At 71.7% G+C, this 111,131-nt stretch carries 99 protein-coding genes, 2 tRNA genes, 1 pseudogene and 2 riboswitches (1 of these 104 running past the window's edge); of the genes and pseudogenes, 52 read left to right on the forward strand and 50 right to left on the reverse strand.

Going from position 1 to position 111,131, the window contains the following annotated elements; all coding sequences use genetic code 11:
* Nucleotides 1-117: 117 nt before the first annotated feature.
* The gene (locus ACWC5C_RS30435; protein WP_450880590.1) at nt 118-684 is read right to left on the reverse strand and encodes a PPA1309 family protein; all 567 of its coding nucleotides are present in this window, start codon (nt 682-684) and stop codon (nt 118-120) included.
* 134 nt (nt 685-818) lie between these two features.
* On the opposite strand from ACWC5C_RS30435, the gene ACWC5C_RS30440 reads away from it, so the two are divergent.
* From ACWC5C_RS30440 to ACWC5C_RS30455, 4 genes are all read left to right on the forward strand, one after another.
* Nucleotides 819-3,731 carry a UPF0182 family membrane protein gene (locus ACWC5C_RS30440; protein WP_450880846.1) on the forward strand — a complete coding sequence of 971 codons (2,913 nt, stop codon included), beginning with the start codon at nt 819-821 and terminating at the stop codon, nt 3,729-3,731.
* Between the two features lie 54 nt (nt 3,732-3,785).
* Nucleotides 3,786-3,859 (forward strand) — tRNA-Met (locus ACWC5C_RS30445).
* Nucleotides 3,860-4,038: 179 nt separating this feature from the next.
* A complete protein-coding gene (locus ACWC5C_RS30450; RefSeq protein WP_450880592.1) occupies nt 4,039-5,865 on the forward strand; it encodes a tetratricopeptide repeat protein in 1,827 nt (608 codons plus the stop codon).
* Between the two features lie 73 nt (nt 5,866-5,938).
* Nucleotides 5,939-6,012: transfer RNA gene (locus tag ACWC5C_RS30455), tRNA-Met, on the forward strand.
* A gap of 97 nt (nt 6,013-6,109) precedes the next feature.
* Here the strand turns inward: ACWC5C_RS30455 and ACWC5C_RS30460 are convergent.
* Entirely contained in the window at nt 6,110-6,523 is a 414-nt protein-coding gene (locus tag ACWC5C_RS30460; RefSeq protein ID WP_450880594.1) for a Fur family transcriptional regulator, read from the reverse strand.
* Nucleotides 6,524-6,648: 125 nt separating this feature from the next.
* Here ACWC5C_RS30460 and ACWC5C_RS30465 point away from each other — a divergent pair, with 125 nt between their 5' ends.
* Nucleotides 6,649-8,130 carry a catalase gene (locus ACWC5C_RS30465; RefSeq protein ID WP_450880596.1) on the forward strand — a complete coding sequence of 494 codons (1,482 nt, stop codon included), beginning with the start codon at nt 6,649-6,651 and terminating at the stop codon, nt 8,128-8,130.
* A gap of 76 nt (nt 8,131-8,206) precedes the next feature.
* Here the strand turns inward: ACWC5C_RS30465 and ACWC5C_RS30470 are convergent, their stop codons facing one another.
* Together ACWC5C_RS30470 and hisN are read right to left on the reverse strand one after the other, a co-directional pair.
* On the reverse strand, nt 8,207-8,599 hold the full coding sequence (locus ACWC5C_RS30470; protein WP_385440546.1) for a CBS domain-containing protein: 393 nt from the start codon (nt 8,597-8,599) through the stop codon (nt 8,207-8,209).
* Between the two features lie 183 nt (nt 8,600-8,782).
* Nucleotides 8,783-9,577 carry a histidinol-phosphatase gene (gene hisN, locus ACWC5C_RS30475; RefSeq protein ID WP_450880598.1) on the reverse strand — a complete coding sequence of 265 codons (795 nt, stop codon included), beginning with the start codon at nt 9,575-9,577 and terminating at the stop codon, nt 8,783-8,785.
* A 101-nt stretch (nt 9,578-9,678) separates the two neighbouring features.
* Here hisN and ACWC5C_RS30480 point away from each other — a divergent pair, with 101 nt between their 5' ends.
* Complete coding sequence (locus ACWC5C_RS30480) at nt 9,679-10,314, forward strand: TetR/AcrR family transcriptional regulator (RefSeq protein WP_450880600.1); 636 nt, start codon at nt 9,679-9,681, stop codon at nt 10,312-10,314.
* Here ACWC5C_RS30480 and ACWC5C_RS30485 read toward each other — a convergent pair.
* The 4 genes from ACWC5C_RS30485 to ACWC5C_RS30500 all read right to left on the reverse strand — a co-directional run bounded on the left by ACWC5C_RS30485 (nt 10,311) and on the right by ACWC5C_RS30500 (nt 14,107).
* Complete coding sequence (locus ACWC5C_RS30485) at nt 10,311-10,634, reverse strand: DMT family transporter (protein ID WP_385440508.1); 324 nt, start codon at nt 10,632-10,634, stop codon at nt 10,311-10,313. The genes ACWC5C_RS30480 and ACWC5C_RS30485 overlap by 4 nt on opposite strands.
* A gap of 272 nt (nt 10,635-10,906) precedes the next feature.
* A complete protein-coding gene (rsgA, locus tag ACWC5C_RS30490) occupies nt 10,907-11,914 on the reverse strand; it encodes a ribosome small subunit-dependent GTPase A (protein WP_450880602.1) in 1,008 nt (335 codons plus the stop codon).
* 11 nt (nt 11,915-11,925) lie between these two features.
* Nucleotides 11,926-13,302 carry a 3-phosphoshikimate 1-carboxyvinyltransferase gene (gene aroA / locus ACWC5C_RS30495; RefSeq protein WP_450880604.1) on the reverse strand — a complete coding sequence of 459 codons (1,377 nt, stop codon included), beginning with the start codon at nt 13,300-13,302 and terminating at the stop codon, nt 11,926-11,928.
* A 91-nt stretch (nt 13,303-13,393) separates the two neighbouring features.
* Nucleotides 13,394-14,107 (reverse strand): M50 family metallopeptidase, encoded by a 714-nt coding sequence (locus tag ACWC5C_RS30500; RefSeq protein ID WP_385440502.1) that lies wholly within the window; start codon nt 14,105-14,107, stop codon nt 13,394-13,396.
* Nucleotides 14,108-14,155: 48 nt separating this feature from the next.
* On the opposite strand from ACWC5C_RS30500, the gene ACWC5C_RS30505 reads away from it, so the two are divergent.
* The 8 genes from ACWC5C_RS30505 (at nt 14,156) to def (ending at nt 22,077) form a co-directional block, all read left to right on the forward strand.
* The gene (locus ACWC5C_RS30505; RefSeq protein ID WP_450880606.1) at nt 14,156-14,989 is read left to right on the forward strand and encodes an SOS response-associated peptidase; all 834 of its coding nucleotides are present in this window, start codon (nt 14,156-14,158) and stop codon (nt 14,987-14,989) included.
* Nucleotides 14,989-15,645 carry an alpha/beta hydrolase family protein gene (locus ACWC5C_RS30510; protein ID WP_450880608.1) on the forward strand — a complete coding sequence of 219 codons (657 nt, stop codon included), beginning with the start codon at nt 14,989-14,991 and terminating at the stop codon, nt 15,643-15,645. Before ACWC5C_RS30505 ends, ACWC5C_RS30510 begins: the two co-directional genes overlap by 1 nt.
* A 274-nt stretch (nt 15,646-15,919) precedes the next feature.
* Nucleotides 15,920-16,612, forward strand: coding sequence for a sigma-70 family RNA polymerase sigma factor (locus tag ACWC5C_RS30515; protein ID WP_385440544.1), 693 nt, complete (start codon nt 15,920-15,922; stop codon nt 16,610-16,612).
* Nucleotides 16,609-16,935 carry a mycothiol system anti-sigma-R factor gene (gene rsrA / locus ACWC5C_RS30520; protein ID WP_385440495.1) on the forward strand — a complete coding sequence of 109 codons (327 nt, stop codon included), beginning with the start codon at nt 16,609-16,611 and terminating at the stop codon, nt 16,933-16,935. The genes ACWC5C_RS30515 and rsrA overlap by 4 nt, the downstream gene beginning before the upstream one ends.
* A 172-nt stretch (nt 16,936-17,107) precedes the next feature.
* Nucleotides 17,108-18,487, forward strand: coding sequence for an HD-GYP domain-containing protein (locus ACWC5C_RS30525; protein ID WP_450880611.1), 1,380 nt, complete (start codon nt 17,108-17,110; stop codon nt 18,485-18,487).
* Nucleotides 18,484-20,034 (forward strand): HD-GYP domain-containing protein, encoded by a 1,551-nt coding sequence (locus ACWC5C_RS30530; protein WP_450880613.1) that lies wholly within the window; start codon nt 18,484-18,486, stop codon nt 20,032-20,034. The genes ACWC5C_RS30525 and ACWC5C_RS30530 overlap by 4 nt, the downstream gene beginning before the upstream one ends.
* A 287-nt stretch (nt 20,035-20,321) precedes the next feature.
* Nucleotides 20,322-21,308, forward strand: coding sequence for a tetratricopeptide repeat protein (locus ACWC5C_RS30535; RefSeq protein WP_385440491.1), 987 nt, complete (start codon nt 20,322-20,324; stop codon nt 21,306-21,308).
* A 136-nt stretch (nt 21,309-21,444) separates the two neighbouring features.
* Nucleotides 21,445-22,077, forward strand: coding sequence for a peptide deformylase (gene def, locus ACWC5C_RS30540; RefSeq protein ID WP_450880615.1), 633 nt, complete (start codon nt 21,445-21,447; stop codon nt 22,075-22,077).
* 84 nt (nt 22,078-22,161) lie between these two features.
* On the opposite strand, the gene ACWC5C_RS30545 is transcribed toward def, so the two are convergent.
* The 3 genes from ACWC5C_RS30545 to ACWC5C_RS30555 all read right to left on the reverse strand — a co-directional run bounded on the left by ACWC5C_RS30545 (nt 22,162) and on the right by ACWC5C_RS30555 (nt 27,453).
* Nucleotides 22,162-23,193 carry a ribonucleotide-diphosphate reductase subunit beta gene (locus ACWC5C_RS30545; protein WP_450880617.1) on the reverse strand — a complete coding sequence of 344 codons (1,032 nt, stop codon included), beginning with the start codon at nt 23,191-23,193 and terminating at the stop codon, nt 22,162-22,164.
* Nucleotides 23,194-23,210: 17 nt separating this feature from the next.
* On the reverse strand, nt 23,211-25,607 hold the full coding sequence (locus tag ACWC5C_RS30550; RefSeq protein WP_450880619.1) for a ribonucleoside-diphosphate reductase subunit alpha: 2,397 nt from the start codon (nt 25,605-25,607) through the stop codon (nt 23,211-23,213).
* 128 nt (nt 25,608-25,735) lie between these two features.
* Nucleotides 25,736-25,858, reverse strand: a riboswitch (cobalamin riboswitch).
* Between the two features lie 125 nt (nt 25,859-25,983).
* Nucleotides 25,984-27,453 (reverse strand): FGGY family carbohydrate kinase, encoded by a 1,470-nt coding sequence (locus tag ACWC5C_RS30555; RefSeq protein ID WP_450880848.1) that lies wholly within the window; start codon nt 27,451-27,453, stop codon nt 25,984-25,986.
* Nucleotides 27,454-27,584: 131 nt separating this feature from the next.
* Here ACWC5C_RS30555 and ACWC5C_RS30560 point away from each other — a divergent pair, with 131 nt between their 5' ends.
* The 3 genes from ACWC5C_RS30560 to ACWC5C_RS30570 are packed head-to-tail and all read left to right on the forward strand — an operon-like array spanning nt 27,585 to nt 30,786.
* Nucleotides 27,585-28,277 carry a histidine phosphatase family protein gene (locus ACWC5C_RS30560; RefSeq protein ID WP_450880621.1) on the forward strand — a complete coding sequence of 231 codons (693 nt, stop codon included), beginning with the start codon at nt 27,585-27,587 and terminating at the stop codon, nt 28,275-28,277.
* Nucleotides 28,274-29,053, forward strand: a complete 780-nt coding sequence (locus tag ACWC5C_RS30565) for a DeoR/GlpR family DNA-binding transcription regulator (RefSeq protein ID WP_450880623.1) — start codon at nt 28,274-28,276, stop codon at nt 29,051-29,053. The genes ACWC5C_RS30560 and ACWC5C_RS30565 overlap by 4 nt, the downstream gene beginning before the upstream one ends.
* Nucleotides 29,054-29,100: 47 nt before the next feature.
* Nucleotides 29,101-30,786: an FGGY-family carbohydrate kinase gene (locus ACWC5C_RS30570; RefSeq protein WP_450880850.1), complete on the forward strand. Its 1,686-nt coding sequence runs from the start codon at nt 29,101-29,103 to the stop codon at nt 30,784-30,786.
* On the opposite strand, the gene ACWC5C_RS30575 is transcribed toward ACWC5C_RS30570, so the two are convergent.
* The 3 genes from ACWC5C_RS30575 to ACWC5C_RS30585 form a co-directional block, all read right to left on the reverse strand.
* On the reverse strand, nt 30,783-31,277 hold the full coding sequence (locus ACWC5C_RS30575; RefSeq protein ID WP_450880625.1) for a GNAT family N-acetyltransferase: 495 nt from the start codon (nt 31,275-31,277) through the stop codon (nt 30,783-30,785). The two genes, ACWC5C_RS30570 and ACWC5C_RS30575, sit on opposite strands and share 4 nt — an antisense overlap.
* Nucleotides 31,278-31,314: 37 nt before the next feature.
* Nucleotides 31,315-31,422, reverse strand: a complete 108-nt coding sequence (locus tag ACWC5C_RS30580; RefSeq protein ID WP_450880627.1) for a hypothetical protein — start codon at nt 31,420-31,422, stop codon at nt 31,315-31,317.
* Nucleotides 31,423-31,496: 74 nt separating this feature from the next.
* The gene (locus tag ACWC5C_RS30585) at nt 31,497-31,784 is read right to left on the reverse strand and encodes a hypothetical protein (RefSeq protein ID WP_450880629.1); all 288 of its coding nucleotides are present in this window, start codon (nt 31,782-31,784) and stop codon (nt 31,497-31,499) included.
* A gap of 396 nt (nt 31,785-32,180) precedes the next feature.
* Between ACWC5C_RS30585 and ACWC5C_RS30590 the strand changes: the two genes are divergently transcribed.
* Nucleotides 32,181-33,131, forward strand: coding sequence for an IPT/TIG domain-containing protein (locus ACWC5C_RS30590; RefSeq protein ID WP_450880631.1), 951 nt, complete (start codon nt 32,181-32,183; stop codon nt 33,129-33,131).
* A 60-nt stretch (nt 33,132-33,191) separates the two neighbouring features.
* On the opposite strand, the gene phsA is transcribed toward ACWC5C_RS30590, so the two are convergent.
* The gene (gene phsA / locus ACWC5C_RS30595) at nt 33,192-35,042 is read right to left on the reverse strand and encodes an O-aminophenol oxidase PhsA (RefSeq protein WP_450880633.1); all 1,851 of its coding nucleotides are present in this window, start codon (nt 35,040-35,042) and stop codon (nt 33,192-33,194) included.
* A 185-nt stretch (nt 35,043-35,227) separates the two neighbouring features.
* Nucleotides 35,228-35,289, forward strand: a riboswitch (guanidine-III (ykkC-III) riboswitch).
* A 32-nt stretch (nt 35,290-35,321) separates the two neighbouring features.
* On the opposite strand from phsA, the gene ACWC5C_RS30600 reads away from it, so the two are divergent.
* A complete protein-coding gene (locus ACWC5C_RS30600; RefSeq protein WP_450880635.1) occupies nt 35,322-35,636 on the forward strand; it encodes a DMT family transporter in 315 nt (104 codons plus the stop codon).
* A gap of 90 nt (nt 35,637-35,726) precedes the next feature.
* On the opposite strand, the gene mctP is transcribed toward ACWC5C_RS30600, so the two are convergent.
* The 3 genes from mctP to ACWC5C_RS30615 all read right to left on the reverse strand — a co-directional run bounded on the left by mctP (nt 35,727) and on the right by ACWC5C_RS30615 (nt 38,577).
* Entirely contained in the window at nt 35,727-37,361 is a 1,635-nt protein-coding gene (mctP, locus tag ACWC5C_RS30605; protein WP_450880637.1) for a monocarboxylate uptake permease MctP, read from the reverse strand.
* Entirely contained in the window at nt 37,358-37,621 is a 264-nt protein-coding gene (locus tag ACWC5C_RS30610; RefSeq protein WP_450880639.1) for a DUF3311 domain-containing protein, read from the reverse strand. The genes mctP and ACWC5C_RS30610 overlap by 4 nt, the downstream gene beginning before the upstream one ends.
* A 182-nt stretch (nt 37,622-37,803) precedes the next feature.
* Complete coding sequence (locus ACWC5C_RS30615; protein WP_450880641.1) at nt 37,804-38,577, reverse strand: GntR family transcriptional regulator; 774 nt, start codon at nt 38,575-38,577, stop codon at nt 37,804-37,806.
* A 354-nt stretch (nt 38,578-38,931) separates the two neighbouring features.
* Here ACWC5C_RS30615 and ACWC5C_RS30620 point away from each other — a divergent pair, with 354 nt between their 5' ends.
* The 3 genes from ACWC5C_RS30620 (at nt 38,932) to ACWC5C_RS30630 (ending at nt 43,430) form a co-directional block, all read left to right on the forward strand.
* The gene (locus ACWC5C_RS30620; RefSeq protein ID WP_450880643.1) at nt 38,932-40,557 is read left to right on the forward strand and encodes a glycoside hydrolase family 3 protein; all 1,626 of its coding nucleotides are present in this window, start codon (nt 38,932-38,934) and stop codon (nt 40,555-40,557) included.
* Nucleotides 40,558-40,599: 42 nt separating this feature from the next.
* Nucleotides 40,600-41,670 carry an SIS domain-containing protein gene (locus tag ACWC5C_RS30625; protein ID WP_450880645.1) on the forward strand — a complete coding sequence of 357 codons (1,071 nt, stop codon included), beginning with the start codon at nt 40,600-40,602 and terminating at the stop codon, nt 41,668-41,670.
* A 287-nt stretch (nt 41,671-41,957) separates the two neighbouring features.
* Nucleotides 41,958-43,430, forward strand: coding sequence for a sensor histidine kinase (locus tag ACWC5C_RS30630; RefSeq protein WP_385440460.1), 1,473 nt, complete (start codon nt 41,958-41,960; stop codon nt 43,428-43,430).
* 136 nt (nt 43,431-43,566) lie between these two features.
* Here ACWC5C_RS30630 and ACWC5C_RS30635 read toward each other — a convergent pair whose 3' ends face one another.
* Together ACWC5C_RS30635 and ACWC5C_RS30640 are read right to left on the reverse strand one after the other, a co-directional pair.
* Nucleotides 43,567-43,824, reverse strand: a complete 258-nt coding sequence (locus tag ACWC5C_RS30635; protein WP_003953983.1) for a WhiB family transcriptional regulator — start codon at nt 43,822-43,824, stop codon at nt 43,567-43,569.
* A 320-nt stretch (nt 43,825-44,144) separates the two neighbouring features.
* A complete protein-coding gene (locus ACWC5C_RS30640) occupies nt 44,145-45,113 on the reverse strand; it encodes a diacylglycerol/lipid kinase family protein (protein ID WP_450880647.1) in 969 nt (322 codons plus the stop codon).
* A gap of 83 nt (nt 45,114-45,196) precedes the next feature.
* Between ACWC5C_RS30640 and ACWC5C_RS30645 the strand changes: the two genes are divergently transcribed.
* The gene (locus tag ACWC5C_RS30645; RefSeq protein ID WP_450880649.1) at nt 45,197-45,679 is read left to right on the forward strand and encodes a hypothetical protein; all 483 of its coding nucleotides are present in this window, start codon (nt 45,197-45,199) and stop codon (nt 45,677-45,679) included.
* Nucleotides 45,680-46,209: 530 nt separating this feature from the next.
* On the opposite strand, the gene ACWC5C_RS30650 is transcribed toward ACWC5C_RS30645, so the two are convergent.
* The 4 genes from ACWC5C_RS30650 to ACWC5C_RS30665 form a co-directional block, all read right to left on the reverse strand.
* Entirely contained in the window at nt 46,210-47,121 is a 912-nt protein-coding gene (locus ACWC5C_RS30650) for an RNA polymerase sigma factor SigF (RefSeq protein ID WP_450880651.1), read from the reverse strand.
* Nucleotides 47,122-47,138: 17 nt separating this feature from the next.
* Nucleotides 47,139-47,552 (reverse strand): ATP-binding protein, encoded by a 414-nt coding sequence (locus ACWC5C_RS30655; protein ID WP_009715155.1) that lies wholly within the window; start codon nt 47,550-47,552, stop codon nt 47,139-47,141.
* Nucleotides 47,553-47,798: 246 nt separating this feature from the next.
* The gene (locus ACWC5C_RS30660; RefSeq protein WP_450880653.1) at nt 47,799-48,338 is read right to left on the reverse strand and encodes an N-acetyltransferase family protein; all 540 of its coding nucleotides are present in this window, start codon (nt 48,336-48,338) and stop codon (nt 47,799-47,801) included.
* 101 nt (nt 48,339-48,439) lie between these two features.
* Nucleotides 48,440-48,700, reverse strand: a complete 261-nt coding sequence (locus ACWC5C_RS30665; RefSeq protein ID WP_450880655.1) for a UBP-type zinc finger domain-containing protein — start codon at nt 48,698-48,700, stop codon at nt 48,440-48,442.
* A 61-nt stretch (nt 48,701-48,761) separates the two neighbouring features.
* On the opposite strand from ACWC5C_RS30665, the gene ACWC5C_RS30670 reads away from it, so the two are divergent.
* The gene (locus ACWC5C_RS30670; RefSeq protein ID WP_450880657.1) at nt 48,762-50,372 is read left to right on the forward strand and encodes a Na+/H+ antiporter; all 1,611 of its coding nucleotides are present in this window, start codon (nt 48,762-48,764) and stop codon (nt 50,370-50,372) included.
* Nucleotides 50,373-50,411: 39 nt separating this feature from the next.
* On the opposite strand, the gene ACWC5C_RS30675 is transcribed toward ACWC5C_RS30670, so the two are convergent.
* Nucleotides 50,412-51,002, reverse strand: coding sequence for an N-acetylmuramoyl-L-alanine amidase (locus ACWC5C_RS30675; protein ID WP_450880659.1), 591 nt, complete (start codon nt 51,000-51,002; stop codon nt 50,412-50,414).
* Between the two features lie 170 nt (nt 51,003-51,172).
* On the opposite strand from ACWC5C_RS30675, the gene ACWC5C_RS30680 reads away from it, so the two are divergent.
* The 3 genes from ACWC5C_RS30680 to ACWC5C_RS30690 all read left to right on the forward strand — a co-directional run bounded on the left by ACWC5C_RS30680 (nt 51,173) and on the right by ACWC5C_RS30690 (nt 53,102).
* A complete protein-coding gene (locus ACWC5C_RS30680) occupies nt 51,173-52,084 on the forward strand; it encodes a glutaminase (protein WP_385440445.1) in 912 nt (303 codons plus the stop codon).
* Nucleotides 52,085-52,152: 68 nt separating this feature from the next.
* Nucleotides 52,153-52,377, forward strand: coding sequence for a hypothetical protein (locus ACWC5C_RS30685; protein ID WP_450880661.1), 225 nt, complete (start codon nt 52,153-52,155; stop codon nt 52,375-52,377).
* A gap of 11 nt (nt 52,378-52,388) precedes the next feature.
* A complete protein-coding gene (locus tag ACWC5C_RS30690) occupies nt 52,389-53,102 on the forward strand; it encodes a helix-turn-helix domain-containing protein (RefSeq protein WP_450880663.1) in 714 nt (237 codons plus the stop codon).
* Nucleotides 53,103-53,118: 16 nt separating this feature from the next.
* Here the strand turns inward: ACWC5C_RS30690 and ACWC5C_RS30695 are convergent, their stop codons facing one another.
* The 3 genes from ACWC5C_RS30695 to ACWC5C_RS30705 form a co-directional block, all read right to left on the reverse strand.
* Nucleotides 53,119-53,490, reverse strand: coding sequence for a VOC family protein (locus ACWC5C_RS30695; RefSeq protein WP_450880665.1), 372 nt, complete (start codon nt 53,488-53,490; stop codon nt 53,119-53,121).
* A gap of 66 nt (nt 53,491-53,556) precedes the next feature.
* Nucleotides 53,557-54,495 carry a beta-ketoacyl-ACP synthase III gene (locus ACWC5C_RS30700; protein WP_450880667.1) on the reverse strand — a complete coding sequence of 313 codons (939 nt, stop codon included), beginning with the start codon at nt 54,493-54,495 and terminating at the stop codon, nt 53,557-53,559.
* A 143-nt stretch (nt 54,496-54,638) separates the two neighbouring features.
* A complete protein-coding gene (locus ACWC5C_RS30705) occupies nt 54,639-55,277 on the reverse strand; it encodes an HAD family acid phosphatase (RefSeq protein ID WP_450880669.1) in 639 nt (212 codons plus the stop codon).
* A 300-nt stretch (nt 55,278-55,577) separates the two neighbouring features.
* Between ACWC5C_RS30705 and ACWC5C_RS30710 the strand changes: the two genes are divergently transcribed.
* Nucleotides 55,578-55,970 (forward strand): STAS domain-containing protein, encoded by a 393-nt coding sequence (locus tag ACWC5C_RS30710; RefSeq protein ID WP_450880671.1) that lies wholly within the window; start codon nt 55,578-55,580, stop codon nt 55,968-55,970.
* 222 nt (nt 55,971-56,192) lie between these two features.
* Nucleotides 56,193-56,657 carry an STAS domain-containing protein gene (locus ACWC5C_RS30715; protein ID WP_450880673.1) on the forward strand — a complete coding sequence of 155 codons (465 nt, stop codon included), beginning with the start codon at nt 56,193-56,195 and terminating at the stop codon, nt 56,655-56,657.
* Nucleotides 56,658-56,661: 4 nt separating this feature from the next.
* On the opposite strand, the gene ACWC5C_RS30720 is transcribed toward ACWC5C_RS30715, so the two are convergent.
* Nucleotides 56,662-56,865, reverse strand: a complete 204-nt coding sequence (locus tag ACWC5C_RS30720; RefSeq protein WP_450880675.1) for a hypothetical protein — start codon at nt 56,863-56,865, stop codon at nt 56,662-56,664.
* 248 nt (nt 56,866-57,113) lie between these two features.
* A complete protein-coding gene (gene snpA / locus ACWC5C_RS30725; protein WP_450880677.1) occupies nt 57,114-57,782 on the reverse strand; it encodes a snapalysin in 669 nt (222 codons plus the stop codon).
* Nucleotides 57,783-58,055: 273 nt separating this feature from the next.
* Between snpA and ACWC5C_RS30730 the strand changes: the two genes are divergently transcribed.
* Nucleotides 58,056-59,075 (forward strand): LysR family transcriptional regulator, encoded by a 1,020-nt coding sequence (locus ACWC5C_RS30730; RefSeq protein ID WP_450880679.1) that lies wholly within the window; start codon nt 58,056-58,058, stop codon nt 59,073-59,075.
* Nucleotides 59,076-59,096: 21 nt separating this feature from the next.
* Here the strand turns inward: ACWC5C_RS30730 and ACWC5C_RS30735 are convergent, their stop codons facing one another.
* The 3 genes from ACWC5C_RS30735 to sodN all read right to left on the reverse strand — a co-directional run bounded on the left by ACWC5C_RS30735 (nt 59,097) and on the right by sodN (nt 63,350).
* Complete coding sequence (locus ACWC5C_RS30735) at nt 59,097-60,308, reverse strand: serine hydrolase domain-containing protein (protein WP_450880681.1); 1,212 nt, start codon at nt 60,306-60,308, stop codon at nt 59,097-59,099.
* 122 nt (nt 60,309-60,430) lie between these two features.
* The gene (locus ACWC5C_RS30740) at nt 60,431-62,824 is read right to left on the reverse strand and encodes a SpoIIE family protein phosphatase (RefSeq protein ID WP_450880852.1); all 2,394 of its coding nucleotides are present in this window, start codon (nt 62,822-62,824) and stop codon (nt 60,431-60,433) included.
* Between the two features lie 130 nt (nt 62,825-62,954).
* Complete coding sequence (gene sodN, locus ACWC5C_RS30745; RefSeq protein WP_450880683.1) at nt 62,955-63,350, reverse strand: superoxide dismutase, Ni; 396 nt, start codon at nt 63,348-63,350, stop codon at nt 62,955-62,957.
* Between the two features lie 177 nt (nt 63,351-63,527).
* On the opposite strand from sodN, the pseudogene sodX reads away from it, so the two are divergent.
* Nucleotides 63,528-63,959, forward strand: a pseudogene (sodX, locus tag ACWC5C_RS30750) (nickel-type superoxide dismutase maturation protease); the annotation flags it as partial.
* On the opposite strand, the gene ACWC5C_RS30755 reads toward sodX, so the two are convergent.
* Complete coding sequence (locus tag ACWC5C_RS30755; protein ID WP_450880685.1) at nt 63,896-64,582, reverse strand: CGNR zinc finger domain-containing protein; 687 nt, start codon at nt 64,580-64,582, stop codon at nt 63,896-63,898. The pseudogene sodX and the gene ACWC5C_RS30755 overlap by 64 nt on opposite strands.
* Before the next feature lie 101 nt (nt 64,583-64,683).
* Between ACWC5C_RS30755 and ACWC5C_RS30760 the strand changes: the two genes are divergently transcribed.
* Nucleotides 64,684-65,460: a class I SAM-dependent methyltransferase gene (locus ACWC5C_RS30760; RefSeq protein ID WP_450880687.1), complete on the forward strand. Its 777-nt coding sequence runs from the start codon at nt 64,684-64,686 to the stop codon at nt 65,458-65,460.
* Nucleotides 65,461-65,555: 95 nt separating this feature from the next.
* On the opposite strand, the gene ACWC5C_RS30765 is transcribed toward ACWC5C_RS30760, so the two are convergent.
* Genes ACWC5C_RS30765 through ACWC5C_RS30775 form a run of 3 tightly spaced genes read right to left on the reverse strand, consistent with a single transcriptional unit; the run spans nt 65,556 to nt 68,263 of the window.
* On the reverse strand, nt 65,556-66,317 hold the full coding sequence (locus ACWC5C_RS30765) for an amino acid ABC transporter ATP-binding protein (protein WP_385440415.1): 762 nt from the start codon (nt 66,315-66,317) through the stop codon (nt 65,556-65,558).
* 4 nt (nt 66,318-66,321) lie between these two features.
* Nucleotides 66,322-67,251 carry an amino acid ABC transporter permease gene (locus ACWC5C_RS30770; RefSeq protein WP_450880689.1) on the reverse strand — a complete coding sequence of 310 codons (930 nt, stop codon included), beginning with the start codon at nt 67,249-67,251 and terminating at the stop codon, nt 66,322-66,324.
* 49 nt (nt 67,252-67,300) lie between these two features.
* A complete protein-coding gene (locus ACWC5C_RS30775) occupies nt 67,301-68,263 on the reverse strand; it encodes an ABC transporter substrate-binding protein (RefSeq protein WP_450880691.1) in 963 nt (320 codons plus the stop codon).
* A gap of 513 nt (nt 68,264-68,776) precedes the next feature.
* On the opposite strand from ACWC5C_RS30775, the gene ACWC5C_RS30780 reads away from it, so the two are divergent.
* The 3 genes from ACWC5C_RS30780 to ACWC5C_RS30790 all read left to right on the forward strand — a co-directional run bounded on the left by ACWC5C_RS30780 (nt 68,777) and on the right by ACWC5C_RS30790 (nt 74,049).
* On the forward strand, nt 68,777-70,009 hold the full coding sequence (locus ACWC5C_RS30780; RefSeq protein ID WP_385440410.1) for an NAD(P)-dependent malic enzyme: 1,233 nt from the start codon (nt 68,777-68,779) through the stop codon (nt 70,007-70,009).
* Nucleotides 70,010-70,146: 137 nt separating this feature from the next.
* Nucleotides 70,147-71,109, forward strand: a complete 963-nt coding sequence (locus ACWC5C_RS30785) for a zinc-binding dehydrogenase (RefSeq protein ID WP_450880694.1) — start codon at nt 70,147-70,149, stop codon at nt 71,107-71,109.
* 180 nt (nt 71,110-71,289) lie between these two features.
* On the forward strand, nt 71,290-74,049 hold the full coding sequence (locus tag ACWC5C_RS30790; protein ID WP_450880695.1) for a hypothetical protein: 2,760 nt from the start codon (nt 71,290-71,292) through the stop codon (nt 74,047-74,049).
* A 21-nt stretch (nt 74,050-74,070) separates the two neighbouring features.
* Here ACWC5C_RS30790 and ACWC5C_RS30795 read toward each other — a convergent pair whose 3' ends face one another.
* The 3 genes from ACWC5C_RS30795 to ACWC5C_RS30805 form a co-directional block, all read right to left on the reverse strand.
* On the reverse strand, nt 74,071-74,526 hold the full coding sequence (locus tag ACWC5C_RS30795) for a TIGR03668 family PPOX class F420-dependent oxidoreductase (RefSeq protein WP_450880696.1): 456 nt from the start codon (nt 74,524-74,526) through the stop codon (nt 74,071-74,073).
* A gap of 93 nt (nt 74,527-74,619) precedes the next feature.
* A complete protein-coding gene (locus tag ACWC5C_RS30800; RefSeq protein WP_450880698.1) occupies nt 74,620-75,738 on the reverse strand; it encodes a helix-turn-helix transcriptional regulator in 1,119 nt (372 codons plus the stop codon).
* Nucleotides 75,738-76,667, reverse strand: a complete 930-nt coding sequence (locus ACWC5C_RS30805; protein WP_450880700.1) for a DUF4097 family beta strand repeat-containing protein — start codon at nt 76,665-76,667, stop codon at nt 75,738-75,740. The genes ACWC5C_RS30800 and ACWC5C_RS30805 overlap by 1 nt, the downstream gene beginning before the upstream one ends.
* Nucleotides 76,668-76,920: 253 nt before the next feature.
* Here ACWC5C_RS30805 and ACWC5C_RS30810 point away from each other — a divergent pair, with 253 nt between their 5' ends.
* The 3 genes from ACWC5C_RS30810 to ACWC5C_RS30820 are packed head-to-tail and all read left to right on the forward strand — an operon-like array spanning nt 76,921 to nt 81,149.
* A complete protein-coding gene (locus ACWC5C_RS30810; RefSeq protein ID WP_450880854.1) occupies nt 76,921-79,740 on the forward strand; it encodes an AMP-binding protein in 2,820 nt (939 codons plus the stop codon).
* A complete protein-coding gene (locus tag ACWC5C_RS30815; protein WP_450880702.1) occupies nt 79,737-80,723 on the forward strand; it encodes an NAD-dependent epimerase/dehydratase family protein in 987 nt (328 codons plus the stop codon). The genes ACWC5C_RS30810 and ACWC5C_RS30815 overlap by 4 nt, the downstream gene beginning before the upstream one ends.
* Before the next feature lie 27 nt (nt 80,724-80,750).
* Nucleotides 80,751-81,149, forward strand: coding sequence for a nuclear transport factor 2 family protein (locus ACWC5C_RS30820; RefSeq protein WP_450880703.1), 399 nt, complete (start codon nt 80,751-80,753; stop codon nt 81,147-81,149).
* Between the two features lie 85 nt (nt 81,150-81,234).
* Here ACWC5C_RS30820 and ACWC5C_RS30825 read toward each other — a convergent pair whose 3' ends face one another.
* Nucleotides 81,235-81,855: a malonic semialdehyde reductase gene (locus ACWC5C_RS30825; RefSeq protein ID WP_450880704.1), complete on the reverse strand. Its 621-nt coding sequence runs from the start codon at nt 81,853-81,855 to the stop codon at nt 81,235-81,237.
* Between the two features lie 133 nt (nt 81,856-81,988).
* On the opposite strand from ACWC5C_RS30825, the gene ACWC5C_RS30830 reads away from it, so the two are divergent.
* The 3 genes from ACWC5C_RS30830 to ACWC5C_RS30840 are packed head-to-tail and all read left to right on the forward strand — an operon-like array spanning nt 81,989 to nt 83,862.
* Nucleotides 81,989-82,651, forward strand: coding sequence for a TetR/AcrR family transcriptional regulator (locus ACWC5C_RS30830; protein ID WP_450880705.1), 663 nt, complete (start codon nt 81,989-81,991; stop codon nt 82,649-82,651).
* Between the two features lie 20 nt (nt 82,652-82,671).
* A complete protein-coding gene (locus ACWC5C_RS30835; RefSeq protein ID WP_450880706.1) occupies nt 82,672-83,487 on the forward strand; it encodes an AfsR/SARP family transcriptional regulator in 816 nt (271 codons plus the stop codon).
* Between the two features lie 30 nt (nt 83,488-83,517).
* Nucleotides 83,518-83,862 carry an SDR family oxidoreductase gene (locus ACWC5C_RS30840; protein ID WP_450880708.1) on the forward strand — a complete coding sequence of 115 codons (345 nt, stop codon included), beginning with the start codon at nt 83,518-83,520 and terminating at the stop codon, nt 83,860-83,862.
* A gap of 21 nt (nt 83,863-83,883) precedes the next feature.
* On the opposite strand, the gene ACWC5C_RS30845 is transcribed toward ACWC5C_RS30840, so the two are convergent.
* Together ACWC5C_RS30845 and ACWC5C_RS30850 are read right to left on the reverse strand one after the other, a co-directional pair.
* Nucleotides 83,884-84,066, reverse strand: coding sequence for a DUF6104 family protein (locus ACWC5C_RS30845; RefSeq protein ID WP_385440385.1), 183 nt, complete (start codon nt 84,064-84,066; stop codon nt 83,884-83,886).
* Between the two features lie 64 nt (nt 84,067-84,130).
* Nucleotides 84,131-84,643, reverse strand: a complete 513-nt coding sequence (locus ACWC5C_RS30850; RefSeq protein ID WP_450880710.1) for a hypothetical protein — start codon at nt 84,641-84,643, stop codon at nt 84,131-84,133.
* 1,094 nt (nt 84,644-85,737) lie between these two features.
* Between ACWC5C_RS30850 and ACWC5C_RS30855 the strand changes: the two genes are divergently transcribed.
* Together ACWC5C_RS30855 and fxsT are read left to right on the forward strand one after the other, a co-directional pair.
* Nucleotides 85,738-86,358 carry a hypothetical protein gene (locus ACWC5C_RS30855; protein ID WP_450880712.1) on the forward strand — a complete coding sequence of 207 codons (621 nt, stop codon included), beginning with the start codon at nt 85,738-85,740 and terminating at the stop codon, nt 86,356-86,358.
* 207 nt (nt 86,359-86,565) lie between these two features.
* Complete coding sequence (fxsT, locus tag ACWC5C_RS30860) at nt 86,566-90,213, forward strand: FxSxx-COOH system tetratricopeptide repeat protein (RefSeq protein ID WP_450880713.1); 3,648 nt, start codon at nt 86,566-86,568, stop codon at nt 90,211-90,213.
* 73 nt (nt 90,214-90,286) lie between these two features.
* Here fxsT and ACWC5C_RS30865 read toward each other — a convergent pair whose 3' ends face one another.
* The 4 genes from ACWC5C_RS30865 to ACWC5C_RS30880 all read right to left on the reverse strand — a co-directional run bounded on the left by ACWC5C_RS30865 (nt 90,287) and on the right by ACWC5C_RS30880 (nt 97,187).
* A complete protein-coding gene (locus ACWC5C_RS30865) occupies nt 90,287-94,132 on the reverse strand; it encodes a multifunctional oxoglutarate decarboxylase/oxoglutarate dehydrogenase thiamine pyrophosphate-binding subunit/dihydrolipoyllysine-residue succinyltransferase subunit (protein WP_450880715.1) in 3,846 nt (1,281 codons plus the stop codon).
* Between the two features lie 233 nt (nt 94,133-94,365).
* A complete protein-coding gene (locus tag ACWC5C_RS30870; protein WP_450880717.1) occupies nt 94,366-95,574 on the reverse strand; it encodes a sensor histidine kinase in 1,209 nt (402 codons plus the stop codon).
* A complete protein-coding gene (locus tag ACWC5C_RS30875) occupies nt 95,571-96,311 on the reverse strand; it encodes a response regulator transcription factor (protein WP_358623761.1) in 741 nt (246 codons plus the stop codon). Before ACWC5C_RS30875 ends, ACWC5C_RS30870 begins: the two co-directional genes overlap by 4 nt.
* 141 nt (nt 96,312-96,452) lie before the next feature.
* Nucleotides 96,453-97,187 carry a spermidine synthase gene (locus ACWC5C_RS30880; protein WP_450880719.1) on the reverse strand — a complete coding sequence of 245 codons (735 nt, stop codon included), beginning with the start codon at nt 97,185-97,187 and terminating at the stop codon, nt 96,453-96,455.
* A 367-nt stretch (nt 97,188-97,554) separates the two neighbouring features.
* Here ACWC5C_RS30880 and ACWC5C_RS30885 point away from each other — a divergent pair, with 367 nt between their 5' ends.
* From ACWC5C_RS30885 to ACWC5C_RS30895, 3 genes are all read left to right on the forward strand, one after another.
* Nucleotides 97,555-98,085 (forward strand): rhomboid-like protein, encoded by a 531-nt coding sequence (locus tag ACWC5C_RS30885; protein WP_450880721.1) that lies wholly within the window; start codon nt 97,555-97,557, stop codon nt 98,083-98,085.
* A gap of 54 nt (nt 98,086-98,139) precedes the next feature.
* Complete coding sequence (gene lon / locus ACWC5C_RS30890) at nt 98,140-100,554, forward strand: endopeptidase La (RefSeq protein ID WP_450880723.1); 2,415 nt, start codon at nt 98,140-98,142, stop codon at nt 100,552-100,554.
* Between the two features lie 100 nt (nt 100,555-100,654).
* On the forward strand, nt 100,655-101,206 hold the full coding sequence (locus tag ACWC5C_RS30895) for an NAD(P)H-dependent oxidoreductase (protein WP_450880725.1): 552 nt from the start codon (nt 100,655-100,657) through the stop codon (nt 101,204-101,206).
* Between the two features lie 74 nt (nt 101,207-101,280).
* Here the strand turns inward: ACWC5C_RS30895 and ACWC5C_RS30900 are convergent, their stop codons facing one another.
* Nucleotides 101,281-101,865, reverse strand: coding sequence for a TetR/AcrR family transcriptional regulator (locus tag ACWC5C_RS30900; RefSeq protein WP_450880727.1), 585 nt, complete (start codon nt 101,863-101,865; stop codon nt 101,281-101,283).
* A gap of 58 nt (nt 101,866-101,923) precedes the next feature.
* On the reverse strand, nt 101,924-102,805 hold the full coding sequence (locus ACWC5C_RS30905) for a lysozyme (protein WP_450880729.1): 882 nt from the start codon (nt 102,803-102,805) through the stop codon (nt 101,924-101,926).
* A gap of 216 nt (nt 102,806-103,021) precedes the next feature.
* On the opposite strand from ACWC5C_RS30905, the gene ACWC5C_RS30910 reads away from it, so the two are divergent.
* Complete coding sequence (locus tag ACWC5C_RS30910) at nt 103,022-103,555, forward strand: MarR family winged helix-turn-helix transcriptional regulator (RefSeq protein ID WP_385440359.1); 534 nt, start codon at nt 103,022-103,024, stop codon at nt 103,553-103,555.
* Between the two features lie 671 nt (nt 103,556-104,226).
* Here ACWC5C_RS30910 and ACWC5C_RS30915 read toward each other — a convergent pair.
* A complete protein-coding gene (locus ACWC5C_RS30915; RefSeq protein WP_450880731.1) occupies nt 104,227-105,000 on the reverse strand; it encodes a protein phosphatase 2C domain-containing protein in 774 nt (257 codons plus the stop codon).
* A 333-nt stretch (nt 105,001-105,333) separates the two neighbouring features.
* Here ACWC5C_RS30915 and ACWC5C_RS30920 point away from each other — a divergent pair, with 333 nt between their 5' ends.
* From ACWC5C_RS30920 to ACWC5C_RS30940, 5 genes are all read left to right on the forward strand, one after another.
* Complete coding sequence (locus tag ACWC5C_RS30920) at nt 105,334-108,330, forward strand: nitrate- and nitrite sensing domain-containing protein (protein ID WP_450880733.1); 2,997 nt, start codon at nt 105,334-105,336, stop codon at nt 108,328-108,330.
* Nucleotides 108,327-108,812, forward strand: coding sequence for a roadblock/LC7 domain-containing protein (locus tag ACWC5C_RS30925; protein WP_385440351.1), 486 nt, complete (start codon nt 108,327-108,329; stop codon nt 108,810-108,812). Before ACWC5C_RS30920 ends, ACWC5C_RS30925 begins: the two co-directional genes overlap by 4 nt.
* Entirely contained in the window at nt 108,809-109,237 is a 429-nt protein-coding gene (locus ACWC5C_RS30930; protein WP_450880735.1) for a DUF742 domain-containing protein, read from the forward strand. Before ACWC5C_RS30925 ends, ACWC5C_RS30930 begins: the two co-directional genes overlap by 4 nt.
* Before the next feature lie 4 nt (nt 109,238-109,241).
* Entirely contained in the window at nt 109,242-109,883 is a 642-nt protein-coding gene (locus ACWC5C_RS30935) for a GTP-binding protein (protein WP_385440347.1), read from the forward strand.
* A gap of 76 nt (nt 109,884-109,959) precedes the next feature.
* Nucleotides 109,960-111,131 carry the 5' portion of a styrene monooxygenase/indole monooxygenase family protein gene (locus tag ACWC5C_RS30940; RefSeq protein WP_450880737.1) on the forward strand. It continues 73 nt past the right edge of the window, so the window shows 1,172 of its 1,245 coding nt (coding positions 1-1,172); it begins with the start codon at nt 109,960-109,962; its stop codon lies beyond the right edge, outside the window.

Genomic DNA, 111,131 nt, shown 5'->3' on the forward strand with positions numbered 1-111,131 from the left:
CTGAACGTAGCAGGGAAAGCAGGCTAACGGAACAGGAGTCCCGTTATGGCGGGCGCTGAGATGGCGCCGCCGGACACCAGGTCCGGCGGCCGCCTCGCGTCCGGGGCGTCCCGGGCGTCAGTCGGTGGCGAAGGTCGCGGCCAGCGCGTCGGCGAGCCCCGGCACCAGACCGGCGCCGGTCAGCACCTCGGTCGCGGCGTCCTTCTCGCGCAGCCGCACCGCCGACTCGCGCTTCCCGTCCCGCAGCACGGCGACGGTCATCCGGACCTCCTGGCGCTCCGGGTGCTCCGCGACCCAGGACGCCAGCTGGGTGTCGTCCAGGTCCTTCGGCACGGAGGACTCGGCGGACGGCGGCAGCATCAGCCGCTCCACGGTCATGGCGCAGCCGATCACGGCGTCGGGCCAGGCGATGGTGGCCAGGAATTCGTCGAGCGGGGTCTGTGCGGGCAGCTCGTCCTGCTCGATGGGGGTGAAGGTCGCCGCGGGCTCGTCGGTGCTCTCGTCGAGCCCGAGCTGGCCGGCCAGCTCGGGCTCCTGGGCGCGCAGCTGGGCGGTGTCGACGAGGGCGAAGAGCCGGGCGGGCTGATCCCAGCCGAGCCCGGAGGCGTAGTCGTCGATCTCCAGGACGGCGCGGGTGAGCGGATTCGCGGCAAGAGGGCTGGTACCAGGGGTTGCGTTGGACATGGTTCATATCGTGCCCTGATCGGACCCGGAATCGGGAACTGAGTAAAGCCTGAGTAAGTTGCATCAGGTGGGCCCATCTGTCCGGGCCCGTATCGACAACAGCGAACTTCGAGGTGCGCACCTTGGCTTTCCAGATGCCGGACCGCGGCGGAGGCCCGACGGGACCGCGGATCAGAGTGGGCCGACCGTCTCGGCGAGTCCGGACCCTGTTCATGACCCTGGGTGTGCTGGCCGTGCTGGCCATGCTCTTCGTCATGTTCGCGGGGTTTTGGACGGATTGGCTCTGGTATCGGTCGCTTCATTACTCTTCGGTCTTCAGTACCACTCTGCGGACCAAGATCGGGTTGTTCTTCGTCTTCGGTCTGCTGATGTCCGCGGCCGTCGGGGTCAACATCTGGCTGGCGCACCGGCTGCGGCCGCCGCTGAGCGCGATGTCGATGGAGCAGCAGAGCCTCGACCGGTACCGGATGGGCATCGCCCCGTTCAAGAAGTGGGTGCTGCTCGCGGTCACCGCGCTGGTCGGCCTGATCGCCGGGGCCTCCGCGGCCGGGCAGTGGCGGCTGTGGCTGCTGTGGATCAACAGCGTGCCCTTCGGCCAGAAGGACGCCGAGTTCCACAAGGACGTCTCCTTCTTCGCCTTCGACCTGCCCTGGTACCGCTTCCTGCTGAGCTTCGGCTTCGCGGCCACGGTGCTCTCCCTGATCGCCGCGGCCCTGGTGCACTACCTCTACGGGGGCCTGCGCGTCACCAGCCCGGGCGCCCGGGCGACGGGCGCGGCCACCGGGCATCTGTCGGTGCTGGTGGGCGTCTTCGTGGCGCTCAAGGCCGTCGCGTACTGGCTGGACCGGTACGGCCTGGCGGTGAAGTCGAGCGACTTCAAGGCGACGGACAACTGGACCGGTCTGCGCTATGTGGACGCCAACGCCTATCTGCCCGCGAAGACGATCCTCTTCTGCATCGCGGTCATCTGCGCGCTGCTGTTCTTCGCGACGCTGTGGCGGCGCACCTGGCAGCTTCCGGTGATCGGCTTCGGGCTGATGGTGCTCTCGGCGATCCTGATCGGCGGGCTCTACCCGGCGATCGTGCAGAAGTTCCAGGTCCAGCCGAACGAGCAGGCCAAGGAGTCGCCGTACATCAAGAAGAACATCGAGGCCACGCGCGACGCGTACGGCATCGATGCCTCCAAGGTGGCGGACTACACCGGCAAGACCGATGACAAGGGCAGCGCCGAGCTGCGCCAGACCGCCGATTCGACGGCCAGTTACCGGCTGATCGACCCGAGCGTCGTCTCGCCGACCTTCCAGCAGCTCCAGCAGAAGCGGAAGTACTACCAGTTCCCGTCGACCCTGGATGTCGACCGCTACAAGGACGCCAACGGCAAGGACCAGGACACCGTCGTCGGTGTGCGTGAGCTGAACCTCGCCGGTGTGCCCAAGCGGAACTGGATCAACGACCACTTCACCTACACCCACGGCTACGGCATGATCGCGGCCAAGGGCACCAGCCCGGACCCCGAGGCGGACCAGCAGGGGGCCCCGGACTTCACCGAGGCCGGGCTGCCGACCAGCGGGAACCCGCCCGGCAGCGGGCTGCGGACCTACCGGCAGCAGGTCTACTACGGCGAGAAGACCAACCAGTACTCGATCGTGGGCGGCCCGCAGAAGGAGCTGGACTACGAGGACAACGGGGAGAAGACCACCAGCTACAAGGGCAAGAGCGGGGTCAGCCTCTCCAACCCGGTCAACCGGGCCGCCTACGCGGTGGCGTTCGGCGAGCCGCAGATCCTCTACTCCGGCGCCATCGGCGAGGGTTCGCGGATCCTGTACAACCGCACGCCCAAGGAGCGCGTCGAGAAGGTCGCCCCGTGGCTGACCATCGACGGGGACGCCTACCCGGCGGTGGTCGACGGCCGCATCAAGTGGGTCGTGGACGCCTACACCACCACCAACGGCTATCCGTACGCCTCGCGGACCACCCTCGGCGACAGCACGGCCGACTCGCTGAGCGGCCGGGACCGCTCGGTGGTCGCCCAGCAGAACAAGGTCAACTACATCCGGAACTCGGTGAAGGCGACCGTCGACGCGTACGACGGCTCCGTCGACCTGTACGAGTGGGACACCAAGGACCCGGTGCTCAAGACCTGGAAGAAGGCCTTCCCGGGCACGGTCAAGCCGAAGAGCGCGATCAGTGACCAGCTGAAGGAGCATCTGCGGTATCCGCAGGACCTGTTCAAGGTCCAGCGCGAGCTGCTGACCCGCTACCACGTCACCGACCCGCAGCAGTTCTACAGTGGCAGTGACGCCTGGCAGGTGCCGGACGACCCCACCCGTAAGGATGGCAGCGCGGTTCCGCCGTACTACTTGAGCATGAAGATGCCGGACCAGAAGGAGCGGGCGTTCTCACTGACGACGACGTTCACTCCCAACGGGCGGCCCACGCTCGGGGCGTTCATGTCCGTCGACGCGGACGCCAAGAGCAAGGACTACGGCACCATAAGGATGCTCAAGGTCACCAATGACGTGCCCGGTCCACAGCAGGTGCAGAGCAAGCTCAACGGCACCCCCGAAGTGGCCGAGTTCGTCCGGAACCTCCGGGGCACCGACTCGGACATCGAGTACGGCAACCTGCTGACGGTGCCGTTCAACGGAGGCTTCCTCTATATCGAGCCGGTGTACGCGCGGGGCGGTAACTCCAACTACCCGCTGCTCAAGAAGGTGGGCGTCTCCTACAACGGCAACGAACCCGCCTTCAAGAACACCCTGCCCGAGGCGCTGGACGCGGTCTTCGGTGAGGATCCGGACGGCGGGGATACGGACGGCGGGGAGCAGCAGCCGCCGGACGACAGCACCGGGAAGCCGAGCGCCGACCCCACGGTGCAGGAGGCGCTGAAGGACGCCGGCAAGGCCTGGGAGGACAGCCAGAAGGCGCTGGAGCAGAAGCCCCAGGACTGGGAGGCATACGGCAGGGCCCAGGAGGACCTCAAGGACGCTCTGGACAAGGCCGCCGAGGCGGAGCAGAAGGCCGCAGAGAAGAAGAAGAGCGGCTGAGACGCCCGCGACCAGGGGAAACCCCGCGCCGTGGTAGAGTTGTGAACACAACGGCGCGGGGTGGAGCAGCTCGGTAGCTCGCTGGGCTCATAACCCAGAGGTCGCAGGTTCAAATCCTGTCCCCGCTACTGACAGACGAGGCCCGGATCCGCAAGGATCCGGGCCTCGTTGTATGTCTACTCAACGATTCGGGATACAAGCGTTTGGGTTGTCTCTCTGTGGGCAAGTCGACAAAACGCTGAAGTGACCTCACTGGCTGCGGTATACCAGGTGTACGGCGGATGCGGGTGATGCCACGATGGAATTTATGGGGGACAGGGTCAGTCTGTTGGAGACAGGGCGTTTTGCGCACACGCATGACGATGCCGAGGAAGAGACACGGCACCGCCGGGCGGCCGAGTCCGGCGATACGGGGTCGATGAGCGCACTGGGCGCGCTGCTGCTGCGCCGTGGCGACCTCGATGGCGCCGAGCCGTATCTGCGGGGCGCCACGGCCGCTGGTGACCGTGCCGCCGCCAACAACCTCGGCGTCCTGCTCCACCAGCGCGGGTACGCCGACGAGGCGGCCGGCTGGTGGCGCGTCGCCGCCGTCGCGGGATCCGCCGCGGCCGCGCACGCCCTCGGCCGCCACCACCGTGAGCGCGGCGACGAACCGGCCGCCGAGTACTGGCTGCGCCAGTCCGCCGAATCCGGCCACACCCTGGGCGCGTACGCACTCGCCGACCTGCTCGAACACCGCAGCGACATCGGTGCCGAGCGGTGGTTCCGCACGGCCGCCGAGCGCGGCCACCGCGAGGCCGCGTACTGCCTCGCCCGCCTCCTCGACCACACCGACGACGAGAGCGGCGAGGAGCGCGCCGGGGAGCGCGGCCGGACCGGTACCGACGCGGAGCCCGAGGAGGCCGAGCAGTGGTACCGGCAGGCCGCCGCGCGCGGCCACCGGCGCGCCGCGCTCTGCCTCGGCACGCTGCTGGAGAAGCGCGGCGAGACCCAGGAGGCGGGCCGCTGGTACCTGACGTCCGCCAAGGACGGCGAGCCCCGCGCCGCCTGCGCGCTCGGCTTCCTGCTGCGCGACGCGGGCGACACCGACAGCGCCGCGGAGTGGTGGCGCCGCGCCGCCCAGGACGGCGACGGCAACGCGGCCAACGCGCTCGGCGCGCTCCACGCCGACCGGGGCGAGACCCAGACCGCCGAGCGCTGGTACCGGGCCGCCCTGGACGCCGGGGACATCAACGGCGCGTACAACCTCGGCCTGCTCTGCGCCGAGCAGGGCCGCACCGCCCAGGCCGAGCAGTGGTACCGCCGCGCCGCCTACGCCGGGCACCGCGAGGCCGCCAACGCGGTCGCCGTCCTGCTGCTCCAGCGCGGCGACGCGGCGGGCGCCGAGCCGTGGTTCTCCAAGGCCGCCGAGGCGGGCAGCGTCGACGCCGCGTTCAACCTGGGCATCCTCTACGCGGGCCGGGACGAGGAGCGGGCCGCCCGGCAGTGGTACGAGCGGGCCGCGGCCGCCGGGCACACCGAGGCGGCCCTCCAGGTCGGCATCGCCCTGCTGCGGGAGGGCGACCACCAGGCGGCCGAGCGCCATCTGCGCTGCGCCGCGGGCGGCGGCAGCGCCGAGGCGGCCTTCCGGCTGGCGGCGCTGCTGGACCGCTCGTCGGTCGGCGGCGACCCCGCGGCGACCGGCACCGGCTTCAGTTCCGGGACGCGGTTCCCGGTCGCGCCGGACGACGGCTCCGTGCCCGAGTACGAGGAGTGGTACGAGCGGGCCGCCCGCCAGGGCCACCGGCGCGCCCAGGTGCGCGTCGGCATGCTCGCGGCCTCCCGTGGCGAGGTGGTCGAGGCGGCCAGCTGGTACCGGATGGCCGCCGAGGCGGGCAGCAGCAACGGGGCGTTCAACCTGGGGCTGCTGCTGGCCCGCGAGGGCAGCGAGCCGGAGGCCGCCCTGTGGTGGACGCGCGCGGCCGGGGCCGGGCACGGCCGCGCCGCGCTGCGCCTGGCGCTGCTCGCGGCCCGCCGTGGCGCGCTGGCCGAGGGGCAGCGGTGGTGCGGCCGGGCGGTCGAGCTGGGCCCGGCGGAGGTCGCCGAGCGGGCGGCCCGGCTGCGGGACGCGCTGCAGCAGGAGCTGACCGCGTAGACCCGCGCGGATGACGCCCGGGTAACCGATTTGCTTCCGGAGTTGGCCTCGGGTTAATGTTTCACCACACCGACGCGGGGTGGAGCAGCTCGGTAGCTCGCTGGGCTCATAACCCAGAGGTCGCAGGTTCAAATCCTGTCCCCGCTACGAGAACGAAGGGCCCGGATCCTCAAGGATCCGGGCCCTTCGTCATGGATGAGCCCCTGCCAGGGCGCCGGGAGGCGCCCCGCCAGGGGCTTTCGTATCAGGCCGCGCAGTCCGGGCAGAGCCCGCGGTAGGTCACCTCGACCGCGGAGACCGCGAAGCCGAAGCGTTCCCGCGCGGGCAGGTCCGCCAGCGGGTCGCCGACGGGGTGGACGTCGCGGATCGTCCCGCAGCGCGCGCACACCAGGTGCTGGTGCGCGTGGTGCGCGTTCGGGTCGTAGCGCTTCGCCCTGCCGTCCGTGCTGACCTCGATCACCTCGCCGAGCGAGACCAGCTCGCCGAGGGTGTTGTAGACCGTCGCGCGGGAGATCTCGGGCAGACGGCCGGCCGCCAGCGCGTGTACCTCGTCGGCGGTGTAGTGCACGTGGTCCCCGTCGAGGACCTCGGCGACGACACGCCGCTGCGCGGTCAGCCGCCAGCCGCGCCCCCGGAGTCGTTTCAGCAGGTCACTCATGCCATTCACCTATCAGTCAGATAAGGCCAGGGTAGCAGTGGCTGCGTCCATGACCGGAACGGGTATGACCCTCCACATCCTCTTGACTTAGACAAAGTCCAATGTAGGATCGAATCCGATCGAGAATGCGGGAGGCGCACGTGACGGTCCAGGACAACACCACGGGTCCGCTGACCACGGAGTCCGGTGCTCCGGTGGCGGACAACCAGAACAGCGAGACGGCGGGCGCCGGGGGACCGGTCCTGGTCCAGGACCAGCACCTGATCGAGAAGCTCGCCCACTTCAACCGCGAGCGCATCCCGGAGCGGGTCGTCCACGCGCGCGGCGCCGGTGCGTACGGCACCTTCACGCTGACCCGTGACGTCTCCCGGTGGACGCGCGCGGCGTTCCTCTCCGAGGTCGGCAAGCAGACCGAGACGTTCCTGCGCTTCTCGACGGTCGCGGGCAACCTCGGCTCGGCGGACGCGGTGCGCGACCCGCGCGGCTTCGCGCTGAAGTTCTACACCGAGGACGGCAACTACGACCTGGTCGGGAACAACACCCCGGTGTTCTTCATCAAGGACGCCATCAAGTTCCCCGACTTCATCCACACCCAGAAGCGCGACCCGTACACCGGCTCCCAGGAGGCGGACAACGTCTGGGACTTCTGGGGTCTGTCGCCCGAGTCCACCCACCAGGTGACCTGGCTGTTCGGCGACCGAGGCATCCCCGCCTCGTACCGCCACATGAACGGCTACGGTTCGCACACCTTCCAGTGGAACAACGCGGCGGGTGAGGTCTTCTGGGTCAAGTACCACTTCAAGACCGACCAGGGCATCAAGAACCTGACCTCGGAAGAGGCCGCGGTGCTCGCGGGCCAGGACCCGGACAGCCACCAGCGCGATCTGCGCGAGTCCATCGAGCGCGGGGAGTTCCCGACCTGGACCGTGCAGGTGCAGATCATGCCGGAGGCGGACGCGGCGGCGTACCGCTTCAACCCGTTCGACCTGACCAAGGTCTGGCCGCACGAGGACTACCCGCCGATCGAGATCGGCACCCTGGAGCTGAACCGCAACCCGCGGAACGTCTTCGCCGAGGTCGAGCAGTCGGTCTTCTCGCCCGCCCATCTGGTGCCCGGCATCGGCCCGTCCCCGGACAAGATGCTGCAGGGCCGTCTCTTCGCGTACGGCGACGCCCACCGCTACCGCGTCGGCGTCAACGCCGACCATCTGCCGGTGAACCGCCCGCACGCCGCCGAGGCGCGCACCCACGGCCGTGACGGCTTCCTGTACGACGGCCGCCACGCGGGCGCCAAGAACTACGAGCCGAACAGCTTCGGCGGCCCGGCGGAGACCGGCCGGCCGCTGTGGCAGCCGTCCACGGTCGGCGGCGTGACCGGTGACCACGAGGCGCCCTCGCATGCCGAGGACGACGACTTCGGCCAGGCGGGCACCCTCTACCGGCTGATGTCGGACGAGGAGAAGGAGCGTCTGATCGCCAACCTCGCGGGCTTCATCGCGCAGGTCTCGCGCGATGACATCGCGCGGCGGGCGATCGAGAACTTCCGCACGGCGGACGCCGACTACGGCAAGCGGCTGGAGGCCGCGGTCCAGGCCCTGCGCGGCTAGGCGGCTTGCCGTACTACCCGAAGAGGCCGGACGCCGCTGGGCTCCGGCCTCTTCGTGCTGGGCGGGCCCTGTGAGGTCAGGCCAGCGCGGGCTGCTGGGCCGGGGTCCAGCAGCGGATGATGTCGCGCACCGACACCACCCCCACCGGGTCACCCGCGTCCAGGACGATCAGGTGGCGGAAGCCGCCCTGGCACATCGTGCGGGCGGCCTCCTCCAGGGTCCACCCGGGGGCGGCGAAGACGGCGTCGGCGGTGGTGTGGGCGTGTGCGGTCTCATGGTCCGGGTCCTGGCCCGAGCCGAGCGAGTTGAGGACGTCCCGTTCGGTGAGGATGCCGAGGTTGCTGGTGTCGGGGTCGAGCACGATGGCCGACCCGACGCGGCGGTCGGACATCAGCCGGGCGGCCTGACGGAGCGTATGTGCGGGGCCGATGGTCAGGACCACCGAGCTCATGGCGTCGCGGACGTACATGGGCATGGATGGGGACACCTCCTTGGAGGGAATCCGCGCGGACCGCGCAGACGGCGTTCGAGAACGGATTCACAAGTTCACAAGGTCCTGAATTCTCATGTTCACATGCTCGGCCGGACTCAACAAGGGCGCGCGGGAGTCGACCCGCCGCCTGATGCGCTCATACGCTCCGTTGACAGGCCCCTACGAGCCCAGGTAATCCAGCATCGTGCCGTGCAGCAGCCCGTTGGACGCCGCCGCGTCGCCGCTGTTCGGGCCCGGTACGCCGTCGAGCCCGGTGAAGCGGCCGCCCGCCTCCTGGACGATCACCGCGTTGGCCGCCATGTCCCACAGGGACAGTTCCGGCTCGGCGCACAGGTCCACCGATCCCTCGGCGACCATCATGTACGGCCAGAAGTCGCCGTAGCCACGGGTGCGCCAGCAGGCGCGGGTCAGGTCGAGGAAGCCGTTCAGCCTGCCGCGCTCCTCCCAGCCGCTGATCGAGGAGTACGCGAACGACGCGTCCCCCAGGTCGGCCACCTTCGAGACGTGCAGCCGGGACGCCGACGACAGGCTCCGCCCGGTGTACGCGCCCAGCCCCTCGGCGGCCCACCAGCGGCGGCCCAGCGCCGGTGCCGAGACCACGCCGACCACGGGCCGGTCGCCGCCCGCGCCGCGCTCCATGAGCGCGATCAGGGTGGCCCAGACCGGCACCCCGCGCACGTAGTTCTTGGTGCCGTCGATCGGGTCGACCACCCAGCGCCGCGGCCCGGTGCCCTGGCTGCCGAATTCCTCGCCGAGGACCGCGTCCCGGGGGCGGGCGCGCTGGAGCTGGGAGCGGATCAGCTCCTCGGCCGCCTTGTCGGCCTCGCTCACCGGCGTCATGTCGGGTTTCGTCTCGACCTTGAGGTCGAGTGCCTTGAAGCGCTCCATGGTCTGGGCGTCGGCGGCGTCGGCCAGTACGTGGGCGAAACGCAGGTCATCGTGGTAGTCGGCCATGGCCGAACAGTATCTATCCGCACCGGGGCGATCCACAGGAGGCTATTGACAGCATCTGGCGGACCGTCAATTCTGTGCGGGCAGGGGTCTGGGAGGCGACGATGCCCGCAGCGCGTGAAGCGTTACTGGAGGCGGCCTTCGCCGCCCTCGCGAGCCGTCCATGGGCCAGGATCCGGATGACTGACGTCGCCGCCTCGGCCGGAGTGTCACGGCAGACCCTCTACAACGAGTTCGGCGGCAAGGACGGCCTCGCGCTGGCCCTGGTGCGGCGCGAGGCCGAGCGGTATCTCAGCGGCGTCGAGCGGGCCCTGACCGGGGTGCCGGGCGCCGCCGGGCCCGGTGAGCGGCTGGCGGCCGCGGCCGTGTGGACGGTCCGGGCCGGGACCGAGAACCCGCTGGTGCGGGCGGCGCTCACCGGATGCTGGAACGAACGGCTGCCGTCCCCCGTGCATCCCGCCCCGGCCGGTGACCCGCCGCGCTCGTCCGGCTCACCCCGCTCGTCCCGCTCGCGCCGGGCCGCCGCCGGGGAGCCGGTGCCCACGCCCGTCGACCTGCTGGGCCAGGCGCGGGACCGGGCGGTGCGGCTGCTGGCGGCGGAGTGGCCGCCGGGCGGCCCGGTGGAGCTGGCCCGGGCCTGCGACACGGCCGCGCGGCTGGCGCTGTCGTACGTCCTGGTGCCCGCGCCCGCCGTGGAGGTGGCGAGCGCGGTACGGGGCGCCCTCGGCCGTAGCGTCTAGTGCCCCGAGCCGGAGAGCTGGAGGCCCACCACGCCGATGATCACCAGCGTGATGGAGACGATCTTCAGCACGGAGACCAGGTCATTCAGGAAGACCATGCCGTAGATCGCCGTCCCGGCCGCTCCGATGCCCGTCCACACCGCGTACGCGGGCCCCACGTCGAGCTTCTTCAGGGAGATCGTCAGCAGCCCGAAGCTGCCGAGCGCGAACGCGCAGAACGCGATCGTCGGCCAGAGCCTGGTGAACCCGTGCGAGAGCTTGAGGCAGACGGCGAAGCCCGTTTCCAGAAGCCCGGCGACCACGACCAGCAGCCACGCCATCGAATCTCCTTCACGCGTTGACGCGGAGCGCTGTCGATCCGCTACGCTTCGTGTTGCGCCGTTGGGCGCCGGTCAGGGCTTGGCCGTCACGAGGCCGCCATGGCGGCCGAGCGAGAAGCCCCCTCCTGCGGGAGGGGGAGGAGTCACACAGATGTCCTCCCGTAAGGGTTTAGGGCTGCTGTCTCGCCCGCCTGGGTTCTGGCCAGGGCTACCGGATGTGATTATCCATTTACTCCGGCAGCGGGCGACAAACACCGCGTCGGCGGGGCGGGTCAGTCGCCCTCCCGCCGCTCGCGGGTGGCCAGCAGCCTCCGCAGGGAGTACAGCCGCGCCGGGTCGGCGTGGCCGTCGGTCACCCACTGGTCCAGGGCGCAGTCCGGCTCGTCGTGGCTGCAGGCGCGCGGGCACTCCTCGGTGCCCGGCCGCAGATCGGGGAAGGCGCCGATGACCCGGGTGGGGTCCACATGGTGCAGTCCGAAGGACCGCACGCCCGGGGTGTCGATCACCCATCCCTTGTCGTCCGGAAGGGGCAGCGCGAGCGCCGAGGTGGTGGTGTGGCGGCCTCGGCCGGTGACCGCGTTCACCCGTCCGGTGGCCCGTTTGCGCTCCGGCACCAGGGCGTTGACCAGAGTGGTCTTGCCGACGCCGGAGTGGCCGACGAAGACCGTGATCCGGTCCGCGAGCCGCTCGCGCACGCGGTCCGCGGCCTCCCCGCCCGCCAGCTCGTCGCGGTTGGTGACGACGAAGGGCACGCCGAGCGTCCGGTAGGTCTCCAGGATGCCTTCGGCGGGCGCCAGATCGGACTTGGTGAGCACGAGCAGCGGTTCGAGCCCGGCGTCGAACGCGGCCACCAGACAGCGGTCGATGAGCCGGGGCCGCGGCTCGGGGTCGGCGAGGGCGGTGACGATGGCCAGCTGCTCGGCGTTGGCGACGACCACCCGCTCGAACGGATCGTCGTCATCGGCGGTCCTGCGCAGCACCGAGGACCGCTCCTCGACGCGCACCACGCGCGCGAGGGTGTCCTTGGCGCCGGACAGGTCGCCGACGACCGCCACCCGGTCGCCGACCACGACGCCCTTGCGGCCGAGTTCGCGGGCCTTCATGGCGATGATCGTGCGGTCCTGGATGAGGACATGGAGACGGCCCCGGTCGACCGTCAGGACCATGCCCTCGGAGGCGTCCTCGTGTTTGGGGCGGATGTGGGTACGCGGACGATTGCCCTTGCGGTTCGGGCGGACCCGTACGTCGTCCTCGTCGGTGTGCTTGCCGTAGCGGCGCATGGCGGAACGCCTCAGGCTCCCCGCGCCGGGGATGGTGTCGCGTCGAGCATTCCGGTCCACAGGCCGGGGAAGTCGGGCAGGGTCTTGGCCGTGGTCGCCACGTTCTCGATCTGCACGCCCTCGACGGTCAGGCCCAGGACGGCGGCGGCGGTGGCCAGCCGGTGGTCCTCGTAGGTGTGGAAGATCCCGCCGTGCAGCGGGCGCGGACGGATGCGCAGCCCGTCCTCGGTCTCCACGGCGTCGCCGCCGAGTTCGTTGATCTCCTTGGCGAGGGCGGCCAGCCGGTCGGTCTCGTGCAGCCGCAGATGGGCGATGCCGCGCAGGACGGACTCGGAGTCGGCCAGCGCCGCGACCGCCGCGATCACCGGGGTCAGCTCGCCGACCTCGTGGAGATCGGCGTCGATGCCGGTGATCCGGCCGGTGCCGGTGAAGGTCAGCCCGGCCTCGGTCAGCTCGCAGGAACCGCCCATGTCGGTGAAGATCCGGCGCAGCGCGTCACCGGGCTGGGTGGTGTGCTCCGGCCAGTCCGGGATGGTCACCCGGCCGCCGGTGACCAGGGCGGCGGCCAGGAACGGCGCCGCGTTGGACAGATCGGGCTCGACGACCAGGTCCCGGCCGAGCAGCGCGCTCGGCGCGACCCGCCAGACGCCCTGCTCGCCGCCCGCCTCCGGGGTGTCGACCCGCGCGCCCGCCGCGCGCAGCATGTCGACGGTCATCCGGATGTGCGGCAGGGAGGGCAGCGCGGCGCCGATGTGACGCACCTCCACGCCCTGGTTGAAGCGCGGCGCGGACAGCAGCAGCGCGCTGACGAACTGGGACGACGCCGAGGCGTCGATGCGGACCGGGCCGCCGTCCAGCGCCCCGCCGCCGTGCACGGTCATCGGCAGCGCGCCGCGGCCGTCGTCGTCGATACGGGCGCCGAGGGCGCGCAGGGCGTCGATCACGCCGTGCAGCGGACGCTCGTACGAGCGCGGGTCGCCGTCGAAGCGGACCGGGCCGTCGGCGAGGGAGGCGACCGGCGGCAGGAAGCGCATCACGGTGCCCGCGTTGCCGACGTCGATGGTGGCCGGGCCGTGGAGTCCGGCGGGGATGACCCGCCATGCCTCGCCGCCGCCGGAGGAGCCGCCCGCGCCGAAGGCGCTGTCGGAGACCGTCTCCTCGATGCCGACGCCCATCGCGCGCAGCGCGTCGGCCATCAGCAGGGTGTCGCGGGAGCGCAGCGGGCGGCGCAGCCAGCCGGGCTCGGCGGCGAGCGCGGCCAGGATCAGACCGCGGTTGGTGACGGACTTCGATCCGGGCACGGTGACGGTCGCGTCGACCGCCCCGTCAGCGGTCGGGGCGGGCCAGAGGGCGGTGTGATCGCCCGGGGAAGTCTCAATGCCGGTCATGGGTCTCACTTTAGTGGCTCACCGAGAGTGCGAATCTCGATCAAAAGTGGCGAAACCCGGTCGAAACACAGCGCTGGTACAGGGGTACGGGTCACAGTCGCAGCAGCCAGCGGCCGCCGCCGATCAGCGAGCACAGCGAGACGACGTGGAAGAGCAGCAGCCACACCACGGCCGGGACATTGGTGAGCCGGGCCAGCTGGTCGGGGTCGGAGTCATGCGCTCCGCCGGACCGCCGCTTGCGCTGGAGTTCGAAGGGCGGACGGACGCCGCCGAGCAGCAGGAACCAGACCACGCCGTAAGCGAACGCGGCCTGTACGTCCGGTTCGGTCAGCCAGGAGACGAGGAAGAAGGCGGCCCCGGCGGTGACGACCGTGAGCACGCCGTACGCGTTGCGGATCATCACCAGCATCACGGCGAGCAGCCCCGTCGTGCCCCACAGCAGCGCGGTGATGTGGTTGGCGGCCAGCAGCCAGGCGCCGAGCAGCCCGATCAGGGAGGGCGCGGTGTAACCGGCGGCCGCCGTGAGGACCATGCCGATGCCGGTGGGCTTGCCGCGCGAGACGGTCAGCCCCGAGGTGTCCGAGTGCAGCCGTATGCCGTCCAGGCGCCGCCCGCTGAGCAGCGCGACCAGTCCGTGGCCGCCCTCGTGGGCGATCGTGATCGCGTTGCGGGATATCCGCCAGGAGGTACGGAAGACGACGACGGCGAGGGCGATCAGCCCGGTGGAGGCGACCAGCCACAGCGTGGGGTCGGGCTGGGCTCCTACGACCCGGTCCCACAGATCGGCGGCGTTCGTTGCGTCCATGTGCGGGCGGCTCCTCGCGTCGGTTGGCGTCGTGGCAGTGTGGCACCTATGTGCGGTCGATACGCAGCGAGCCGGAGACCTGAGGATCTCGTCGGGCTCTTCGGAGTTCAGAAGTGGGAGCCGGAGGAGACGCTGGCGCCCGACTGGAACGTCGCGCCCACCAAGGACGTGTACGCGGTGCTCGAACGCCCGCTCAAAGGCCCCGGGGCCGAGGCCGCCGGGCCGGGGCCGGTCCGCCAGCTGCGGGCGCTGAAGTGGGGCCTCGTACCGTCCTGGTCGAAGTCCCCCGAGGGCGGCGCGAAGATGATCAACGCGCGGGCCGAGACCGTGCACGAGAAGCCCTCGTACCGGCGCCCCTTCGCCTCGCGCCGCTGCATCCTGCCCGCCGACGGCTACTACGAGTGGGTCACCGGGTCGGGGGAGCGGCAGCTGGAGGAGAAGGGGAAGCGCAAACGGCCGCGCAAGCAGCCGTACTTCGTGACCCCGGTGGACGGTTCGGTCATGGCGATGGCCGGGCTGTACGAGTTCTGGCGGGACCGCACGCTGCCGGACGAGCATCCGCGCGCCTGGTGGGTGACCTGCACGGTGATCACCACCGAGGCGGAGCGGGAGCCGTTCGCGGGCGGCGCCGTCGGAGACGAGGGGCCCGGCTCGCTGGCCGACATCCATCCGCGGATGCCGCTCGTCCTCACCGAGGACCGGTGGGACTCCTGGCTGGATCCGGCCCGTACCGACCCCGACGAGCTGCGTCCGCTGCTGGCGCCGCCGCCCGCGGGGCTGCTGCGCGCGTACCCCGTGGCGACCGGGGTGAGTGACGTCCGTAACAACGGACCGGAGCTGCTGACCGAGCTGGAGGGTCCGGAAGAGGGCACTCTGTTCTGATGACGCGCACCTCAGCCCCAGCCCCCACCGCCGAGACCGTGCCGACCCCGGTCGGCGACGCCCGTATCACCTGGCACCACGCCTCCGGCGCGCACACCGTGCTGGCCGTCTCGCACGGCGCGGGCGGTGGCATCGAGGCGCGCGACCTGCGGGCGCTGGCCGTCGCGCTGCCGTCGCGCGGGGTGAGCGTCGCGCTGGTCGAGCAGCCGTGGCGGGTGGCGGGCAAGAAGGTCGCGCCCGCGCCGAAGACCCTCGACACCGGCTGGCGGGCGCTGTGGCCCGCGCTGGAGCGGCCCGGCCTGCCGGTCGTCGCGGGCGGCCGCAGCGCGGGGGCGCGGGTGGCCTGCCGTACGGCGGCCGAGCTGGGCGCCCGCGCGGTGCTGGCGCTGTCCTTCCCGCTGCACCCGCCGGGCAAGCCGGAGAAGTCCCGCGCCGGGGAACTGCTCTCCAGCGGCCTGCCGACACTGGTCGTACAGGGCGGCCGGGACGCCTTCGGACGCCCCGGCGAGTTCCCGGCGCTGCCGGAGGCCATGGAGCTGACGGAGGTGCCGTACGGCGATCACGGCTTCGCCGTGCCGAAGTCCGCGGACCTCACGGAACCGGAGGCCATGGCCGTGATCACCGAGGCCGTCGGGGAGTGGCTGGCGCGCCTCTGAGGGGGGTGTGGGTGAGATCACGGGAATGCCACCCCGGGGGTTGGTGTTACACGAACCGTAGGTACTGACCGCGTAAGAGGCACCAGCACGAGGAGAGGGAGTTCCCCGCATGGGTTCGCTTGCTTGCCCGGCCCGCCCGCACGCCGCTGACCTGGACTGGCGTCAGCTGGAAGCGGAGCAGACCGCGAAGATCGAGGCGGCGGGCGGACCGGATCGTCGTCTATTCTCCGATTCGAGCGGGTCCGCATCGGGTACCGCCGCGAATACGGAGGAGGTGGGTCAGGTCACTGGGACCGACGCAGAGACCGACGGCGTCATCGAGGGAGCGCGGGACGAGCAGCGGCAGGAGACGTCCGCGGAGCGCAACGCGCGCTTCGAGCGGGACGCCCTGACGTACCTCGACCAGATGTACTCCGCCGCGCTGCGCATGACCCGTAATCCGGCCGACGCAGAGGACCTCGTGCAGGAGACGTACGCGAAGGCGTACGGGTCCTTCCACCAATTCCGCGAGGGCACCAACCTCAAGGCGTGGCTGTACCGCATCCTGACCAATACGTTCATCAACTCGTACCGCAAGAAGCAGCGCGAGCCCCAGCGCAGTGCGGCCGAGGAGATCGAGGACTGGCAGCTCGCGCGCGCCGAGTCGCACATGTCGACCGGTCTGCGGTCCGCCGAGTCCCAGGCCCTGGATCACCTGCCGGATTCGGATGTCAAGGAGGCCCTTCAGGCCATTCCCGAGGAGTTCCGGATCGCGGTCTACCTCGCCGATGTCGAGGGGTTTGCGTACAAGGAGATCGCCGACATCATGGGGACACCCATCGGTACGGTGATGTCCCGCCTGCACCGTGGGCGCCGCCAGCTGCGCGGTCTGCTGGAGGACTACGCCCGTGGGCGCGGGCTCGTCCCGGCGGGCGCGTCCGGTGCCGCGGCGGACGAGTCGCACGATCGGAAAGGCGCGGACTCATGAGCTGCGGAGAGCCGCACGAGACGGACTGCTCCGAGGTCCTCGACCATCTCTACGAGTTCCTCGATCGCGAGATGCCTGACGGGGACTGCGCCAAGTTCGAGGTGCACTTCGACGAGTGCTCCCCCTGCCTGGAGAAGTACGGCCTGGAGCAGGCCGTGAAGAAGCTGGTCAAGCGGTGCTGCGGGCATGACGACGTGCCCACCGACCTCCGTTCGAAGGTCATGGGCCGCATCGAGCTGATCCGCTCCGGGCACGCGGTGCCCGAGCGTGAGCTGACCACGGAGGCCGTGGACACGACCGGCGAGGCGTCCGCCCAGGAGTGAGCCGCCCCCGGGCCGCACACGGTGTTCACCGAAGCGGTCCGATCATCACCCGAAGGGGTGCAATCGGGTGGACCATCCGGTCCCGCCCGCCGCATGCGGCCCTATTCTCCCCAATCTGACCCGCCCCTGACGGAGGCGGCGATCCGGATGCGGATGGGGAGGAGGGCGGTCGTTGCGGTCACTTCCTCTCGTCGCGCGCGCCTATGTGGTGAGCGCCGTGCTCGCCGGGGCGCTGTGTGCCGCCCCGGTGCTGAGGCCCCAGACGGCCGTCCCGTGGGCCACGGTGATCCTGCTCGCCGCGGTGTACGCGGTGGGGTCGCGCACGGTGCGGGCCCCGTCCCCCGAATGGTGCAGCCCCGTCCTTCTGGCCGGGGCTTTTCTGCTGCCGCCCGCCGCCGCGGCGCTTGTCGCGGTGCCCGGGGCGCTGCTGGGCCGGGTCGAGCGGGACCCCGCGCCGGTGCGGCGCGCCTGGCGGGCCGCGCAGCTCTCACTGGCCGTCTGGGCCGCCGCGTACGCCTTCCGGGCCCTCAGTGGCCCCTCCGCCCTGCGCGCCGCCGAGAACCCCGGTGTGCCCGGTTTTCCGCGCGCCCTGGCCGCCGCACCGGCCGCCGGGCTCGTGCTGGGGCTGGTCACCGTCGCGCTGGAGGGCGCGGTGCTGGTCCTCGCCGAGCGCCGTTCGGCCCGGGCCGCCTGGCGCGGACGGCACCTGAGCGCGCTGGCGCCCCAGCTGGTCCACGGGCCCGGCGGGCTCGCCATGGCGGTGCTGTGGACCAGCCCGTACGGCCCGGCGGCGGCCCTGCTGGTGCTGCTGCCGATGTACGTCTGCGCCTGCGTCTTCGCGCTCTGTCACCGCGAGCGCGCCGCCCACCAGGCCACCATCCGCGCCCTCGTCCAGGCGGTCGACATCAAGGACCGCTACACCCGGGGCCACAGCGAACGGGTCGGCCGCGCCTCCGTGATGATCGCCCGCGAGCTGGGCATGAGCGGCGACCGGCTGGAGGCCCTGCGCATCGCGGGCATCCTGCACGACGTGGGCAAGCTCGGCGTCCCCACCCGGCTGCTGCGCAAGAACGGCCCGCTGACCCCCGAGGAGCGCCGCGTCATCGAGCTGCACCCCGAATACGGCCACGAGATGGTGCGCGGCATCCGCTTCCTGGGCGAGGCGCGGACGGCCATCCTCCATCACCACGAGCGGCTGGACGGCAGCGGCTATCCGTACGGTCTCGCCGGTGCGCAGATCCCGGAGTTCGCGCGGGTGGTGGCGGTCGCGGACGCCTTCGACGCGATGACCTCGACGCGTACGTACAGCAGGGCCCGGCCGGTGGAGACGGCGGTCAAGGAGCTGAAGCGGTGCGCGGGCTCCCAGTTCGACCCCCGCATGGTGCGCGCCCTGGCCCGCGCCCTGGACCGCCACGGCTGGCACGCGGCGGTCACCGCGGACGCCCGCGCGGACGCCGCCGACGAGCGCGGAAACGTCCCGCCGTCCCCCGCCCCCCTCGTACGCGCCGCGGCCCCACCCGCACACTCCACCGACCCCGGCGACCCCGCATGACCCCCGCCGAGAGCGGCGGCGCCCCCGGCTTCCACGGCGAAGGCCCGCGCCCTGGCCCGGACCGGGACCGGAACGCGGCGGCGTGGGCCGCGAAGCGGGCGGGCGGGGGCGTGGCCGGGCCCCGCCGTCCTGACGGCTTCTCCGGCGGGCTCGGGCGGCTTGCGGCGGCGCACGAGCGCGCGGTCCGGCGGGCGCGGGGGACGCGGGCCGGGGGCCCGGGGCCGGTGCGGCGGCGGGGTGGCCGGGGGGTGCTCGGGGCGGTGTACGGGGCCGCCGGGGTGCTCGCCGTGGTGGCGCTCGCCTGGACGGAGTGGCACGGCATACGCGAGCCGGGGGCGGCGCTCGCCTTCGGGCTGCTCATCGCCGTCGGGGAAGCCATCCGGTGCTGTGACGCCCCGGCCGCGCTCCCGCGCGCGAGCGGGGCGCACGAGCAGCGCGGCGAGCCGGCGCCCCTCGCCGCCGCGGGCGCCCTCGGGTACGCCCTGCTGGGGCATCTGGGCGGGGAGCCCACCAGCCATGGGGTGCTCCAGGTCGTCACCGTCGTCGTGGCGGCGTCCCTGACGGGCCTAGTGCCGCGCATGGCGCTCGGGCGCCCGGCCGACCCGGGCCACACCGCCCGCCGCGTGCTCACCGTGGGGTTCGCGGCGACCTGTTTCCAACCGTTGCACCACACCGGCCGGTTGGGCTCCTGGCTGGGGCACGGTCCCGCCCTCGTCGGCTACTTGCTGGGCGTACTGGCCCTGACCGCGCTGTGCGACGTGGTGCTCGCGGCCGCCCTGGCCCGCGCCCGCACCGGGTGGCCGTACGGGCCGCTGCTCCGCGACGAGCTGCGGGCGCTCGGCGGCATAGGGTCGGCGATCTGCGCGACCGGGGTGGTGATGGCGCTCACGGTGGCGGTCGCCGGGCTGTGGGCGCTGCCGGTGCTGGCGCTGCCGCCGCTGCTGATCCAGTACTCGTTCCGCCGCTACGCCGCGATCCGGGCGACCTGCCGCCAGACCATCGCCTCCCTGGCCCGTTCGACCGAGATCGCCGGATACACCCCGGTCGGCCATGCCCGCAAGGTGGCCGGGCTCAGCCGGGCGGTCGGCCGTGAGCTGGGGCTTTCCGAGCCCGCCCTGACTGTGCTGGAATACGCGGCGCTGATGCACGACATCGGGCAGCTGTCCCTGGTGGATCCGGTCCCGGCCGGGGCGACCGAGCCGCTGCCCCGCGCCGAGCAGCGCCGGATCGCGCTGCTGGGGGGTGCCGTGGTACGGCAGACGGGGGTGCCCGCGGAGGTCGCGCAGATCGTCGAACGGCAGGCGGCCCCGTACCGCGAACAGCCGCTGTCCGCGCGTATCGTGCGCGCGGTGAACGCGTACACCGAGGCGGCGGGCGGCCCGGCGGGCGCGGGACAGGCCGCCGGACAGCCCGCCGCGGAGCGGGGTGCGGCCCCGCTGCGCGCCCTGGAGCGGCTGCGGCTGGCCACCGCGCGGGATTTCGATCCGGCGGTGGTCGAAGCGCTGGCGACGGTGCTGTCCCGCCCGGCGTACGACCGCCCCCGGTGAGGAATTCGCCGAGTCATCCGCCGGGGAACAGGGCGGGCAACTCGGTGAGTAACTAGGAACTCGCGGGTAATGAGCGGGTCTCCCAAGAGGCATGGTTGGATGCGAGAGAGGGGTGTCGGGCCGATGGCCGGTGGCAAGGAGGTGAGGTGGGCATCGTCTCCCGGCCGAAGGGTGAGGGGCTGGGCTGAGATGTCCGCGGATGTGTGGCAGGTTGTCTTCCAGGGAGGGCGACGCCGTCCGCGTAAGGCTCTGGTACGGGACTACTTCGATACCGGCAGGCGGGAATCGTGAAGATCTTCGGCAAGGTACGGCACCGGCCGTCCGCCTCATGGCGGCAGGCCACGGACCGTGCGTTCACGCTCATCGGCGACGGCCGGTACGAGGACGCGGGCGCGCTGCTGACCCGCGCCGCCGACCTGGAGCCGTGGCTGTCGGAGTCCTGGTTCAACCTCGCGCTGCTGCACAAGTTCCGGCACGACTGGGAGCAGGCCCGGGCCGCCGGGCTGCGCGCGGTCGCGCTGCTGGACCGCGAGGCGGGCGCCCCCGACTGGTGGAACGTGGGCATCGCCGCGACCGCCCTCCAGGACTGGCCGCTGGCCCGCCGCGCCTGGCAGGCGTACGGGCTGAAGGTGCCCGGCGAGGCCTCCGCGTCCGGTGAGCCGCTCGGCATGGAGCTGGGCAGCGCGGCGGTGCGGCTGTCGCCGGAGGGCGAGGCCGAAGTGGTGTGGGGCCGCCGCCTGGACCCGGCCCGCATCGAGGTGCTGTCGATCCCGCTGCCGTCCTCCGGGCGGCGCTGGGGCGAGGTGGTGCTGCACGACGGCGTCCCGCACGGTGAGCGGGTGACCTCCGCGGGCCCGGCCTACCCCGTCTTCGACGAGATCGAGCTGTGGGCGCCGTCCCCGGTACCGACCTGGGTGGTGCTGCTGGAGGCGGCCACCGAGGCCGACCGGGACGCCCTGGAGCGGCTCGCGGCGGACGCGGGCTTCGCCGCCGAGGACTGGTCGTCGTCGGTGCGGCTGCTGTGCCGCTCCTGTTCGGAGAGCCGCATGCCGAGCGACGAGGGCGAGGGCGAACACCTGGACCCGCACGACCACAGCGAGCCCGGCCACCCCGGCCCGCTGGGGCACCGTACGGCGGGCTCGGGCTCCCTGTGGGTCGCCGAGCGCGAATGCGGCATCGCGGCGCCCAGCGGGCTGGTGCGGGGGCTGCTGGACGGCTGGGTCGCCGACAGCCCGGACACCCGGGAGTGGCGGGACCTGGAAGAGGTCTGCTGAACGCCCGGAAAGGCCCCGGAAAGGCCCCGGGAGGCCCCGGAAAGGCCCCGGAAGGGCCGCTGATCCCCCGGCCCTCCGGGCGGGCCGTACCCTGTAGGGCGACGCATCAGGGTTGAAGGAAGGCGTACGGCGGACGATGTCGCAGCAAGGGACCACGAAGCAGCAGGTGGACGACGAGTTCGTCGTGGACACGGAGGACTGCGAGGAGCGCGAGCAGGCGTACCGCGAGCGCGGCACCGCCCGCCCGATCACCGTCGTCGGCAATCCGGTGCTCCACAAGGAGTGCCAGGACGTCACCGCCTTCGACGACAAGCTCGCGGCGCTGATCGACGACATGTTCGCCAGCCAGCGCGCGGCGGAGGGCGTCGGCCTGGCCGCCAACCAGATCGGCGTCGATCTGAAGGTCTTCGTCTACGACTGCCTGGACGACGAGGGCGTACGCCACGTCGGCGTGGTCTGCAACCCGGTCGTGGAGGAGCTGCCCGCCGACCGCCGCGTCCTGGACGACTCCAACGAGGGCTGCCTGTCGGTCCCCACCGCCTACTGCGAGCTGGCCCGCCCGGACTACGCGGTGGTCCGCGGCCAGGACGCCGAGGGCAACCCGATCGCGGTCCGCGGCACCGGCTACTTCGCCCGCTGCCTCCAGCACGAGACCGACCACCTCCACGGCTACCTCTACATCGACCGCCTCTCCAAGCGCGACCGCAAGGACGTGCTCCGGCAGATGGCAGAGGGCACCGCCCGCTACGAGACGGTCCCGAACGACTGAGCGCACCTCCGTACAGCACGGCACAGGGCCGGACACCCCTCTCGGGGAGTCCGGCCCTGTGCTGTGTTCGCGAGACGCGGAGGCTCAGAAGTCGTCGTCGAAGGAGACCGAGCCCTCTACCGCCACCTGGTAGGCCGAGGCGCGGCGTTCGAAGAAGTTGGTCAGCTCCTGGACGTCCTGCAGCTCCATGAAGGAGAACGGGTTCTCGGAGCCGAAGACCGCCGGGAAGCCGAGGCGCTTCAGGCGCTGGTCGGCCACGCACTGCAGGTACTCGCGCATCGACGCGGTGTTCATGCCGGGCAGGCCGTCGCCGCACAGGTCGTGGGCGAACTGGAGTTCCGCCTCGACGGCCTCCTTCAGCATGTCGATGACCTGCTGCTCCAGCTCGTCGTCGAAGAGGTCGGGCTCTTCCTCGCGGACGGTGTCCACGACCGAGAAGGCGAACTCCATGTGCATGGACTCGTCGCGGAAGACCCAGTTGGTGCCGGTCGCCAGGCCGTGCAGGAGGCCGCGCGAGCGGAACCAGTAGACGTAGGCGAAGGCGCCGTAGAAGAACAGGCCCTCGATGCACGCCGCGAAGCAGATCAGGTTGAGCAGGAAGCGGCGCCGGTCGGACTTGGACTCCAGCCGGTCGATCTTCTCCACCGAGTCCATCCAGCGGAAGCAGAACTCCGCCTTCTCGCGGATGGAGGGGATGTTCTCGACCGCCGCGAAGGACGCCGCCCGGTCGTCCGGGTCGGGCAGGTAGGTGTCCAGCAGGGTCAGATAGAACTGGACGTGCACGGCCTCCTCGAAGAGCTGCCGCGACAGGTACAGCCGCGCTTCGGGGGAGTTGATGTGCTTGTAGAGCGTCAGCACCAGGTTGTTGGACACGATCGAGTCGCCGGTCGCGAAGAACGCCACCAGTCGGCTGATCATGTGCTGCTCACCGGGGGAGAGCTTGGCGAGGTCGGCGACGTCCGAGTGGAGGTCGACCTCTTCCACGGTCCAGGTGTTCTTGATCGCGTCCCGGTAGCGGTCGTAGAACTGCGGGTACCGCATCGGCCGCAGGGTCAGCTCGAACCCGGGGTCGAGCAGGTTCTTGGTGCTGTCCGTCGCGGTGTTCGCGGTGGTCATCTCGGATGCGGTGGGCATTACTGGCAGGCCTCGCAGGACTCGGGGTTTTCCAGGGAGCAGGCGACCGCGTCGGCCTCGGCGGGCGTCGCCTGCGCGGGGACGGCGGCCGTGGCGGCGCCACCGCGGGCGCTCTGGGCGATCCGGGTCGCCGGGCGGGAGCGCAGGTAGTAGGTGGTCTTGATGCCGCGCTTCCAGGCGTACGCGTACATCGAGCTGAGCTTGCCGATGGTCGGCGCGGCCATGAAGAGGTTCAGCGACTGGCTCTGGTCGAGGTACGGCGTACGGGCCGCCGCCATGTCGATCAGCGCGCGCTGCGGGACCTCCCACGCGGTCCGGTACAGGTCGCGTACGTCGGCGGGCACCCAGGAGAGGTCCTGGACCGAGCCGTTGGCCTCGCGCAGCGCGTCGCGGGTCTGGGCGTCCCAGACGCCGAGCTTCTTCAGGTCGTTCACCAGGTAGTTGTTGACCTGGAGGAACTCACCGCTGAGCGTCTCGCGCTTGAACAGGTTGGAGACCTGCGGCTCGATGCACTCGTACACGCCCGCGATGGAGGCGATGGTGGCGGTCGGCGCGATCGCCAGCAGCAGCGAGTTCCGCATGCCGGTCACCGTCATCCGCTGCCGCAGCGCCTCCCAGCGCTCGGGCCAGGTGGTCTGCGCGTCGGCGTAGTGGTCCGGGTGGAGGACGCCGCGCGCGGTGCGGGTCTCGGCCCAGGCCGGGTGCGGGCCGTGGCGCTCGGCGAGGTCGCAGGACGCCTCGTACGCGGCGAGCATGATGCGCTCGGAGATCCGCGTGGAGAGCGCCTTCGCCTCGGGCGAGTCGAACGGCAGCCGCAGCCGGAAGAAGACGTCCTGGAGGCCCATCAGACCGAGCCCGACCGGACGCCAGCGGGAGTTGGAGGCCCCGGCCTCGTCCGTCGGGTAGAAGTTGATGTCCACCACGCGGTCGAGGAAGGTCACGGCGGTGCGGACGGTGCGGTCCAGCCGCTCCCAGTCCATCTCCCCGTCCTCACCGAGGTGGGCGGCGAGGTTGACCGAGCCGAGGTTGCAGACGGCCGTCTCGCCGTCGTTGGTGACCTCCAGGATCTCGGTGCACAGGTTGGAGGAGTGGACGACCTTGCCCGGCTCTGCGGTCTGGTTGGCGGTGCGGTTGGCGGCGTCCTTGAACGTCATCCAGCCGTTGCCGGTCTGCGCGAGGGTGCGCATCATCCGGGAGTACAGCTGCCGCGCCGGGACCTGCTTGAGCGCCCGCCCCTCGGCCTCGGCCTTCCGGTACGCGGCGTCGAACTCGTCGCCCCACAGGTCGACCAGCTCGGGCGCGTCCGCCGGGGAGAACAGCGACCAGTCGGCGTCCGCCTCGACCCGGCGCATGAACTCGTCCGGGATCCAGTGCGCGATGTTGAGGTTGTGGGTGCGGCGGGCCTCTTCGCCCGTGTTGTCCCGCAGCTCCAGGAACTCCTCCAGGTCCGCGTGCCAGGTCTCCAGGTAGACGCAGGCCGCGCCCTTGCGCCGGCCGCCCTGGTTGACGGCGGCCACGGAGGCGTCGAGCGTGCGCAGGAACGGCACGATGCCGTTGGAGTGCCCGTTGGTGCCGCGGATCAGCGAACCGCGGGCGCGGATGCGGGAGTACGACAGACCGATGCCGCCCGCGTGCTTCGAGAGGCGCGCGACCTGGTGGTAGCGGTTGTAGATCGAGTCCAGCTCGTCCAGCGGCGAGTCCAGCAGGTAGCAGGAGGACATCTGGGGGTGCCGGGTGCCGGAGTTGAACAGCGTGGGGGAGCTGGGCAGGTACGACAGCGTGCTGGTCATCCGGTACAGCTCGGCCACGTCGGCCAGCGCCCGTGTCGACGGGTCCTCGGCGAGCCCGCAGGCCACCCGCAGCAGGAAGTGCTGCGGGGTCTCGATCACCTGACGGGTGATCGGGTGCCGCAGCAGATAGCGGCTGTGCAGGGTGCGCAGCCCGAAGTAGCCGAAGCGGTCGTCCGCGCCGTCGGCCAGCGCCTGGTCGACCAGCGCGTCCAGCCGGGTGGCGTGGGTGGTGGCGAACTCGGCGGTGGAGTCGGCGATCAGGCCCTCGCGGTGGCCCACGGCGACGGAGGCCGAGAAGGAGTTCGCGCCCTGCCCGGCGGCCTCGTCGGCGATCGCGCGGGTCAGCAGCCGCGCGGCGAGCTTGGAGTACTCCGGCTCCTCGCCGATGAGCCCGGCCGCCGCCTCGGTCGCCAGGGAACGCAACTCCGCCTCGTCCGAACCGGAATGGCGGCCGCGCAGGGCGGCGGCCGCGACCCTGCCGGGGTCGGTGGCGGGCAGGTCGGCGGTGAGCGCCGTCAGGGTCCGCAGCAGGGCGGTCCCGGGCGCGTCGGCCGCTGCCATAGAGTCCGCTGCCTCTGAAACCGGATCGGCGGGCGCGATGGTCACTGAAGTGTTCTCCCTCGCTCGGCTGGGGGCCTGCGAGGGGCGGTGCGCGATGGCCGCTTACGGGCATGCCGATTCCGCTTCAGGGCACACCGCGCAGCGTCCATCGACCCAACCCACGAGGCCCGGACGTATGCAGACGGCCGTCGGCAGGTCATCGGACTCACGGGTACGCAAAAGCGCACACGTACACCGTTGCGGGACAGTTCCGGATTCCCACCGGATTCCCCTGCGGCGACAGCGAGCACGAGCATACATCTTGTGTCGCGCTGCGCACGCGCCCCCAGATGTTGTGTCGTCAGCTGGGTGGATTCGCATAGATGTGCTAGTCGCGTCAGGCTTTGGCCGCGCTGGAATCTCGCCGGAATCCCAGGGAAAACTAGCTCGCCGGGCCGCTCGTCCGCCATTCGTCCAGGGCACGGGCGAGGCGGTCGCGGTAGCCCGCGTAGCCCTCCTCGTACGCGCCGCGAAGCTCCGCCCGGGGCTCGACGGTACGGGACGCGGAGCGCCAGTGCGGGGCGTCCACGGGGTCGCCGAGTGATTGCCAGGCGACCACCGCCGCGCCGCGCGCGCCGACTTCCGGCTCGTCCGGGACGGCCGCGGGGTGACCAATGACATTCGCGAAAATCTCCGTCCACGCGGCGGAGCGCACGCCCCCGCCGCACAGCGCGAGCCGCCCCGAGAGCCCGGCCGCCTCCAGGCAGTGGCGGGCCGCGTAGGCGACGGCCTCGCAGACGGCCCGTACGGCGTCGGCGCGGGTGGTGCCGAGGCCGAGGCCGTCCAACCGGCCCTGGGCGGCGGGCTCCACGAACGGGGCGCGCTCCCCGGCGCCGGACAGGAAGGGCAGCGCGGTCACGCCGCCCGCGCCCGGCGGGCTCTGGCCGAGCAGGGTGTCCAGCTCGGCCGTGGTCGTCCCTGTGAGATCGAGCACCCAGCGCAGGGCGGCGGTGCCGACCATCGCGGGCATCGCGCGCAGCCAGCGGTCCGGGTCCGGGACGCATAGCCACATTCCGGCCGGATCGGCGGCCGGGTCCACCACGGCGCGGTCGGTGAGCACCTGACAGGCCAGCGTGGTGCCGACGATGAGCAGCCCGTCGCCCACGTCCCGCACCCCGCTGCCGATGGCGCACGCCGGAAGGTCGTACGGGCCGGAGACGACGGGCAGTCCGGGCGGCAGCCCGGTCAGCCGGGCGCCCTCGTCGTCCAGCGCGAGGACGGCGCCGGGCGCGGCGGGCGGCGGCAGCAGCCGGGCGTGGTCGCCCACCCCGCACAGCTCCAGGGCGGCGGGCACATACGTACGGGTGGTGACATCGAGGAACGGGAGGGAGGCGTCCGAGGCGTCCACGGTGATGACACCGGTCAGCCGCTGGGCCACCGCGTCCACGCAGTACCCCGCGACCGACGCCCGCTCCAGCGCCGCCGGTTCGTGCTCGGCCAGCCAGCGCAGCAGCGGGGCGTGGCAGCCGGGGAACAGTCCGGAGCCGGTGAGGGCGTAGAGGGCGGTGAGCGTGCCGTCGGCGCGCCAGCGGGCGACGGTCTCCCCTCCCCGGCCGTCCAGCCAGGAGATCGGCGGACGCACCGCCCGGCCCGCCTCGTCGCGCAGCCACAGCCCGTCGCCCTGACCGGTGAGCGCGAGCGCGGCGGGCGGCGCGGGGAGCGCGGCTGCGACCTCGCGCACCACTTCGGCGACCGTGCGGAGCACGTCCTCCAGGTCCTGTTCGACCCGGCCGCCGGGCAGCCGGTCCAGTCGGCTGGGGCGGGCGGCGGAGGCGAGGGCGGTCCCGTCGCGACCGAAGGCCACGGCCTTGGTGACCGAGGTGCCGACATCCACTCCGATGATCGCGCGCATGGCCTGCTGCCCTCCGGAACCTCGGTGTCCCTTCACATAAGCGATGCTAGATTTAACATCAGAGACGTGATGAGGCAATGGTCCAGGCACTGGCCGACACACAGGCTGGCCGACGCACAGAGGAGCCCCGGATGACCGCCCGACTGCTGCTCGTACGCCACGGGGAGACCGTGTGGCACGCGGAGAACCGGTACGCCGGAACCTCGGACATCGCGCTCACCGAGCGCGGCCACGGGCAGGCGCGGGCCCTCGCCCACTGGGTGCGGGGCCGTGGGATCGACGCGGTGGCCTGCTCCCCGCTCGGCCGGGCGCGGCACACCGCGGAACCGGCCGCGACCGCGCTGTCCCTGGTGCCCGAAGTCATCGAGGAGCTGCGCGAGATGGACTTCGGCTGGGGCGAGGGCCGCACCCTCGCCGAGATGGAGGCGGAGGACGCGGCGGCCGTCCGGGCGTTCCGGGAGGACCCCAATGCCGGGGCGTTCCCCGGCTCGGAGCGGCCCGGCGACGCCGCCGCCCGGGCCGTCGCCGCCCTGCGGCGGCTGGCCGAGGCGCATCCGGACCGCACGGTGCTCGTCGTGGCGCACAACAGCCTGCTGCGGGTGGCGCTGTGCGCGCTGCTCGGCCTCCCCGTGGGCCGCTACCGCACGGTCTTCCCCCGGCTGGACAACGCGGCGGTGACCGAGATCGGGATCGACGGCGACCGCACGGCGCTGCGCTCCCTGAACGTGCCGACCGGCAGTGTGCCGACGGGTGACGTGCCGACCGGCGGCGTGCCGACCGGCGGCGTGCCGACCGGCGGCATGAGGGGAGAGGCCCGCCCATGACCACCGCCCGCTCCCAGGACGCCCGCAGACAGGCCATCACCGAACACGTCCTCGCGCACTCCACCGCCACCGCCGCCGAGCTGGCCGACCTCACCGGGGTCAGCCTGATGACCGTGCACCGGGACCTGGACGAGCTGGCCCGGCTCGGCGTGCTGCGCAAGTTCCGGGGCGGGGTCTCGGCCCTGCCGTCGTCGGTCTTCGAGTCCAGCCTCGCCTACCGGATGGGCGCCCACCGGGCCGAGAAGGAGGCGGTGGCCGCCACCGCCGCGGAGCTGGTCGAGCCCGGGATGTCGGTCATGCTGGACGACTCCACGACCGCCCTCGCACTCGCCCGGCTGCTGCTGGAGTCCGCCCCGCTGACGGTGGTGACCAACGCCCGGCGGGTGATCGAGGTCTTCGCCGGGGTGCCCCGGATCCGGCTGATCGGGCTCGGTGGGGAGTACTCGCACACCCATGACTCCTTCCTCGGCGTGCCGTGCGCGGAGGCGATCGGGGCGCTCTCGGTGGACCTGGCGCTGGTCAGCACCTCGGCCATGGACGCGACGACCACGTACCACCAGGAGCAGGACGTGGTGCTGGTCAAGCGCGCCATGCTCGCCGCCGCCGCCCGCACGGTGCTGCTGATGGACGCGTCCAAGACCCGGCGCACGGCGCTCCACCGGCTGCGCCCGCTGGCCGACTTCGACCATCTGGTGGTGGACGGCGGGGCGGACGCCCGGCTGGTGGGGGAGTGGCGGGAGCGCACGGATGTGAGGATCGCGCCCAGTCTTTCTTAACGTCGCCAGTGTGAACTTAACGCGATATGTGAGAGGCGTGATGCGTGATGTCCGACCGGGCCGAGGTCGTCGCGGGGATCGACATCGCCACGGCGGCCGTGCGGGTGGTGTGCACGGACGCACACGGGCGCGTACGGGCGCGGGGCGGCGCCCAACTCCCGCCCCCGCGCCGGGGCGAGGGCGGACGCAGCGAACAGGACGCCACGGCCTGGTGGCCCGCCGTCGCGGCGGCCCTGCGCCAGGCCACCGGGGCCCTTCCGGCGGGTGGCCGGGAGGTCGTGGCGGTGGCAGTCGCCGCGACCTCCGGCACGATCGTCCTCGCGGACGGCCGGGGCGAACCGCTCGGCCCCGCCCTGATGTACGACGACCGCCGCGCCGCCGGGCTCAACGCCCGCGCCCAGGAGGCGGGTGCCGAGCGCTGGCGGGCCCTCGGCCTGTCGGTCGCCCCGACCGCCGCCCTCGGCCGCATCGCCTGGCTCGCGGGTGGGGAGGGGGGTACGGCAGGGGCGACAGGGTCGGCAGCGGGACGCGGCCCCGCGCCGCGCCCGCCGGGGGCGGACACCGGCCCGGTGGCACCGGATGCGGCACCCGGCGACGGCCCGTCGCCCGGTGGTCCGGTGTCCGGTGGCCCGTCGCTCAGCGACCCGGTGTCCGGCGCCGGGGCGCCCAGTGGCCCGGCCCCCGCTTCCGGTCCGCCCGCCACCGGGCGGACCGGAAGCGGAACCGGTGCGCGCCCGGGTCGGCATCTGCTCCACACCCCCGACCTCGTCGGATGGCGGCTCACCGGCGGGCCCGTCGCCACCGACTGGTCCCACGCCCTCAAGAGCGGCTACGACGCGCGCGCCGGGGAGTGGCCCGGCGAGGTCTTCGACGCGCTCGGCGTACCGGCCCGGTGGCTGCCGTCCGTCCAGCCCCCGGCGACCGCCGTCGGCACGGTGTGCGCGGACGCCGCAGCGGAGACCGGGCTGCCGACCGGGTGCGCGGTCCGGCTCGGCATGACCGACGGCTGCGCCGGACAGCTCGCCACCGGGGCCGTGCGGCCCGGGCAGTTCGTGGGGATCCTCGGCACCACCTACGTCCTCAAGGGCGTCACCCGGGACCTGGTCGCCGACCCCTCCGGCGCGCTCTACAGCCACCGCCACCCCGACGGCTGGTGGCTGCCGGGCGGCGCCTCCAACACCGGCGGCGAGGCCCTCGCGCACCTCCCGTCCGACCGGCTGCCCGCGCTCGACCGCGCCGCGGCGGACCGGGGCCCGGCCTCCGTGGTCGCGTATCCGCTGTGCCGCGAGGGCGAGCGCTTCCCGTTCGTCAGCGGCGCGGCCCGGGGCTTCGTCCTCGGTACTCCGGCCGACGACGCCGACCGGCACCGCGCCACGCTGGAGGGCGTGGCCTTCCTGGAACGCCTCGCCCTGGAGCGGGCGGCAGACCTGGGCGTGGCGGTCGAGGGTCCGCTGTGGGCCGCGGGCGGCGGTAGCCGCAGCGCGCTGTGGACCCGTATCCGCGCCACCGTGCTCCACCGCCCCCTGCGCGTCGCCGAGCACGCCGAAACGGCCTTCGGCGCCGCCCTGTTGGCCGCCTCCGGGACGCTCCACCCCGACCTCACGGCGAGCGCCGCCGCGATGGTCCGCCCGGGCCGGGACGTCGCACCGGACGCGCGCGAGCACGCCGCGCTCGACGCCTCGTACGCCACGTTCACCGAGGCCCTGCGGGAGCGCGGCTGGCTGCCGCGCTAGATCTCCGCGGTGAACGCCCACAGCGTGACGCCCGGGACCGGCTCCCAGTCCCGCTCCGGCGCGCGCCGGAACCCCAGCCGCTGGTAGAGCCGGTGGGCGGTGGTCATCCTGGGGTGGGTGGACAGGACCATGCCCCCGAGCCCCAGCTCCCGCGTCCGGTCCATACAGGCCCGCACCAGCGCCTCGGCCGCCCCGCGCCGCCGCGCCTCGGGCCGCACCGCGAGCATCCGGAACTCGCTCTCGTCCGGACGGGCCAGCTCCGCGTACGTCCCCCCGTGCACGGCGAACGCCAGCGCGCCCAGCACCACGCCATCGCTCACAGCGACCAGGACCTCGGACTCGGCGGCCCGGCTCCGCGCGTTGCGCAGCTCGTCGAGATACGGGTCCTCGGCGCCGAAGTCCAGCAGCCCGTCGCCGAGGTACACGGCCGCGGTGAACTCCCCGATGTCGTCCAGTTCCTCGTCCCGCGCGCGTCTGATCGTGACATCCATGTCCGCAGTCTGCCGCACGCCACCGACAACCGGGCCGTCAGCGGGTGACGGTGCTGATCACCCCGGTGGAACCGGCGCGCTTGTTGGCCGCCTCGGCTTCCTGGTACGTGACGTAGCGGCGGACCGTGCCGTCCGGCAGCGTCAATTGGTAAAGGACACTTCTCGGCGGTGACGCACCGCCGCAGTTGCAGCCCATGGATGCTCTTCCTTTCCGTCGCGTCAGTCCAGCCACCGCGATGCCACACCGGCGAGATAGGAAAGCGTCAGGGCGGTGGCCGGGAGCTGGAACCACGCGGTGGTGTCCAGCGGGTAGGCGTAGAAGGCCGTGGCCCCGGCCACCCAGGTGCTGGTGCACCAGCCGCAGTTGACCAGATAGGTGACCGGGGAATCGTCGCCGAAGCGGTCGGCGACCCGGGTCCGGAACCCCGCCGCCAGCGTGTCCTTGGTGATGAAGCGGGTGATGCGGCAGGTGGCGCCGAGGGCGAGAAGGAACGCTGCAAGGCTCATCGGATCGTTCCCTAACGGTGCGATCCCTATCGGTGCGATGTAGTTATTACAAGCACGATGGGCCCCAACAGGCGATACCCCGTCAGAAGATTCCCCCGAATAGCCGAGCGTTCGTCATATGAATGCGCCACCGTGCGAGCCCGTGTGCGCCAAACGAGTGATGGGTGTTCTGAGGTCTTGAGCGATACGGATGTGCGTGGATAACTGGAAAGTGGCATCGAGGCTGCCCCATACCTCGTCAGCCATCCAGGAGCCGGGAATTCGCTCCGTTGCTCCCGCCTCACTCGTGCACCGTTCCTGCGCCCCGCTCGGCGGCCCACCAGCTTCCCTTTCCTCCGCTGTCGGCCTGCGTGCGCCCAGTGCACCTCAACTGACCCTTCCCCGGGAGGAACCATCATGACCTCGACCGCTCTCGTGCCCGCCGCCGCACCCACCGCGGGCTACTGGCCCCCGAATCCGGTGGGCCCGCCGCTGCTGCTCTCCGTGGTGCCCAACTCGGGCCCCACCAGCGGCGGGAACCTCGTCCAGCTGACCGGGACGAACCTGCGCAACGTCATCAGCGTGACCTTCGGCGGCGTCCCCGCCACCATCGTCAGCCAGCCCTACGCCAGCGCCCAGCAGGGCAACGACTGGCCCGGTGGCGGCGGCTGGGGCGGCGGTGGCGGCGGCTGGGGTGGCGGCGGTGGCGGCTGGCCGGGGTACCCCAACCCCACCAACGACGTCGTCGTGGTGATCGCCCCGCCGCACGCGGCCGGGACCGTCCAGGTGCTCGTCACCACCACCGCCGGCACCAGCAACAGCCAGCCGTACACCTACGTGGCGCCGCCCCCGCCCACCGCCACCTCCATCACCCCGGCCGTGGGCCCGACCACCGGCGGCACCGTGTTCGTGGTCAACGGCACCAACCTGAACACCGTCACCAGCATCACCTTCGGCGGTGTCCCGGGGACCATCCTGGCCGTGAACCCCGCCGGGACCCAGCTGGTCGGCATCACCCCGGCGGGCCCGGCGGGCGGCGGCACCGTCGCCGTGGTCCTCAGCGGCCCCGGTGGCGCCACCAGCATCCCGGGCGGATTCACCTACTTCGTGGCTCCGCCCCCGCCGGTGCCCGTCAACATCGTGCCCAACACCGGACCGCAGGCCGGGGGTACGGCGTTCACCATCAACGGGACCAACCTCGGCGGCGTGCTGGGCGTGCTGTTCAACGGCGTTCCCGCCACCGGCGTGGTCGCCACCGCCACCACGGTCACCGGCGTCACTCCGCCCGGAGTGGCCGGTACCGCGACCGTCACCCTGGTGACGGCCTTCGGAACCGCCACCGTCCCGGGCGGCTTCCTGTACGTGTGACACGTGCGAGCCGTACGGCACCGGCAGCCGGGGCGCCCCGGCTGCCGGTGCCGACGCGTCCTAGGCGGCGCCGTGGTGGCCGCCGCCCGGCCGGTGGTGGTCGAAGGCGAGCACCGGCCCCGGGGTGACCAGGAACGGCCGCATCATCGCCATGTCCTCGTGCTCCAGGATGTGGCAGTGGTACATGAAGCGGCCCGTCGCCCCGGTGTAGCGGCCGATGACGTTGACCATCTCGCCGCCCGCGACCTGGATGGTGTCCTTCCAGCCCCGCTCGCTCGGCGCCACCTCCAGCTCACCGGAGTACGCGACCGGCGCGCCCTCGCGGGTACCGCCCAGCGCCGGATCGAAGCCCGTCGCCGCGTACGACTGACGGCTCATCGCCTGGAAGCTGATCAGGTGGATGTGCATCGGGTGGGTCGGACCACCCAGGTTGAGGAAGCTCCACTGCTCCCAGGCGTCCAGCTCGACGCTGAAGCCCATGGTGTCGTCGAAGGAGCGGGCGATCCGCCGGTACGTGACCGTCGCGCCCTTGTCGTTCCTGACCTGGATCACCCCGTCCCCCGGGGCCGTCACCTCGGACGCCGGGACCTCCTCCAGCTCCCAGATCTCCGGGTGGCCGTTGCCGCCGACCGTGCCGGGCGGGGTCAGCGCGATGACCCGGTGCCCGTGCGAGGGGGCGTTGGCGTGGGTGAGCCGCTGGAACGAGGAGAGCACCTTCGGCAGGACGAAGCGGTCGCGGACCCGCTCGCGGCCCACCCGGAACCGCATCACCTGCGGATACGGCACCCCCCTCGCCTCGTCGGCCTCGCCCGGACGCTTCCCGGCCGGGGTGTTGACCAGCCGCAGGCTGCGCCCGCGCAGCCGGGAGAAGTCGATCAGCAGGTCGAGCCGTTCGGCGGGGGAGATGGACACCGGGGCGTCGAGGTCCACCGGGCGGTCCAGCAGCCCGCCGTCGGTGCCGATCTGCTTGACCGCCCCGGTCACCTGCTCACCGGTCTCCTCGTCGATCAGCGCCAGCCGGTAGAAGCGGGCGTTGGACGCGTTGACCACCCGGAACCGGTACCAGCGCGCCTCGACGTCCAGGTACGGCCAGATCACCCCGTTGACCAGCGTGTACGGCCCGGAGAACGGCGTGGTGATGTTGCGCCCCTCGGGGTCCTGGCCGACGGTCTGCACCTTGTGCAGCAGCCGCCCGGTCAGCCGTCCGTCGGGGTCCGTGTCGAGGTTGCGGTCCATCAGGACCAGCGGCACCTCGTACTCGTCGCGCGGCAGCCGCAGCGCGTCCTCCTCCTCGTCCCGGATGAGGTACATGCCCGCCAGGCCGGTGAACACGTTCCACCGGGTGATGTGCATGGCGTGGTCGTGGTACCAGAGCGCCGTCGCGCGGCAGTCGTTCGGGTACTCGGAGAGCTGGGAGTCGCCGGGCGTGACCGCGTTCTGCGCCCACCCGTCGTTGCCCGCGCCGGTCGGGGCGCCGTGCAGATGCGTCACCGACCACGGGGTCAGCTCCGCCACGCCCTTGACCTCCTCGGCACCGGCCTCGTCGTGGCCCGGCGCGTTGACCGCGGGCGGGGTGGCGAGCGGTACCTCGTACGCGGTGACCGGGTACGCGCCGGACAGCCGGTTCGTCCAGGCCACGCGCAGCCGCTGCTTGCGGCGCACCTCGATGGTGGGCCCGGGGAAGTGCCCCTCGTAGGTCCACACCCGGGTCGGCGGCAGCTGTGAGTGCAGCCGCACCCAGGTGGCGCGCAGATCGACGTTGATCCCCTGAAGCGCCTCGGCCTTCCCCGGCCGCAGCCGCGGTGGTATGCGCAGGGCGTCCATGAAGGGCACGAGCCCCGCGGCGGGCGCGGCCGGAGCGCTCGGCTCCTCCGCCTCCTCGGAAATGTTCTGGACAAGCGTGTCGGACATGGGTGAAACCCCCGTTTGTGTTTCCCTCGTGCCACCGTTGGTCGTCGGCGTCACACCTTTCGCCCTTCCAGACGGGCAGGGGGCGCACGGGAGTTGCGTGGAAGATGGCGGAATACGCCATTCTGGACAGAATTGGCCGGAACAAGAGGGTGGATTTGGGGCGTCCGGTCCGGTGTTACGTTGGAACACGGTGCCCTCGGCACCCCGGACGAGCGCGTCGTACCCGGTCACGACAAGACGGCGTAGTCAGCGTGTCTGTTGCTACGTGAGGTTCCTGTCATGGCGTGGATTCTTCTGATGCTGTCCGGTCTCCTGGAGACGGTCTGGGCGGCGGCGCTCTCGGCGTCGCACGGTTTCAGCCGTCTTCGCCCCACTCTGCTGTTCGTCGTCGCCGCCGCGCTGAGCATGGCGGGGCTGTCCTACGCGATGCGCTCCATCCCCATCGGCACCGGCTACGCGGTGTGGGTCGCGATCGGAGCGGTGGGCACGGCGGTCTACGGCATGATCGCGCTCGGTGACCCGGTGAGCGCGGGGCGCATCGTCTGCCTGGGCCTGATCGTCAGCGGTGTGGTGGGCCTGAAGCTGCTGCACTGAGCGGACAGACGAAACGGGCCGCCGCCTCCCGCGAGGAATCCCGTAAGGAATCCCGCGAAGGAGGCGGCGGCCCGCCGTAGACCATCGATCTCAGTGGCCGCCGGGCGCACCCGCCGTGGCCGGGGGCAGGTCGGCCTGGACGCCGGGCTCGCCCGCGTCCGCCGTGTAGTCCGACGCGGACGTCTCGTCCACACCGTCGGGGGCCTTCAGCGCCCGCAGGACGAACGTGAGCACCACGGTGACCACGACGTTGAGGACGAAGGCGGTGAAACCGATGTAGCCGATCTCGCCGATGCCCGGGATCTCGTCCGAGCTGCCGCCGAAGTGCTTCTGGGTCGGGCTGGCCACGCCGTACGCCGCGAGCGTGCCGTAGAGCATGCCGACCGCCCAGCCGCCGAGCAGCGCCCACCGGTGGAACCAGCGGGTGAACAGGCCGCCCACCAGGGCCGGGAAGGTCTGCAGGATCCAGATGCCGCCCAGCAGCTGGAAGTTGATCGCGACGGTCTTGTCCATGGTCAGGACGAAGGCCAGCGCGCCCACCTTCACCAGCAGCGAGGTCAGCTTGGAGACCTTGGTCTCCTGCGCCGGAGTGGCGTCCGGCCGCAGGAAGTCCTTGTAGATGTTGCGGGTGAACAGGTTCGCCGCGGCGATGGACATGATGGCCGCCGGGACGAGCGCGCCGATGCCGATGGCGGCGAAGGCGACCCCCGCGAACCAGTCGGGGAACATGTTCTCGAAGAGCTGGGGGATCGCCAGCTGCCCGTTCTCCACCTTCACGCCCGCCGCGATCGCCATGAAGCCGAGCAGCGCCAGCAGGCCCAGCATCAGCGAGTACAGCGGCAGGATGGTCGTGTTGCGGCGGATCACCTCACGGCTGCGGCTGGAGAGCGTGGCGGTGATCGAGTGCGGATACATGAAGAGCGCCAGCGCCGAGCCGAGGGCGAGCGTGGCGTAGCCCCACTGCTGGTTGTCGCCGCTGGCGAGCGCGCCCTTGGGCTGCCCGGTGGCCGGATTCTCCTGCGACAGGGCGTGGCCCGCCTTGGCGAAGATGTCGTCGAAGCCACCCAGCTTGATCGGGATGTAGATGATCGCCACCGCGATGACGATGTAGATCAGGGTGTCCTTGACGAAGGCGATGAGCGCGGGGGCGCGCAGCCCGGACGAGTAGGTGTACGCGGCGAGCACACCGAAGGCGATCAGCAGCGGCAGGTCCTTGATGAACCAGTTGGTGTCCTCGCCGCCGCCCACGCCCATCACGTCCAGCACCGCCTGGATGCCGACGAGCTGGAGGGCGATGTACGGCATGGTGGCGAGGATGCCGGTGATCGCGACGGCCAGCGAGAGCCCCTTGGAGCCGAAGCGGCCGCGGACGAAGTCCGAGGTGGTGACGTATCCGTGCTTGTGCGACACCGACCACAGCCGGGGCAGGAAGGTGAAGATCAGCGGATACACCAGGATGGTGTACGGCACCGCGAAGAACCCGGCCGCGCCCGTCGCGTAGATCGCCGCCGGGACGGCGACGAAGGTGTACGCGGTGTAGAGGTCGCCGCCCAGCAGGAACCAGGTGATCCAGGTGCCGAAGCTGCGGCCGCCCAGCCCCCATTCGTCGAGGTTGTCGGAGTTCTCCGCGGCCCGCCAGCGGGCGGCGAGGAAGCCCATCACCGTGACGGCGAGGAAGAAGAAGATGAAGACGGCGAGCGCGACGCCGTTCACGCCGTCGTTCATGCGGAACCGCCTCCCTTGCGCGCCCGCTTCTCACGGCGGACCAGGACGTACGCGGTCGACGTCAGCGCGGCCGAGATGGGCACCCAGGCCATCTGGTACCAGTAGAAGAACGGGATGCCGATGAAGGTGGGCTCGATCTTCGCGTACGAGCCGACCCACAGCATCGCCACGAAGGGCGCGACGAGACAGAGCGCGATCACGACACGCGAGGGCGTGACGACCGGTCTCCTGTCTGTGGGCGTGGCGGACGTGTCTGGCATGGCGGCGGGCTCCCGTCCCCTCGGCTCATCACCTGCGACCTGAGTGATCAGCGCTGCTCAAACGCGCTGATCATGCTCGCTGATCATTTGTGCAATGCGCAGGAATCTAAGCCCGGGGACCGGCAGCCGTCACTACCCGTCCGCATATCGGTATGAGAAAGAAGCGGAGCCGAGGGGCGAGGTCAGCCGTTCGGGCGCTGGAGCCGGGCCACGAACTTGTAGCGGTCGCCGCGGTAGACCGAGCGCACCCACTCCACCGGCTCGCCCGCCGCGTCCAGCGAGTGGCGCGAGAGCATCAGCATCGGCAGCCCGACGTCCGTGCCCAGCAGCCCGGCCTCGCGCGGGGTGGCCAGGGAGGTCTCGATGGTCTCCTCGGCCTCGGCCAGGTGCACGTCGTACACCTCGGCCAGGGCGGTGTAGAGCGAGGTGTACTTGACCAGGCTGCGGCGCAGCGCGGGGAAGCGCTTGGCCGACAGATGGGTGGTCTCGATCGCCATCGGCTCACCGCTGGCCAGCCGCAGCCGCTCGATGCGCAGCACCCGGCCGCCGGTCGCGATGTCCAGCAGCGCGGACAGCCGCTCGTCGGCGGTGACATAGCCGATGTCCAGCAGCTGGGAGGTGGGTTCGAGGCCCTGGGCGCGCATGTCCTCGGTGTACGAGGTGAGTTGGAGTGCCTGGGAGACCTTGGGCTTGGCGACGAACGTGCCCTTGCCCTGGATCCGCTCCAGCCGCCCCTCGACGACCAGTTCCTGGAGCGCCTGCCGCACGGTGGTGCGGGAGGTGTCGAACTCGGCGGCCAGGGTGCGCTCCGGGGGTACCGGGGTGCCGGGCGGCAGGGTCTCGGTCATCTCCAGCAAGTGGCGCTTGAGGCGGTAGTACTTCGGGACGCGCGCGGTGCGCGTCCCGGCGGAGCTGCTGCCGCTCTCGGCGGTGGCCGTCGTGGCCGTCGCCGCCATTGCCCCCTCGGTCTCCATCGCGCCCTTTCCGACGTCTGGTGTGCTGCCGTCACCGGCCTCTGATGATTTCAGCGGCTCACATCGTGGCACGCCCTGGGTCCGGGGTGGCTTCGCTGCCCGGATGTCGAGAGATGTCGGTCCGGTAACGGACCCCGAAGCGGCGTTGTCCACGCTTGACACCCCTATAGATCGAGAGACACTCTGCAGTGAAGTGGTCTAAACCATTAAACCTCTCAATCGGCGATGTGGGGAGTAGGGCGCCGTGACGTGTGACCTCATGGCGGCGACGGGAGTCGCGGCAACGCTGGTGTCGCTGGACTGCCTTCCGGCGCGCTGAAGGGAAGATCCACGTCCATGACGACCCTCGCGCACGGCTCGGCCACCCTCACCCGGAACGCCCTCACCGTCCTCCAGCCCGGCTTCACCGGCACCTGTGCCCCCGACTGGCTGCGGCGGCGGCTCGGCGAGGGGCTCGCCTCCGTCGCGCTGTTCGGCCGCAACATCGACTCGCCCGAACAGGTCGCCGCGCTCACCGCCCAGCTGCGCGCCGAGCGCGGCGACGTGCTGGTGGCGATCGACGAGGAGGGCGGCGACGTCACCCGTCTGGAGGTACGCGGCGGCTCCTCCTTCCCCGGCAACCTGGCCCTCGGCGCGATCGACGACACCGGGCTGACCCACTCCGTCGCCCGCGAACTCGGCCGCAGGCTCGCCGCCTGCGGCGTCAACCTCAACTGGGCGCCGTCCGCCGACGTCAACTCCAACCCGGACAATCCGGTCATCGGCGTCCGCTCCTTCGGTGCCTCGCCCCAGCTCGTCGCCCGGCACACCGCCGCCTGGATCGAGGGGCTGCAGGGCGCCGGGGTCGCCGCCTGCGCCAAGCACTTCCCCGGGCACGGCGACACCGCCGTCGACTCCCACCACGCCCTGCCGCGCATCGACGCCGGGCCCGACACCCTGGCCGCCCGCGAACTGGTGCCCTTCCGGGCGGCCGTCGCCGCCGGTACCAAGGCCGTGATGAGCGCGCACATCCTGCTGCCCGCGCTCGACCCGGCCCTGCCCGCCACCCTCAGCCCCGCCGCCCTCCACGGACTGCTGCGCGCCCCGGCCGCCGACGGCGGGCTCGGCTTCGACGGCCTGATCGTCACCGACGGCATCGAGATGCGGGCCGTCGCCGACGCGTACGGCATCGAGCGGGGCAGCGTCCTCGCCATCGCCGCCGGGGCCGACGCGATCTGCGTCGGCGGCGGCCTCGCCGACGAGGACACCGTGCTGCGGCTGCGGGACGCGCTGGTCGCGGCCGTACGCGCCGGGCGGCTCCCCGAGGCGCGGCTGGCCGAGGCGGCCGGGCGGGTCCGGGCCCTGGGGGAGTGGGCCAGGAGTGCCGGAGGGCCGGACGCCGCGCGGGGCATCGCGCCCGCCCCGGAGGTGGGGCTCGCCGCCGCCCGCCGCGCCCTGCGGATCACCCCGGCGGCGGGCGCTCCCGCGTACCGGCCCCCGGCCGGACCCGTCTTCGTCGCCGCCCTCACCCCGGTGGCCAGCATCGCGGTGGGCGACCAGACCCCCTGGGGCGTCGCCGCCGAACTGACCCGGCTGCTCCCCGGCACCACGACCGCCGCCTACGGCCCCGAGGACACCGCGGCGCAGGAGGTGTCCGCCGTGGTCACGCGGATGCTCGACGCGGCGGCGGACCGTAGGATCGTCGCTGTGGTACGCGACGTCCACCGCCACGGCTGGATGGCCGGCGTCCTGGACGCCCTGCTCGCCGCCCGGCCCGACACGGTCGTCGTGGAAATGGGCGTGCCCCAGGCACCGCCCCTCGGCGCCCCGCACATCGCGACGCACGGCGCCGCCCGCGTCTGCGGGCAGGCGGCCGCGGAAGTCATCACCGGCGTCACTCCTGGCGTCACCAACGGCGTCATCACCGACGTCACTCCTGGCGTCATCACCGGCGTCACCACCGGCAACGAGGCCGGGCACTGACACTCCACGCACCACCCGCACAGCCCACTGGAGGCACCCAGTATGTCCGCCACGACGACGGACCCGCGCAGAGATCAGCCGGGCCGGATCATGTCCGGCGAGATGAACGAGCAGCCCGCGGTGTTGCGCCGCATTCTCGAACAGGGCGCTCCGAAGATCCGCGAGATCGCAGAACGGATCGCCGCGCGCGCCCCGCGCTTCGTCCTGCTCACCGCCCGGGGCACCTCCGACAACGCGGCGCTGTACGCCAAGTACCTGCTCGAAGTGCTGCTCGGCAAGCCGTGCGGCCTGACCTCCATGTCCACCACCACCGCGTACGGCGCGCGGCAGGACCTCACCGACGTCCTGGTGATCACCGTCAGCCAGTCCGGCGGCTCCCCGGACCTGGTCGCCTCCACCGAGGCCGCCCGGGCCGCCGGGGCGATCACCCTGGCGGTGACCAACAACGCGGACTCGGCCCTGGCCGGGGCTGCCGAATTCCACATCGACGTGCTGGCCGGGCCCGAGAAGGCGCTGCCCGCCACCAAGACCTACACCGCCGAACTCCTCGCCCTCTACCTCTTCGTCGAGGGGCTGCGCGGCAGCGACGGCGCGCACGCCAAGGTGCTGCCCGACCTCGCTCAGCAGATCCTGGACCGCCGGGCCGAGGTGAAGCAGCTCGCGGGCCGCTACCGGTTCGCCGAGCGGATGGTCCTCACCTCCCGGGGCTACGGCTATCCCACCGCCAAGGAAGCCGCCCTGAAGCTGATGGAGACCAGCTACATCCCGGCCCTCTCCTACTCCGGCGCCGATCTGCTGCACGGCCCGCTCGCCATGGTCGACAACATCTCGCCGGTGATCGCGATCGTCACCGAGGGCAAGGGCGGCCAGGCGCTGCAGCCCGTCCTGGAGCGGCTGCGCGGCCGCGGCGCGGATCTCGTGGTGATCGGCAGCCGGGCCGAGGTGGACCGGGCGTCCGCCGGATTCGCCCTGCCCACCGAGGGGGTCGCCGAGGAGGTCCAGCCGATCCTGGAGATCCTGCCGCTGCAGATGCTGGCGTACGAGGTGACCATCGCCCGGGGGCAGGACCCGGACGCGCCGCGCGCGCTGGCGAAGGTCACCGAGACCCGCTGAACCGGCTGCTGCGTAAAGGCCCCGGAAACACCCGCGGGCCGCGGCGCCGGGGCGGGACCCTCAACCCACCCGGCACCGCAGCCCGGAGCTCGTCGGCCGAGCAGCCGACCACAAGAGGCGTACGGAGCGGTCAGGGCAGAGCGCGCCGCGTGCCTCGATCCGCCCTCCTGTGCGGGGAGAGCGAAGATCGCATCGCTGGCCATTCTGGACTAGACCAGTATCTTCTGTCCACGCTTATGTGCGAATCGGCTTATCCCGCCTGCGGGTAGGCTCGCAGTGTGCCCTCCATGAACGATCTCGTGCACCAGCACACCGCCCTCGACGAATCCGACCTCGAGTGGCTTCACCTGCTGGTATCGGAGTGGCAGCTGCTCTCCGACCTCTCCTTCGCCGACCTTGTGCTGTGGATCCCGACCAGCGACGGCACCCGCTATGTCTCGGTCGCGCAGATGCGGCCCAACACCGGGCCCACCTCCTATCAGGACGACATGGTCGGCCATCTCGTTCCCCGTGGCCGCCGTCCCATGCTCGACGCCGCGCACGACGAGGGCCGGATCGTCCGCGAGGGCGATCCCGAGTGGCGCGAGGAGGTCCCGGTCCGGGTGGAGTCCATCCCGGTCCGCCGGGAGAGCCGGGTCCTCGGCGTGATCGCGCGCAACACCAATCTGCTGACCGTACGGACCCCCAGCCGACTGGAGCTGACGTACCTCCAGAGCGCGTCCGACCTGGCCCAGATGATCGCCGCCGGATCGTTTCCCTTCCCCGGTCAGCAGGTCGACATGGACGCCTCGCCGCGCGTCGGCGACGGGCTGATCCGGCTCGACGCGGACGGCGTGGTCCAGTACGCCAGCCCCAACGCCCTCTCCGCCTACCACCGGCTCGGGCTCGCCGCCGACCTCGTCGGCCACCACCTGGGCGAGACCACCGCCGAACTGGCCCCGGCGCGCGGCCCGGTGGACGAGGCGCTGGTCAAGCTGGCCAGCGGCTGGGCGCCGCGCGAGTTCGAGGTCGAGAGCGGCGAGAACGGCGTCATCCAGCTGCGGGCCATCCCGCTCAAGCCCAAGGGCGTGCACATCGGCTCGCTCGTGCTGCTGCGGGACGTCACCGAACTGCGCCGCCGCGAGCGGGAGCTGATCACCAAGGACGCCACCATCCGGGAGATCCACCACCGGGTGAAGAACAATCTGCAGACGGTGGCCGCGCTGTTGCGGCTCCAGGCCCGCCGGATGGACTCCGCCCAGGGTCGGGAGGCGCTCAACGAGGCGGTGCGCCGGGTCGGTTCGATCGCGATCGTCCACGAGACCCTGTCCCAGACGCTGGACGAGCGGGTCGAGTTCGACGACATCGCCGACCGGGTGCTGGCGATGGTGGCCGAGATATCGCCCGGCAAGGTCACCGGCCGCCGCACCGGACGGTTCGGCATCCTCGACGCCGAGGTGGCCACCCCGCTGTCCATGGTCCTCACCGAGGTGCTGCAGAACGCGCTGGAGCACGGCTTCGGGCCGGGGGAGCAGGGCACGGTCGAGGTCTCGGCGGTGCGCGGCGGCACCGGCGAGGAGAGCCGGCTGATGGTGATCATCCAGGACGACGGGCGCGGGCTGCCCGAGGGGTTCGACCCCCAGCGCGCCGGAAACCTCGGCCTCCAGATCGTCCGCACCCTGGTGGAGGGCGAACTGGGCGGCACCTTCGACATGGTGCCCGCTCCGGAGCGCGGCACACGTGTGGTCCTCGACATACCGGTGGCCGCCGAGAAGTCCTGAGCCGCTTCACCGGGGTCATCGGCCGGACAACGCACTGAGCCCCGGACCGGGATGGTCCGGGGCTCAAAAGCTCACGTTGCTGTGCGCATCGGGGCTACTGCGCGCTGCGGCTCGGGGGCCACGGGGCGTATCAGGGTCAGGCGCTGGCGTTCCGCGCCCGGTTCCGAGCGGCACGGCGCTTCATGGCGCGGCGCTCGTCCTCGCTGAGTCCACCCCAGACGCCGGAGTCCTGGCCGGACTCAAGCGCCCACTGCAGACACTGCTCCATGACGGGGCAGCGGCGGCAGACGGCCTTGGCTTCCTCGATCTGCAGCAGCGCAGGACCGGTGTTGCCGATGGGGAAGAACAGCTCGGGGTCTTCCTCGCGGCAAACGGCGTTGTGACGCCAGTCCATGGCTGCTCCATCTCCTCGTATTGCGGGCTTGTTGCTTGTGAATGTGAACGCTTTCACGAATCCCCTGACAAGGACAGGGACGCCGCCAGTTTGGGCGCTGGTGCGTTCCCGTGGGTTTGAGGAGGGGGTTCGGGCTCTCAAGGGGGCCTTTCGTCCGGCCGTCCCGATCGCCAAGAAGAGATTCGCAAACCTCGGCGGCGGATACAACCCCTTCCGGAAAGTTTTTTTTGATTCCTTGGTGTCGGCTGTATCACAGCCGTACTTCCCGGGGGTGGATCCCAGCCTAAACGTTCGACTACAAGGACTTTATGGGGTCTGACTCACACAATCACACGCAGTGCACGGCGTACGCCTGTGAACGTCACGCTCGTACGCAGTCCTAGGTGGTCTCCGTCCATCTGGAACGGCAGTGGCGCCTGGGATTGCAAGGTGAAGTCCGTCAGATCGTGCAGCCCTACCACATGCTTGCCGTGGGGTCCCCGGTCGGGGGTCGACATCGCCAGCTGAGCTGCGTAGCGGGTCATCGCGGGCGCGGACAGCTTGCCGAGTCCCAGCACGTCAAGGGCGGTGTCGAAGGACGCGCGCGGCGCGGCGTAGATCGGGCGGTTGCCCAGGAAAGTCCACGGGGAGGTGTTGCAGACTATGGACAGCGCCAGGTCCCTGATCGGGTCCTGGCCGGGCCGCCCGAGGGTGATGCTGCCGTGCCGCCGGTTCGGTTCCCCGAAGAACTGGCGCAGCATCTGCCGTATGTAGAGGGCGTGGGTCGAACGCTTGCCGCGTTCGCGCTGCTGCTCGACCCGGCCGATCACGCTCGCGTCGAAGCCGAAGCCCGCGCAGAAGGTGAACCAGCGGGCGGGCACCGACTCGTCCGGGGTGCCCGGTGTACCGGCCGCGAGCCCGAGGCCCACGGTGCGCTCGGTGCCGTCCCGCAGCGCGTCCAGCAGGGCGCCGGTCGCCTCGACGGCGTCGTTGGGCAGGCCGAGGGCGCGGGCGAACACGTTGGTGGAGCCGCCGGGGACCACCGCGAGGCGCGGCAGTTCGCCCGGTGCGGGGCCGTTGTGCAGCAGCCCATTGACGACCTCGTTGACGGTGCCGTCGCCGCCGAGGGCCACGACCAGCTCATGGGTGCCGCTGTCAACGGCGCGGCGGGCCAGGTCGCGTGCGTGCCCCCGGTACTCCGTGGTCGCCACGTCGAGCTTCAAGTCGCTGGCGAGCGCGTGGAACAGGACGTCACGGGTGCGGGCACTGGTGGTGGTTGCTGCCGGATTGACCACGAGGAGTGCGCGCATGGGCGCCAGCCTACCGACCCGCCGGGCCGACCCCCGAACCCCGGGCCCGCCCGCCGGGGCCGTGCGGCCGCTACGCTGCTGGGGTGAGCAGGAAGAAGTCCACCCCCGCCAAGACGGCCAGGACCGCCGAGACGCCCGCCCCCGCCGCCGAGACCGCCGACGCGTCGCCCTCGGGGCCCCGTCCGGCGCGGCTGACCGTGGCGGCGGCGCTGGCCGCCGTCGAGGGCCTGGTGCTCGTGGGGTTCGGGGTCTACGTCCTGATCATGGGCCTCGCCGGGAACCCGGAGAGCCCGGAGCAGGCGGAGACCCTCGGGATCACCGTGCTCGCCCTGGCCCTGCTGCCGCTGCTGGCGGCCCGTGGGCTGTGGCTGCGGCGCCGCTGGAGCCGTGGCCCCGCGATGATCACTCAGCTGATGGCGCTGCCGGTGGCCTGGACGCTGGTGCAGAACGGCGGCGGGCTGATCGCCATCGGCGCGCTGACCGCCGTCGCGGCCTTGGCCGTCCTGGCCCTGCTGATCAACCCGACCGCGACCGAGGCGCTGGGCATCGGCCCGCGCGACGCCTGAAGTTCCCCACCCCGCCCCTTCCCGAACCGGAGCCAAGCCCCCGGCCCCCCGCGCCGGGGCTCCGGTTCCTGGACCCCGTCGGGCTTCGCCCCTGGGCCCGCCGGGCTTCGCCCTTGGGCCCCGCTGGGGCTGCGGCTCCTGGTCCCCGCCGGGCTTCGCCCCTGGGCCCCGCCGGGGCTCCGGCTCCTGGTCCCCGCCGGGCTTCGCCCCTGGGCCTCCGCTGGGCTGCGGCTCCTGGACCTCCGCTGGGCGCCGCCGCTGGACCCCGCCGGGCTTCGCCCCTGGGCCCTGCTGGGCTTCGCCCCTGGGCCTCCGCTGGGCTGCGGCTCCTGGACCTCCGCTGGACCCCGGTGGGGCTGCGGCTCCTGGGCCCCGTTGGGCTCCGCCCCCGACCCCGCCGGGGCTCCGCCCCCACACTCCGCTTCGCCCCTGGGTCTCGGTGGGGGTGCGGTTCCTGGGTCCGTTTCTTCGCTGGGGAGGCTCGCCGTGTGGGCAAGGTTGTGCCCGGGGCTGGCCCCGGGCACTGCTCGCTATTCCTCGACCAAGAGCCGGTCCCGCAGCTGGGCCAGGGTGCGGGCCAGCAGCCGGGAGACGTGCATCTGGGAGATGCCGACCTCCTGCGCGATCTGCGACTGCGTCATGTTCCCGAAGAACCGCAGCAGCAGGATCTTCTTCTCGCGCGGCGGCAGATCCTCCAGCAGCGGCTTGAGGGATTCGCGGTACTCGACGCCCTCCAGCGCCTCGTCCTCCGCGCCGAGGGTGTCGGCCACCGCCGGGGACTCGTCGTCCGTGTCCGGTACGTCCAGCGACAGTGTGCTGTACGCGTTGGCGGACTCCAGGCCCTCCAGCACCTCTTCCTCGGAGATGGCCAGATGCTCGGCCAGCTCATGGACGGTCGGGGCGCGCCCGTGCCGCTGGGACAGTTCGGCGGTGGCCGTCGTCAGCGAGAGCCGCAGCTCCTGGAGCCGCCGCGGCACCCGCACCGCCCAGCCCTTGTCACGGAAGTGCCGCTTGATCTCGCCGACGACCGTGGGGGTCGCGTAGGTCGAGAACTCCACACCGCGGTCCGGGTCGAACCGGTCGACGGACTTGATCAGTCCGATGGTGGCCACCTGGGTCAGGTCGTCCAGCGGCTCGCCGCGGTTGCGGAAGCGCCGGGCCAGATGCTCGACCAGGGGCAGGTGCATGCGCACGAGGTTGTTGCGCAGCTCGGCCCGCTCCGCGGAGCCGTCGGGAAGCCCCCGCAGCTCGACGAACATCGCCCGCGCGCCGCTCCGGTCGTGCGGATCGTGCTGCTGACGCACCTGCTCCTGCTCGTGCTGATCCATGTGGTCCGCCCGCTCTGGTCGGTCTCCTGCCGCCTCCGAGTCCGCGGGATGCGGTCGGGCCGGCGGGTGCGGGATGGCCGGGGTACGTACTCCCCGCGATGATGCAGTGCTCACGGAGCCCCCTTTGTCCGTCACGGCTGTCCGGGGCCGGCGCCGCGCTCCTTGTACAGGCTGATGCTGACCGTACGGTCCTCGGCGACGGTCGAATCCACCTTGCCCGCCAGTGCGGAGAGCACCGTCCAGGCGAAGGTGTCGCGCTCGGGGGCGCGGCCGTCAGTGGTCGGAGCCGCCACGGTCACCTGCAGTGCGTCGTCGATCAGTCGGAAGACGCAGCTCAGCACACTGCCGGGGACGGCTTGCTGCAGCAGGATCGCGCAGGCCTCGTCGACCGCGATGCGCAGATCCTCGATTTCGTCGAGGGTGAAGTCCAAGCGGGCTGCCAGGCCGGCGGTCGCCGTCCGCAGCACCGACAGATAGGCCCCCGCAGCGGGCAGCCGGACTTCCACGAAGTCCTGGGTCCCGGGCTCGCCTGCGATCTGGGACACCCTCACCTCCAAGGTGACACAAGCTGTTTGAGCTGAGCTGATTGGAGCGTCGGCCATATGCCCTTATGGTGGAGGGGTAACGGACCGGCGCGATGTGCGGTTCGGCTGCGACGCTATCGCGATCTGCCACTCGGTGTCGCCCGGACGAAGCACGGCCCCCGTCACGGGTGAACCCCCGAGATGAACATTCCCGATATCACTCATAGTAAGCATATGAGTACGCAGCGTGGCTAGGGGTCTGCGGTCTCAATTCGAAAGAGATGTCGCCTCACTCAACGAACCGCAGGTCGAAGCTGTGCCCGGCGCCTGGGCGGCCAGCGCCCGCAGCGGTTCTCCCGACAGCCTTCGTACGGTCCACTCGTCCATCGGCTCCGCGCCCAGCGACGCGTAGAAGCCGATCGCCGGTTCGTTCCAGTCCAGCACCGACCATTCGAAGCGGGCATAGCCCCGCTCCACGCAGATCCGTGCCAGCTCGGCCAGCAGCGCCTTGCCGTGGCCGCCGCCGCGGGCCCGCGGCGTGACGTACAGATCCTCCAGATACACCCCGTGGGTGCCCGTCCAGGTGGAGAAGTTACGGAACCACAGGGCGAAGCCGACCGGCACGGGCGCGCCGTCGCCGGTCTCCTCGGCGATCAGCGCGAACACCGCCGGATGCGCACCGAAGAGCGCGGTGTGCAGCTGCTCCTCGGTGGCCTTGGCCTCCGGCAGTGCCCGCTCGTACGCGGCCAGCTCGCGGATCATCGCGAGGATGGCCGGGACGTCGGACGGCTTCGCTGATCGGATCATGTGGTGAAGGCTAGCTCGCCGCACCGACAACGCGGCAGCCGATTCCTCCGCGCGGCAGGTCCCGGGCCCCGCCTCCGCCCCGCCCGGGGTGGTGGGCGCGGCTAGACAATCAGCAGGTCCACGTAGCACCAGCGCCAGTCCTCGCCCGGTTCGAAGCTGCGCATCACCGGATGCCCGGTCTTCTCGAAGTGCCCGGTGGAGTGTCGATAGGTCGATGAATCGCAGCACCCCACATAGCCGCACTCCAGACAGATGCGCAGCTGCACCGGATGGCTGCCGAGGGCCCGGCACTCCGGACAGGTGGCGGTCAGCGGCTCCGGTTCGGGGCGCGGCAGGGCCGGAACGTGGGGGCACTCCTTCATGATTGCCAGACTAAGGCGCTGGGCGAGCCGACGAAGCCGATGAATCGGGACGGGCCGGGGCATGGACGTAACACCGCTGTTGATGCTGGTCGCGGGCAGCGCGGCGATCGCGGGTCTGGCCCGGCGCACCCCGGTGCCCGCGCCGCTGCTGCTGGTGGCGGCCGGGCTGGTGGTCTCGTATCTGCCGGGGGTGCCGGACTACACCCTGGAGCCGGAGGTCGTGCTCCCGCTGGTGCTGCCCCCGCTGCTGCACACCGCCGCGCTCGACAGCTCCTATCTGGACCTGCGCGCCAATCTGCGGCCGGTGGCGCTGCTGTCGTTCGGCTATGTGCTGTTCGCGACCCTCGCCGTCGGCTGGATCGCCCATCTGCTGGTGCCCGGGCTGCCGCTGACCGCCGCGCTGGTGCTGGGCGCGGTGATCGCCCCGCCGGACGCGGTGGCGGCCACCGCCATCGCCCGCCGGGTCGGGCTGCCCTCCCGGCTGACGACCGTCCTGCGGGGCGAGTCCCTGGTCAACGACGCGACCGCGATCACCGCCTACCGGGTGGCGCTCGCCGCGGCGGTGGGGGAGGGCGCCACCTGGACCCATGCCACGTGGGAGTTCCTGCTCGCGGCGGTGGGCGGCGTCGGCGTCGGCCTGGTCCTCATGGTGCCGCTGCACTGGATGCGTACCCGGCTGCGCGATCCGCTGCTGCAGAACACCCTCTCGCTGCTGATCCCCTTCACCGCCTACGCGGCCGCCGAGCAGGTCGAGGCGTCGGGCGTGCTGGCCGTCGTGGTGGTCGCGCTCTACCTCGGACACCGCTCCTGGCAGGTCGACTTCGCGACCCGGCTCCAGGAGGCGGCCGTCTGGAAGATGATCGCCTTCATCCTGGAGTCGGCCGTGTTCGCGCTGATCGGGCTGCAACTGCGGTTCGTGGTGGGCGGGCTGGGGGAGTTCGGGGCGGGCGAGGCGGCCTGGTACGCGGCCGCTCTCTTCCTGGCCGTGGTGGCCGTACGGTTCCTCTGGGTCTTCCCGGCGACCTTCGTACCGCGCAAGCTCTTCCCCAGGATCCGGGAGCGGGAGCCCGGCACCGACTGGCGGGCGGCGGTCATCGTCGGCTGGGCCGGGATGCGCGGGGTGGTGTCGCTGGCCATCGCCTTCTCGATCCCGGAGACCGTGCACGGCGGAGGCGACTTCCCGGGCCGCACCCTGATCCTCTTCCTGGCCTTCACCACCGTCATCGGGACGCTGGTCGTCCAGGGGCTCACCCTGCCCGCCCTGATCCGCGCGCTGAAGATGCCGGGGCCCGACCTCCAGGCCGAGACGCTCGCCGAGGCCCAGGCGCAGGCCGATGCCTCGCGGGCGGCCGAGGCCCGGCTGGACGAACTCCTCGCCGATGAGCGCAACGCGCTGCCGCCGCCGCTGGCCGACCGGCTGCGCAATGTGCTGGAGCGGCGCCGCAACGCGGTGTGGGAACGGCTCGGCACGGTCAACGAGGTGACGGGGGAGTCGGCGGACGACACCTACCGCAGGCTGGCGCGCGAGGTGATCGGCAGCGAGCGCGAGGTGTTCGTGAAGCTGCGGGACGCGCGCCGGATCGACGACGAGATGCTCCGTACGCTGCTGCGCCGACTGGACCTGGAGGAGGCGGCCGCGTACCGGGAGGAGACGGCGGAGGACGGGCCCTGACCGTCTCCGGCCGGGGCCCGCCCACTTCGGATGGATCTTCTACTTCAGCCGCTCGCGGATGCGGGCGCGCATCGAGTCCATCGAGAAGCCCCGGGGATCGATCTTGCCCGGCTGCCATTCGAGATGGCCGATCACCGACCGCTCGGTCCAGCCGTGACGGCGGCAGACCGCCGCCGCTGCCCGGGCCGTCGCGTCCAGTTGGGCCTCGGGCCACGGGTCCTTGCCGTCGCCGAGGTTCTCGCATTCGAAGCCGTAGAACGCGCGGTTGCCGTCCGTGTTGGCCTCGTTGTCGGCGGGCAGCGCCGTTTCGGCGATCACGGCGCGCAGGACCTCGTCGTCGCCGAGCCCCGCGTGGTTGGCGCGGCCGTATCCGACGAGATGCACTCCGCCGTCCTTGGCGATCACGCCGTGGCACAGCGGGCCGGGCAGCTCCTCGTAGCCGTCGCGGCAGATCTCGACGGTGAGGGCGGTGCCGGAGGTGACGGTGTGGTGGATCATCACCCCGTGCACGCTGCCCCACGGCCCCTTGTGGTTCCGGTTGTGGTTGCGCCAGTCGCCGACCTGCACCACGCGCAGGCCCTCGTTCTTCAATCCCGCCAGGAAGTCCCCCGCGGACATGGGTGAGGCCATGACCGCCTCCGTTCTGAATCATGCGGCGGGCGCCGGTCGCGACCCGCCTGTATCACCGTATGCTTACCCAAAAACACGGTGGGTTATTGAGTCCTGGCTGAGGGCCGGTGGAGAGCGGCCGTTATGGTGCGACTGATCCGCCCGACGACGCGCAGGAGAACCACCGCACCATGCACTACCAGGACGTACTCGACGAGGTCGCGGCCCATGTGGCGCCCCACATCGGCCGGGGTCAGGTGGCCCAGTACATCCCCGCGCTCGCCGCGGTCGACCCGGACCGCTTCGGCATCGCCCTCGCGGACGTCGACGGCAACGTCACCGGCGTCGGCGACTGGGAGCGCCCCTTCTCCGTGCAGTCCATCTCCAAGGCGTTCGGCCTCGCGCTCGTCCTCGCGCAGGACGGCGAGAAGCTGTGGCGGCGGGTCGGCCGGGAGCCCTCGGGCAACCCCTTCAACTCCCTGGTGCAGCTGGAGCACGAGAACGGCATCCCGCGCAATCCGTTCATCAACGCGGGCGCGCTGGTGGTCACCGACCGGCTGCACAGCCTCACCGGCGACGCCAGCACCACCATGCTGGACTTCCTGCGCGCCGAGAGCGGTAACCCGGAGCTGGCCTTCGACGCGGACGTCGCCGAGTCCGAGTCCGGCCACGGCGACCGCAACGCCGCGCTCGCCCACTTCATGGCGAGCTATGGCAACCTCGACAACCCCGTACAGACCGTCCTCGACCACTACTTCTGGCAGTGCTCGATCGAGATGAGCTGCCGCGACCTGGCCCTCGCGGGCGGTTTCCTGGCCCGCCACGGAGAGCGCGCGGACGGCTCCCGGCTGCTGTCGCGGCGCGAGGCGAAGCGGGTCAACGCGGTCATGCTCACCTGCGGGACGTACGACGCGGCGGGCGACTTCGCGTACCGCGTGGGGCTGCCCGGCAAGAGCGGTGTGGGCGGCGGGATCATCGCCGTGATCCCGGGCCGGTGCACGCTGTGCGTCTGGAGCCCCGGTCTGGACGCCCGCGGCAACTCGGTGGCCGGGGTGGCGGCGCTGGACCACTTCACGACGGTGACCGGGTGGTCGGTGTTCTAGACGGCCTCCAGGGTGGCGCCGGGCCGGTGGCGGCGGGAGCATGGAGGGGTAGCAGGAGGTGTGGCGCCATGCAGCACGAGATGCGCGCGGAGTACGAGGAAGGCAGCTCCGGGCGGGTGGCGGGCGCGCCGGTCAAGATCTGGCACATGGTCCGGGGCAACGGCACGACCGCGATGTGCGGCCGCGAGCTGGACCCGGACGCCGAGACGCAGGCGGCGGACATGTGGGCCACGGGCGACTCCGGGCCCTTCTGCCACTCGTGCGGCGCGATGTATCTGCGCGAGGTCCCTTGAGCGACGGTCCCTTGAGCGAGGGCGGAAGCGACTACCGGGAGCGGGCGTCGCGGCTCGGCGGCGGTGCGGTGGTGTGGTCCCGCACCGTCGGCGCCGGGCCGCAGCGGGTCCTGCCCGACGGCTGTACGGATCTGATCTGGGCCGACGGCAGGCTGCTGGTCGCCGGGCCCGATACCCGCGCGCATCTGGCGGGCGGGGACGCGGGGACGCGCGCCGTGGGGCTGCGCTTCGCCCCGGGGGCGGGGCCCGCGGTGCTGGGCGTACCCGCCTGTGAACTGCGCGATCAGCGGGTGCCGTTGGCCGCGCTCTGGCCGGAGGCCGAGGTGCGCCGCCTGGCGGAGCGGGCCTTCGACGGGCAGGCCGGGCAGGTCGGGCGGGTGCTGGAGGCCGTGGCGCTGGACCGGCTGCGGGGCGCGGAGCCCGCCGATCCGGTGGTGGGCGAGGTCGTGGCGGGGCTCTCGGGCGGCCGCAGCGTGGCGGAGGTGGCCCGGGTGGTGGGCCTGGGCGCGCGGCAGCTGCACCGGCGGTCGCTGGCGGCCTTCGGGTACGGGCCCAAGACGCTGGGGCGGGTGCTGCGGCTGAACCGCGCGCTGGAGCTGGCCCGTGGCGGGGTGCCGTACGCGGAGGTGGCGGCGCTGGCCGGGTACGCGGACCAGGCGCATCTGGCCCGCGAGGTGCGGGGCCTGGCGGGCGTACCCCTGGGCGGGCTGCTGGGCCCCGCCTAGGCCCCGCTTAGGGCCGTCAGGCGGGCAGCGGGGCGAACAGGTCGACCTGGTTGCCGTCCGGGTCCAGGAGGGTGGCGTAGCGCTGCCCCCAGAAGGCGTCCCAGGGCTCCTGGGAGCCCCGTACGCCCGCTTCCGTGAGCTTGGCGTACGCCGCGTCCACCTCGGCCGGGCTGTCGCACAGGAAGGCCAGCGCCATCCGTCCGGGCCCGCTCGGTGGCGGGGTCTCGGCCGCGTCCCACATCAGGCGCAGACCGCCGGGCAGGGTGGCCTCGGCGTGCGGCTGGGTGTCGGCCCCGGCGGGGATGTCCAGGCCGAGCAGGCGGTAGAAGGCGAGGGAGGCGGCCATGTCCGCTACGACCAGGCCGATCGCGTCGAATCGTGGTGTCATGCGGGCAGCGTAGGCAGCCCGCGAGCCGCCGGTCTTGAACGAATCGGACACCGGCGCAAGGGACCTCTACGGGCAGCTGATGACCTGGCCGCCGTACGACAGGTTGCCGCCGAAGCCGAACAGCAGCACCGGGCTCCCGGAGGGGATCTCGCCGCGTTCGACCAGCTTGGACAGGGCGAGCGGAATGCTGGCCGCCGAGGTGTTCCCGGAGTCCACGACATCGCGCGCGATCACCGCGTTGACCGCGCCGAGCTTACGGGCGACCGGTTCGATGATCCGCAGGTTGGCCTGGTGGAGCACGACCCCGGCCAGGTCCTCCGGCTCGTACCCGGCCCGGGCGCACACCTCGCGGGCTATGGGCGGCAGTTGGGTGGTGGCCCAGCGGTACACGGACTGGCCCTCCTGCGCGAAGCGCGGCGGGGTGCCCTCGATACGGACGGCGTTGCCCAGCTCGGGCACCGACCCCCACACCACCGGCCCGATGCCCGGCTCCGCGTCCGCCGTCACCACGGCCGCGCCCGCGCCGTCGCCCAGCAGGACGCAGCTGGAGCGGTCGGTCCAGTCGGCGGCCTCGGTGAACTTGTCCGCGCCGATGACCAGCGCGGCGGTGGCCGATCCGGCCCGTATCGCGTGGTCGGCGGTGGCCAGGGCGTGGGTGAACCCGGCGCACACCACGTTGATGTCCATGGCGGCGGGGCTGGCCAGGCCCAGCCGGGCGGCGACGCGGGCGGCCATGTTGGGGCTGCGGTTGATCGCGGTGGACGTGGCGACCAGCACCATGTCGATGTCGGTGGGGGCGAGGCCGCTGTGGGCGAGGGCCTTGGCGGCGGCCGCCGAGGCCATCTCGTCCACCGTCTCGTCCGGGCGTGCCACATGGCGGGTGCGGATCCCGACCCGCGCGCGGATCCACTCGTCGCTGGTGTCGACCATGGCGGCGAGGTCGTCGTTGGTGAGCACCTTCGCGGGCTGGTAGTGCCCGAGCGCCCGTACGCGTGAACCGGTCATCAGTCCAGTCTTGGGGCACGCGGGCCCGTCCGAAGCGTGGGCAGGTGCCAACGAATCGGCCCGAGATCTGGAGGATTCGGCCTTTCCCGCAGGCGGTGGCGGCCTTCCGGCACTCGGCCGCCACCGCGTTCATGGCCTTGACGTCAGGAGAGCTGGCCGTCGTAGTCCGGGAGCTTGAAAGTCTTCTCGGCGTGGCCGCCCACCAGGTCGGTGGCGCTGTTGCCGATGTTCGCGATGATCGTGTAGCCCTTCTTCTCGATCTCCACGCGCTTGGCGGTCTTGTACGCGCCGACCTCCATGAAGAGGTCGCCGAGCCCGCGTACGTACAGCCCGGCCACCTTGTAGCCCACGTTCTCCAGGTTGTACTGGGTGGGCAGGGTGAGGATGTCGGGGCGCGCGGTGACGAAGAAGAGGGCCACGCCACGGGACTGCGCGTACTGGGAGAGCTGGAGGACCGGGTCCACGGCGGGCGCCGGGTAGCTGAACTTGAAGTCCGACTCCAGCGAGGTGTTGTCGATGTCCAGGACGATGGCCTGCTTCTGGCCCCCGGGGTTCTGGACGCGCTCCTCGACGTAGGGCCGGGCCTGGTCGATGACGGCCTTCACATCGCGCTTCCAGGTCTCGTAGTCGACCTTCGCGGCGGTGGCACTGGTGGCGCTCGGCGTGGCGGCTGACGTGGTCGCGGCGGTGGCCGTGGTGGCCGTACCGCCCAGGCCGATGGCGATGGCCACGGCCACCGCCGTCACGCCGAGCCGTCGTGATCGCGCGCGTGCTGCAGTCATGGGTTCCGTCCTCGTCGTCGTGTCGAAGTGTTTCCCCGAGTGGCATGCTCACGTTCGACGGTGGACATGAGAAGACCGCTGCGTTTACTGATGAGTAACGATTCGCGCTCAGCGGGCTTTCCGGGCCCGAAATAGGCCAACGACACGTGCCGGGCCGTTCTTTGACTGGTCAGCCGTTAGATGGGTATGTCATGTACTGAAGGGCCGGCCTGGACCCGGCGGTGCACGCACCCCGCCCGGACGTCGTGTCACCCCCAGAGCTCCGGTGTCGCGCGCCTCCACCCTGCCGAGGAGGCTTGCATGTTCGATGATCGGCCCGCCTTCGGTGTCCGTGTGCGTGCGCTGGGCGGTGTCACGGTCGCTGAGGTCGCGGGAGAGCTGGACATCTTCGCCACGGAACGGATCTCCGCACGGCTCGATTCCCTGGCCCGTACGGGATGTCCGGATCTGGTGCTGGATCTGCGGCGGGTCACCTTCCTGGACTGCGCCGGGCTGTCGTTACTGTGCCGGCTGCGCAACCGTGTGCTGGAGCGGGAGGGCAGGCTGCGGCTGGTCATCGTCGACCCGCGGTTCCTGCGGCTGCTGCGGATGGTCCGGCTGGAGGACGCCTTCGAGGTACTGGAGGATCTGACACCGGCGGTCGTGGGCGCGGGGAACGCGGCGGGCGGCGGAAGCGGCGATGTGCTCGCCTGAGCTGATCAGGCGTCAATAGGAAGAAACGTATTTCACTCGAACGAGGGTTTTTCCCTAGGGGAATGCCGCGTCCCTCTCTCTGTAACCGACGGTCACCCCCTTACGCTCGCCTGCACGTCACCCAGGGCCCGGCGGATTCGCACCCGACGCTCCACTCTGCCCGCTTCCGGGAGTCCGAGGACGGTGAAAGGGGGCAGTGTGCCGTTCCGAGGGGAATTCGTGATGTCGCAGCAAGGCGCTCCCCGTGGCGCGCCCATGCCGCAGGGGGCGTCGCACGCGACGCCGGACGCCGCGCCGGGGTCCGACGCGGCCGCCGGTGGCTTATCCCGCTTACCGGACCACCCGGACCCGGCTCCGTACGCCCGTACGTCCCGGGTCGGCGGGTTCACCGTCGTGGCGCTGCACGGTGAGATCGACATCGCCGGGCTGTCGGCGGTCGGTCCGGCGATGGACGCCGCCACGGGCGCCCCGGTGCCCGAGGTCGTGGTCGACCTGACGCCGACGACGTTCTTCGACTGCTCCGGGCTGGGGCTGCTGTGCCGCGCCCACCAGCGGGTGGCCGAGCGCGGCGGCCGGCTGCGGCTGGTGTGTGCCGACCCGCTGATCCTGCGCACTCTGCGGGTGGGCGGGCTGCTCGACGCGCTCGTCCCGGTGGCCACGCTGGAGGACGTGGTCGGCGAGGGGTGACCCGTCAGACGCGGGGCGGGGCCATCCGGTGGCCGCGGCGGCGGGGGCGGGGGTGGTGACGATGGTGGCGGTGGTGATGGCGGGCCGGGGCAACGCTGTGACGCTCGGGCGCGATCTTGTTGCCGGTCTGGGCGTTGACCCGGTGGATCAGCAGCGCACCCACGGCGATCAGCGCCAGGAGCACGGCCACGCCGACGACGGTCTCCATGGTGTTCACTCCCTGGGGCCGGGCCCCGGCCTGGAGGTATTCCGGCCGAAATGCGCGAAACCTTGGTGAATACACCGTACCTCCGCCCGGCCGCGAGAGCGCCCCGCGTGCGGTGGCCGATCCATGAGCGGCGCTCTGGGAAAACACCGGCCGCCCGCACCGGCGTCGGGGGTCCGGGTGCGGGCGGCGTGCCCTGATCAGTGGCTCAGGGGCTCAGTGGCTCAGGGGCGGAAGGGTGGCTCAGCTGCTCAGTGGGCCTTGGCCAGGTCCTTCTTCTGCAGGGCGGCCAGGCCGTTCGCCCACAGCTGGTTCACGCGGCTGATCTCGGCCGCGTTCGGCTGCGAGTTCTTGCAGGACGTGCCCGGGCCGCCACCGGACATCAGCTCGCTGCACGGGCCCGAGTAGTGGTCCGGCAGACCGAGCACATGGCCGGTCTCGTGCGCGGTGACCCGCGTGGAGTCGTACTGCTGGTTCTGCTTGTAGTCCAGGAAGATGTAGCCGCTTCCGTGGCCGTCGGTGCTCGCGTACGAGCCTCTGGAATCGTTGCCCTCGCGGTAGGTGAAGTCGGGGCTGCTGCCCTCCCGCAGCTTCACGTTGGTCACCGACGCGTTCCATATCTGGGTGCTGCGCGCTATCACCGACTTGAAGGTCGGCGCCTGGCTCGCGCTGTAGGTGACGGTGACCGCGGCGGCCAGGCTGGGCGCCTTCGCCCGCTTGGCCAGCGCCGACTTCATCACGGCCTTGATGAAGGCGTCGGTCTCGGCCTTCTCCTCGGCGCCGGGGACGTACCCGGCGGTCGTGGTGGCCGTCGTGGACCGGGTGTTCTCGGGCGTGGCCGCCGACGCGGGCACGGCGGCGAGGCTCGCCGCCAGACCGAGGCCGAGGGTCGCGGACAGCGCCAGCTTGGGAAGTGTCACGTGGGGGGCTCCTCATCGTCCTCGGGCCCCGGCCGCCGTGTGGGGTGCGGCGGTGGGAGCCCTGGGATGCACTCTTGGTGCCGCAGAGTCTTGAGGAGATCGGGCGTGGCGCGGAGATACCAACCGGCGATAGTCCCATGGCATATCCCGGTCCGGGCAGGCCGATTGGCCGCCCGATGCGCCGACTCGCCCCGCAGAAAGGAGAATTGGCGCGGTTTCAGTGTCTGGTGTGACGCGCGAGGGCGCCGTTATGCTCCCGCCGTGGAGCTCGAGGTGAGGCACCTTCGTGCGCTGTGCGCCATCGCCGACACCGGCAGCCTACGGAAGGCGGCGCGGCAGCTGGGCATGACCCAGCCCTCTTTGACGACGCAGCTCCGGCGCATCGAGAACACCGTCGGTGGCCGGTTGTTCTCACGGGAGGTCACCGGCAGCCGCCCCACCCCGCTCGGACGGTCCCTGCTGAACCGGGCCCGGCCCATAGTGGCCGATATGAACGCCCTGGTGAGCGAGGTCCGGCTGGAGGTGGGGCAGACCGCGGGCGAGGCCCTGCGCGTCGGCAGCACCGGCAGCCGGGCCGTGGTCGGATGGCTGCGCAGGCTCCGCGCCCGCTTCCCGGACACCGACACCACCATCCACATCGACGTGTCCGCGAACGCCCTGCTGGAGATGGTCGCCGCGCAGCAGCTCGACGCCGCCTTCGTCCACGAGGTCGAGGGCGCCCCGCTGCGGGTCCCCGAGGGGGTGCGGCGCCGGGTGCTGCTGGCCCGCGAGCCGCAGTTCGTGGCCCTCGCCGAGACGCATCCGGCCGCCGCCGCACCGGTGGTGCGGCTCACGGACCTCGCGGGCGACCAGTGGATGGTCGACCCCGCGGGGGACGGCGAGGGGACCGGGCTGCGCCGGGTCCTGACCGCCGCCGGGCTGAACCCCCGGGTGGTGTACGGGGACTATCTGACCGCCGCCGACCTGGTCGCCTCCGGGGAGGTGGTGGCCCCGTGCCAGCCCACGGCCCGGTCACGTCCGGGCATGGCGGTGCGGCCGCTGCACGGGGATCCGCTGTCGGTCGGGCTGTATCTGGCCTCGCGCGCGCCGGACGCGGGCGCCTCGGCCGTCTCCGCCGATGTCGACGCGCTCTTCGCCGAGTTGGAGACCGCGTACCTGGAGATCGCCTGGGCGAGCGACGCCTACCGCCAGTGGCTGGTGCGCAACGACAGCCCGCTGGTGCGCGTACGCGACGCCCGGACGCCGGTCCCGGCGGGCGACATCGGCCTCGCGGGCCCGTCGGACGGGGCGTAGCGCTCTTTCGGTGTCGCGGCCTCAGTCGTCGATCGCCTGGTAGGCCAGCGTCCAGAAGTCGAGGTACACCGGGGAGAACGCCGGGAACTGGGCGCGCTGGGTCAGCAGGACCGCCACCATCTCCTCCTTGGGATCCGAGGCCCAGGACGTGCCGAGCCCGCCGTCCCAGCCGAACCGGCCCGGCACCGCCGCGACGCCGTCCCGCCCGGTGACCACCGAAACCCCGAACCCCCAGCCCACGTTGGACCACGCCCCGGGGAGGAGGCCGGACACCGCCTTCTGGGCGGGGGTGAGCTGATCGGTCGTCATCAGCTCCACGGACGGCCGGGACAGGACGCGCCCGCCATCGCCGCACCGCCCCCGGTCCAGCAGCATCCGGCCGAACGCCAGATAGTCGTCGATCGTGGAGACCAGGCCCCCGCCGCCGTCCGGGAACGCGGGCGGGGCGGCCCACCGGCTGTCCTCGGCCCCGTCGTACGGTTCGAGCTTCCCGGTCTCGGGGTCGGCGAGGTACGAGGTGGCCAGCCGCCCGAGCTTGTCGCGCGGTACGTGGAAACCGGTGTCCGCCATGCCCAGCGGTTCGAAGATCCGCTCCCGCAGAAACGCCTCCAGCGGGCGGCCGGTGGCCCGCGCGATGAGCACGCCCAGCACCTGGGAGCCCGTGTGGTACAGCCACTTCTCGCCCGGCTGGTGCATCAGCGGCAGGGTGCCCAGGCGCCGCAGCCACTCATCGGGGTCCGGCGCCTCGGTGGGGTCCGGCATCCCGACCCCGACCCCCAGCTCCTGGGCGGCGCGCGCCACCGGATACGTGTCCTCCGGGGCCATCAGCAGACCGAAACCCAGCCGGAACGTCAGCAGATCGCGCACGGTGATCGGGCGGACCGCCGGAACGGTGTCCTCCAGCGGTCCGTCGATCCGGCGCAGCACCCTGCGGTCGGCCAGCTCGGGCAGCAGCCGGTCCACCGGGTCGTCCAGCCGCAGCACACACTCCTCGACCAGGATCATCGTGGCGGCCGCGATGACCGGCTTCGTCATCGAGGCGATCCGGAAGATGGTGTCCCGGCGCATCGGGTCCTCGGTGCCGACCGCCTTCGTACCGAGCACGTCGACATGGGTCTCACCGCGCCTGCTGAGCGCCGTGATGAGCCCGGGCGCCTCGCCCTGCTCGACATGGCGGGCCATGACGTCGTGCATCCGGCCCAGCCGCGCGGTCGAGAATCCTCCGGTGCCCATGCGCGTGTCCCCGTTCGTCCGGTGAGAGCTGCCCGGTGAGAGCCGCCCAGCACGGGCCGCCCCGGTGAGAGCTGCCCGTGCAGACTCCCACACGGCACTGACAGCCACCGGCGCGCGGGGGATCAGCCCAGGTCGGGCGGTGCGCCGGGCAGCGGCTGCTCCGCCCAGATCGTCTTGCCCTCCGCGGTCTGCCGACTGCCCCAGCGCCGGCTGAGCTGGGCCACCAGCAGCAGCCCGCGGCCGCCCTCGTCGAAGGTGCGGGCCCGGCGCATGTGCGGGGCCGTGTTGCTGGCGTCGGACACCTCGCAGATCAGCGAGTGGTCATGGATCAGGCGCAGCTGGATGGGCGGGATCGCGTGCCGGATGGCGTTGGTGACCAGCTCGCTGACGACCAGTTCGGTGGCGAACGCGGCCTCGTCCAGGCCCCAGTCGGTCAGCCGCTCGGTGACGTCCCGGCGGGACCGGGCGACACAGGCCGGGTCGGCGGGCACGTCCCAGGTGGCCACGTGCGCCGCGTCCAGCGCGTGGGTGCGGGCGAGCAGCAGGGCGACGTCGTCCAGCACACCGGTCTCGGGCAGCAGCGCGCGCAGTACGGAGTCACAGGTGCCCTCCAGCGAGGCGGCGGGGTGGGCCAGCGCGTCGGCCAGCAGCACGCGCCCCTCGTCCACATCCCGGTCCCAGCCGCCCACCAGGCCGTTGGTGTAGAGGGCGAGCACGGTGTGCTCGGGCAGTTCGAGGTCCATCGCCTCGAACGGCAGCCCGCCGACCCCGAGCGGCGGACCCACCGGCAGCGGTACGAACTCCACCGCCCCGCCGGGGGTGACCACGGCCGGTGCGGGATGGCCGGCCGCGGCCATGGTGCAGCGGTGCGACACCGGGTCGTAGACCGCGTACAGACAGGTGGCGCCCACGTCCCCGGTGGACTCCTCGCCACCGGTCTCGGCGGACAGATGGATCACCAAGTCGTCCAGGTGGGTGAGGAGTTCGTCCGGCGGCAGATCGACGTCGGCGAGGGTGCGTACCGCGGTGCGCAGCCGTCCCATGGTGGCCGACGCCTGGATGCCGTGGCCGACCACGTCGCCGACCACCAGGGCGACCCGCGCGCCGGACAGCGGGATCACATCGAACCAGTCGCCGCCCGCCGCGGTGTACGGCCCGGCGGGCAGATAGCGGGACGCCACCTCCACCGCGGACGGCCGGGGCACCGCCTGCGGCAGCAGACTGCGCTGCAGGGCCAGCGCGGTGTCGCGCTCCCGGGTGAAGCGGCGCGCGTTGTCCACACAGACCGCGGCCCGTGTGGTGATCTCCTCGGCCAGCAGCACGTCGTCCTGGGTGAACGGCCCGGGGCTGCGGTGGCGGATGAACACGGCCACCCCGAGGGTGGTTCCCCTGGCCCGGATCGGCACCGACATGATCGAGTGGATGCCGAACTCCTCGATCTTGGCGCCGCGGGCCGGTTTCAGGGCCATCCACGCACTGATGACGGGGTCGTCGGTGGTGTAGATGATGGGCCGCCCCGCCACCAGGCACTCGGCCATCGGCGAGACCTCCGGATAGGTGTCCACCTGCCCCGGCTCGACCACCGTCTCCGGGCACCCCTCGATGACCGACTTCCGGGCGGTGCGGCGCAGCACGACCGGGCCGGAGAGCGGGCCGGACGGCGGCTCCGCGTCCTGGTCGAGCCGGTCCAGCAGCTCGACGGTGACGAAGTCGGCCAGCCGCGGTACGCATACGTCGGCCAGCTCCTGCGCGGTGCGGTTGATGTCCAGGGTGCTGCCGATCCGTACGCTGGCCTCGCTCAGCAGGAGCAGCCGCTGCCGGGCCCGGTACTGCTCGGTGATGTCGTGCGCCGCCAGGCACACGCCGTGCACCTCACCGTCCCTGGTCTTCAGCGGCGCGAAGTGGGCGGACCAGGCGTGCTCCCGCGCCTCGCCCCCGGTGCGCGGATACGTCTCCACATGGCGCCGTTCGCCGGTCCGCAGCACATACCGCATCAGCGCCTCAAGACCCTCGCTGCGCAGCTTCCCGCCGATGTCCGCGAGCCGCAGCCCCTGGAGGTCGCCCTCGGGCAGGCCGATGACGCGCGCCATCTCGGCGTTCGCGTTGCGCAGCCGCAGATCGGTGTCGTAGATCGCCATGGGGCAGGGCGACTGGGCGTACGCCCAGGTCAGAAGCTTCGCGTCGGAGGGCTCCGCGAGGTCGTCGGCGGGAGCGGGGGCGATCAGCAGCCAGCCGTCGCCGGTGCGGTGGGCCAGCAGCGCCACCTCCACCCGCCGCCCGTCGCGGTGGCGCAGCGCGAGCGTGCCGTGCCAGCGCGCCCGTACCGCCCGGGCCCGCTCCGCCACGCTCCAGACCGGTTCGGCCAGCAGCTCCGTGGCGGGGCGCCCGACCACCTCCGACGGCGGATATCCGAGCAGCCGCCGGGCACCGTCGTTCCAGCCGGTCACCGTGGCGTCACCGCCGACGGTGACCCGCGCCGCGCCCGCTTCGTCCACGTGTTCCAGCCTCGTCCACATTCGGCGGGGCATCAACCAGAGAGGGCGGTAGGCGGCGATAGACGCGGCGATGGATAAAGAAGACCGCACCCGGCCGCGGTGGCGGGCCGGGTGCGGGCGAGGGGCCGGTCGGTCGGCCCCGGAGGCCGGGTCAGGCCTTCTTGGTCTCCCAGAAGATCTTGTCGATCTGGGCGATGTAGTCCAGAGCCTTCTGGCCCGTGGCCGGGTCGGTGGAGCCCTTGGCGGCGCTGAGCGCCTTCAGGGTCTCGTTGATCAGCTGGTGCAGCTCCGGGTACTTCTCGAAGTGCGGGGGCTTGAAGTAGTCGCTCCACAGCACCGAGACGTGGTGCTTCGCCAGCTCCGCGCGCTCCTCCTTGATGGTGGTGGCGCGGGCGCGGAAGTGCGGGTCCTCGTTGGCCTGGAACTTCTCCTGTACGGCCTTGACGGACTCGGCCTCGATGCGGGCCTGGGCCGGGTCGTACACGCCGCAGGGCAGGTCGCAGTGAGCGCTGACCTGAACCTTGGGGGCGAACAGGCGGGAGAGCATAGAGCTGTCCTTCCATTCGTGATCGTCTTCTCAGGTGCGAGATTACTCCGTGTGGGAAGGCTTTTCTCGGGCGGGCCGGGAGGCTTAGGTCAAAAGTCCGGTGACACTCCGGGGTGCCTGGGGCGGTGACCTGCGATGGTGAGGGTGGACGGTGGCGTACGGACCGGAGGTGCCGTGATGCAGGAGCAGCTGCACGATCGCGGGCAGGAGAAGGACCGCGAGCAGCACGGCCTGCTGCGGATGGGGCTGGCCGAGGTGTACAACCCGTCGATGCGGCCGTCGCTGTATCCGGGCGACCAGTTGGTGGTGCGGTACGGGGTGCCCGTGCGGCCGGGGGACGTGGTGGTGCTCCGGCATCCCTTCCGGCAGGACCTGCTCATCGTGAAGCGCGCGGTGGAGCGGCGCGAGGGCGGCTGGTGGGTGATGGGGGACAACCCGGACGTGAAGAACGACAGCCGGGAGTTCGGCGTCGTACCGGACGAGCTGGTGGTGGCCCGCGCGTGGTTGCGGGTGCGGCCGCTGCCGGGGCGGCCCGGGGGCCGGGGTCAGCGGTCGATGGCCGGGCTGCTGTCGTGGGCGGTCTCCGCGGTGCGGCCCGTCCGGTCGAAGTCGCGGGCCAGGGACGTCGCGCCCGGGTCGGGCGCGGAGTCGGCGGAGTCGGCCGGGCGGCCCGCGTCGAGGCGTTTACGGGCGCGGTAGGCGGCGACGTTGGCGCGGGTGGCGCAGCGATCGGAACAGTAGCGCCGGGATCGATTTGTCGATGTGTCGAGATAGACGTTGCGGCAGGGCGGGGCCTCGCAGATGCCGAGCCGGTCGGCGCCCAGCTCGGTGAGGTGGAACGCGAGCCCCATGGAGGCGGTCGCGGCGAATCCGGCACCGGCGTTGGCGGCGTAGTCGGCGATGTGCATGTGCCAGTTGGGGCGGCCGTCCTCGTCCCGCAGCTCGTGCCCGGAGATCTGCGGGCTCACCGGGAACTCGATGAGCAGCGCGTTGAGCAGATCCACGGCCAGCTCCTCGTCCCCCTCCGCCGCCGCCTCGAAGACCGCGCGCAGCCGGGCCCGGACCGACCGCAGCCGGGTGACGTCGGCGTCCGTCGCGCGCCGGGCCGCCTGGCGGCTCTCCCCGAAGAGGGTGCGTACGGCGTCGACCGAGGTGAGCGCGTCGGTGCCGCGTGCGGGCTCCTCGCTGTTGACCAGACGCACGGCGAGATCTGAGTAATAAGCCAGTTCCACTTGTGGTCCTTACGGGGGCGGTCTAGGGTCGGTTCTGGTCAGGTCGGGTAATGGGCGCTCTACGCGCCAGGGTATTACGTACGACAGCGTGGAGGAGAGCGATGACGGACACCCTCGCCGCGGCGGACTGGCAGGCGTGGCAACGGAGCTGGGACCGGCAGCAGGAGTGGTACCTCCCCGATCGTGAGGAGCGGTTCCGGGCGATGCTCGACACGGTCGAGGCGCTGGTCGGACCGGAGCCGAGAATCCTCGACCTCGCGTGCGGCACGGGCAGTATCTCGGATCGGGCGCTGCGCCGCTTCCCCGGCGCCACCAGCACCGGCGTCGATCTGGACCCCGCGCTGCTGGCCATCGCGCGCGGTTACTTCGCGGGGGACGGCCGCATCACCTTCGTCAGCGTGGACCTGCGCGACCCCGGATGGACGGGGCGGCTGCCGCACCCGACGTACGACGCGGTGCTCACCGCCACGGCCCTTCATTGGCTGGGCTCCGATGAACTCCGGGCGCTGTACGGCCAGGTGGCGGAGGTCGTCCGGGACGGCGGAGTGTTCCTGAACGCCGACCATATGCCGGACCCGGACACGCCCCGGCTCAACGACGCCGACCGTACGTACCGCAAGGAGCGGCAGGCGCGGGCCAAGGCCGAGGGCGCGCAGGACTGGGTCGACTGGTGGGGCGCCGCCGCGGTGGACCCGGTGCTGGCGGAGCCGGTCGCCGAACGGTTCACGATCTTCGGCAACCCGGCGGACGGCGACCACGCGGACGGCGAGGTGCAGCCCGCCGCCTGGCACGCGGACGCGCTGCGCGAGGCGGGGTTCGCCGAGGCGCGGTCCGTGTGGTGCTCGGTCTCGGACGCGATGGTGCTCGGGCTCAAGTAACGCGACGCGCGAGGGCGGTACGGGGCATCGCACCCGTACCGCCCTCGCGTCGTATGTCTAGAGCGCCTGTCGTATGCCTACAGCACCTACAGCACCTACAGCACCTTCGACAGGAAGGACTTCGTCCGCTCGTGCTGCGGGTTCGTCAGCACCTCGCGCGGAAGTCCGGCCTCCACGACCACTCCGTCGTCCATGAAGACGACCGAGTCCCCGACCTCCCGGGCGAAGCCCATCTCATGGGTGACGACGATCATCGTCATGCCGTCCTCCGCGAGCCCGCGCATGACGTCGAGGACGTCCCCGACCAGCTCCGGGTCGAGCGCCGAGGTCGGCTCGTCGAAGAGCATCAGCTTCGGCTCCATGGCCAGCGCCCGCGCGATCGCGACCCGCTGCTGCTGGCCGCCGGAGAGCTGTGAGGGGTAGTTGCCCGCCTTGTCGGCGAGGCCCACCCGGTCCAGCAGCTTCAGCGCGCGCTCCCGGGCGACCGCCTTGGTCTCCCGCTTGACCTGCATCGGCGCCTCGATCACGTTCTCCAGCGCGGTCATGTGCGGGAAGAGGTTGAAGCGCTGGAAGACCATGCCGATGTCGCGGCGCTTGGCGGCGACCTCGCGGTCCTTCAGCTCGTAGAGCTTGTCGCCCTTCTGCCGGTAGCCGACCAGGTCGCCGTCCACGTACAGCCGCCCGGAGTTGATCTTCTCCAGGTGGTTGATGCAGCGCAGGAACGTGGACTTCCCGGAGCCGGACGGACCGATCAGGCAGAACACCTCACGCGGGGCGACCTCCAGGTCGATGCCCTTGAGGACCTGTACGGCGCCGAAGGACTTGTGGACGCCCTCCGCCTTCACCATGGCGTTCATACGCTCACATCCCCTGGCGGTTGGAGCCGGACAGCAGGTTGACCCGGATGCGCTGCAGCGGCGTCGCGGGCAGGTTGCGGGTGGTGCCGCGCGCGTAGTAGCGCTCCAGGTAGTACTGGCCCACGCTCAGCACCGAGGTGAGGATCAGGTACCAGGCGGCGGCGAGGAAGAGCATCTCCGCGGTGGCGCCCGTGTTCTGGCCGATGCCCGAGGTGGCCTGCAAGAGATCCCAGTACTGGACCGCGATCACCAGTGAGGTGGTCTTGAGCATGTTGATGAACTCGTTGCCGGTCGGCGGCACGATCACCCGCATGGCCTGCGGCAGGACGACCCGGCGCAGGGTCTTGGTGTGGCTCATGCCCAGCGCCTGGGCGGCCTCGGTCTGGCCCTCGTCGACCGACTGGATGCCCGCCCGGCAGATCTCCGCCATGTACGCGGCCTCGTTCAGCCCGAGGCCCAGCAGGGCGGCCAGGAACGGGGTCATGAAGTCCGACCACTCGTCCTTGTAGATCGGCATGATGTTGATGTACTTGAAGACCAGCCCCAGGTTGAACCACACCAGCAGCTGCACATAGACCGGGGTGCCGCGGAAGAACCAGATGTACCCCCAGGCGATGGAGGACGTCACCGGGTTCTTCGACAGCCGCATGACGGCCAGGACGATGCCGAGGGCCACGCCGAGCACCATCGAGAGGATGGTGATCCAGATGGTGTTGCGGACGCCCTTGAGGACTTCTTGGTCGAAGAAGTAGTCCGGGATGGCGTCCCAGTTCACATCGCCCTTGGCGAAGGCGTAGATGAGCATCGCCAGCAAGGCGATGGTGATGACCGCGGAGATCCAGCGGCCGTAGTGCCGCACCGGGATGGCTTTGATGTTCTCCGGTGCGGGAGACGGGGCGCCGGCCGGTCCCGTCTTGTCGAGCTTCGTTGTCACGGATGAGTGCCTTTCAGCGCGAGCGCGCGAGCGTCAGGGTCGGCCGGGGTCACTTGCCGCCGTTGATGATGGCCTTGGTGACCGCGCCCTCCTTGACGCCCCACTTCGCGACGATCTTGTCGTAGTCGCCGTTCGCGATGATGAGGGCGAGCGCCTGCTGGAGGGCGTCGCGCAGCTCGGTGTTGTCCTTGGAGGTCGCGATGCCGTACGGGGCCGCGTCCACCTGCTCGCCGACCAGCTGGAAGTCCTTGCCGCCGCCGGAGGTCTTCACCGCGTACGCGGCGACCGGGAAGTCGCTGGAACCGGCCGCGGCACCCCCGCCGCGCAGCCGGGTCTGGGCCTCGGTGTCATTGCCGAACGCCTCGACCGCGATTTTCTTCTTGCCGCCCTGCTCGCACTTCTTCGACTCCGCCTTGGCGAGGTCGTGCGAGACGGTGCCGCGCTGCACGACGATCTTCTTGCCGCACAGGTCGTCCCAGGTCTTGATCCCCTGGTCGTCGCCCTTCTTGGTGTAGATCGAGACACCGGCGGTGAAGTAGTCGACGAAGTCGACACCCTCGCCGGCCTTCTTGCCGGTGTCCGGGTCGACACCGTCCTGACGGCCCTTGTTGTCGGTCATGGCCGACATGGCGATGTCGTAGCGCTGCGACCGCAGACCGGACAGCAGGGTGTCGAACGTGGCGTTGTTGAACTCGAACCGGACGCCGAGGACCTTGCCGAGCGCGTCCGCCAGGTCCGGGTCGAGCCCCATGACCTTGCCGTTCTTCTTGAACTCGACCGGCGGGTAGTTGATGTCCGAGCCGACCTTCACCACACCCGCGTCCTGGATCTTCTTCGGCAGCTTGCTGAAGAGCGGCCCCTTCTCGGCCGCGTTGCCGGAACCTCCCGTTTTCGCCTGGTCGGTCTGGTCGCCACAGCCCGTCAGCAACAGGGCTCCCACGACCGCGACTGCGCCGACAGCGGCCGCCCGGGACTTCGTGGTGACCCGGCGACGCGTGAAGCTGGCGGTCATGCTGGTTCCTCCGGCAGGGTGAGGGGGTGTCCGAGGGTCGGGAACACGCGTGTGGGTGTCGCGATCTCGTGTGATTGGGGCATCTTGCCATCTGGACGGGCACGCCCGGGTGGGCTTCCGTGTCAAAATCGGATAACGGGCGATCCCCGTGGTGCACAGGAAACGGACACCGGGCTGTACAGCCCAGGTGCGGAGAGCGGTACGAAATTGTGATCATGCGGCGAATGACGTGTGACGGCGGCATGCATATCCGGAGCCGCTTCGACCGCTTCCGACGGTTATGAGAACTTTCCGAACACCACCGCAACGGAAGACGTTCGTTCTGGGCACACGCTTCCGGTAGAACAGACGGCTACACCCCTCATCCGGGGCTCAGGGCGCGAGTGCGACGCGCCCGGCGTCCGTATCTGATTCCGCGTGGCGGATATCCGCCACGCGGCACCGGACGCGGTGCCCGCCCGCTCCCAACCCGGGGCGGTTACCCTCGACAGAAAACGACAAAGGGGTCTAAAAGTGGCAGCGGAGATGGTGAATCCTCGCAGCGACAAGGCAAGCGACAGCGGCGAAGGAGCCGACGGAGTGACCGACGGAGAGCCCTTCGACCCCGCGTTCGCGCTGCACCGCGGCGGCAAGATGGCCGTCCAGGCGACCGTGCCCGTGCGCGACCGGGACGATCTGTCCCTCGCCTACACGCCGGGCGTCGCGAAGGTCTGCAGCGCGATCGCGGAGCAGCCGGAACTCGTCCATGACTACACCTGGAAGTCCCAGGTCGTGGCCGTGGTGACGGACGGCAGCGCCGTCCTCGGGCTCGGCGACATCGGTCCGGAGGCATCCCTTCCGGTCATGGAGGGCAAGGCGATCCTCTTCAAGCAGTTCGGCGGTGTGGACGCGGTGCCGATCGCGCTCGACTGCCGGGACGTGGACGAGATCGTCGAGACCGTCGTCCGGCTCGCGCCCTCGTTCGGCGGCGTCAATCTGGAGGACATCTCCGCGCCCCGCTGCTTCGAGATCGAGCGCAAGCTCCAGGAGCGCGTCGACATCCCGATCTTCCATGACGACCAGCACGGTACGGCTGTCGTCACGCTGGCCGCGCTGCGCAACGCGGCCAAGCTGACCGACCGCGCCCTCGGCCAGCTGCGCGCCGTCATCTCCGGCGCGGGCGCCGCCGGTGTGGCCATCGCCCGGATCCTCACCGAGGCGGGCATCGGGGACGTCGCGGTCTGCGACCGCAAGGGCGTCGTCTCCGCGGACCGCGAGGACCTGACCGAGGTCAAGCGCGAGCTGGCGGGCTTCACCAACAAGGCGGGGCTCACCGGTTCGCTGGAGACCGCGATGGACGGCGCCGACGTCTTCATCGGCGTCAGCGGCGGCACGGTGCCGGAGGAAGCGGTCGCGAAGATGGCGCCCGGCGCCTTCATCTTCGCGATGGCCAACCCCAACCCGGAGATCCACCCCGAGGTCGCCCACCAGCACGCGGCCGTGGTCGCCACCGGGCGCAGCGACTTCCCGAACCAGATCAACAACGTGCTCGCCTTCCCCGGCATCTTCGCCGGTGCCCTCCAGGTCCGGGCCTCCCGGATCACCGAGGGCATGAAGCTCGCCGCCGCCGAGGCGCTGGCCTCCGTCGTGGCCGACGAGCTGAGCGCGGACAAGGTCATCCCGTCGCCGTTCGACGAGCGGGTCGCCCCGGCCGTGACCGCGGCCGTGGCCGCCGCCGCCCGCGCGGAGGGCGTGGCGCGCCGCTGACCCAGCGGCAGCGCCGAAGCAGCTGAACGGGCCGGGCCGTCCACGGGGCGGCCCGGCCCCTGCTGTTGTAGCCGGGCGGTGTGACTCACATCGCGGCGTGGTTCCGTCCACTTCCGCTCCGGCCTATGGTCGGGATCATGTTCGCTGCCTACGCCGCACGTATCGACCGTGACCAGCCGCTCAGCGGCCTCGAACTGGGCGAGCGCCCCGAGCCGGAGGCACGCCCCGGCTGGACGACCGTCAACGTCAAGGCCGCCTCGCTCAACCACCACGATCTGTGGTCGCTGCGCGGGGTCGGACTCGGCGAGGAGTCGCTGCCGATGATCCTCGGCTGTGACGCCGCCGGGATCGACGAGGACGGCAACGAGGTCGTCCTCCACTCGGTCATCGGCCAGAGCGGTCACGGCGTCGGACCGCATGAGCCCCGCACCATCCTCACCGAGCGCTACCAGGGCACCTTCGCGGAGAAGGTCACCGTCCCCACCTGGAATCTGCTGCCCAAGCCCAAGGAGCTGTCCTTCGAGGAGGCCGCCTGCCTCCCGACGGCCTGGCTGACCGCCTACCGCATGCTGTTCACCAACGCGGGCGTACGCCCTGGCGACAGCGTGCTGGTGCAGGGCGCGGGCGGCGGCGTGGCCACCGCCGCGATCGTGCTGGGCGCGGCCGCCGGGCTGCGGATGGTCGCGACGAGCCGGGACGAGGCGAAGCGCAAGCGCGCGGTCGAGCTGGGCGCCGAGGGGGCGTACGAGCCGGGGGAGCGGCTGCCGCGGCGGGTGGACGCGGTGATCGAGACGGTCGGCGCCGCGACCTGGTCGCATTCGGTGAAGTCGCTCAAGCCGGGCGGCACCCTCGTCATCTCGGGCGCCACCAGCGGCCCCAACCCGCAGGCCACCGAGCTGAACAGGATCTTCTTCCTGGAGCTGAAGGTCGTCGGGTCGACGATGGGCGGCAAGGACGAGCTGGAGGACCTGCTGAGCTTCTGCGCCGCGCGGGGAGTGCGGCCGGTGATCGACTCGGTGCTGCCGCTGGACCGGGCGCGCGAAGGGTTCGAGAAGATGGCGGGCGGGGATCTGTTCGGCAAGGTGGTGCTGACGGTCTGACGGGCTGACCGCCGGGCAGGCTGACGGGCGGTCTTTTTCGGCCTGTATTGCACACCGGTTCGATCGTTCACGGTCGAGAGTGATGTATTGCCATCACTCTGAGTAAAGAGTCTGGTGCTCTCCGGAGTTGGCGCGGATAATCGTGCCGGGGGGATGCACATGACTGCTTCAGTACCGCCTTTGCCCAAAATCGAGTTGCTGGTCGACGCGTTCGAACAGCTCGTCACCCTGCCGCCGGGCCGCCGCGGCCCGGCGCCGCAGATCCTGCTCACCCAGTTGGCCGAGGGGCCCGAGGCCGGGCGGATCGCGGACGGCTTGTGCGCGCGCTTCAGCGCGGGCGGCCGCGCCCGCGTTCCGTTCGCGCAAGTGGCGGGCGAGGCCGAGGCCCCGCGCCAGGAGCACGTGGGGGTGACGTTCCAGAAGATCGAGGAAGAGCTGCTGCGCAACCGGCCGGGCGGCTTCGGCCGACTGCGGCTGCCTCAGTTCCGGCTGATGTGCGGCATCGTCGAGTCCGACCTCGCCGGATGCCCGCCCGGCGCGCTGGCCACCGAGCTGCGCAACCGGAGCTACGAGGCGCACTGCGCCAGATCGGTGTTCCTGCGCGCCCTGCAGGCCGTGAGCGGCGGGGAGGAGCCGCCGCCGAGCATCCCGGGCACCGCCTGGTACTGGCTGCGCCGCCCGCTGTTCGGCCTGCTGCCGCGCTGGTGGTACGGGCGGCGCCATGGCCGCCGGATGACCCGCAAGGGCAGCTGGTACCGCGCCTGGGCCGAACTGCCCGAGGGCGGGCCCGGGTTCTTCGCCGACGCCTGTCGGCTGACCGTGGGCGCGCCCGGCGCCGCGCGGCGCGAGCCGATCGTGGATGTGCTGCTGCGGGCCCTGCTCGCCGACCTGGAGCGGGCCTTCCGCCATCCCCGGCTCTCGCCCTGGGGGCGGCGCCGCCGCCATCGCGTCGTGCTCGTCTTCCCGCAGCCCCCGGCCATCGGTGACGACACCGGGCGGCTGCTGGAGCAGTTCCCCCGGGCGGTCGAGCAGACGGGGGCCACCGGGGTGATGCTGGTGGCCGCGGTGCGCCCGGGCCGGGAGCGCACGGAGAGCTTCGCCGAAGCGGCCATCACGCTGAAGTCCTGGATCGGGACCACCGGCGCGGGCGGCGCCAGGGTCGTCCGCGTGCTCGTCGAGCCGCAGGGGGACGACGAGGACGCGGCCCGCTGGCTCGGCCGCTATCCGGAGATCGCCGTCGGCAGGAGCCGTTCGGATGGGGCACCGCTGGTGGAGGCCGCCGTCGCGGCGGTGGCGGGCGTCACCGTGCTCGGGCTGCTCGGCGGCTACGCCCTGGCCCGGCTGACGGAGAGCAGCGACACCGCCTGCCTCGGCGGCAGCGGCGCGTCGGCGTCCCCGGCCGCGTCGGCGTCCCCGGCGGCGTCCGCGTCCGGTTCGCCATCCGCGTCCGGTGGCCCGTCGAAGGCCGGTGGTGACGGCGGCGGGCGGAGCAGCCCTCCGAACCGGAGCCCGCGGGAGGTCTACGGCGACGTGGTGGCCGCGATCACCCGGCAGAACGACCGGGCCGACAAGGCCGCCCGGTCCGGCGCCGTCGTCCGGACGGTCGGCTATCTGGGCGTGCCGGTGACCGCCGCTGACTGGGACGAGGCCAAGTACAGCGGCGCCATCCCCGAGGTGCGCGGCATCGCGCTGGCCCAGGAGGAGATCAACGAACAGGCGGCCCAGCAGAAGAGCAGCAAGGTCTGGCTGAAGGTCCGCCTGATGGACGCGGGCGAGCGCTTCTCCCAGGCACCCGCGGCGGCCGAGGCACTCAAGAAGGAGGTCAAGGCCGCCGAGCGCGCCGGGGACGGGGAACAGATCCTGGGCGTGGTCGGCCTCGGCCAGAGCCGCCCGGGCACGCTGAAGGCCCGGGACATCCTCACCGAGGCCGGGCTGCCCATGGTCGGCACCGCCGCGACCGCCGAGGAGATGCAGCGCTCGCCGATGTACCGTCAGGTCGCCCCCGACAACCACCGGGAGGCGCGCATCGCGGCCGACTTCGCGCGGCACGCCAATATCGTGCAGACCGCGCCCGGGACCTGCGCCCCCGCCAGGAAGGCGGTGGTGATCGGGGATCCGACCGACATCTACAGCGCGAATCTGAGCGACCGGTTCGCGGAGGCGTTCAAGGACGTCCACCGCATTTGGTATCCGGTCCAGCGCCCCTCCGCCGCGCCACCGCCCGGACACAGAGGCCGAGGGGACGAATGGGTATCCCACACCTCCCAGATGGCCGACAGCATATGCCGGAGGCTCAAGGAGGAACCGCGCACGGTGGTGTACTGGGCGGCCCGCGCCCATGAGTTCGAGAACCTCCTCGACGACTTCGACCGCCGTACCAGCTGCAACGGCCAGTCGACCGTGCTCGGCGGCAACGACCTCGACAACGCGGTGGTCGAGCAGCAGCGCCCCAGCGAGAAGCACCTCAGACTGCGGCTGTACTACGCGGCACAGGCCCTGGCGGAGGACAACTCGCCCAATGTGAAGGGCGACGACTTCCACCGGAGGTACGCCGCCGCCTACGGGAGCGACCTGTGGAGCAACGACGCCCGGGTGCCGCTCGCCTGGGACGCGCTCGGGGTGCTGTCCGAGGGGATCAACGCGGCGTACCAGAGCGCGGGCACGGCGCCCTTCGGGCGGGGCGGGGTGCAGTCGGAGCTGGAGCAGGGGGTGGGCGGAGCGGAGGGGCTGCGAGGGGCCACCGGTTCGCTGATCTTCGGCCAGGGCGCCAAGGTGCCCGTCAACAAGCGGCTGCTCATCCTGCATGACACCAGGGGCGCGTCGCCGGAGGTCGCGTTGGAATGCGGGATACGCGACAGCGGCGACGAGGCGAAGAGCTGGGGGCCCAGGAGCGCGTTCGACTGTCCGCGCGACCAGCGAGACAGCAAGGGGGACGACTGAGCCGAGGGGAAGGGGAGTTGATCAGCGGTCCGCCGGGGCCTCGGCGTACGCCCAGCCCGACCAGCGGGTGACCTCGATGGCGATCACCGGTCCGCGCGGTGGCCGGTCGGCGTACTGCGGGTACTTGCCGACCAGCTGTCGTACCGGGTCCGCCCGTTCGGCCGCCGCCACGGCCGGAACGATCCGGGCCCGGCCATCGGCCCGCACCCACCACAGCTGCCGCCAGTCCTCGTCGTAATGATCGACCAGGAGGGAGACCGCCGGGTTGGCGTGGATGTTGCGCAGCCGCTTCAGGTCCTGGTGGCGCTTGGGCTTGTGGTCCACGGCGGTGACCACGGTGTCCCCACCGTGTTCCGGGGTGGTGAGGGCGAAGGTGGCGGGTACCAGATGCGGTCGGCCGTCCTCGTCGGTGGTGGCCAGCCGCAGCACCCGGGCGCGGGCGAAGCGCCGCCGCGCCTCGGGGGTCTCCAGTCGCATACCGGCGAGGCTACTGCGGGGGTGCGTCCGGCGGCCGGACGAAGCGCCGCCGGACGCGCGCGGTGTCCGGGGCCCCGGGGGCCCGGGGACGCCCTAGTCCTTGGCCGGGGCGCCGCGCAGTTGGCCGGTGATCCGGGCCGCCGTCGCCGCCAGTCGGCGGTGGGCGTCGGCCAGTTGGGCATCGGTCACGCCGTGGTCCCGGGCGGTGTCGCGGATGTCGTCGCGGAAGCGGTCGAGCAGCCGGTCCAGATCGCGGGCGGGGTCGCCTGACGGGGTGAACTCCCCGGCCCACGCGGGCTCGGCCGCTGCGCCGCCGCCGTCTCCGTCGCCGCCGCGCGCCTGGGTATGGGCCTGGGCACCGGCATCGGCGGTGGCCTGCTGGGCGGTGCCGGGGTCCGGTGCCGGTGCGTCTGCGCGCGGGTCGGTGGTCTTCGCCGCCTCGCCCGTGTCCGCCCGACCCGGCGGGGTCATGCCCTGCCGGGAGAGTCGGCTCACGCTGCGCGACACCTCGGCCAGTCCGTCCCGTACCGCCTGCTGCCAGTCGCCCGCCCGGATGTGCTCCTGGGTCTGCTCCTGAACGCGCCGGGCGACCCGCTGGACCTCTTCGAGCGCGAACTCCTGGGCGTCCTTGGCCTGCTTACGGGCGCGCTGGGCGTCCTGCCGGGCGCGGCGGCTCTCCTCCTTCGCGCGGCGGGCCTGCTCCTTCCACTCGTCCTTGGCGCGCCGCAGCTCCTCCTTCGCCTGCCGCCAGCCCTCGGCGGTGGCGTTGTCCCACGGGCCCTCCCAGGGGCCGTGTTTGCCCTCGCCGGTAGTACCACCGGAGGTGCGGGCCTTCTGGGCGGCCTCCCGCATCTCCCGCCGCAGGTCGTCGGCGGAGCCGCGCACGTCCTCGCGGATCTCGGCGGCGAGTTCGGCCACCGATTCGCGGATCTCCAGCTCCAGATCTGCCAGTTCGCCACTGCGGTCGGCCAGTTCGGCGCGTCCGGCGTCGGTGATGGAGTAGACCTTGCGGCCGCCTTCGGTGGTGTGGGTGACCAGGCCCTCCGCCTCCAGCTTGGCCAGGCGCGGGTAGACGGTCCCGGCGGAGGGCGCGTACAGCCCCTGGAAGCGCTCCTCCAGCAGCCGGATGACCTCATACCCGTGGCGCGGGGCCTCGTCGAGCAGCTTGAGCAGGTACAGGCGGAGTCGGCCGTGGGCGAATACGGGGGGCATCAGAGGACCTTTCCCTGCGGGCCGCCGGTGCTGTCGGTGCTGTCGGTGCTGTGAGTACGGTCGGTGCGGCCGCTGACATCGTCCCCGTCCCCGTCGCCGTCCCCGTCGGCGGGCGGGCGCCGCAGCAGCGCTATCGCGCCGGAGACGGTGGTGGCCTTGAGGCGGCCCTGCCCCGAGCCCAGGTGCCCGGTGATCCGCTTGGCGCCCCACTGGCCGGTGACCCGCAGATCCTCGAAGGCGTTGGAGACGGGCCCGCTCGCCGTGTTCGCCTCGACCCTGGCGTCGGCGGGGTGCGGCAGCCGGATGGCGATCTCACCGGAGACGGTGGTGAGGCTGATGTCCGCGCGCTGCGAGGCGGAGGCGGGTGCGAGGTCGAGCACCATGTCGCCGCTGACGGAGTCCGCCTTGACGACCGGGCCCGAGCCCTCGATGACGGTGAGGTCGCCGGAGACGGAGTTGAAGCGCAGGTCGCCGGTGACGGCCTGGGCCTCCACCCGGCCGGAGACGGTGTCGGCGCGCACCGGACCGGTCAGTCCGACGAGGGTGGCGTCGCCCGATACGCCGCGCAGCTCCGTCCGGCCGCCCAGCCCGGAGGCGACGGCCGAGGCGTTGACGACGCCGATCGAGGCCGCCGTGTCCGTGGGCACCGCGAGGGTGACATGGACCTTGCGGTGCCACCCCTTGCGGTCGAGCCAGGAGAGCAGGCCCTTCCAGGGCAGGTCGTCGTACGCGACGCTCAGGGTGCCGTCGTCCAGGGTCACCTTCAGCGGTGGGCCCTCGATGTCGGACAGTTCCAGCCGGGCCGGGCCGCCGTCGGTCCCGACCACGTTGACCGTGCCGTCCACGATGCGTACGTGGAGCGCGGAGACGGGCTCGTCGAAGGTGAGCTTCTGTGGTTCGCCGAACGACCACTCTGACCGGGCTGACATCCCTGGCCTCCCTGGCTGGATGCGGTCACGCAACATATCGTGTCCGCATAGACACGATATATCGCGGATCGCTGGAGTCAAGCCCGTCACGGGCGCGAGCGCGGCCCCGGACCAAGACGCCTGGCCGGGGTGGCTTTATCGGTAATTGCCACTAGAGCATCACTAGAGCACTGGTAGAGCATCATGGAGTACGAATGTTCGAGGCTGTTACCTTCGTGCCTTCGATTCGAGAAGAAAGAGGGCAGTGAAGGTAATGGCGTCACAACCCTTGAAATACTCGGTATCAAGTGATTCTCAAGATCTGTGCTCCGTTGCCCAGGTGCTCCTGAGGGCCGCGCACCACTACGCCGATTCCGGGGTACGTTACGTGACCGCCGAGGCGGGGTGCGACGCAACACGCCAGTCCTATGCGGAACTTCTGCAATCCTCGTCGCGACTCCTCGCGCCGCTCCGTGGACGCGGGCTGCGGCCGGGCGACAAGGTGGCCCTGCTGCTGGACGGCCAGCGGGAGTTCCTGACGGTCTTCTGGGCCTGCCTGCTCGGCGGCTTCGTGCCGTGCCCGACGGTCCCGGTCCCCGGTGACCCGGCCCGCTGGGCCGCCCAACTGGCCCACCTCAAAGAGCTGTTGGACGGTCCGCTGCTGGTCACCAGCGAGGCGATGGGCGCCGAGCTGCCGCATGTGCCCGGGCTCGCCACCGCCACGGTGGAGGACCTGTGGGGCGCGGAGGCCGCGCCCGCGCCGGACGGCGGCGCGTCACCCGGAGTGCACATCGCCGCACCGGACGATCTCGCCCTGCTGGTGCTGACCTCCGGTTCCACCGGGAATTCCAAAGCGGTCATGCTCACCCATGGAAACATTCTCGCGTCCATGGCGGGAAAGGCCGGGAAGCAGCGGCTCACCGCCGCCGATACAACCTTCAACTGGATTTCCTACGACCATGTCGCCGCGCTCCTGGAAGCGCATATGCTCCCGCTCTACGTCGGCGCCGAACAATTGCATGCTGAAGCATCTCTCGTCCTGGAGGAGCCGCTGAATTTCCTCCGTATCGCCTCCCGCCACAAGGTCACGATGACCTTCACGCCGAATTTCCTCCTCGGTCCGCTGAATGCCTCGGCGCGGGAGCTGGCCGAGGAGATATCGGCGGGCGGTGAAGGGCTCGACCTCAGCTCGCTGCGGCATATCGTGAGCGGCGGCGAGGCCAACGTCGTCGCCACCGGCGAGGCGTTCCTCGCCCTCTACGGCCCGTACGGGCTGCGGCCCTCGGCCCTCTGGCCCGCCTTCGGGATGACCGAAACCTGCGCCGGGTCGGTCTACAACCGGGCCTTCCCCATCACCGACCTGGGCCAGGAGTTCGCCAACCTCGGCACCCCCGTCGAGGGGCTGAGCATCCGGGTCGCCGACGACGACCACCGGCCGCTGCCCCCGGGCGAGGTCGGGGAACTCCAGCTCAGCGGGTCGATGATCACCAGCGGCTACTACCACGACGAGGCGGCCACCAAGGAGGCCTTCACCCCCGACGGCTGGTTCCGCAGCGGCGACCTCGGCCGCATCGACGACGGGCGGCTGACCCTCGTCGGACGCAGCAAGGACAGCGTCATCGTCAACGGCGTCAACTACTTCAGCCATGAGATAGAGGCCGCGCTGGAGCAGCTCGACGGGGTGGCGGGCGGCTATGTCGCGGCGTTCCCCACCCGCCGCCCGGGCTGCGACACCGAACAGCTGGTGATCGCCGTCCACCCCGAACTCGCGGACGACGACGAGCCCGGACTGCACCGCCTGATCACCGCCGTGCGCTCCACCGTGGTGATCCACTGGGGCTTCCGGCCGTTCCTCATCCTGCCGCTGCCCAAGGAGGCGTTCCCCAAGACCAGCCTGGGCAAGACGCTGCGCCGCAGGATGCGGAAGCGGCTGGAGTCCGGCGGTTTCGACGGCGTCATCGAGCGGGTGGCGGAGCTGACCACCCGGCGCCTCGGCGGCCACACCCCGCCGGAGGGCGGGACGGAACGGGTCCTCGCTGAGATCTACGCCGAGATGTTCGACACCGACCCGGCGCGGATCAGCGCGACGGCCAGCTTCTTCGACCTCGGCGGCACCTCCCTGGACATCCTGCGGCTGCGGCACCAGGTCACCCGGCGGCTCGGGGTGGCGGACCTGCCGATCATCACCGTGCTCACGGCGCCCTCGGTGCGGCAGCTCGCCGCCCGGCTGGCCGGGGGCGCGTCGCCCGCCGCCGAGGCGTACGACCCGGTCGTGCCGCTGCAGACGGGCGGCGCGAAGACCCCGCTGTTCTGTGTGCACCCGGGCGTCGGTGAGGTCCTGGTCTTCGTCAACCTGGCCAAGTACTTCGTCGGCGACCGGCCGTTCTACGCGCTGCGCGCCCGGGGGTTCAACGAGGGGGAGAAGCCCTTCGAGAGCTTCGAGGAGATGGTGGACTGCTACGTCCGGGCCATCCGCGCCAGACAGCCGCACGGCCCGTACGCGGTCGCCGGGTATTCGTACGGCGGCGCCGTGGCCTTCGAGATCGCCAAGGCGCTGGAGTCGGAGGGCGAGCGCGTCGACTTCACCGGCAGCTTCAACCTGCCGCCGCACATCAAGTACCGCATGGACGAACTCGACTTCATCGAGACCGCCGTCAACCTGGCCTTCTTCCTCGATCTGATCAACAAGAGGCAGTCCCTGGACCTCCCGGGCGAGCTGCGCGCCCTGCCCCAGCGGGAACAGCTCGCGCGGCTGCTGCGGCTCGCTCCCCAGCGGAGGCTGGCCGAACTTGACCTGGACATGGGAAAGTTCAGCGCCTGGGCGGAGCTGGCCCATGAGCTCACCGGCCTGGGCCGTACGTACCAGCCCAGCGGCACCACCCGCTCCATGACGGTCTTCTACGCCATCCCGCTGCGCGGCACCAAGGAGGACTGGCTGAACAACGAACTCCGCAGGTGGGACGAGCACACCACGGAGCCGAACCGGTACCTCGACGTACCCGGCGAGCACTACACCCTCATGGGCCCCCAGCATGTCGCGGTCTTCCAGGCCATCCTCCGCAAGGAGCTGGACCGCGCGCTGGGCGACGGATGACCAGGACTGCCACCGACGGCGGCGGCACGGAAAAGGAGAAGAACACCGTGGAAGGCAAGAAGATCCTGGTCACCGGCGGCAGCGGGCAGGTCGCCGGGCCGGTGGCGGAGGCGCTGGCGGCGGACAACGAGGTGTGGTGCCTGGGCCGGTTCGGCGCCCCCGGCGTCGAGCAGACGCTGCGCGCCCGGGGCATCACCACCCACCGCTGGGACATGAACGACCTGGGGGACTCGGGCTACGAGGGGCTGCCGGACGACTTCACCCATGTCTTCCACTCGGCGGTGCGGCGTGGCGAGGATGGCGACTACAACGCCGCCATCGAGGTCAACTCCCTCGCCTGCGGACGGCTGATGACCCACTGCCGCACCGCTGAATCGTTCCTGTTCGTCTCGACCGGCGCGCTCTACAAGCGGCAGACCCTCGACCACCCCTACGCCGAGAGCGACCCCATCGACGGGGTGGCCGACTGGCTGCCCTGCTACCCCGTGGGCAAGATCGCCGCCGAGGGCGCGGTGCGGGCGTTCGCCGGGGTGCTGAACCTGCCGACCACCATCGCCCGGCTCAACATCGCGTACGGCCCGGGCGGTTACGGCGGGGTGCCGATGCTGTACTTCAGGCGGATGCTCGCGGGCGAGCCGATCCCGGTGCCGGTCGAGGGCCAGAACTGGTGCTCGCTGCTGCACACCGACGACCTGGTCTCCCAGGTGCCCGCGCTGTGGGCGGCCGCGTCGTCCCCCGCCACCCTCGTCAACTGGGGCGGCGACGAGCCGGTCGGGGTGACCGATCTGGTGCGGTACCTGGAGGAGCTGAGCGGGGTGGAGGCGCGGCTCGTACCGAGTGAGGTGACCAGGGAGACGTACCAGTTCGCCCCCACGCGCCGCCGGGAGATCACCGGACCCTGCCGGGTGCCGTGGCGCGAGGGCGTACGCGGCACGCTCCAGGCCCTCCATCCCGAGCACATCAAGCCGCAGTACGCCGTCTGAGCGGACCCTGAGGAGAGACGAAGACCCGTGGCATCACGAAACATCGACACCATCCGCGCGTGCTACGCCGGATTCCGGGACCGCGACATCGAGGGAATCCTGTCGGGCATGCACCCGGACGTCGAATGGGTCCATCCGGCCGGGATGGCGAAGTACGGCCTCGGCGGCACCAAGCTGGGCCACGCGGGGGTCAAGGAGTTCCTGGCGCACGTCCCGAACGTGCTGGGCGGGATGAGACTCGCGCCCGAGGAGTTCATCGAGCAGGGGGACCGGGTCGTGGTGTTCGGCACCCGGGAGGTGACGTCTCGCGGAGGCAGGACCGTGACCCTGGACTTCGTCCACTCGTGGACGATGCGGGACGGCAAGGCGGCGCGGATGGAGGACATCTTCGACACCGTGGCCTTCCACGACCTGATCGAGAGCTGACGCAGGCCGCTTCCGTACGGACGCAGACCGCCCGCCCTCGTTGCCGCGAGGACGGGCGGCCCGTCTGTGGGGGTGTTGTCCGGCGTCAGACGGTGGTGACGACCTCGTCGTAGTCCAGTCGCGGCAGGCGGCCCATCCAGGAGTCCGGGCCCGGCTTGCCGATGTTGACCACGCAGACCGCCTGGTGGCGGCCGTCGCTGAAGAACTCCTTGGTGACGCCCACGGGGTCGAAGCCGCTCATGGGCCCGGCCGCGAGCCCGGCGGCGCGCACGCCCAGGATGAAGTAGCCCACCTGCAGCGCCGTGTTGAACTTCGCCGACGCCTCCCGCGCGACCGGCTCCGCGAAGATGGCCTGCGGGTTCTCCAGGAACGGCACGAGCTTGGGCAGCTCCTCGTGGAAGTCCAGGTCCGCGGCGAGGATCGCCACCAGCGGCGCCTTCGCGGTCTTCTCCTGGTTCATCCCCATCATGTGCGGTACGAGGCGGCCGCGGGCCTCCTCGGAGCGCACCATGACGATGCGCAGCGGCTGCTGGTTCATCGAGGTGGGCGCGTACTTCACCAGCTCGTAGATGGCGCGGACCTGGTCCTCCGTCACCGGTTCGTCGGTGAAGGTGTTGGCCGTACGGGCCTCCAGGAACAGCTGGTTCTGCGCCTCCGGCGCGAGGGTGAGGTGCCGCAGGGCGTCGCTGTTCTCCGGTGCGCTCATGGAGCTTCTCCTCAAGGTTCGTGCGTGATGATGAATTAAATGGACTGGACGGGCTAGTCCACGACAGTGACGGAAGGCTAGACTCACGGGTCCATTGAGGGCAAGACCGGCTCACAGCGAGGAGGTTGGACCGTTGCGGACGGACAACGGTCCGCGGCGCGGCGCCGCGGGACGGCCGGCGGGTCCGCAGCCCGCCAAGCGCCAGGCGATATTGGAGGCGGCCGTCGCCGTCTTCCTGCGCGAGGGCTACACCCGGGCGGGTGTCGACGTCATCGCGGACCGGGCGCGGGTCTCCAAGCAGACCGTCTACAACCACTTCGGCGACAAGGAGCGGCTGTTCCTCGCGGCCGTAGACGGCGAGCGGGAGCGGGTCGCCGCGGGCTTCGCCCCCGAGTCGCCGCGTATCCCCGCCGCGGAGGACGACGGTGTGGACGTCCGCGCGGCACTCACCGCGTTCGGCCACCGCGTCCTCGGCGTCCTCCTCGACGAACGGGCCTCCGCGCTCCGCCGCCTGATCATCGCCGAGGTCGCCCGCCATCCCGCGCTGCGCCCGGCCTGCGCCGAGGGCGAGCCCCAGCAGCTGGTGAAGTACCTCGCCGAACTGCTCGGCCGCCGCTCCGACCGGGGCGAGCTGGACGTCCCCGACCCCGCCTCCGCCGCCCAGCAGTTCGTGGCCCTGATCGTCCAGCAGGGTCTGTACCAGTCGATGTACGGCACCCGCCCGATCGCCGCCGTCGATGCCACGGCCATCTGCGAGAAGGCCGCCGACCTGATTGTCCGCGCGTACCGCACATGACGTGCGAGGAGGTGGCACCCATGCGTGCGAACGTTCTCGGACCGCTGACCCTGCGCCACGGCGCTCTGTCCGGAGTCCCCAGCGCGATGAAACCGCGCAAAGTCCTGTCCCTGCTGCTGCTCAGCGACGGCCGCATGGTGCCGGTGCAGTCCCTGATGGCCGAGCTGTGGGGAGACCAGCCGCCGCGCACCGGGCTCACCACCCTCCAGACGTACATCCTGCACCTGCGCAAACTGCTCGCCCAGGTGCTCGGCACGTCCTCCGCGGCGGTCACCAGTGACGTCCTGCAGACCCGGCCCGGCGGCTACGCGTTAGTCCTGCGCTCCGGTCAGCTCGACGTCCACGACTATCGCACCCTCGTCACCCAGGCCGAATGCGCCCTGGAGGTCGGCGACGAACGGGCCGCCGACGCCGCCTTCCGGCAGGCCCTCGCCCTCTGGCAGGGCCCCGCCCTCGTGGACGTCACCCCGCACGGCCGCCCGCTGCAGGCCGAGGTCGCCCGGCTGGAGCAGTCCCGGCTCACCGCCATCGAGCGCGGCATCGAGACCCGGCTGCGGCTCGGCGGCCATCTGGAAGTGCTGAGCGATCTCGCCTCGCTCGTGGTCGAACACCGCTTCCACGAGGGCCTGCACGGCCAGTACATGCTGGCCCTCCACCGCTCCGGCCAGCGCACCCGCGCCCTCGCCGTCTACCAGCGGCTGCGCATGACCATGGCCGAGGACCTGGGCCTGGAGCCCTCCGCCAAGCTCCAGCGCCTCCAGCAGGCCGTCCTGATCTCCGACCCCCGCCTCGACCATGAGGCGGGCACCCCGGGGCGCGGCCCGGTGGTGGCGTAGCGCTTACGCCTGCTCCCAGGGCAACCGAGTATGGGACAGCTCCGCGAGCCGTTCCAGCTCGGCGCGCCCGGCGCCGACTACGACCACGTCGCCGCCGTGAACCTGCGCGCCGTCTTCGCCGCCACCCAGGAGGCCCTGCGCCATATCGGCGACGGCGGCCGCGGCATCACCGTCAACACCGTCCAGCCCGGCCCCGTCGACACCGATATGAACCCGGCCGACGGCCCCTGGGCGGCCGACGGCCTCCCGCACCTCGCGGTCGGCCGCTACGGCACGGCCGACGAGGTGGCCGGACTCGTCACCTATCTGGCGGGCCCCGACGCCGCGTACGTCACCGGCGCCACCCTCGACGTCGACGGAGGCTACACGGCCTGAGCCCGCCCCTAGCGGCCCTGGTCAGATGTCGTCGTCCTCGTCGTCGAGCCGGGCCAGCCAGGTGGCCAGCCGCTCCACCGGAACCTCGAAGTCCGGGTTCAGGTCGACGAACGTCCGCAGCTGCGCGGCGAGCCACTCGAAGGTGAACTCCTCCTCGCCGCGTCGCTGGTCCAGCTCCTCGATACCGCGGTCGGTGAAGTACAAGGGGTTCTCCGGGGTGGGTGAGATGGATCTACCACCCCAGGATATGCGGCCCTGCTACGGACGCTCAGTCGCAGTCGGCCAGTGCGTCGATCAAGCCTCGCGCCTGGGGCGCCCCGCGCCGGAGGAGCAGCGCGGCGGTGGTGTGCAACTCGTTCCAAGCGTGAGGTCGGCCAACCGCCGAGGCGTCGGCAGTGCAGCCGAGCGCGGTGTGCGCGGCCGCGTCGGCATGACCGGACCCGGCGAGCGCGTGCGCAAGGCACGCGCTGTACCAGGCCCGGTCGCGCCGGTACGAGGCGGGAAGGGCGCCGATACCGGTGCGCAGCAGGTCGGCGGCGCGGGCGATGAGGTGCTGCGCCTCGTCGAGGAGACGGTGGGCCGCGTCGGCCTCACCGGTCAGCGCGTATCCGCGAGCCTCCATCTGGGCCGCCATGCCCTGGACGCCCCGTGACGTCCCGGGCGAGGCCCACCGGGCGGCCTGTGCCAGCCGGGCGCATCGGCGGCCGTCGCCCACGGACCACGCCACGTGTGCCCTCATGCTGAGCGTCGTGGCCGCCATGTCGGCGTCAGTCGCTTCCATGGCCCATTCGTGGGAACGGTCGTACCAGGCGACAGCGGCCGATGAGTTCCCTTGGCCCTGTGCCGTCCACGCGAGGAACTGCGCGTGCTCGGAGGCGAGTCGTACGACGCGGGCGGCCACTTCATCGCGCTGTCGGTGCGGGTGTCCCCACGGACGGTCTTCGTCAATCGGTCGAGCAGATCGGGATCCGGGGCCAGGGACGGCAGCTCAAGCGATGCGATGGGAGCCGATTCGTCAGCTGCCGCTCGTGGCTGGTCACTTTCCCAGGGGCGGGGGCTGAGACCCACCAGGTGGCCTGGGACGCGTAATGCGTCGGTGATCCGCGTGATCTTTTCGTACGTCGTGATCGAGCCCTCACCCCGGGCCAACTTGCCCACCCGTTCCGGCTTGATGTCGCAGGCATCCGCGACTTTCGAGAAGCTGATCCCGCCCCATTGCCGGGCCAGTTTGAAGACGGTCCCGAAATCATGGCGCTCCAGCTCTCCGTACGTCGGATCGATCGAGGACGTGGGGAGGGAGCGCGGCGGGCGAGACGTAGCTGGACATGTGATTCCCAAGATTCGGTGACGAGAAGGGGATATCAGCAGTCTCAAGCCGGATTGTACCCATCATGGGTATACCCCTGATGGGGAATCGGGAGCTTCCCCGCAGCGGCACGCTGATGACACGGGGCAGTTGAAGGGGACCAACTCCATGGGCAACCACGGGAAGCCGCCGGCGCCGAAATGAGGCCCGATGACATGCGGGTCCAGGCCGCCGAGATCCTCGACGGCCTGGGCGGGTTCGCCGAGCCGTGGATGCGGGAGGCCTTCTCAAGGTGCCGCGCCATGCGTTCGTTCCCGACACGGTGTGGGTCTGGCGGGACGACGCCTACCGCCCGCTGCGTGCCGCCGACGACCCCGGTGCCTGGGCCGCACTGGTCCACGATCCGCTGGCGTCCGTCGTCACCCAGGCCGACGACGGGGCGGCCGAGGCTGAGGGCACGCTGCCGACCAGTTCCATCAGCGTCCCGACGCCGTGTTCACCATGCTCGCCGCAGCAGATGTGCGCCCTGGCATGCGGGTCTCGCCGAGGCCGGGTATCACCCTCGTGTGGTGGCAGCGGACGGGGAGGACGGCTGGGCTCCCGAGGCCCCGTACGACCGGGTGCTGTGCACGGCCTCGCTCCAGCGGGTTCCCTTCGCCTGGGTGGAGCAGACCCGCCCCGGAGGGCTCGTCGTCACCCCGTGGAAGACGACGCTCCAGCCGCATGGGATGGTGCGCCTCCGCGTCGCGGCCGACGGCACCTCGGCGAGCGGCCACTTCGATCAGCCGATGTCGTTCATGGATCTGCGCGGCCAGCGGCGACCGGATTCGCCGCTCGGTGAGGTGTATTCCGCCGCGTCCTGGGAGGAGAGCCACGACGGCCGTACCGATCTCGATCCGTCCTTCCTGGACACCGACTTCCACGCCCGCTTCGCCCTCGGACTCCGGCTTCCCGGAGTGCACTGGGCCAGTGACGGGTGGCTCGCCACCACCGACTCGTGGGCGTACGTCCGGGACGGACACGTTCAGCAGTGGGGCCCGCGCGATCTGTTCAGCGAGCTGGAGCGGGCGTACGGGTGGTGGCGGGAGGCCGGTTCACCGGAGCTGTACGACTTCGGCCTCACCGTCACCGCCGACGGTCAGACCGCGTGGCTCGGCAGCCCCGGCGCCGTCATTCCGTCGAGCGGCTGAGCAGCCAGGACACCAGCGCGCGGATGGCGCCGGTGAGGGCGGCGGCGGTCAGGGTGAGGAGGGCGGTGGGGCGGCGGTTCGGCATCTTCGTCCTGCTTTCGTGAGACCGGCGAGGGCCGCCGGGAGTACCTTCACGGTGTGCGTGGTCTGGGGTGTTGCGGCAGGCCGCACGTGTTGCAGAGGGCCGCAACGGGGGAGGGGCAGCCCATGACGGACGAGACGGACGAGGTAGTCGGCGGGGAGCTGGTGCCGGAGCGGCGGATCGGGGATCTGAAGCCGATCCCCGACGCGGTGAAGCCGGAGTGCCGGGCGCTGGCCCTGAGCCTGCGGGAGCTGTTCGGGGCGGTGGGGGTGTCGCTGCGGGTCTTCGCCGTACGGGTGCATTACGACGCGGGCACCGTCTCGCGTTACCTCAACGGGACCGTCGTACCGCCCGCCGAGTTCGTGGACCGGCTGCTCACGCACGCGGCCAAGGCCACCGGGCGGGCCTCCTCGGCCGAGGTGATGGCCCATGTGCACACCCTGCAACGGCGGGCGTTGCAGGCCACCAACAGGGTGGGGTGGGAGCTGCAACGGCTGCGCGACCAGCTCGCCGACGCCGACCGGCAGCGGCAGCAGGCCGAGGTGCGGGCGGAGGCGTTGTCGGAGGCGTTGCTGGTACGGAAACAGCGCATCGCCGAGATGGAGGTCGAGCAGCGGCAGATAGCCGTGTCGGCCTCGCTGGAGCGCGATGAGCGGGAGGCGGAGGTCGAGCGGCTGCGCGGGGAGCACGAGGGGTTACGTACGGAACGCGACCGGCTGCGCGAGGAAGTAGCCCGGCTGCGGGGCGAGTTGCAGCAGGCCCGGCGGCAGGCGCTGGAGGCCGAGCGGCGGTGCGAGGCGCTGGAGCACCAGCTGCAGACGGAGGAGGAGGCGGCCGGGGAGCAGGCCGAGGCGGAGGCCGAGGATTCCGTGGAGCGCGTGTATGCCTGGGCGCGGCAGCTGGAGGTGGAGTTGGCGCAGGCGCGGGCCCGGGAGGGCGGGGTCGTTCCGCCCGAGGGGCCCGAAGCGGAAGCCACCGGAGTCGTCCGGGCGGGCTCGGACCGGCTCCGTCAGCCCATCACGGTCACGTACGCCGGTGTCCACCGCCCCTGGGCCGCCTGGGCCGCCCACCGGCTGGAGGCGGCGGGCGCTCACGAGGTGACCATCCGGTGCTGGCACCCCTCGGACCAGGATCTGTTCCTCGCCGACCGTGGCCACGTGCTGCTGCTCAGCGAGCACTTCGAGGACGCGTGGCACGCGGCGCTCGGCGCGAGGCTATCCGATCTGCCGTTCGTCGCGTTCACCATCGCCGACCGCACCCCGCCGCGCCTCGCCACCCGGCTCGGCGCCGTCGACCTGCGCGGGCTGGACGAGGAGGAGGCGAGGCGGCGCCTGCTGCGCGGGCTCGGCCTGCCCGTCGAGATACTCGCCTTTGTCCCGGCTCCCGTCCGGCAGGGCCCCCGCTTCCCCGTCGCTCCGCCCGCCGTCTGGGACGGCGTACCGCGCCGCAACCCGCGCTTCACCGGGCGCGATGCGCTGCTCGCCGAGGTGCACGACCGCCTGGAGGCCGCCCCGGCCGACACGGCGGTGGTCGCGCTGGTCGGGCTGCCGGGCATCGGCAAGACGCAGCTCGCCGCCGAGTACGCGCACCGGTTCGCGGGCCGGTACGACGTGGTGTGGTGGGCCTCGGGGGCTGACCGGCCCACGCTGGAGGGGCGCCTTGCCGCCCTCGCCCCGGAGGACGACTCCGTACGGGCCGCGCTGGACGCCCTGCGGCGCGGTGATCCGTATGAACGCTGGCTGCTCGTCCTGGACGGCGCCGACGACCCGGAGGCCATCGCCGATCTGCTGCCCGCCGGGCGCGGCCATGTGCTGGTCACCGCGCGCAACCGGGCCTGGGCCGACCACTACGCCGAGCTGCTGGCCGTCCCGCCGCTGAGCCGGGAGGAGAGCATCGCGTTCGTACGCGGCCGGGCGCCCCGCATCAGGCCCGAGGACGCGGACCGGCTGGCGGCGGCCGTGGAGGACCTGCCGCTGCCGCTGGACCAGACGGCGGGCTGGCTGCAGGGCTCGACCACGCGGGTGGCGGAGTACGTACGGATGGTGAGCGACGGCGAGCCGAACCCGGTGCGGGCCGCGGCGGATTACCCGATGCCGTACCACTCCGCCTTCAAGGAGCTGATCACCCGGCTGCGGCAGACCACCAAGGCCGCGGCCGAACTGCTCAGCGTGTGCGCCCTCTTCGCCCCCGGCCCGGTCCCGTTCGCCCTGCTGCGCGCCGTCCCGGCGGACCAGGTGTCCCCGGCGGTGGCGGCCCTGCTGGACAACCCGACCCAGCTGGATCTGGCCGTGGGCAAGCTGGTGCAGCGGTCGGTGGTGCGGGTGGCGGACGACGCCGTGTGGATGAGCCGCTTCGTACGGGACGCGGTGCGGCGGCGTACGCCGGGGGAGCGGCGGGAGAAGGACGCGCGGCTGGTGCGTACGGCGCTCGCCGCGGTGGACCCCGGCCGTCCCGACGACCCCACCACCTGGCCGCGGTACGCCAGACTCCTCCCGCATCTGGACTACTCGGGCGCGCTGGAGTCCTCGGACGCCCTGTCACGCCGGATCCTTCCCGGATTCCTGCGGTACCTGACCCTCAGCGGCGACTACGAGACGGGCATGCACATCGCCGAAGAGGCGGCGGGCTTCTATCCGGACCTCTCCGTGTGCGAGGCCGCGCTGCTGCGTGCGACCGGGGACTACGTCGCCGCGGAGGGATTGGACCGCAGTGTGCTGGAGGGCCTGGCCGAGTCCGACGGCATGGGCGCACTCGCCGCGATGGCCAGGGTGGGCGCGGACCTGCGCGGTCTCGGCCGGTACGACGAGGCGTACCAACTGGCCTGCCAGGAGGGCGAACTGTGCGCCGAGCTGTGCCCCGATGAGGGCAACGAGAAGCGGAACGCACACCGCAGCATGTCCGCCTCGCTGCGGATGCTCGGCTCCTACGCCGCGGCCGCGAAGCTGTCCGACAGGGCGTTGGGCAGCGCGCGTGCGGAACTGGGCCCGAGGACGCTGGTGACGTTGGCCTGCGAGACGGAACGGGCGTACGACCTGCGACTGTCCGGCCGCTACGAGGAGGCGTTGGCGCTGCAGGGGCCCAGCACCGAGCGGCACCGCGCGGTCCTGGGCGGCGACCATCCATGGACGCTGGCCGCCGAGTACCACCTGTGGCGATGCGGCGGTGACGTCGACGACATCCACGGCCAGTGGCAACGGGCTGGCCACCTGCTGGGCAAGGACGCTCCGCTGACGCTGATGATCGCGACCGGAGCCGCCAGCGCTCTCCGGCGTGCGGGTGACGACCGGGCCTTGGGCATCGCCGCGAGGACCACAGGCGAGTACCTGTTCACTCGGGGGGAAAGCCACCCGTACACCATCGGGGCCCAGGCGAACGAGGCGCTCATGCTGCCCGTGAAGGATCGGGCACTGTGCCTGGAGACAGTGCTCAAGGGCATGACCGCCGCTGTCGGCCCCCGGCACCCCTGGACGCTGGGCATCGCGCTCAACGCGTCGGCGGTCCAGGAGCGCGGGGACGACGCCTGCGCGATGAGCCGGGAGACCGCGCACCGGGCCGCCGAGGTGCTGGGGGAGCGACATCCGCTGACCCTGCTGGCCCAGGTCGCGCTGGCCCAGGACCTGCGGGCGATCCGGGGCGGACGGGACGAGGCGGATGTGATCGAGGAGGTGGCCCTCGGGGGTCTGGCCGCCGTCCTGGGGCCGGACCACCCCGAGACCGTGGCGGCCCGCGATCGTCAGCGCCCCTTCTGGGACTTCGAGCCGCTGCCCATCTGAGGGCCCGTACGCCGGAAGGCCCGGCTCCCGCGATGCGCGGGGGCCGGGCCTTCCGGTGCGTACGTAACGGGCCTCAGATCTCGAAGGCCTCGCTCACCAGCGCCTGCTGCTCCGTCTGGTGCCGCTTGTTCGACCCCACCGCGGGCGAGGACGAGTGCGAGCGCGACACGCGGACCAGCCGCTCGGCGGCGGGGACGTCCGCGCCGACCGCCAGCTCCAGGTGGTCGATCAGGTTGAGGGCCATAAACGGCCAGCCGCCCTGGTTGGCCGGTTCCTCCTGCGCCCAGACGAACTTCTCGACGCCCGAGTACTTGGCGATCTCGGCCTGGACCTCGGCGCCCGGCAGCGGGTACAGCCGCTCCAGGCGGATGATCGCCGTGTCCTTCGCACCGCGCTTCTCGCGCTCCGCCTCCAGGTCGTAGTAGACCTTGCCGGAGCAGAAGATCACCTTGCGGACGCCCGCCGGGTCCACCGTCTCGTCGCCGATGACGGGGCGGAAGGCGCCGGTGGTGAACTCCTCGGTCTTCGAGGCCGCCGCCTTCAGACGCAGCATCGACTTCGGGGTGAAGACGACCAGCGGCCTGTGGTGCGGGTTGTGGACCTGCCAGCGCAGCAGGTGGAAGTAGTTCGACGGCAGCGTCGGCATGGCGACCGTCATGTTGTTCTGCGCGCACAGCTGGAGGAAGCGCTCGATACGGGCGGACGAGTGGTCCGGCCCCTGGCCCTCGTAGCCGTGCGGCAGCAGCAGCGTGACGCCGGAGGTCTGGCTCCACTTCTGCTCGGCGGACGAGATGAACTCGTCGACGATGGTCTGCGCGCCGTTGACGAAGTCACCGAACTGCGCCTCCCACAGGACCAGCGACTCCGGGCGGGCCAGCGAGTAGCCGTACTCGAAGCCCATCGCCGCGTACTCGCTGAGCAGCGAGTCGTAGACGTTGTAGCGGGCCTGGTCGTCGGAGAGGTAGAGCAGCGGGGTGTAGTCGTCGCCGGTCTCGCGGTCGACGAGCACCGCGTGGCGCTGGCCGAAGGTGCCCCGGCGGGAGTCCTGTCCGGCGAGCCGGACCGGGGTGCCCTCCATGAGCAGCGAGCCGATGGCGAGGGTCTCGCCCATGCCCCAGTCGATCGTGTCGTCCTCGATCATCGCCGCGCGCCGCTGGAGCTGCGGGAACAGCCGCGGGTGGACGGTGATCCGGTCGGGGGTGTTGACCTGGGACTCGGCGATCCGCTTGACAACCTCCTGGGAGACCGCCGTCTGCACCGCGACCGGGAACTCCGGCTGCGGCTCGGGGATCTCGGGCTGGGCCGGGGCCGAGACCGCGTCGCGGACCTCGGTGAAGACCTTCTCCAGCTGGCCCTGGAAGTCCTGCAGCGCCTGCTCGGCCTCTTCGAGGGTGATGTCGCCGCGCCCGATCAGCGACTCGGTGTAGAGCTTGCGCACCGAGCGCTTCTTGTCGATCAGGTCGTACATCAGCGGCTGGGTGAAACCGGGGTTGTCGGTCTCGTTGTGGCCGCGGCGGCGGTAGCAGATGAGGTCGATGACCACGTCCTTGTTGAACGCCTGGCGGAACTCGAAGGCCAGCCGGGCGACCCGGACGACGGCCTCGGGGTCGTCGCCGTTGACGTGGAAGATCGGCGCCTCGATCATGCGCGCCACGTCGGTGGCGTACATCGAGGAGCGGGACGCGGCCGGGGCGGCGGTGAAGCCGACCTGGTTGTTGATGACGATGTGCACGGTGCCGCCGGTGCGGTAGCCGCGCAGCTGCGACATGTTCAGCGTCTCGGCGACCACGCCCTGACCGGCGAAGGCGGCGTCGCCGTGGAGGGCGACGGGCAGGACGGTGAAGTCCGTACCGGCCTTGCCGATGATGTCCTGCTTGGCGCGGGCGACGCCCTCCAGGACCGGGTCCACCGCCTCCAGGTGGGAGGGGTTGGCGGTCAGCGAGACCTGGATCTGCTCGCCGTCGAGGCCGGTGAAGGTGCCCTCGGCGCCCAGGTGGTACTTGACGTCACCGGAGCCGTGCATCGACTTCGGGTCGAGGTTGCCCTCGAACTCGCGGAAGATCTGCGCGTACGACTTGCCGACGATGTTGGCGAGGACGTTGAGGCGGCCTCGGTGGGCCATGCCGATGACGACCTCGTCCAGGCGCGACTCGGCGGCCGCGTCCAGCACGGCGTCCAGCAGCGGGATGACGGACTCGCCGCCCTCCAGGGAGAACCGCTTCTGGCCGACGTACTTCGTCTGCAGGAAGGTCTCGAACGCCTCGGCCGCGTTGAGGCGGCGCAGGATGCGCAGCTGCTCCTCGCGCTCCGGCTTGTCGTGGCTGCGCTCGACGCGGTCCTGGATCCACTTGCGCTGCTTCGGGTCCTGGATGTGCATGAACTCGATGCCGGTGGTGCGGCAGTACGAGTCGCGCAGCACGCCCAGGATGTCGCGCAGCTTCATCATGGACTTGCCCGCGAAGCCGCCGACCGCGAACTCGCGCTCCAGGTCCCACAGGGTGAGCCCGTGCTCGATGATGTCGAGGTCGGGGTGCTTGCGCTGGCGGTACTCCAGCGGGTCGGTGTCGGCCATGACGTGGCCGCGGACCCGGTAGGCGTGGATCAGGTCGAAGACCCGGGCCGCCTTGGTGACGTCGTCGTCGTGGCTGACGTCGATGTCCTTGAGCCAGCGGACCGGCTCGTAGGGGATGCGCAGCGCCTTGAAGATCTCGTCGTAGAAGTCGTTCTCGCCGAGCAGCAGCTGGTTCATGATCCGCAGGAACTCGCCGGAGGCGGCGCCCTGGATCACCCGGTGGTCATAGGTGCTGGTCAGCGTCATGACCTTGGAGACGCCCAGCTTGTTCAGGGTGTCCTGGGACGTGCCCTGGAACTCGGCCGGGTACTCCATCGCGCCGACGCCCACGATCAGGCCCTGGCCGGGCATCAGGCGCGGCACGGAGTGCACGGTGCCGATGCCGCCGGGGTTGGTGAGGGAGGCGGTGACTCCGGTGAAGTCCTCCATCGTCAGCTTGTTCGCGCGGGCGCGGCGGACGATGTCCTCGTAGGCCTGCCAGAACTCGAAGAAGTTCAGCGTCTCGGCCTTCTTGATCGCCGCGACGACGAGCTGGCGGTCGCCGTTGGGCTTGACCAGGTCGATGGCGAGGCCGAGGTTGATGTGCTCCGGCTTGACCAGGGTCGGCTTGCCGTCCTTCTCGGTGAACGAGTGGTTCATCGAGGGCATCGCCTTCAGCGCCTGCACCATGGCGTAGCCGATGAGGTGCGTGAAGGACACCTTGCCGCCACGGGCGCGCTTGAGGTGGTTGTTGATGACGATGCGCTGGTCGAACAGCAGCTTCACCGGGACCGCGCGGACCGAGGTGGCCGTCGGCAGCTCCAGCGACGCGTTCATGTTCTTCGCGACCGCGGCGGACGGGCCGCGCAGCGTGACCAGCTCGGGACCGGCGGCGGGCTCGGCCTTCGCGGGCTTCGCGGAGGCCGTGGGCTCGGCCGGGGTCGGCTTGGCCGGTGCGGGCTTGGCCGGGGCCGGAGCCTTGGCGGCCGGGGCCGCGGCGGGCTTCGCGGGCGCCGGGGCGGCCGCGGCCGGCTTGGCGTCCGCGGGCTTGGCGTCCGCGGGCTTGGCCGGGGCCGGGGCCTTCGCGGCGGGGGCCGGGGCAGGAGCCGCGGCGGCGGGAGCCGGGGCAGCGCCTCCGGTCACTCCCTGTGGTGGCGCGGCCACCGCTGAACCGGTGTCCTGGCCCGGCTTGTAGTCGGCGAAGAAGTCCCACCAGGCTCGGTCGACCGAGTTCGGGTCCTGGAGGTACTGCTGGTAGATCTCGTCGACGAGCCACTCATTGGGGCCGAAGGCAGCGGCAGGGCTAGCTCCCTGCCCGTCCTGCTCGTCGGTCGAGACGCTCGAGGTGTTGGGGGACTGTGGCGACACGGCGGTAACCGCCCTCTTCCGCTTCACAAGGTGGTGGACAGCGGGAATAAAGGCTACGCCTCTTAACCCCTTACGTGCAGGCCGCACTGGTCATCGTCGTCTAAGTCACACTCATCGGCGGGTTTCAGCGCATGGCGTGGCGGGAAACACACGTGGTTCCGCTATGACCGTCCGGGATGTGGGTACGCAAAAGTGCACCCACACCGCTCAGATGTGCGCTTCCGTCACCGACTTTACGTCAATTTTGATCTCTGGACGTCCCCCGGAAGGGTGACTTTGATTCGGCAGCCCCGAGGGGATTCAGCCACCCCGATGCGCCCGCCGTGCAGATCGACCGCCCAGCGCGCGATGGCCAGGCCCAGACCGGTCCCGCCGTCGCTGCCCTGACCGGGCCGCGGCCGGGCGCCGGGCGCCGGGCCCCCGGAGTTGGGGGAGAGACTGCCCCGGTTGAAGCGTTCGAACACCCGGTGCCGCTCCGCCTCCGGGATACCCGGGCCCTCGTCCTGCACCTCCAGCTCCAGGGCCCCCGGCCCCTCACCGCGCCGCGCCCGCACGCTGACCCGGCCGTGCGCCGGGCTGTGCTTCATCGCGTTGTCGATCAGGTTGGCCATGACCTGGTGCAGCCGCTCGGCGTCCGCGTACGCGGTCAGCTCCGGCGGGGAGACGTCGAGGTCGAGATGGACGTCCTTACGGGTGTGTTTGCCCGAGCCCGCGTCCGCGCCCTTGGCCATGCTGGCCTCCTTGAGGATCCCGGCCAGATACGGCCAGACCTCGAAGGTGCGGGCGTGCAGCGGCACCACCCCGTTGTCCAGCCGGGACAGATCCAGCAGCTGCTCGACCAGCCGTCCCAGCCGCTCCGTCTGGCGCAGCGCGACCCGCATCGTCTCCGGATCCGCCTCCGAGACGCCGTCCACGACGTTCTCCAGCACCGCCCGCAGCGCCGCGATCGGCGTGCGCAGCTCGTGCGAGACGTTGGCGACCAGCTCCTTGCGGTGGGTGTCCACCGCCTCCAGGTCGGCCGCCATCCGGTTGAACGAACTCGCCAGGTCCCCGAACTCGTCCCGGCGCTGCGCCGCCCGCACCCGCTGGGTGTAGTCGCCGTGCGCCATCGCCTTGGTGACCTCGGTCATCTCGTCCAGCGGGGCGGTCAGCCCATGTGCCACGAACTGGGTGATCAGCAGCGAGGCGATGATCGAGAAGACCGTGATCACGCGCAGCTCGGTGTCCGAGTGCATCGCCGCGAACACCAGCAGGGTCGTGATGATGACCGACCCGATGACCAGCGCGCCCAGCGCCGCCTTGACCGAGCGGTACGGATCGAACGGCCGCAGCGCCTCCCACACCCTGTTCCAGGTGGTGCGGATGCGCTGGCTCCGGGACAGGCTCCGGACCCGCCGGATGTGCCGGTCCAGAGCCCATGTGGTCCCGGGAGGTTTCTTCATGCCGCGGGCGTCTCCAGGGCGTAGCCGACGCCGTGCACCGTACGGATCCGCTCCGCGCCGATCTTCCGGCGCAGCGCCTTGATGTGGCTGTCCACGGTCCGGGTGCCGGAGGCGTCCGCCCAGTCCCACACCTCGGCCAGCAGCTGCTCCCGGGAGAGCACCGCGCGCGGGGTGTTCGCCAGACAGACCAGCAGGTCGAACTCGGTCGGCGTCAGATGGACGTCCGAGCCGCGCACCCGCACCCGGCGCTGGGCGTGGTCGATCTCCAGCTCGCCCAGGCGCAGGATCCCGCTGCGCGGGGTGTTGGCGGCCAGCGCCGCCCGCTCGACCCGCCGCAGCAGCACATGCACCCGGGCCGCCACCTCGCGCATCGAGAACGGCTTGGTCATGTAGTCGTCGGCGCCGACTCCGAGCCCGACGAGCATGTCGGTCTCGTCGTCACGCGCGGTCAGCATCAGGACCGGCACCGGCCGTCGCGCCTGCACCCGGCGGCAGACCTCCAGACCGTCGAAGCCCGGCAGCATCACGTCGAGGACCAGCAGGTCCGGCTGCCACGCCTCGGCCGTGTCCACGGCCGCCGGGCCGTCCGCGGCCGTCTGCACCTGGAAGCCCTCGGCGCGCAGCCGGGCCGCGATGGCGTCCACTATGGTCGGATCATCCTCGACGACGAGAATCCGGCGCTGCGCGCCCGGGGTGGTCGTGGCGCCCCCGTTGTGGCCGTTGTGCATCTGCTCCATACGCCCGCCCCTGCGTCGTTCTCATGAATCCGCGGCCGCCTACCGTTTGCGCGCGTGCCGAAACCCACGCGTTCCGCGCCTGGTCATTAACCGGCCACTTTTCGTAGGCAAGCAAGCGTAAGGGCAGCCTACGCGGCTCGGCTACGCGCCTCGAATCCCGAGATGCACCACGTCGGGCACACCCCGGGCAACGGTGATCTCTTCCGTACGCACCGATGTGAACCCGGCATTCCGGAGCGCCTGCTCGAACGCGGGCGACGGCTGGGCCGACCAGACGGCCAGCACCCCGCCGGGGGTGAGGCGGTCCGCGCAGGCGGCGAGCCCGGCGGGCGAGTACAGCCCGCCGTTGTCCTCGGTGACGGTCCAGCCGGGGCCGTTGTCGATATCCAGACACAGCGCGTCGTACGGTCGCGCGCCCTCCGCGGGGTGCCGCAGATGCGCGACGAGATCGGCGTGGACGATCTCCGCCCGGGAGTCGGCCAGCGCCTCGCCGGAGAGCGCCGCCAGCGGCCCGTCCCGGTGCCAGTCGATCACCGCAGCCTCCCGCTCGACCACCGCGATCCGCCCCCACCGCGGCTCGGAAACCGCCTCGACCAGCGAAAACCCCACGCCGAGGCCGCCGATGAGCAGCGCGGGCGAGGGACGCCCCGGCGGCAGCGCGTCGAGCGCGGCGCGGATCAGCAGACGCTCGGAGCGGCCGTCGGAGGTGTCCATGAGGAAGCACCCATTGGCGATGATCTCGAAGACGGCCCCGTCCCCGTGGACGGGGTCACCGGGGTCGCCGCCCCGCTGACGCAGCACGACCTCGCCGTACGGCCCCTCCCGGCGGTCGACGGTCACCGGCCGGTCGTCGGCGATGTCGTACGGCGACTGCATGGCGCGGGTCCTCCCGGGGCTCTCTCGGACGACTCGTATGAGCTGACCCCCTCATCCTCGCGCCGAGGCGACCCGCCGGTCCAACCGTTAGATGGCACGGAGATGTGGCGCAAATGTGTCGACCTTCACATCGCGGGACCGGTGAGATGACTCACGGGGATGGGCGGGTTGAGAGGTCTGCGCGGATATCCGCCGCCCGCGCGCGACGGCCCGGGAAGGGGGCCAGCGGTGACGACATCGGCCCCCGAACCCCAGCCTCCCGAACCCCGGCCCGCCGCCCCGGCACGCGCCGATCCCGCGCCCACCCGTCCCGTACCCGCCCATGGCCCCGGCTCCGGAGCCCTCTGCCGCCCCTCGCCGGGATGCCGTGCACCCTCTGCTACTCGCTGATCCTCCTCGGCACCCCCACCTCGGCGACCCCCGCACCGTCCACGCTCTGCTCACCGACTCCAGCACCGACGTCTCCCACCTCTCCCACCTCTCCCAGCGGCCGCTGCTCACCCTGCTGGCCAGCGCGCTGTGGGTGGTCGGCGGCATCACCTCCCCCTACCTCGCGGCCTTCCTCCTCGTGCTCGGCGCGCTGGAGCGCCGCGTCGGCGGGCTGCGCACCGCCGGGGTCTTCCTGCTCGGCCAGGTCCTCGCGACGCTGCTCACCGAGATCCCGGTCGCCGCGTCCGTCGCCGTCGGCCACCTCCCGGACAGCTCCCTGCGCCGCCTCGACTACGGCGTCAGCTACGGCCTGATCGCCGGAAGCCTGGTGCACTTCGACCCCTTCACCGACGGGGGCCACGCCCTGGCCCTCCTGGCCGGCACCGCCTGCTGGCCGTACGCCCGCCACGCCGCTCAGCGGCCCGGCCAGGTGATCGCTCACAGCGAACGCGGCGCCGGGAACACTTGAGGCCTCGCGCGCATTGAGTCTGCATAGCTCAACTTGCCTGCCGAAGGGGAGATCATGGCTTCGCTGTCTACACCGCTCACCCTGCCCGTGCTGCCTCTCGATGACGAGGTCGTGCTGCCCGGCATGGTGGTCCCGCTGGACCTTTCCGATACCGATGTGCGCGCCGCCGTGGAGGCCGCGCAGGCCGCTGCCCGGGCCGATGGGGATGGGGGGAAGCCGCGGGTGTTGCTGGTGCCGCGTATCGACGGGACGTACGCGGGCATCGGCACGCTCGGGACCGTCGAGCAAGTGGGGCGGTTGTCCGATGGTGATCCCGGGGCGCTCATCCGTGGGGTGCGGCGGGTGCGGGTCGGGGCCGGGACGACCGGGCCCGGGGCCGCGCTGTGGATCGAGGGCACCGCGGTCGAGGAGATCGTGCCGGACCCCCTGCCGGGTGCCGTCACCGAGCTGATGAAGGAGTACAAGGCGCTGGCCACCAGCTGGCTGCGCAAGCGCGGCGCCTGGCAGGTCGTGGACCGGGTGCAGGGGATCGACGATGTCTCGCAGCTCGCCGACAACTCCGGATACTCGCCCTTCCTCAGCGTCGCCCAGCGCGTGGAGCTGCTGGAGACGGCCGACCCGGTGGCGCGGCTCAGGCTGGCCGTGGGCTGGCTGAGCGATCACATGGCCGAGCAGGACGTGGCCGAGTCGATCGCCAAGGACGTCCAGGAGGGCGTCGACAAGCAGCAGCGCGAGTTCCTGCTGCGGCGGCAGATGGAGGCCGTGCGCAAGGAGCTGGCCGAGCTGAACGGCGATCCGGAGGACGAGTCCGACGACTACCGGGCCCGGGTCGAGGCCGCAGAGCTGCCTTCGAGCGTGCGCGAGGCGGCGCTGAAGGAGGTCGACAAGCTGGAGCGGGCCAGCGACCAGAGCCCCGAGGGCAGCTGGATCCGCACCTGGCTGGACACCGTCCTGGAGCTGCCGTGGAACGAGCGCACCGAGGACGCGTACGACATCCCGGGCGCCCAGGCGGTGCTGGACGCCGACCACGCGGGTCTGGCGGACGTGAAGGAGCGGATCACCGAGTACCTGGCGGTGCGTAAGCGCCGCAGCGACCGGGGCCTCGGGGTCGTGGGCGGTCGGCGCGGCGGGGCCGTGCTGGCGCTCGTCGGCCCGCCCGGGGTCGGGAAGACCAGCCTCGGCGAGAGCGTGGCCCGCGCGATGGGCCGGAAGTTCGTCCGGGTCGCGCTCGGCGGCGTCCGCGACGAGGCGGAGATCCGCGGCCACCGGCGTACGTACGTGGGCGCGCTGCCCGGCCGGGTCGTACGGGCCGTCAAGGAGGCGGGCTCGATGAACCCGGTGGTCCTCCTGGACGAGATCGACAAGGTCGGCTCCGACTACCGCGGCGACCCGGCCGCCGCCCTGCTGGAGGTCCTGGACCCGGCACAGAACCACACCTTCCGGGACCACTACCTGGAGGTCGAACTCGACCTGTCCGACGTGGTCTTCCTGGCCACGGCCAACGTCCTGGAGGCCATTCCGGAGGCGCTGCTGGACCGCATGGAGCTGGTGCGGCTGGACGGCTATACCGAGGACGAGAAGGTCACCATCGCCCGCGACCACCTGCTGCCCCGGCAGCTGGAGCGCGCCGGTCTGGAGCCGGGCGAGGTCGGGGTGGCGGACGAGGCGCTGCGCAAGCTCGCCGGGGAGTACACCCGCGAGGCGGGCGTACGGACCCTGGAGCGTTCGATCGCGCGGCTGCTGCGCAAGGTGGCGGCCCAGCACGAGCTGGGGGAGCGCGAACTGCCGTTCACGGTGGGCGTGGAGGAGCTGCGTCCGCTGATCGGGCGGCCGCACCACACCCCGGAGTCCGCGCAGGACCCCGCCGAGCGCCGCACCTCCGTCCCCGGGGTCGCGACCGGGCTCGCGGTGACGGGCGCGGGCGGCGACGTGCTGTACGTGGAGGCGTCGCTCGCGGACGCCGAGACGGGCGGCGCGGGGCTGACGCTCACCGGTCAGCTGGGCGACGTCATGAAGGAGTCCGCCCAGATCGCCCTGTCCTTCCTGCGCTCCCACGGCGCGGAGCTGGAGCTTCCGGTCGCCGATCTGAAGGAACGCGGTATCCACCTCCACGTCCCGGCGGGCGCGGTCCCCAAGGACGGCCCGAGCGCGGGCATCACCATGACCACCGCGCTGGCCTCGCTGCTGTCGGGCCGCCAGGTGCGGCCGGACGTGGCGATGACGGGCGAGGTCTCGCTGACCGGGCGGGTGCTGCCGATCGGCGGCGTCAAGCAGAAGCTGCTGGCGGCGCACCGGGCCGGGGTGACCACCGTGGTCATCCCCAAGCGGAATGAGCCGGACCTGGACGACGTGCCCGCCGAGGTGCTGGCGAAGCTCGACGTCCACCCGGTCTCGGACGTCCGCCAGGTCCTGGAGCTGGCGCTCCAGCCCGCCTCGGCGAGCGCCCCGGAGGTCCCGGTGGCGGCGTAACGGACGCACTTCATTGAGGGTAGACAGGTCTGTCTGGTAGCTTGAGCGGCGAACCAGACAGACCTGTCTGTTCGCATATCGTTCCCAGCGGAGGAAAGCCGTGCGCACCCTTGTCGTCCTCGCCCACCCCGGCCTCGCCGCCTCACGCGTCAACGCCGCCCTCGCCGAGGCCGCCCGGCCGGTGGACGGCGTCACGCTCCACGATCTGTACGCCACCTACCCGGACCTGCGCATCGACGTCGAGCGGGAGCAGCGGCTGCTGCTGGAGCACGACCGGATCGTGTTCCAGTTCCCCTTCTACTGGTACTCGGCGCCGCCGCTGCTGAAGAAGTGGCTGGACGAGGTGTTCCTGTACGGCTTCGCGTACGGCTCGAACGGCACCTCGCTGCGGGGCAAGGCGCTGCTCGTCGCCACCACGGCCGGGGCCGCGGAGGAGATGTACCGGCCCGGCGGGTTCAACCGCTTCACGGTCGCCGAGCTGCTCAAGCCCTTCGACGCGACGGCGAACATCTCCGGGATGACGTACGAGGAGCCGTTCGTCATCCACGGCACGCACGCGGTGGACGACGCGGCGCTGGCCGCGTACCAGGAGGACTACCGCGCGCTGCTGGCGTCCGGGGTGGTGCGCGAGCGCGACCTCGCCACGGTGTAACGCCCGTACAGCAGGGGAAGGGCCCGGCCGCTCGTACGCGGCCGGGCCCTTCGCCGTATCCGGAGTCCTAGGGGCTACACCCGGGCCGGGCACGCCTCCGCGATCAGCACCCGCGCCGCCTCCCGCGCCGCCTCCGCGAACTCCGGCCGGGGCTCCAGCGCCGCCGCGGCCATCGCGCCGTCGACGAGGAGCGAGATCCGCAGGGCGAGTCGCGCGGGGTCGGCGGCTCCGGCGGCCCGGGCCAGCTCGGTCAGCCAGTCCCGTACGGCGCGCTTGTGCTCGGCCGTCGCGGTGTGCGCGGCGGTGCCCGGCTCCGTCTCGCCCGCGGTACGGGTGAACGCGCAGCCACGGAAGCCGTCCCGCCGGGTCGCCGCGCTCAGCGCGTCGAAGACACCGGTGAGCCGGTCGCGCGGATCGGGCCCGGCGGCCTCGGCGGCCTCGGTCAGCTCCCCGCGCCAGTGGGTGTCCGTGGCGCGCAGATAGGCCAGGACCAGATCGTCCTTGCAGCGGAAGTGGGAGTACAGCGTCGCCTTGGCCACGCCCGACTCGGCGATGATCCGGTCCACTCCGACGCCCCGTATCCCATGGGCGTTGAACAGCCCGGTCGCCGTGGACAGGATGCGGTCGCGGGCGGAGGGGCGGGCGCTGCTCGTGGTCATGCCCTCCAGCGTACAGACAGACCTGTCCGTGCGCCGGAGGGCGAGGAGCGAATGAGGCTCAGCCGTTGGCGAGGGCCTTCAGCCGGTCGATCGCGCCGTTGAAGAGGTTGTGGTCGCCGACCGTCGGGCCGGAGGAGGTGTACTGCCAGATGGTGTGGAAGCCCCAGCCCGCGGGCAGCTCCCCGACGGAGGAGCCGTAGCGCGGGATCCACAGCGGGTTGGTGCCGCCGAAGGCGCTGGAGTTGCCGGTGCAGGTGTTCCACCAGCTGGTGGAGGTGTAGATCACCGGGTCGCGGCCGGTGCGCGCCTTGTAGGTGCTGGTGAAGTCCTTGATCCAGGTGACCATCGCGCTGGTGCTCTTGCCGTAGCAGGTGGCGCCGTAGGGGTTGTACTCCATGTCCAGCGCGCCCGGCAGGGTCTTGCCGTCCTTGCTCCAGCCGCCGCCGTGGTCGACGAAGTAGTTGGCCTGGGCGGCGCCGGAGGAGTTGTCCGGCAGCGCGAAGTGGTACGAGCCGCGGATCATGCCGACGCCGTACGAGCCGGTGTACTGCTGGGAGAAGTACGGATTGGTGTAGCTGGTGCCCTCGGTCGCCTTGACGTAGGCGAACTTGACCCCGCTGCTCCAGAGGGTCGACCAGGCGACGTTGCCCTGGTGGCTGCTGACGTCCACGCCTTCGACGGTGGCGAGCAGATCGGACGGCGACGGGGGCTCGCCGGTCGTCGAGCCGCCCTCGTGTTTGAGTATCTGCGAACCCGCCCAGTCGTCCTCGGGGTGGGGGATGGCCTTCGTACCGCCGCTGTTCACGGTCGGATCGTCGTCGGCGGACGCGGGGGCGGACAGCGCGAAGGACGCGGTGAGGAGGGCGGTGAGGAGAGCGGCGAGCAGGCCGGTCAGCGCGCTGGGGGTGCGCCGGGTGGGGCCGGGTCTGAGCACAGGCATGGCGTGCCTCCGAAGCCTCGGTGGGGGGAGCGGGGGGAGTGGGGGGATGCGATTGGAATGGCCATGTCAGGAACGACGCTACGGGCGTAGATAGCAAGGAGGAAGGGGCGGAGTGGGCTGCCGTTGGTCTAATCCTGCGAAATACTGAGGGAGCTGCGGTAACAGCCGTGCGTGCAAGAAACTTTCACGATGTGAAAACCCGGAGAGGGCTCTGACGTGCACAACAACGGGGCAACGCCCCCCGAGGAGGGTGCGGGCGCGACCGTGGGTGGAATTGGTGTGGACCACGCGTTTCTGGCGCTGGAGCGCGAATTGGCGGTCTTCCTCCGCCGCGCCCGCGCCTCCTCGGGCGAATTGGCCCGCGAGGTCCACCCCGATCTGGAGTCCGCCGCGTATGGGCTGCTGATGCGCCTGGAGGACGCGGGGGAGCAGCGCGCGACGGACCTCGCGGCCTACATCGGTGTGGGCAAGGCGACGATGAGCCGTCAGCTGCGCGCGCTGGAGGGGCTCGGGCTGGTGACCCGGGCGCCCGACCCGGCGGACGGCCGGGCCTTCCTGGTGCAGCTGACGGACGAGGGCCGGGCCCGCTTCCGCCGGGTCCGCGGCGCCCGGCGCGCGCGGTACGCCCGCCGTCTCGCCGCCTGGGAGCGCAGCGAGGTCGCCGAACTCGCGCGGCTGCTGCACCAGTTGAACAGCTCGCAGGAAGCCGACGAGCCCGGGCAGACAGCCCGCGCGGAGCGGGACCAGTAGGGCGCTCATGTACGTCAGGATCGGCGAGCCACGCCGATCCGGCGACGCGGGCGTGGCGACTGCGGTACCCGGCCTCTGGAGGCGCTCCCTGACGACCCGCCGGGGCGGCCACCCCAAGCGATGCCCCTCAGCCCCGTCGCGGGCGCCGCGCGCCGATGGCCGCCGCGCCAACGGCCGCTGCAGTTCGGCGGGGACGCCCGCGCGTCAATGTCCGCCGAGCTGACGGCCGTCCCGCCGGGGTGGGCGGGCGCCACGAGCGAGGCCGCCCGGGCCCGGCGCGGGCGGGGCGCCGCGACTCGGCGGGACCGCCCGCGCGCCGATGGCCGCCTGATAGCGGCTGCCCGCTGAGGACCGCGCGCCAACGGCCTCGCGTCTCGTCGGGGACGCTGCGCATGGGTGCGGCTGCGCGGACCCGGTGAGGGCGGGCGCCGCGCCCGGTGGGACGGTCGCTGCGCTGACGACCGCCCGCCGATGATCGCCGCGATAACGGCCGCCCGTCGAGTGACCGCGCGTCAACGGGCGCCCGCCGCCCGCCGAGGGTCGCTGCGGCTCGGTGTCTGTGGGGGGCGCGTCAACGGGCCGCGCTGACGGCCACCGCCGCTCGGCAGCTACGCCACGTACCGGTGCGGCCGCCCAGGCCAATGGGCGGGCCGTCGCGCGAGCGCGGGCCGCTACGGCTCCACGAAGACCGCCGCCGCGTCGTCGTGGGGCTTGCCGCGCGGGAAGGCCGCCCGGTCCGGGTCGGTGTGCTCCGCCGCCCGTACCCGGTCGATCAGGGCCTGCGGCCCCTCCTTGCGCAGCAGTCCGAGGCAGGCGGCCCAGTCGCCCTCGTGGAACACCTCGACCCAGCGCGACGCCCCATCGGTCAGCGCCGCCAGTGCCCGTACCTCCGCGCGCGGCAGGCTGCCGGTGACCGCCTTGGTGACGACCTCGGGGTCGGCCGCCGCGGTGAAGAAGCCGCCCTCGATGTTGCGCAGCGGGCCGACCCGCCGCCCCTCGGCGCGCAGCCGGTCGATGCGGTCATCCAGCACGGCCGTCACCGCGCCCCCGGTCCGCTCGATGAGCAGGGCGGAGTCGGAGAGCACCAGGTACTCGACCCGGTCCGCGCCCCAGCGCGCCACGACGACGGTCGCCTGAGGGGTGAGCGAGTGAGAAAGGTCACATGTTGAACTATGTGCCTCGGCAGTGCGCTCGATCGCGTACGCGAGGCAGTCGGTGAGCGCCGTATCCCGCCGCGAACCGGTCAGTTCGAGCAGCGCGCCGCCCAGCCGGGCGGTGTACCAGGGCACGCCGTGCGCGCATCCGGTGTCGCCATCGGGCGGCGGCGTGACCCCGTCCAGTACCACGAGCGCGCCGCCGTGCCCCGACGCGGGCAGGGCCACGGACGCGTAGTCCTCGTTGGGGCGCTGCGGATCGCCGGGGGCGGTCGCGAGTTCGATGCGCATGCCGTCATTCTGCCGCGCACGCCCCTGGTGCGGGCGTGGGCAGGGGGATGGGCAGAGGGATGGGCATCCTGCCAGGACGGGCAAGCGTTTTCCAGCCCGGGAAATTCGGCCGCCGGGTATGGTCCGGGACGAAAGTTGGTGCTCAACTACGCAATGCGGTTCACTCGTTCGGGTGGGCCGGGTGGGTGATGCGTACCCGCCCCGGAGCCGTCCCTGGAAGGGTCGGAATCCCTACCGGGGGGTGGGGAAACACAAGAATTGATCCGTCGTCACCTCTGGAACCACAGCGGTCTGGAACCACAGCGGTCGGGCGAGAAAAGATGGTGAGCACCGGTGCGGAAGAAGCGGCTTCGGGGCACCAAGCGCGAGCACGTCAGTGAGTCCCGTGATCAGCACGAACAGGCACAGGAAGCGGCCGGGCCCCTTCCAGAACCCACGGCGGCGCCGGAGCCACCACGGGGGCGCCCCGCGCGCGTCCGCAACCGGCTGACCGCGTCCGTCGCCCTCGTCTCCGTCGCCGTCCTCGCCGCCGGTGCCCCCGCCGTCCTCAGCGCCCTCGACGACGCGACCGAGGTGCAGAAGCTGGTGGAGCTGGCCGAGGCCAACCGGGGCACGGTGGCCCTCGCGCACTCCCTCGCCGACGAACGCGACGCCATGACCGCGTTCGTCGCCGCAGGCCGTACCACCACTGCCACCGCCGGGGGCGGCGTCTCCGAGGACCAGCGCGCCCGGGTCGACCGGCAGGTCGCGGAGGTGCGCGGGCAGGTCCCGGCCGCCCTCGCCACGCTGCTCGGCACGCTCCCCGAGATCCGTCAGCAGGCGCTGACCGGGAAGGGCTCGTCCCTCGACGTCTTCGACGCGTACACCGAGGCCGTCCAGGCGCTGAACCGGGTCGCCGACACCCTCGCCCGCAAGCTCCCGCCCGACGCCGACACCGGTCCGGCCCCCGCGCTCGCCCCGCTCGGCCGCGCCGTGGAGCAGGCGTCCGCCACCCGTGGGCTGCTGCTCGCCGCGCTCGCCGACCGTGGCGGCCGGTCCCGGCTGACCGTGGCCGCCCAGCGCACCGAGGTGCGCGAGCAGTCCGCGCTCGCCGACTTCCGGCAGCTCGCCCCGGCCTCCGCGCGCGACGCCTACGACCGCACCGTCAACGGCACCGAGGTCACCACCGCCGAGCGCTACCTCGACCGGCTCACCGATCAGCCCCAGCTCTCCGGTCAGGACCTGTTCGTCAACAAGAGCCGCCTCGAAGCGGCCCTGACCGCCCGCATCGACCGGATGCGCGGGGCCGAGTCCGCGCTCGCCTCCGCCGAGATCACCCGGCTCGGGCAGCTGCGCGACGACGAGGTCACCGCCCTGGAGGTGAGCATCGCCCTGGCCGGTGCCTGTCTGCTGCTCGCCCTCGGCACCAGCATCCACAGCGCCCGCTCGATGACCCGCCCGCTGTCCGCGCTGCGGCGCGGCGCCCGCCGGGTCGCGGCCAGCCCGGCCGCCGAGCAGCCGATCGCCTTCAAGGGCCGTAACGACGAGTTCGCCGACGCCGTACGGGCCGTCAACGAACTCCACCGGGCCGCGCTGCGCCAGCACGAGCGGCTGACCGGGCTCGACGGCGAACGCACCCAGTGGGCCGGTGAGCGGCGGCGACTGGCCGACGAGGCGGCCGAGCTGCGCGCCGAGCGGGACGCGGTCGCCACCCGGCTGGAGGGGCTGCGCGCCCGGGTCCACAGCAGCTTCGTCAACCTGGCGCTGCGCAGCCTCGGGCTGATCGAGCGGCAGCTGGCGATCATCGAGTCCATGGAGGAGCAGGAGCAGGACCCCGACCGGCTCGAAACGCTGTTCCAGCTCGACCACCTCGCCACCGGCATGCGCCGCTACGGCGAGAACCTGCTGATCGTCGCGGGCTCCGAGCACCAGACGAACCACCCAGGGCCGGTGCCGCTGCTGGACGTGCTGCGCGCCTCGATCAGCGAGGTCGAGCGGTACGACCGGGTGCACATCCAGTCGCTGCCGCCGCACGCGCAGGTGGCCGGGTTCGCCGCCGACAGCGTCAGCCACCTGATCTCCGAACTGCTGGAGAACGCCACGGCGTTCTCACCGCCGGACGCCGCGGTGCAGGTGTCCGGCTGGCTGCTGGAGAGCGGCGAGGTCATGCTCTCCGTCCAGGACGAGGGCATCGGCATGACGCCCGAGCGCCTCGCCGAGCTGAACGAACGGCTCGCCGACCCGGTCCCCGAGTACTGCCAGGGCCCGCAGCCGGACGATCCGCTGGGGCTCGGCCTGTACGTGGTGACCCGGCTCGCCGCGCGGCACGGCGTACGGGTGTCGCTGCGCGAGCAGCAGCCGGGCGGGGTGGCCGCCGTCGTCGTTCTGCCCGTCAAGATCCTCCCGGCGGGCCCGCCCGGCGCCGGACTCCCGCCCGCCCCGCCCGCCGCCGCGAGCGGCCCGCTCGGCACCACCGGCCTGCCCGCCTTCCCGGGCGCCGCGGCCGAGGCCAATGGCAACGCCCTCCCGGACCACGGCCGGGTCGCGGGTGGCGGAGGCGTACCGGGCCAGCGCCGCCCGGCGGCGGACGCGGCCGAAGCGGTCGGCGCGGCGGACTTCAGCGATACGGACCGTACGGAGCCCACCCCCGAGCGCGAGCCGGAACCGGAACCCACCGCGCAGGACGCGGGCCCCGAGACGGTGTCGTGGGCCGCCCCCGGCGAGGCCTGGGCGGGCGGCGCGGACGAGGACCCGTACCTCATGGAGCCGACGCCGCCGCGCGGGCATCCGGCCCCCGGCCCGGTGGGGGAGGAGCTGCCGGTCCTGCCGAAGCGCACCCCGAAGACGGCCCAGGCCACCGAGCGCACCATGGAACTGACCGTGCCCGGCGGCGTTCCGGCGGACCATCCGCAGGAAGCGCCGGGCGGTGAGCAGCCGTTCGACGCCCGCGCGGTGCGGCCCGCCGCGGCGGACGCCTGGGGCCCGGCGGACCCGGCCGGTCCCGCAGAGCAGCCGGAGCAGCGGGACCAGCCACACGACCCGTACGCGATAGGGCCCGACCAGCACACCCGTGCCCCGGAGGCGACCGGCCAACTGCCCCGCACCGGCAAGGGACTTCCCAAGCGGACACCGCGGAGCGTGGCCCTCCGCGACACCGACCCGCAGGAGCGCACAGGGTCGGTGAACGCGGAGGAATTGCGGCGTAGGCTGGGCGGGTTTCAGCGCGGCGCGCGGGACGGCCACCGGGACGCGGAGGCCGAGATCGCCGCACACAGCGCGGCAGAACAGCGGGGCACGGCGCAAACGGGGGCGCAGGACGGGGGCGGCACGGTTGAGGAGGCACGCGGGTGAATGCGCCCAGTAGTACCTACGGGTTGAGTTCCGAGGCCCGTAATCTGCACTGGCTGCTGGCGAACCTGGTCGAGGAGGTGCCGGGGGTCCGCTCGGTGGCCGTCGTCTCGTCCGACGGGCTGATGCTGCTGTCCTCCGACGCGCGGCACGTCGCCGCGCCCACGGGCCCGACGGTCCAGGACGGCCCGAAGGGTTCCACCGCGGACCTCGCGACGATCGTGTCGGGGCTCGGCAGCCTGACGCTCGGCGCGGCGAAGCTGATGGACGGCGGCGGAGTCAAGCAGACGGTGGTGGCGATGGACGAGGGCAGTCTGTTCGTCATGTCGATCAGCGATGGTTCGCTGCTGGGGGTGCACGCCACCCCGGACTGCGACATGTCGGTGGTCGCGTACCACATGGCGCTGTTCGTGGGCCGGGCCGGACATGTGCTCACCCCCGAACTGCGGTCCGAACTACGGAGGTCGCTGGAGTCGGCGCGGTGACGGCGGCGTCCGGCCGGGCCGCGCGCAGACCGGGGCGGGTGCGTCCGTACTCGCTCACCGGAGGGCGCACCCGCACGGAGCACGTGCTGCTGGTGGAGACGTTCGTGGCGTCGCTTGAGCCCGCGGACGGACCGGTGGACGGACCGGTGGACCCGGCCCTGGCTCCGGCGCCGGAAGAGGCACAGGGCGACGGCCCGGGGGCGCGGATGCTGCCGGAGATACGGGCCATCATCGACCTGTGCCGCAGAATGCGTTCGGTCGCGGAGGTCTCCGCGATGCTCAAGATTCCGCTGGGCGTGGTCCGCGTCCTGCTCAGCGATCTCGCCGATCAGGGAAAGATCCGCGTGTACGGCACCGGGCGGGGCCCGGGACAGCCGGATCGCGCGTTGCTCGAAAGGGTGCTCGTTGGACTTCGCAGACTCTGAGACGATGACGGTGACCCCGCCGCATGTGTCGGAGATACCCGGCGCCGGTATACCCGGTGCCGAAGAACGGCTGCAGAGCTGGCAGACGGACCGCTCCCGGGCGCCGATCGCCACGAAGATAGTGATAGCGGGGGGTTTCGGCGTCGGGAAGACGACGTTCGTGGGCTCGGTCTCGGAGATCACTCCGCTGCAGACCGAGGCCCTGATGACGCAGGCCAGCGAGGACGTGGACGATCTCGGCGCGACGCCCGAGAAGCTGACCACGACCGTCGCGATGGACTTCGGGCGGATCACGCTCGCATCCGATCTGGTGCTCTATCTCTTCGGCACCCCGGGCCAGCAGCGGTTCTGGTTCATGTGGGACGACCTGATGCGCGGGGCGATCGGGGCGGTCGTGATGGCCGACACCCGGCGGCTGGAGGACAGCTTCCCGGCGCTGGACTACTTCGAGAGCCTGGGCCTGCCGTATGTGGTGGCGGTCAACCACTTCGAGGGGACCCCGCTCTACGGCCCCGACGACGTCCGGGACGCACTCTCCGTAAAGCCCGAGGTGCCGGTGGTGACCATGGACGCGCGGCAGCGGGTGACGGTGGTGGACGCGCTGCTCGCCCTGGTGGGCCACGCCGTTGACGTCTCACCCGAGTGAACTAACCTCAGCTCCGCTCGGGGAATGGAATGCCCCGTTCCTCTTCCTGTCCTGAGCCTGAGAGAGAGTCACAGCCATGCGGAACATACTCATCGTCGGCGCCGGTCAGTCCGGCCTCCAACTCGCCCTCGGTCTCCAGGCCGAGGGCTACGAGGTCACCCTGATGGCCAACCGCACGGCTGACGAGATCCGCTCCGGGCGCGTCATGTCCACGCAATGCATGTTCCATACGGCGCTGCAGCACGAGCGCGACCTGAAGCTCAACTTCTGGGAGGAGCGGGCGCCGCGCGTCGAAGGCCTCGGCGTGTCCATCGCCGGACCGCCGACGCCCGAGGGGCCGCACGCCCGCGCCGTCGACTGGGTCGGGCGGCTCGACGGCTACGCCCAGTCCGTCGACCAGCGCATCAAGATGGCGGGCTGGATGGAGCTGTTCGAACAGCGCGGCGGCCAGCTGGTCATCCATGGCGTGTCCGTCTCCGACCTGGACTTCTTCACCCAGAGCCACGATCTGGTGCTGGTGGCCGCGGGCAAGGGCGAACTGGTCTCGCTCTTCGGCCGCGACGCCGCCCGCTCCCCGTACGACACCCCGCAGCGCGCGCTGGCCGTCAGTTACGTGCACGGGCTGGGGCCGCGCCCCGAGCACCCGGACTACGACGCGGTGCGCTGCAACCTGGTCCCGGGTGTCGGCGAGCTGTTCGTCATGCCGACCCTCACCACCAGCGGGCGCGCCGACATCCTCTTCTGGGAGGGCGTCCCGGGCGGCCCGGCCGATGTGTTCCAGGGCGTCACCGACCCGTCCGCGCATCTGGCCACCACGCTGGAGCTGATGGAGCGGTTCACTCCGTGGGAGTACGCGCGGGCCACCAAGGTCGAGCTGACCGACGCGGGCGGCACGCTCGCCGGGCGGTACGCGCCGACCGTACGCAACCCCATCGGCGAACTGCCCGGCGGCGGCCTGGTGCTCGGCGTCGCGGACGTCGTGGTGGCCAACGACCCGATCACCGGACAGGGCTCCAACTCGGCCGCCAAGTGCGCCGCCTCCTACCTGGAGAGCATCGTCGCCCACGGCGACCGGCCGTTCGACGCCGCCTGGATGCGCGAGACGTTCGACCGCTACTGGGCCACCGCCCGGCACGTCACCAAGTGGACCAACGCGATGCTCGCCCCGCCGCCCGAGCACATCGTGGAACTGCTCGGCGCGGCGAGTGGCCTGCCGCCCGTGGCCGACCGGATCGCCAACGGCTTCGA

This window comes from Streptomyces sp. NPDC001700 (assembly GCF_053596435.1).

Bases quoted from the DNA above. Each gene is read 5' to 3' on its own strand.
- ACWC5C_RS30480 (WP_450880600.1), top strand. From the start codon at position 9,679: ATGCCCGCAGCGCGTGAAGCGTTACTGGAGGCGGCCTTCGCCGCCCTC.
- ACWC5C_RS30880 (WP_450880719.1), bottom strand. From the start codon at position 97,187: ATGCAGTCGCCGTACGACATCGCCGACGACCGGCCGGTGACCGTCGAC.
- fxsT (WP_450880713.1), top strand. From the start codon at position 86,566: ATGACGGACGAGACGGACGAGGTAGTCGGCGGGGAGCTGGTGCCGGAG.
- aroA (WP_450880604.1), bottom strand. From the start codon at position 13,302: ATGACCGGCATTGAGACTTCCCCGGGCGATCACACCGCCCTCTGGCCC.
- hisN (WP_450880598.1), bottom strand. From the start codon at position 9,577: ATGGCCGACTACCACGATGACCTGCGTTTCGCCCACGTACTGGCCGAC.
- ACWC5C_RS30775 (WP_450880691.1), bottom strand. From the start codon at position 68,263: ATGACCGCCAGCTTCACGCGTCGCCGGGTCACCACGAAGTCCCGGGCG.
- ACWC5C_RS30590 (WP_450880631.1), top strand. From the start codon at position 32,181: ATGACCTCGACCGCTCTCGTGCCCGCCGCCGCACCCACCGCGGGCTAC.
- ACWC5C_RS30795 (WP_450880696.1), bottom strand. From the start codon at position 74,526: ATGCGACTGGAGACCCCCGAGGCGCGGCGGCGCTTCGCCCGCGCCCGG.
- ACWC5C_RS30440 (WP_450880846.1), top strand. From the start codon at position 819: ATGCCGGACCGCGGCGGAGGCCCGACGGGACCGCGGATCAGAGTGGGC.
- ACWC5C_RS30610 (WP_450880639.1), bottom strand. From the start codon at position 37,621: ATGCCAGACACGTCCGCCACGCCCACAGACAGGAGACCGGTCGTCACG.
- ACWC5C_RS30670 (WP_450880657.1), top strand. From the start codon at position 48,762: ATGGACGTAACACCGCTGTTGATGCTGGTCGCGGGCAGCGCGGCGATC.
- ACWC5C_RS30435 (WP_450880590.1), bottom strand. From the start codon at position 684: ATGTCCAACGCAACCCCTGGTACCAGCCCTCTTGCCGCGAATCCGCTC.
- lon (WP_450880723.1), top strand. From the start codon at position 98,140: ATGGCTTCGCTGTCTACACCGCTCACCCTGCCCGTGCTGCCTCTCGAT.
- ACWC5C_RS30710 (WP_450880671.1), top strand. From the start codon at position 55,578: ATGTTCGATGATCGGCCCGCCTTCGGTGTCCGTGTGCGTGCGCTGGGC.
- ACWC5C_RS30735 (WP_450880681.1), bottom strand. From the start codon at position 60,308: ATGGGCACCGGAGGATTCTCGACCGCGCGGCTGGGCCGGATGCACGAC.
- rsrA (WP_385440495.1), top strand. From the start codon at position 16,609: ATGAGCTGCGGAGAGCCGCACGAGACGGACTGCTCCGAGGTCCTCGAC.
- ACWC5C_RS30685 (WP_450880661.1), top strand. From the start codon at position 52,153: ATGCAGCACGAGATGCGCGCGGAGTACGAGGAAGGCAGCTCCGGGCGG.
- ACWC5C_RS30640 (WP_450880647.1), bottom strand. From the start codon at position 45,113: ATGCGCGCACTCCTCGTGGTCAATCCGGCAGCAACCACCACCAGTGCC.
- ACWC5C_RS30460 (WP_450880594.1), bottom strand. From the start codon at position 6,523: ATGAGTGACCTGCTGAAACGACTCCGGGGGCGCGGCTGGCGGCTGACC.
- ACWC5C_RS30665 (WP_450880655.1), bottom strand. From the start codon at position 48,700: ATGAAGGAGTGCCCCCACGTTCCGGCCCTGCCGCGCCCCGAACCGGAG.
- ACWC5C_RS30545 (WP_450880617.1), bottom strand. From the start codon at position 23,193: ATGACCACCGCGAACACCGCGACGGACAGCACCAAGAACCTGCTCGAC.
- ACWC5C_RS30700 (WP_450880667.1), bottom strand. From the start codon at position 54,495: ATGACCGGTTCACGCGTACGGGCGCTCGGGCACTACCAGCCCGCGAAG.
- ACWC5C_RS30840 (WP_450880708.1), top strand. From the start codon at position 83,518: ATGGGACAGCTCCGCGAGCCGTTCCAGCTCGGCGCGCCCGGCGCCGAC.
- ACWC5C_RS30635 (WP_003953983.1), bottom strand. From the start codon at position 43,824: ATGGACTGGCGTCACAACGCCGTTTGCCGCGAGGAAGACCCCGAGCTG.
- def (WP_450880615.1), top strand. From the start codon at position 21,445: ATGTCGCAGCAAGGGACCACGAAGCAGCAGGTGGACGACGAGTTCGTC.
- ACWC5C_RS30510 (WP_450880608.1), top strand. From the start codon at position 14,989: ATGACGCGCACCTCAGCCCCAGCCCCCACCGCCGAGACCGTGCCGACC.
- ACWC5C_RS30740 (WP_450880852.1), bottom strand. From the start codon at position 62,824: ATGTGGACGAGGCTGGAACACGTGGACGAAGCGGGCGCGGCGCGGGTC.
- ACWC5C_RS30620 (WP_450880643.1), top strand. From the start codon at position 38,932: ATGACGACCCTCGCGCACGGCTCGGCCACCCTCACCCGGAACGCCCTC.
- ACWC5C_RS30450 (WP_450880592.1), top strand. From the start codon at position 4,039: ATGGGGGACAGGGTCAGTCTGTTGGAGACAGGGCGTTTTGCGCACACG.
- ACWC5C_RS30785 (WP_450880694.1), top strand. From the start codon at position 70,147: ATGTTCGCTGCCTACGCCGCACGTATCGACCGTGACCAGCCGCTCAGC.
- ACWC5C_RS30800 (WP_450880698.1), bottom strand. From the start codon at position 75,738: ATGCCCCCCGTATTCGCCCACGGCCGACTCCGCCTGTACCTGCTCAAG.
- ACWC5C_RS30675 (WP_450880659.1), bottom strand. From the start codon at position 51,002: ATGGCCTCACCCATGTCCGCGGGGGACTTCCTGGCGGGATTGAAGAAC.
- ACWC5C_RS30680 (WP_385440445.1), top strand. From the start codon at position 51,173: ATGCACTACCAGGACGTACTCGACGAGGTCGCGGCCCATGTGGCGCCC.
- ACWC5C_RS30625 (WP_450880645.1), top strand. From the start codon at position 40,600: ATGTCCGCCACGACGACGGACCCGCGCAGAGATCAGCCGGGCCGGATC.
- ACWC5C_RS30470 (WP_385440546.1), bottom strand. From the start codon at position 8,599: ATGTACGTCCGCGACGCCATGAGCTCGGTGGTCCTGACCATCGGCCCC.
- ACWC5C_RS30715 (WP_450880673.1), top strand. From the start codon at position 56,193: ATGTCGCAGCAAGGCGCTCCCCGTGGCGCGCCCATGCCGCAGGGGGCG.
- ACWC5C_RS30505 (WP_450880606.1), top strand. From the start codon at position 14,156: ATGTGCGGTCGATACGCAGCGAGCCGGAGACCTGAGGATCTCGTCGGG.
- ACWC5C_RS30835 (WP_450880706.1), top strand. From the start codon at position 82,672: ATGCGTGCGAACGTTCTCGGACCGCTGACCCTGCGCCACGGCGCTCTG.
- ACWC5C_RS30600 (WP_450880635.1), top strand. From the start codon at position 35,322: ATGGCGTGGATTCTTCTGATGCTGTCCGGTCTCCTGGAGACGGTCTGG.
- phsA (WP_450880633.1), bottom strand. From the start codon at position 35,042: ATGTCCGACACGCTTGTCCAGAACATTTCCGAGGAGGCGGAGGAGCCG.
- ACWC5C_RS30765 (WP_385440415.1), bottom strand. From the start codon at position 66,317: ATGAACGCCATGGTGAAGGCGGAGGGCGTCCACAAGTCCTTCGGCGCC.
- ACWC5C_RS30915 (WP_450880731.1), bottom strand. From the start codon at position 105,000: ATGCGCATCGAACTCGCGACCGCCCCCGGCGATCCGCAGCGCCCCAAC.
- ACWC5C_RS30660 (WP_450880653.1), bottom strand. From the start codon at position 48,338: ATGATCCGATCAGCGAAGCCGTCCGACGTCCCGGCCATCCTCGCGATG.
- ACWC5C_RS30485 (WP_385440508.1), bottom strand. From the start codon at position 10,634: ATGGCGTGGCTGCTGGTCGTGGTCGCCGGGCTTCTGGAAACGGGCTTC.
- ACWC5C_RS30815 (WP_450880702.1), top strand. From the start codon at position 79,737: ATGACCAGGACTGCCACCGACGGCGGCGGCACGGAAAAGGAGAAGAAC.
- ACWC5C_RS30870 (WP_450880717.1), bottom strand. From the start codon at position 95,574: ATGAAGAAACCTCCCGGGACCACATGGGCTCTGGACCGGCACATCCGG.
- ACWC5C_RS30585 (WP_450880629.1), bottom strand. From the start codon at position 31,784: ATGAGCCTTGCAGCGTTCCTTCTCGCCCTCGGCGCCACCTGCCGCATC.
- ACWC5C_RS30705 (WP_450880669.1), bottom strand. From the start codon at position 55,277: ATGACTGCAGCACGCGCGCGATCACGACGGCTCGGCGTGACGGCGGTG.
- ACWC5C_RS30850 (WP_450880710.1), bottom strand. From the start codon at position 84,643: ATGGAAGCGACTGACGCCGACATGGCGGCCACGACGCTCAGCATGAGG.
- ACWC5C_RS30825 (WP_450880704.1), bottom strand. From the start codon at position 81,855: ATGAGCGCACCGGAGAACAGCGACGCCCTGCGGCACCTCACCCTCGCG.
- ACWC5C_RS30810 (WP_450880854.1), top strand. From the start codon at position 76,921: ATGGCGTCACAACCCTTGAAATACTCGGTATCAAGTGATTCTCAAGAT.
- ACWC5C_RS30530 (WP_450880613.1), top strand. From the start codon at position 18,484: ATGACCCCCGCCGAGAGCGGCGGCGCCCCCGGCTTCCACGGCGAAGGC.
- ACWC5C_RS30565 (WP_450880623.1), top strand. From the start codon at position 28,274: ATGACCACCGCCCGCTCCCAGGACGCCCGCAGACAGGCCATCACCGAA.
- ACWC5C_RS30905 (WP_450880729.1), bottom strand. From the start codon at position 102,805: ATGCCTGTGCTCAGACCCGGCCCCACCCGGCGCACCCCCAGCGCGCTG.
- ACWC5C_RS30465 (WP_450880596.1), top strand. From the start codon at position 6,649: ATGCGGGAGGCGCACGTGACGGTCCAGGACAACACCACGGGTCCGCTG.
- ACWC5C_RS30555 (WP_450880848.1), bottom strand. From the start codon at position 27,453: ATGCGCGCGATCATCGGAGTGGATGTCGGCACCTCGGTCACCAAGGCC.
- sodN (WP_450880683.1), bottom strand. From the start codon at position 63,350: ATGCTCTCCCGCCTGTTCGCCCCCAAGGTTCAGGTCAGCGCTCACTGC.
- ACWC5C_RS30695 (WP_450880665.1), bottom strand. From the start codon at position 53,490: ATGACACCACGATTCGACGCGATCGGCCTGGTCGTAGCGGACATGGCC.
- ACWC5C_RS30575 (WP_450880625.1), bottom strand. From the start codon at position 31,277: ATGGATGTCACGATCAGACGCGCGCGGGACGAGGAACTGGACGACATC.
- ACWC5C_RS30935 (WP_385440347.1), top strand. From the start codon at position 109,242: ATGACGGTGACCCCGCCGCATGTGTCGGAGATACCCGGCGCCGGTATA.
- ACWC5C_RS30875 (WP_358623761.1), bottom strand. From the start codon at position 96,311: ATGGAGCAGATGCACAACGGCCACAACGGGGGCGCCACGACCACCCCG.
- ACWC5C_RS30500 (WP_385440502.1), bottom strand. From the start codon at position 14,107: ATGGACGCAACGAACGCCGCCGATCTGTGGGACCGGGTCGTAGGAGCC.
- ACWC5C_RS30570 (WP_450880850.1), top strand. From the start codon at position 29,101: ATGTCCGACCGGGCCGAGGTCGTCGCGGGGATCGACATCGCCACGGCG.
- ACWC5C_RS30630 (WP_385440460.1), top strand. From the start codon at position 41,958: ATGAACGATCTCGTGCACCAGCACACCGCCCTCGACGAATCCGACCTC.
- ACWC5C_RS30560 (WP_450880621.1), top strand. From the start codon at position 27,585: ATGACCGCCCGACTGCTGCTCGTACGCCACGGGGAGACCGTGTGGCAC.
- ACWC5C_RS30805 (WP_450880700.1), bottom strand. From the start codon at position 76,667: ATGTCAGCCCGGTCAGAGTGGTCGTTCGGCGAACCACAGAAGCTCACC.
- ACWC5C_RS30760 (WP_450880687.1), top strand. From the start codon at position 64,684: ATGACGGACACCCTCGCCGCGGCGGACTGGCAGGCGTGGCAACGGAGC.
- mctP (WP_450880637.1), bottom strand. From the start codon at position 37,361: ATGAACGACGGCGTGAACGGCGTCGCGCTCGCCGTCTTCATCTTCTTC.
- ACWC5C_RS30720 (WP_450880675.1), bottom strand. From the start codon at position 56,865: ATGGAGACCGTCGTCGGCGTGGCCGTGCTCCTGGCGCTGATCGCCGTG.
- ACWC5C_RS30900 (WP_450880727.1), bottom strand. From the start codon at position 101,865: ATGACCACGAGCAGCGCCCGCCCCTCCGCCCGCGACCGCATCCTGTCC.
- rsgA (WP_450880602.1), bottom strand. From the start codon at position 11,914: ATGCGCCGCTACGGCAAGCACACCGACGAGGACGACGTACGGGTCCGC.
- ACWC5C_RS30615 (WP_450880641.1), bottom strand. From the start codon at position 38,577: ATGGCGGCGACGGCCACGACGGCCACCGCCGAGAGCGGCAGCAGCTCC.